Source organism: Xylophilus sp. ASV27 (assembly GCF_016428875.1).
Classification (GTDB): domain Bacteria; phylum Pseudomonadota; class Gammaproteobacteria; order Burkholderiales; family Burkholderiaceae_C; genus Xylophilus.
In genome coordinates this window covers 1-100,362 of record NZ_JAELTO010000003.1, presented here as the reverse complement: position 1 = coordinate 100,362, position 100,362 = coordinate 1, and the positions used below count along the sequence as shown (strand labels likewise).

At 69.9% G+C, this 100,362-nt stretch carries 88 protein-coding genes, 2 pseudogenes and 1 riboswitch; of the genes and pseudogenes, 57 read left to right on the top strand and 33 right to left on the bottom strand.

Annotated features, from left to right (window positions below):
• The coding region (locus tag JHD63_RS01610) for a M48 family metallopeptidase (protein ID WP_198968911.1) at positions 1-545 on the top strand (545 nt) is incomplete at its 5' end.
• Between the two features lie 67 nt (positions 546-612).
• Here JHD63_RS01610 and JHD63_RS01605 read toward each other — a convergent pair.
• The 6 genes from JHD63_RS01605 to JHD63_RS01580 are packed head-to-tail and all read right to left on the bottom strand — an operon-like array spanning position 613 to position 7,109.
• Entirely contained in the window at positions 613-2,340 is a 1,728-nt protein-coding gene (locus tag JHD63_RS01605; protein ID WP_198968910.1) for an acetyl/propionyl/methylcrotonyl-CoA carboxylase subunit alpha, read from the bottom strand.
• Positions 2,341-2,350: 10 nt separating this feature from the next.
• Positions 2,351-3,934, bottom strand: a complete 1,584-nt coding sequence (locus JHD63_RS01600; RefSeq protein WP_198968909.1) for an urea amidolyase family protein — start codon at positions 3,932-3,934, stop codon at positions 2,351-2,353.
• Positions 3,935-3,943: 9 nt separating this feature from the next.
• On the bottom strand, positions 3,944-4,702 hold the full coding sequence (locus JHD63_RS01595) for a LamB/YcsF family protein (protein WP_198968908.1): 759 nt from the start codon (positions 4,700-4,702) through the stop codon (positions 3,944-3,946).
• 26 nt (positions 4,703-4,728) lie between these two features.
• A complete protein-coding gene (gene pcp, locus JHD63_RS01590) occupies positions 4,729-5,400 on the bottom strand; it encodes a pyroglutamyl-peptidase I (RefSeq protein WP_198968907.1) in 672 nt (223 codons plus the stop codon).
• 15 nt (positions 5,401-5,415) lie between these two features.
• A complete protein-coding gene (locus tag JHD63_RS01585) occupies positions 5,416-6,369 on the bottom strand; it encodes a DUF979 domain-containing protein (protein WP_198968906.1) in 954 nt (317 codons plus the stop codon).
• Positions 6,370-6,371: 2 nt separating this feature from the next.
• On the bottom strand, positions 6,372-7,109 hold the full coding sequence (locus JHD63_RS01580; RefSeq protein WP_198968905.1) for a DUF969 domain-containing protein: 738 nt from the start codon (positions 7,107-7,109) through the stop codon (positions 6,372-6,374).
• A gap of 357 nt (positions 7,110-7,466) precedes the next feature.
• On the opposite strand from JHD63_RS01580, the gene JHD63_RS01575 reads away from it, so the two are divergent.
• Both JHD63_RS01575 and JHD63_RS01570 read left to right on the top strand, forming a co-directional pair.
• Positions 7,467-8,129: a GntR family transcriptional regulator gene (locus JHD63_RS01575; RefSeq protein WP_198968904.1), complete on the top strand. Its 663-nt coding sequence runs from the start codon at positions 7,467-7,469 to the stop codon at positions 8,127-8,129.
• A 381-nt stretch (positions 8,130-8,510) separates the two neighbouring features.
• Entirely contained in the window at positions 8,511-8,942 is a 432-nt protein-coding gene (locus JHD63_RS01570; RefSeq protein ID WP_198968903.1) for a rhodanese-like domain-containing protein, read from the top strand.
• A gap of 30 nt (positions 8,943-8,972) precedes the next feature.
• Here the strand turns inward: JHD63_RS01570 and JHD63_RS01565 are convergent, their stop codons facing one another.
• Positions 8,973-10,028 carry an MBL fold metallo-hydrolase gene (locus JHD63_RS01565; protein WP_198968915.1) on the bottom strand — a complete coding sequence of 352 codons (1,056 nt, stop codon included), beginning with the start codon at positions 10,026-10,028 and terminating at the stop codon, positions 8,973-8,975.
• Between the two features lie 131 nt (positions 10,029-10,159).
• Between JHD63_RS01565 and JHD63_RS01560 the strand changes: the two genes are divergently transcribed.
• The 6 genes from JHD63_RS01560 to JHD63_RS01535 all read left to right on the top strand — a co-directional run bounded on the left by JHD63_RS01560 (position 10,160) and on the right by JHD63_RS01535 (position 16,204).
• Entirely contained in the window at positions 10,160-10,567 is a 408-nt protein-coding gene (locus JHD63_RS01560; RefSeq protein WP_198968902.1) for a MerR family transcriptional regulator, read from the top strand.
• A 46-nt stretch (positions 10,568-10,613) separates the two neighbouring features.
• Complete coding sequence (can, locus tag JHD63_RS01555) at positions 10,614-11,279, top strand: carbonate dehydratase (RefSeq protein WP_198968901.1); 666 nt, start codon at positions 10,614-10,616, stop codon at positions 11,277-11,279.
• Between the two features lie 14 nt (positions 11,280-11,293).
• Positions 11,294-13,111 carry a bifunctional isocitrate dehydrogenase kinase/phosphatase gene (aceK, locus tag JHD63_RS01550; RefSeq protein ID WP_198968900.1) on the top strand — a complete coding sequence of 606 codons (1,818 nt, stop codon included), beginning with the start codon at positions 11,294-11,296 and terminating at the stop codon, positions 13,109-13,111.
• A 29-nt stretch (positions 13,112-13,140) separates the two neighbouring features.
• Positions 13,141-14,322 (top strand): acetyl-CoA C-acyltransferase, encoded by a 1,182-nt coding sequence (locus tag JHD63_RS01545; RefSeq protein WP_198968899.1) that lies wholly within the window; start codon positions 13,141-13,143, stop codon positions 14,320-14,322.
• A gap of 67 nt (positions 14,323-14,389) precedes the next feature.
• Positions 14,390-15,055, top strand: a complete 666-nt coding sequence (locus JHD63_RS01540; RefSeq protein WP_198968898.1) for an SDR family oxidoreductase — start codon at positions 14,390-14,392, stop codon at positions 15,053-15,055.
• An 18-nt stretch (positions 15,056-15,073) separates the two neighbouring features.
• Complete coding sequence (locus JHD63_RS01535; protein ID WP_198968897.1) at positions 15,074-16,204, top strand: acyl-CoA dehydrogenase family protein; 1,131 nt, start codon at positions 15,074-15,076, stop codon at positions 16,202-16,204.
• Between the two features lie 80 nt (positions 16,205-16,284).
• Here the strand turns inward: JHD63_RS01535 and JHD63_RS01530 are convergent, their stop codons facing one another.
• Positions 16,285-17,001 (bottom strand): GntR family transcriptional regulator, encoded by a 717-nt coding sequence (locus JHD63_RS01530; protein ID WP_198968896.1) that lies wholly within the window; start codon positions 16,999-17,001, stop codon positions 16,285-16,287.
• 141 nt (positions 17,002-17,142) lie between these two features.
• On the opposite strand from JHD63_RS01530, the gene JHD63_RS01525 reads away from it, so the two are divergent.
• Entirely contained in the window at positions 17,143-18,510 is a 1,368-nt protein-coding gene (locus JHD63_RS01525) for a homoserine dehydrogenase (RefSeq protein WP_198968895.1), read from the top strand.
• Positions 18,511-18,543: 33 nt separating this feature from the next.
• Entirely contained in the window at positions 18,544-19,509 is a 966-nt protein-coding gene (locus tag JHD63_RS01520; RefSeq protein ID WP_198968894.1) for a tripartite tricarboxylate transporter substrate binding protein, read from the top strand.
• Between the two features lie 233 nt (positions 19,510-19,742).
• Here the strand turns inward: JHD63_RS01520 and JHD63_RS01515 are convergent, their stop codons facing one another.
• The 8 genes from JHD63_RS01515 to JHD63_RS01480 all read right to left on the bottom strand — a co-directional run bounded on the left by JHD63_RS01515 (position 19,743) and on the right by JHD63_RS01480 (position 28,209).
• Complete coding sequence (locus JHD63_RS01515) at positions 19,743-20,648, bottom strand: amino acid ABC transporter substrate-binding protein (RefSeq protein WP_198968893.1); 906 nt, start codon at positions 20,646-20,648, stop codon at positions 19,743-19,745.
• Entirely contained in the window at positions 20,645-22,219 is a 1,575-nt protein-coding gene (locus tag JHD63_RS01510; RefSeq protein ID WP_198968892.1) for a methyl-accepting chemotaxis protein, read from the bottom strand. Before JHD63_RS01510 ends, JHD63_RS01515 begins: the two co-directional genes overlap by 4 nt.
• Before the next feature lie 88 nt (positions 22,220-22,307).
• The gene (locus tag JHD63_RS01505) at positions 22,308-23,303 is read right to left on the bottom strand and encodes a porin (protein WP_198968891.1); all 996 of its coding nucleotides are present in this window, start codon (positions 23,301-23,303) and stop codon (positions 22,308-22,310) included.
• 43 nt (positions 23,304-23,346) lie between these two features.
• Positions 23,347-24,483: a branched-chain amino acid ABC transporter substrate-binding protein gene (locus tag JHD63_RS01500; RefSeq protein ID WP_198968890.1), complete on the bottom strand. Its 1,137-nt coding sequence runs from the start codon at positions 24,481-24,483 to the stop codon at positions 23,347-23,349.
• A gap of 127 nt (positions 24,484-24,610) precedes the next feature.
• A complete protein-coding gene (locus JHD63_RS01495) occupies positions 24,611-25,324 on the bottom strand; it encodes an ABC transporter ATP-binding protein (protein ID WP_198968889.1) in 714 nt (237 codons plus the stop codon).
• 8 nt (positions 25,325-25,332) lie between these two features.
• Entirely contained in the window at positions 25,333-26,118 is a 786-nt protein-coding gene (locus tag JHD63_RS01490; RefSeq protein ID WP_198968888.1) for an ABC transporter ATP-binding protein, read from the bottom strand.
• Entirely contained in the window at positions 26,115-27,275 is a 1,161-nt protein-coding gene (locus tag JHD63_RS01485) for an ABC transporter permease subunit (protein WP_198968887.1), read from the bottom strand. Before JHD63_RS01485 ends, JHD63_RS01490 begins: the two co-directional genes overlap by 4 nt.
• Positions 27,276-27,285: 10 nt before the next feature.
• Positions 27,286-28,209: a branched-chain amino acid ABC transporter permease gene (locus JHD63_RS01480; protein WP_198968886.1), complete on the bottom strand. Its 924-nt coding sequence runs from the start codon at positions 28,207-28,209 to the stop codon at positions 27,286-27,288.
• A gap of 244 nt (positions 28,210-28,453) precedes the next feature.
• Between JHD63_RS01480 and JHD63_RS01475 the strand changes: the two genes are divergently transcribed.
• Both JHD63_RS01475 and JHD63_RS01470 read left to right on the top strand, forming a co-directional pair.
• A complete protein-coding gene (locus tag JHD63_RS01475) occupies positions 28,454-30,307 on the top strand; it encodes a sensor histidine kinase (RefSeq protein ID WP_198968885.1) in 1,854 nt (617 codons plus the stop codon).
• Positions 30,300-31,634, top strand: a complete 1,335-nt coding sequence (locus JHD63_RS01470) for a sigma-54-dependent transcriptional regulator (protein ID WP_198968884.1) — start codon at positions 30,300-30,302, stop codon at positions 31,632-31,634. Before JHD63_RS01475 ends, JHD63_RS01470 begins: the two co-directional genes overlap by 8 nt.
• Positions 31,635-31,683: 49 nt before the next feature.
• Here the strand turns inward: JHD63_RS01470 and JHD63_RS01465 are convergent, their stop codons facing one another.
• A complete protein-coding gene (locus tag JHD63_RS01465) occupies positions 31,684-32,607 on the bottom strand; it encodes an amino acid ABC transporter substrate-binding protein (RefSeq protein WP_198968883.1) in 924 nt (307 codons plus the stop codon).
• A gap of 280 nt (positions 32,608-32,887) precedes the next feature.
• Here JHD63_RS01465 and JHD63_RS01460 point away from each other — a divergent pair, with 280 nt between their 5' ends.
• Genes JHD63_RS01460 through JHD63_RS01450 form a run of 3 tightly spaced genes read left to right on the top strand, consistent with a single transcriptional unit; the run spans position 32,888 to position 34,732 of the window.
• The gene (locus JHD63_RS01460) at positions 32,888-33,292 is read left to right on the top strand and encodes a YchJ family protein (protein WP_198968882.1); all 405 of its coding nucleotides are present in this window, start codon (positions 32,888-32,890) and stop codon (positions 33,290-33,292) included.
• 26 nt (positions 33,293-33,318) lie between these two features.
• Positions 33,319-33,981 (top strand): HAD family hydrolase, encoded by a 663-nt coding sequence (locus JHD63_RS01455; RefSeq protein ID WP_370590365.1) that lies wholly within the window; start codon positions 33,319-33,321, stop codon positions 33,979-33,981.
• Positions 33,950-34,732, top strand: a complete 783-nt coding sequence (locus tag JHD63_RS01450; protein WP_233167481.1) for a hypothetical protein — start codon at positions 33,950-33,952, stop codon at positions 34,730-34,732. Before JHD63_RS01455 ends, JHD63_RS01450 begins: the two co-directional genes overlap by 32 nt.
• A 128-nt stretch (positions 34,733-34,860) precedes the next feature.
• Here the strand turns inward: JHD63_RS01450 and JHD63_RS01445 are convergent, their stop codons facing one another.
• Positions 34,861-35,217: an ankyrin repeat domain-containing protein gene (locus JHD63_RS01445; protein ID WP_198968880.1), complete on the bottom strand. Its 357-nt coding sequence runs from the start codon at positions 35,215-35,217 to the stop codon at positions 34,861-34,863.
• Positions 35,218-35,353: 136 nt separating this feature from the next.
• Here JHD63_RS01445 and JHD63_RS01440 point away from each other — a divergent pair, with 136 nt between their 5' ends.
• From JHD63_RS01440 to JHD63_RS01405, 8 genes are all read left to right on the top strand, one after another.
• Positions 35,354-37,078, top strand: coding sequence for an amidase (locus JHD63_RS01440; RefSeq protein ID WP_198968879.1), 1,725 nt, complete (start codon positions 35,354-35,356; stop codon positions 37,076-37,078).
• Positions 37,079-37,124: 46 nt separating this feature from the next.
• Positions 37,125-37,225: riboswitch (TPP riboswitch) on the top strand.
• A gap of 82 nt (positions 37,226-37,307) precedes the next feature.
• Positions 37,308-39,197: a phosphomethylpyrimidine synthase ThiC gene (gene thiC / locus JHD63_RS01435; RefSeq protein ID WP_198968878.1), complete on the top strand. Its 1,890-nt coding sequence runs from the start codon at positions 37,308-37,310 to the stop codon at positions 39,195-39,197.
• Positions 39,198-39,378: 181 nt separating this feature from the next.
• Positions 39,379-40,455 (top strand): FAD-dependent oxidoreductase, encoded by a 1,077-nt coding sequence (locus tag JHD63_RS01430; protein WP_198968877.1) that lies wholly within the window; start codon positions 39,379-39,381, stop codon positions 40,453-40,455.
• Positions 40,448-40,678: a sulfur carrier protein ThiS gene (gene thiS / locus JHD63_RS01425; protein WP_198968876.1), complete on the top strand. Its 231-nt coding sequence runs from the start codon at positions 40,448-40,450 to the stop codon at positions 40,676-40,678. The genes JHD63_RS01430 and thiS overlap by 8 nt, the downstream gene beginning before the upstream one ends.
• A 4-nt stretch (positions 40,679-40,682) precedes the next feature.
• On the top strand, positions 40,683-41,489 hold the full coding sequence (locus JHD63_RS01420; RefSeq protein ID WP_198968875.1) for a thiazole synthase: 807 nt from the start codon (positions 40,683-40,685) through the stop codon (positions 41,487-41,489).
• Complete coding sequence (locus JHD63_RS01415; RefSeq protein ID WP_198968874.1) at positions 41,486-43,069, top strand: PfkB family carbohydrate kinase; 1,584 nt, start codon at positions 41,486-41,488, stop codon at positions 43,067-43,069. The genes JHD63_RS01420 and JHD63_RS01415 overlap by 4 nt, the downstream gene beginning before the upstream one ends.
• Before the next feature lie 300 nt (positions 43,070-43,369).
• The gene (locus JHD63_RS01410) at positions 43,370-45,430 is read left to right on the top strand and encodes a methyl-accepting chemotaxis protein (protein ID WP_233167480.1); all 2,061 of its coding nucleotides are present in this window, start codon (positions 43,370-43,372) and stop codon (positions 45,428-45,430) included.
• A gap of 68 nt (positions 45,431-45,498) precedes the next feature.
• Complete coding sequence (locus JHD63_RS01405; RefSeq protein ID WP_198968873.1) at positions 45,499-47,115, top strand: glucan biosynthesis protein; 1,617 nt, start codon at positions 45,499-45,501, stop codon at positions 47,113-47,115.
• Here JHD63_RS01405 and JHD63_RS01400 read toward each other — a convergent pair.
• Entirely contained in the window at positions 47,112-48,143 is a 1,032-nt protein-coding gene (locus JHD63_RS01400; RefSeq protein ID WP_198968872.1) for an AraC family transcriptional regulator, read from the bottom strand. The two genes, JHD63_RS01405 and JHD63_RS01400, sit on opposite strands and share 4 nt — an antisense overlap.
• Before the next feature lie 79 nt (positions 48,144-48,222).
• Here JHD63_RS01400 and JHD63_RS01395 point away from each other — a divergent pair, with 79 nt between their 5' ends.
• Both JHD63_RS01395 and JHD63_RS01390 read left to right on the top strand, forming a co-directional pair.
• On the top strand, positions 48,223-49,395 hold the full coding sequence (locus JHD63_RS01395) for an isovaleryl-CoA dehydrogenase (RefSeq protein WP_198968871.1): 1,173 nt from the start codon (positions 48,223-48,225) through the stop codon (positions 49,393-49,395).
• A 15-nt stretch (positions 49,396-49,410) separates the two neighbouring features.
• Positions 49,411-51,129: an AMP-binding protein gene (locus JHD63_RS01390; protein ID WP_198968870.1), complete on the top strand. Its 1,719-nt coding sequence runs from the start codon at positions 49,411-49,413 to the stop codon at positions 51,127-51,129.
• Between the two features lie 104 nt (positions 51,130-51,233).
• On the opposite strand, the gene JHD63_RS01385 is transcribed toward JHD63_RS01390, so the two are convergent.
• Positions 51,234-52,913, bottom strand: coding sequence for a Na+/H+ antiporter (locus JHD63_RS01385; protein ID WP_198968869.1), 1,680 nt, complete (start codon positions 52,911-52,913; stop codon positions 51,234-51,236).
• A gap of 65 nt (positions 52,914-52,978) precedes the next feature.
• On the opposite strand from JHD63_RS01385, the gene JHD63_RS01380 reads away from it, so the two are divergent.
• The 6 genes from JHD63_RS01380 to JHD63_RS01355 all read left to right on the top strand — a co-directional run bounded on the left by JHD63_RS01380 (position 52,979) and on the right by JHD63_RS01355 (position 60,142).
• Positions 52,979-54,586, top strand: coding sequence for a carboxyl transferase domain-containing protein (locus JHD63_RS01380; protein ID WP_198968868.1), 1,608 nt, complete (start codon positions 52,979-52,981; stop codon positions 54,584-54,586).
• 8 nt (positions 54,587-54,594) lie between these two features.
• A complete protein-coding gene (locus JHD63_RS01375) occupies positions 54,595-55,530 on the top strand; it encodes an alpha/beta hydrolase family protein (RefSeq protein WP_198968867.1) in 936 nt (311 codons plus the stop codon).
• Complete coding sequence (locus JHD63_RS01370; protein WP_198968866.1) at positions 55,523-56,305, top strand: enoyl-CoA hydratase/isomerase family protein; 783 nt, start codon at positions 55,523-55,525, stop codon at positions 56,303-56,305. The genes JHD63_RS01375 and JHD63_RS01370 overlap by 8 nt, the downstream gene beginning before the upstream one ends.
• A 14-nt stretch (positions 56,306-56,319) precedes the next feature.
• Positions 56,320-57,009 (top strand): DUF4126 domain-containing protein, encoded by a 690-nt coding sequence (locus tag JHD63_RS01365; RefSeq protein WP_198968865.1) that lies wholly within the window; start codon positions 56,320-56,322, stop codon positions 57,007-57,009.
• Positions 57,010-57,062: 53 nt separating this feature from the next.
• Complete coding sequence (locus tag JHD63_RS01360) at positions 57,063-59,066, top strand: acetyl/propionyl/methylcrotonyl-CoA carboxylase subunit alpha (protein WP_198968864.1); 2,004 nt, start codon at positions 57,063-57,065, stop codon at positions 59,064-59,066.
• Between the two features lie 122 nt (positions 59,067-59,188).
• Entirely contained in the window at positions 59,189-60,142 is a 954-nt protein-coding gene (locus JHD63_RS01355; RefSeq protein WP_198968863.1) for a DUF4349 domain-containing protein, read from the top strand.
• A gap of 6 nt (positions 60,143-60,148) precedes the next feature.
• Here JHD63_RS01355 and JHD63_RS01350 read toward each other — a convergent pair whose 3' ends face one another.
• The gene (locus JHD63_RS01350; RefSeq protein ID WP_198968862.1) at positions 60,149-60,463 is read right to left on the bottom strand and encodes an EthD family reductase; all 315 of its coding nucleotides are present in this window, start codon (positions 60,461-60,463) and stop codon (positions 60,149-60,151) included.
• A gap of 72 nt (positions 60,464-60,535) precedes the next feature.
• On the opposite strand from JHD63_RS01350, the gene JHD63_RS01345 reads away from it, so the two are divergent.
• From JHD63_RS01345 to JHD63_RS01320, 6 genes are all read left to right on the top strand, one after another.
• Positions 60,536-61,456, top strand: a complete 921-nt coding sequence (locus tag JHD63_RS01345) for a 2-hydroxyacid dehydrogenase (RefSeq protein ID WP_198968861.1) — start codon at positions 60,536-60,538, stop codon at positions 61,454-61,456.
• A 94-nt stretch (positions 61,457-61,550) separates the two neighbouring features.
• On the top strand, positions 61,551-62,300 hold the full coding sequence (locus tag JHD63_RS01340; RefSeq protein WP_106936720.1) for an IclR family transcriptional regulator: 750 nt from the start codon (positions 61,551-61,553) through the stop codon (positions 62,298-62,300).
• Positions 62,297-62,686 carry a cupin domain-containing protein gene (locus JHD63_RS01335; protein ID WP_198968860.1) on the top strand — a complete coding sequence of 130 codons (390 nt, stop codon included), beginning with the start codon at positions 62,297-62,299 and terminating at the stop codon, positions 62,684-62,686. Before JHD63_RS01340 ends, JHD63_RS01335 begins: the two co-directional genes overlap by 4 nt.
• Before the next feature lie 26 nt (positions 62,687-62,712).
• On the top strand, positions 62,713-63,732 hold the full coding sequence (locus tag JHD63_RS01330; protein WP_198968859.1) for a Bug family tripartite tricarboxylate transporter substrate binding protein: 1,020 nt from the start codon (positions 62,713-62,715) through the stop codon (positions 63,730-63,732).
• Positions 63,733-63,859: 127 nt separating this feature from the next.
• A complete protein-coding gene (locus JHD63_RS01325) occupies positions 63,860-65,083 on the top strand; it encodes a CaiB/BaiF CoA transferase family protein (RefSeq protein ID WP_198968858.1) in 1,224 nt (407 codons plus the stop codon).
• Positions 65,080-66,249 (top strand): acyl-CoA dehydrogenase family protein, encoded by a 1,170-nt coding sequence (locus JHD63_RS01320; RefSeq protein ID WP_198968857.1) that lies wholly within the window; start codon positions 65,080-65,082, stop codon positions 66,247-66,249. Before JHD63_RS01325 ends, JHD63_RS01320 begins: the two co-directional genes overlap by 4 nt.
• A gap of 2 nt (positions 66,250-66,251) precedes the next feature.
• Here the strand turns inward: JHD63_RS01320 and JHD63_RS01315 are convergent, their stop codons facing one another.
• Positions 66,252-67,067, bottom strand: coding sequence for a sulfite exporter TauE/SafE family protein (locus JHD63_RS01315; RefSeq protein WP_198968856.1), 816 nt, complete (start codon positions 67,065-67,067; stop codon positions 66,252-66,254).
• A 114-nt stretch (positions 67,068-67,181) separates the two neighbouring features.
• Here JHD63_RS01315 and JHD63_RS01310 point away from each other — a divergent pair, with 114 nt between their 5' ends.
• Complete coding sequence (locus JHD63_RS01310; protein ID WP_198968855.1) at positions 67,182-67,943, top strand: AraC family transcriptional regulator; 762 nt, start codon at positions 67,182-67,184, stop codon at positions 67,941-67,943.
• Here the strand turns inward: JHD63_RS01310 and JHD63_RS01305 are convergent.
• Positions 67,928-69,112, bottom strand: coding sequence for an MFS transporter (locus JHD63_RS01305; protein WP_198968854.1), 1,185 nt, complete (start codon positions 69,110-69,112; stop codon positions 67,928-67,930). The two genes, JHD63_RS01310 and JHD63_RS01305, sit on opposite strands and share 16 nt — an antisense overlap.
• Before the next feature lie 138 nt (positions 69,113-69,250).
• On the opposite strand from JHD63_RS01305, the gene JHD63_RS01300 reads away from it, so the two are divergent.
• The 10 genes and pseudogenes from JHD63_RS01300 to JHD63_RS23840 all read left to right on the top strand — a co-directional run.
• Positions 69,251-70,114, top strand: coding sequence for an AraC family transcriptional regulator (locus JHD63_RS01300; protein ID WP_198968853.1), 864 nt, complete (start codon positions 69,251-69,253; stop codon positions 70,112-70,114).
• 118 nt (positions 70,115-70,232) lie between these two features.
• Positions 70,233-71,141 (top strand): hydroxymethylglutaryl-CoA lyase, encoded by a 909-nt coding sequence (locus tag JHD63_RS01295; protein ID WP_198968852.1) that lies wholly within the window; start codon positions 70,233-70,235, stop codon positions 71,139-71,141.
• An 8-nt stretch (positions 71,142-71,149) separates the two neighbouring features.
• Positions 71,150-71,650 (top strand): YbaK/EbsC family protein, encoded by a 501-nt coding sequence (locus tag JHD63_RS01290; protein ID WP_198968851.1) that lies wholly within the window; start codon positions 71,150-71,152, stop codon positions 71,648-71,650.
• Positions 71,647-71,895, top strand: coding sequence for a DUF1289 domain-containing protein (locus JHD63_RS01285; protein ID WP_198968850.1), 249 nt, complete (start codon positions 71,647-71,649; stop codon positions 71,893-71,895). Before JHD63_RS01290 ends, JHD63_RS01285 begins: the two co-directional genes overlap by 4 nt.
• Positions 71,896-72,050: 155 nt before the next feature.
• Complete coding sequence (locus JHD63_RS01280; protein ID WP_198968849.1) at positions 72,051-72,689, top strand: 2-hydroxychromene-2-carboxylate isomerase; 639 nt, start codon at positions 72,051-72,053, stop codon at positions 72,687-72,689.
• Positions 72,690-73,025: 336 nt separating this feature from the next.
• The gene (locus tag JHD63_RS01275; RefSeq protein WP_198968848.1) at positions 73,026-74,726 is read left to right on the top strand and encodes an MFS transporter; all 1,701 of its coding nucleotides are present in this window, start codon (positions 73,026-73,028) and stop codon (positions 74,724-74,726) included.
• A gap of 261 nt (positions 74,727-74,987) precedes the next feature.
• On the top strand, positions 74,988-75,134 hold the full coding sequence (locus JHD63_RS01270; protein ID WP_198968847.1) for a hypothetical protein: 147 nt from the start codon (positions 74,988-74,990) through the stop codon (positions 75,132-75,134).
• Positions 75,135-75,249: 115 nt separating this feature from the next.
• A complete protein-coding gene (gene uvrA / locus JHD63_RS01265) occupies positions 75,250-81,051 on the top strand; it encodes an excinuclease ABC subunit UvrA (protein WP_198968846.1) in 5,802 nt (1,933 codons plus the stop codon).
• Positions 81,048-82,781, top strand: a complete 1,734-nt coding sequence (locus JHD63_RS01260) for an ATP-binding cassette domain-containing protein (RefSeq protein ID WP_198968845.1) — start codon at positions 81,048-81,050, stop codon at positions 82,779-82,781. The genes uvrA and JHD63_RS01260 overlap by 4 nt, the downstream gene beginning before the upstream one ends.
• Positions 82,780-83,162: pseudogene (locus tag JHD63_RS23840) on the top strand (hypothetical protein); the annotation flags it as partial. The gene JHD63_RS01260 and the pseudogene JHD63_RS23840, both read left to right, overlap by 2 nt.
• A gap of 25 nt (positions 83,163-83,187) precedes the next feature.
• Here JHD63_RS23840 and JHD63_RS01250 read toward each other — a convergent pair.
• Genes JHD63_RS01250 through JHD63_RS01230 form a run of 5 tightly spaced genes read right to left on the bottom strand, consistent with a single transcriptional unit; the run spans position 83,188 to position 87,656 of the window.
• Positions 83,188-83,979, bottom strand: coding sequence for a fumarylacetoacetate hydrolase family protein (locus JHD63_RS01250; RefSeq protein WP_198968843.1), 792 nt, complete (start codon positions 83,977-83,979; stop codon positions 83,188-83,190).
• Complete coding sequence (locus tag JHD63_RS01245) at positions 83,979-84,983, bottom strand: Bug family tripartite tricarboxylate transporter substrate binding protein (RefSeq protein ID WP_198968842.1); 1,005 nt, start codon at positions 84,981-84,983, stop codon at positions 83,979-83,981. The genes JHD63_RS01250 and JHD63_RS01245 overlap by 1 nt, the downstream gene beginning before the upstream one ends.
• 36 nt (positions 84,984-85,019) lie before the next feature.
• Positions 85,020-86,279 carry an alpha-hydroxy acid oxidase gene (locus JHD63_RS01240; protein WP_198968841.1) on the bottom strand — a complete coding sequence of 420 codons (1,260 nt, stop codon included), beginning with the start codon at positions 86,277-86,279 and terminating at the stop codon, positions 85,020-85,022.
• A complete protein-coding gene (locus JHD63_RS01235) occupies positions 86,276-87,196 on the bottom strand; it encodes a TauD/TfdA dioxygenase family protein (RefSeq protein ID WP_198968840.1) in 921 nt (306 codons plus the stop codon). Before JHD63_RS01235 ends, JHD63_RS01240 begins: the two co-directional genes overlap by 4 nt.
• A 25-nt stretch (positions 87,197-87,221) precedes the next feature.
• Entirely contained in the window at positions 87,222-87,656 is a 435-nt protein-coding gene (locus JHD63_RS01230) for a nuclear transport factor 2 family protein (RefSeq protein ID WP_198968839.1), read from the bottom strand.
• 127 nt (positions 87,657-87,783) lie between these two features.
• On the opposite strand from JHD63_RS01230, the gene JHD63_RS01225 reads away from it, so the two are divergent.
• Entirely contained in the window at positions 87,784-88,707 is a 924-nt protein-coding gene (locus tag JHD63_RS01225; protein ID WP_198968838.1) for a LysR family transcriptional regulator, read from the top strand.
• A gap of 102 nt (positions 88,708-88,809) precedes the next feature.
• Positions 88,810-89,793, top strand: coding sequence for a tripartite tricarboxylate transporter substrate binding protein (locus JHD63_RS01220; RefSeq protein WP_198968837.1), 984 nt, complete (start codon positions 88,810-88,812; stop codon positions 89,791-89,793).
• A gap of 19 nt (positions 89,794-89,812) precedes the next feature.
• Here JHD63_RS01220 and JHD63_RS01215 read toward each other — a convergent pair whose 3' ends face one another.
• The 4 genes from JHD63_RS01215 to JHD63_RS01200 all read right to left on the bottom strand — a co-directional run bounded on the left by JHD63_RS01215 (position 89,813) and on the right by JHD63_RS01200 (position 93,192).
• The gene (locus JHD63_RS01215; protein ID WP_198968836.1) at positions 89,813-90,802 is read right to left on the bottom strand and encodes a Bug family tripartite tricarboxylate transporter substrate binding protein; all 990 of its coding nucleotides are present in this window, start codon (positions 90,800-90,802) and stop codon (positions 89,813-89,815) included.
• 133 nt (positions 90,803-90,935) lie between these two features.
• A complete protein-coding gene (locus tag JHD63_RS01210; protein ID WP_370590364.1) occupies positions 90,936-91,733 on the bottom strand; it encodes an SDR family NAD(P)-dependent oxidoreductase in 798 nt (265 codons plus the stop codon).
• Positions 91,730-92,413, bottom strand: coding sequence for a dienelactone hydrolase family protein (locus JHD63_RS01205; RefSeq protein ID WP_198968835.1), 684 nt, complete (start codon positions 92,411-92,413; stop codon positions 91,730-91,732). Before JHD63_RS01205 ends, JHD63_RS01210 begins: the two co-directional genes overlap by 4 nt.
• Positions 92,414-92,442: 29 nt before the next feature.
• A complete protein-coding gene (locus JHD63_RS01200; protein WP_198968834.1) occupies positions 92,443-93,192 on the bottom strand; it encodes a GntR family transcriptional regulator in 750 nt (249 codons plus the stop codon).
• 179 nt (positions 93,193-93,371) lie between these two features.
• Here JHD63_RS01200 and JHD63_RS01195 point away from each other — a divergent pair, with 179 nt between their 5' ends.
• From JHD63_RS01195 to JHD63_RS01170, 6 genes are all read left to right on the top strand, one after another.
• Complete coding sequence (locus JHD63_RS01195; RefSeq protein ID WP_198968833.1) at positions 93,372-94,742, top strand: aspartate aminotransferase family protein; 1,371 nt, start codon at positions 93,372-93,374, stop codon at positions 94,740-94,742.
• Between the two features lie 148 nt (positions 94,743-94,890).
• Entirely contained in the window at positions 94,891-95,946 is a 1,056-nt protein-coding gene (locus JHD63_RS01190; protein WP_198968832.1) for a GNAT family N-acetyltransferase, read from the top strand.
• Complete coding sequence (locus tag JHD63_RS01185) at positions 95,928-96,836, top strand: hypothetical protein (RefSeq protein WP_198968831.1); 909 nt, start codon at positions 95,928-95,930, stop codon at positions 96,834-96,836. Before JHD63_RS01190 ends, JHD63_RS01185 begins: the two co-directional genes overlap by 19 nt.
• 373 nt (positions 96,837-97,209) lie before the next feature.
• A complete protein-coding gene (locus JHD63_RS01180) occupies positions 97,210-98,205 on the top strand; it encodes an ABC transporter ATP-binding protein (RefSeq protein ID WP_198968830.1) in 996 nt (331 codons plus the stop codon).
• Between the two features lie 56 nt (positions 98,206-98,261).
• Complete coding sequence (locus JHD63_RS01175; protein ID WP_233167483.1) at positions 98,262-99,035, top strand: ABC transporter permease; 774 nt, start codon at positions 98,262-98,264, stop codon at positions 99,033-99,035.
• A 1-nt stretch (position 99,036) separates the two neighbouring features.
• On the top strand, positions 99,037-99,840 hold the full coding sequence (locus JHD63_RS01170) for an ABC transporter permease (RefSeq protein ID WP_198968828.1): 804 nt from the start codon (positions 99,037-99,039) through the stop codon (positions 99,838-99,840).
• Between the two features lie 74 nt (positions 99,841-99,914).
• On the opposite strand, the pseudogene JHD63_RS01165 reads toward JHD63_RS01170, so the two are convergent.
• Positions 99,915-100,362, bottom strand: a pseudogene (locus tag JHD63_RS01165) (hypothetical protein); the annotation flags it as partial.

The window sequence follows — 100,362 nt, the reverse complement described above, 5'->3', positions numbered from 1 at the left end:
CCCCCCCCCCCCCCCCCCCCCCCCCCCCCCCCCCCCCCCCCCCCCCCCCCCCCTTTTCAAGCAGAAGACGGCATACGCGATTTCCTGTACGGTCTCGTGGGCTCGGAGATGTGTATAAGAGACAGGTCCAACAGTTGCTGCGCGCGCAGGGCGCGGCCCCGGTGCTGCGCCTGCCGCTGCCGGCCGACGCCGCGCCCGAGGCCATCGCCGCCGCGGTGCGCGCCTGGCTGCAGGCCGAGGCGCGGCGCCTGTTCGTGCTGCGGCTGGACCACTTCGCGCCGCGCATGGGCGTGCGCTGGACGCGCCTGGCCCTCACCAGCGCGCGCGCCCGCTGGGGCAGCGCCAGCAGCACCGGCGCCATCCGCCTGCACTGGCGCCTGATGCACTTCCGCCCCGAGGTGGTGGACTACGTCGTGGTCCATGAACTGGCCCACCTGCGCCACATGGACCACAGCCCGCGCTTCTGGGCCGTGGTGGCGAGCGAGGTGCCGGACCACGTGGCGCTGCGGCGCGAGCTGCGGACCGAGGGCGCGCCGCACTCGTAATCTCCCCCAGGCTGCGCGCTTCGCGTCTTCGCCTCCCGCCTTGCAGGGGCAACGGGCTGTTTGCGGTTCAGTCGATTCTTGCCAGCACCTGTCCCAGTTCTTGCGCCTCGCCGGCTTGGGCCAGCAGGCGGATCTGGCCGCTGCGGTGGGCGCTGACCTGCATTTCCATCTTCATGGCTTCCATGACGGCGATCACGTCGCCCGCGGCCACGGTGTCGCCTTCGGCCACGTTCCAGGCCTGGAGCTTGCCGGCGATGGGCGAGAGCAGGGCGTTGTCGTCCACCGCGGGCGCGGCGCTCGGGGCCGCCATGGCGGCCCCGCCGCCCGCGGCCAGGCCCTGCAGCAGCAGGGTCGGCAGGCCCAGGGTGACGCGGCGGCCGTCGATCTCGATGGCGCAGCGCATCAGGCGCGCGTCGGGCAGGGGCTCGGCGCGCACGGCGGCGGCCAGCGGCTCGGCGAAGTCGGATTCGATCCAGCGCGTGTGCGCCTTGAAGCCCTCGCCGCCGATGAAGTCGGGGTGGTGCAACACGGCGCGGTGGAAGGGCAGCACGCTGGCCACGCCCTCGATGCGGAACTCGGCAAGCGCGCGGCGCGCGCGCGCCAGGGCCTGTTCGCGCGTGGCGCCGCTGACGATGAGCTTGGCCATCAGCGAATCGAAGCTGCCCGGCACCACCGAGCCCGCCTGCACGCCCGTATCCAGGCGCACGCCGGGGCCCGAGGGCGGATCGAAGCGCGCCACGGTGCCGGGCGTGGGCAGGAAGCCCCGGCCCACGTCCTCGGCGTTGATGCGGAACTCGATGGAGTGGCCCCGCGGTGCGGGCGTGTCGGTGATGGACAGCGGCAGGCCGTCGGCCACGCGCAGCTGCTCGACCACCAGGTCCACGCCCGTGGTCTGCTCGGTCACCGGGTGCTCGACCTGCAGGCGCGTGTTGACTTCGAGGAAGGAGATGGCGCCCGTCTGGCTCAACAGGAATTCCACCGTGCCCGCGCTGACGTAGCCGGCCGCCGCGCAGATGTCGCGTGCGGCGCTGTGGATGCGCTGGCGCTGCGCGTCGCTGAGGAACGGGGCCGGGGCCTCCTCGACCAGCTTCTGGTTGCGCCGCTGCAGCGAGCAGTCGCGCGTGCCCAGCACCACCACGTTGCCGTGGGTGTCGGCCAGCACCTGGGCCTCGATGTGGCGGGGCCGGTCGAGGAACTGCTCGACGAAGCACTCGCCGCGGCCGAAGGCGGTGACCGCCTCGCGCACGGCGGAGTGGTAGAGCTCCTCGACCTCGTCCATGCGCCAGGCGATCTTCATGCCGCGGCCACCGCCGCCGAAGGCCGCCTTGATGATGATCGGCAGGCCGTGCCGCTCGGCGAAGGCCAGGACTTCGCCGGCGTCCCGCACCGGGTCGGGCGTGCCGGCCACCAGCGGCGCGCCGACCTGCAGCGCGATCTTGCGCGCCTCGACCTTGTCGCCGAGCTGGGCGATGGTCTCGGGCGTGGGGCCGATCCAGCGCAGGCCGGCATCGAGCACGGCGCGCGCGAAGGCCTCGCTTTCCGAGAGGAAGCCATAGCCGGGGTGCACCGCATCGGCGCCGCTCTTTCGCGCGATGGCGATGAGCTTGGCGATGTTCAGGTAGGTGTCGGCCGGGCGCTCGCCCTCCAGGCCATGGGCTTCGTCTGCCATGCGCACGTGCAGGGCGTCGATGTCGGCGTCGGCATAGACGGCGACGGACCGCACGCCGTAATCGGCGCAGGCGCGGGCGATGCGCACGGCGATCTCGCCACGGTTGGCGATCAGGACTTTTTTCATGGAAGCCGCCTTACGGTGCAATGGGTGAAATCTCTTTGAAAGCGCGAATCGGCCGGAATCGAATCCAGGCCCCCACCGGGATCTGCCCGGCGAGGTCGAGGTGCTGCGGCGCCACGCAGCCGATCACGGGATAGCCGCCGGTCAGCGGATGGTCGGCCAGGAACAGCACCGGCTGGCCGCTGGCGGGCACCTGGATGGCGCCCAGGGGCGTGCCTTCGCTGGGCAGTTCGCCGGGCACGCAACGTTCGAGCGCCACCTCGCCGGCCAGGCGCAGGCCGACGCGGTTCGATTGCGGCGTGACCTGCCAGCGCTGCGACGCCAGCAGGGCCACCGCCTCGGGCGTGAACCAGTCGGTGCGCGGGCCCAGTTCCACGTCGAGCAGCACGTCCTGGCCGGCCACGGGCAGGGACTCGGGCGGCAGTTCGGGCGCGGACACCACGGCACAGCCCGCGGGGCGCACCGGCAGCATCTGGCCCACGGCCAGCGGCTCGGGGCCGACGTGGGCCAGCGTGTCGGTGGAGGCACTGCCGAGCACCGGCGCCACGGCGAAGCCGCCACGCACCGCCACATAGCAGCGCGCGCCGGCCACGGGCTGGCCTATGGACAACTGGTCGCCGTCGGCCAGGGCCACGGCCTGGTAGCGCGGCACGCTCCAGCGCCGGCCGGCCTGCGTGGTGACGGTGAGGGGCGCATCGGCGCCGGTGACGGCGACCACGGTCTCGCCCCGGCTTTGCAGCGCCAGCCCGCCGCCCACGGTTTCGAGCACCGGCCGGTCGCTGGCATTGCCGGCCAGGCGGTTCGCGGCCTTGAAGGCGGCCTGGTCCATGGCGCCGGAGGCCGAGACGCCCTGGCCGGCCTGGCCGTGGCGGCCCCGGTCCTGGAACAGGGTCATCAGGCCGGTGGCCTTCACCTGCAGCGCAGGGCCTTCATGCGGCTCGGCCGGCGCCACGGCCGGCGCGGGCGCGGCTTGCGCCGGCTCGATGCCGGCCGCATCGACGAAGCGCACGCGGTAGCCCGGCTGCAGCAGCGCCGGCAGTTCGCGCGACAGATCCCACATGCGGGCCGAGGTGCGGCCGATCAGTTGCCAACCGCCGGGGCTGGCCTGGGGATAGACGGCGCTGAACGTGCCGCCCAGCGCCACGGCGCCGGCCGGCACGCGCGTGCGCGGCGTGCTGCGGCGCGGCACGTTGAAGATCGGGTCGCCGCCGCCGAGGTAGGCGAAGCCGGGCGCGAAGCCCGTGAAGGCCACGGCGTACTCGCTGCCCGTGTGGCGGCGCACCACTTCCTCGGGCGTGATGCCCAGCAACTGCGCCACCTCGGCCAGGTCTTCACCGTCGTAGTGCACGGGGATCTCGACCAGCACCTGGCTGCGCTCGGCGCGCTGGCCCAGGTCGCGCGCGGCGATGCGGCGCACCAGTTCGGCCACGCCCACCTGGGTGGGCGCGAACTGCACGAGCACGGTGCGCGCGGCGGGCACCAGTTCCTGCACGCCCGCGATGGGCTCGCGCTGCAGCGAGCCCAGCAGGGCCAGGGTCTGGTCCAGGTCGGCCAGTTCCACCATCAGGGCCTGGCGGTGGACGGGGAGAAAACGCATCACGCGCCCTCAGCCCACGAAGGAGGAAATGCGCACGCCCTCCTGCTCGAAGCGCTGGCGCAGGTGGCGCGCGATGGCCACGGCGCCGGGGCTGTCGCCGTGCACGCAGATGGAGTCGGCGGCGATGCGCACGTCGCTGCCGTCCACGGCGCGCACCACGCCCTCGCGCACCAGGCTCAGCATGCGCTCGGCGATCTGGTCCACGTCGTGCAGCACGGCGCCGGGTTCGCGGCGCGAGACCAGCGCGCCCTCGGGCGTGTAGCCGCGGTCGGCGAAGGCCTCGGCCACCACGCTCAGGCCGGCCTCGCGCGCCCAGGCGATCAGCGGCGAGCCGGCCAGCGCCACCAGCACCAGGCCGGGGTCGGCGGCGCGGATGGCGTGGATCACGTCCTGCGCCTGGCGGCGGTCGTGGGCGATGGTGTTGTAGAGCGCGCCGTGCGGCTTGACGTAGCGCACGCGCGTGCCGGCGGCCTGTGCCAGGCCCTGCAGCGCGCCGATCTGGTAGATGATGCCGGCGACCAGGTCGCTGCTGGCCACGTCCATGTTGCGGCGGCCGAAGCCGATCAGGTCGGGGTAGGCCACATGCGCGCCGACCGTGACGCCGCGCGCCTGCGCCGCCCTGAGCGTCTCCAGGATGCCGGCCGGGTCGCCCGCGTGGAAGCCGCAGGCCACGTTGGCGCTGCTGACGACGTCCAGCATGGCCGCGTCGTCGCCCATGCGCCATGCGCCCAGGCTTTCGCCCAGGTCGCTGTTCAAGTCCATTTTCATCGTGCTCTCCTCGCCGGCCCGCTGCGTCAATGCAGCTGGCCGGCGGTTTCCTTCAGGTCTTGCGCCACGGTCAGGCAGGTTCTTATGGTTTCGCGCAGGGCCGCCACCTGGGTGGCCAGGGCCATGCTGGCCATGCCCGGGCGGCGCGCGGCCTGCTCGGGCAGCGCCGGCACGTGGATGAAACCGCCGCGCACGCCGGGCTCGCCCCTGCCCTGCGCCAGCCAGTGCATGAGCGCGAAGAAGACATGGTTGCAGACGAAGGTGCCCGCCGTGTTCGACACCGACGCCGGAATGCCCTGCGCGCGCAGGTTACGCACCACGGCCTTGATCGGCAGCGTGCTGAAGTAGGCCGCCGGAGCGCCCGCGATCACGGGCGTGTCCACCGGCTGGCGTGCCGCGTGGTCGGGGATGCGCGCATCGTCCATGTTGATGGCCACGCGCTCGGGCGTGAAGTCGATGCGCCCGCCGGCCAGGCCCAGGCCGATCACCAGCGTGGGACGCACCTGCTCCAGGGCCTGGTGCAACTGCTCGATAGCCGCGCCGAACACGCAGGGCAGCTGCACCGCATGCACCAGGGCGCCCGCGATGCGCTCGCCGTGCAGGGCGCGCGCCACTTCCCAGGAGGGGTTGACCGGGTCCTGCTCGAAGGGCTCGAAGCCGGTCACGAGGACGCGGGGGCCGGCGGGGTCGGTCGTCATCTCGTTCTCCTTCGCTCAGCGGAACATCAGGAAGTTCAGCAGGAACACGTTGGCCGTGAGCAGCGCCAGGGCGGTCGGCACCTGGGCGCGGATCACCGCGTTCTTGTCGAGTTCCAGCAGCGCCGCGGGCACCAGGTTGAAGTTGGCCGCCATGGGCGTGAGCAGCGTGCCGCAGTAGCCCGACAGCATGCCGATGGCCGCCATCACGGCCGGGTCGCCATGGTAGACGCCGACCAGGATCGGCACGCCCACGCCGCCGGTCATCACCGGGAAGGCCGCGAAGCCGTTGCCCATGACCACGGTGAACAGCGCCATGCCGATCACGTAGACCGCCACCGCCACGAAGCGGATGTCCATGTTGATGTAGGTGGTGGTCACATAGGCCACGGCCTTGCCCACGCCGGCGTCGGAGAACACCAGGCCCAGCATGCCCAGCATCTGCGGCAGCACCAGCGCCCAGCCCAGGGCGTCGGTCAGGCGGTGCGATTCGCGCAGCCCCTGGGCCGGCGTCTCGCGGGTCAGCCAGCAGGCCAGGCCCAGGGACAGCACGCAGCCCACGCCCAGGCTGACCAGGGTGGTGTTCTTGGGGTCGAGCAGGGGCGTGCCGCCGAAGACCAGATGCGAGGCGCCGAGCGTGCCGAGCATGGTGATCAGCGGAATCGCCAGCGCCGGCGCGAACAGCTTGTTGCCCAGGCGCCTGGCGCTTTCCAGGTACTGCGCATCGCTGCGCGGCGCATGGCGGCCGCTGCCCACGCCGCCGAAGCCGGCGATCAGCGCCATGGCCACGGCGATCACGCCCACGAGCACGGGCGGCAGTTCATGGCCCACCAGGAAGACCCCGGCATACAGCGCCCAGAACAGGCCGCTGGACCAGCGCCGGGGGTTGCTGGCGTCGCGCAGCGTCATCACGGCCGTGACGGCCAGCACGAAGCCGAGCAGGTAGTAGAGGTGTTGGATGGTCAGCGTCATGTTCAGGCTCCCTTGGCTTCGGCGGCGGCAACGGATTCGGCGCTGGCCTTGTAGTCGGCCAGTTCACGCTGCAGCGTGCGGTCCAGGCGGCGCAGGCGCCAGGCATGGATCACGAAGGCACAGATGGCCGTGGGAATGCCCCACAGCGCGACGTGGATCGGCTCGACCTCGATGCCGGCTTCCTTCAGGAAGGTGGTCATCAGCACGATGGCGCCGAAGGCCACGAAGATGTCCTCGCCGAAGAACAGGCCCACGTTGTCGGTGGCGGCCGAGTAGGCGCGCAGCTTGTCGCGCACCTTGGCGGGCAGGATGCCGAAGCGCGACTGCGTGGCCCCCTCGGCCATCGGCGCCAGCAGCGGCCGCACCATTTGCGGGTGCCCGCCCAGGCTGGTCAGGCCGACCGCGGCGGTGAGCTGGCGCGCGGCCAGGTAGACGATCAGCAGGCGGCCGGCGGTCGCCGACTTGATCGAGCTGATCCAGTGCTGCGCATGCTGGCGCAGGCCATGGCGCTCCAGCAGGCCGATCACCGCCAGCGGCAGCAGGATGATCAGCGGCAGGTTGCGGGTCTTGATGAAACCCGTGCCGATGGTGGCCAGCACCTTGTCGATCGGGAAACCCGCCGCCAGCGCCGTGCCGATGGCCGTGACGATCACGACCACCATGGGATTGAAGCGCAGCACGAAGCCCGCCACGATGATGGCCACGCCTATGAGCGGCCAGAGATTGACGTGAGTCAGCATAGGGATCCCCTTCGTCGAACGGCTGTGGCGAATGGCGATTTTGATCGCCATTTCGTCATATTTTGTTCAACAAAAATAGAAGTTTTTTGTACAAGAAACAATTGTTAAGAAGACAATATGAAGGTAGTAGTAGTACAAACCCGCATGTTTTGCCATACGCAAGCAGCGTGCCAGCCTGGTCCGGGTGCGGTGCGCATGCTGCCCTAGTCGTTGTGTCGCGCGGCCCCCGGTGGGCACCATAGTGGTGCGGCCGCAGCGTGGGCAGGCCGCAACGGGGTGCACTCTGGATCTGCTTTGCCCTACGCCATTGGCCGGCACGCCCTACACTGCGGGCTGGCCTTTGCAAGCAGCCCCGCCATGACCCGCAGCACCGAGACCCAGAACCTGACCGACCGCGTGACCGAGCAATTGCGCAGCAAGCTGATCGACGGCGCATGGGAGCCGGGGCAGAAGCTGTCGGAGGCCTCGCTCTGCGAAAGCCTGTCGATCTCGCGCAACACGCTGCGCGAAGCCTTCCGGCTGCTGACCAAGGAGGGCCTGCTGGTGCATGAACCGAACAAGGGCGTGTCGGTGGCCGAGCCCAGCATCGCCTCCATCATCGACATCTACCGCGTGCGCCGCATGCTCGAATGCCAGGCGCTGGCCAAGGCCTATCCCCTGCATCCGGCCCAGGCCCGCATGCGGCAGGCCGTGGTCTTGGCCCTGCAACTGCGCGATCAGGACAACTGGCCCGGCGTCGGCACGGCCAACATGGCGTTCCACCAGGCCATCGTCGAACTGGCCGACAGCGAACGGCTCAACGCCATGTTCTCGCACCTGCTGGCCGAGCTTCGTCTGGCCTTCGGGCTGTTGCGCGACCCGCACTTCCTGCACGCGCCGTATGTCGACATGAACCTGCAGATTCTCAAACTGTTCGAAGACGGCAGGCCGGCCGAAGCGGCCAAGGCGCTCGATGACTATCTGGTGCACTCCGAGCGCATCATTCTTGCCGCCTATGCGCGGCGGTTGGGGGGAAAGTGAACCACCCCCAGGCTGCGCGCTTCGCGTCTTCGCCTTCCCCCTCAAGGGGACACATCCTGCGGCCCGGCAAAGCCGGTTCCGCGGATGTCTGCGCATGGCCTGCTCCGCGGCCTTTTGTGCCTTTGGGTTTCATTCGCTGCGGGTGTTGCTGGAATGGGACCACTCCCAGGCTGCGCGCTTCGCGTCTTCGCCTTCCCCCTCAAGGGGACACATCCTGCGGCCCGGCAAAGCCGGTTCCGCGGATGTCTGCGCATGGCCTGCTCCGCGGCCGCCTGTGCCTTTGGGTTTCATTCGCTGCGGGTGTTGCGTAGCGCAGAGGCCGGTTCCGCGGATGTCCTGGCATGGCTTGCTCCGCAGCCTTTCGTTCCATGGAGAAATGACATGACGACTCCTGCTTCTTCCCCCCCCGCACCGGTACGCCCCGCCGAGGGCTATGCCGGCGACGTCACGCCGCAGCAGGCCTGGGACTGGGTGCAGTCCGGTCAGGCGGTGCTGGTGGACGTGCGCACCGATGCCGAGCGCGAATGGGTGGGCTTCGTGCCTGGCGCCGTGCCGCTGGCCTGGAAGCAGTGGCCCGGCATGGCGCTGAACCCGGCTTTCGACGCCGGCGTGCAGGCCGCCGCGCAGGGCCGCAAGGTGCTGCTGCTGTGCCGCAGCGGGGTGCGCTCCATTGCCGCGGCCCGGCGCGCGACCGAGCTGGGGCTGGAGGCCTACAACATCCTCGAGGGCTTCGAGGGGGATGCCGATGCCGACCGGCACCGCGGCAAGAAGGGCGGCTGGCGCTTCCACGGCCTGCCGTGGCAGCAGGGTTGACGCACGCCCAAGCCCGGGCGGCGCCTGCGCTCAGGCCGGCGTCCTGAAGCGCCAGATGCCGTCGGCGCCACGTTCGCGCCGCACCTGGCCGGCGAACCACAGGGCATGCAGGTGGGCGATGGCCTCGCCCATGGCGAAGCTGGTCTGGTGGGCGTCGAGCGTGCGCTGGAACAGCAGCGGCAGCACGTCGGCCGCGCATCGCGGCGCCGCGGTGCAGGCGCTCAGCAGCTCGGCCAGGCGTTCGCGGTGGTGCTGGTGCAGCTGGGCGATGCGCTCGTGCAGGCCCTCGAACGGCTTGCCGTGCGCGGGCAGCGTCAGGGTGTCGGCCGGCAGCTGGGCGAAGCGGTCGATGGAGCGCAGGAACAGCGTCAGCGCGTCGGCCTCGGGCTCGGCGTCGAACACGCTCACGTTGGTAGAGATGCGCGGCAGCATCATGTCGCCGCCCAGCAGCACGCCGGCTTCGGCCGAATGGAGCGCGATGTGCTCGGGCGCATGGCCGTAGCCCGCGATGCAGCGCCACTCGCGGCCGCCGATGCTGAGCGTGTCGCCGTCCATCAGGCGCCGGAAGCTCTGCGGCACCGCGGGCACCAGGCCCTTGTAGTAGTTGCGCCGGGTGCGGATCTTCTCCATCGCCTCGGGCGATGCCAGCCCGTGGGAGCGGAAGAATTCCGCCGCGCCCTCGCCGCCGAAGCCCGCGCCGTGCGAGCCCAGGCGGGCCGCGTAGTAGTCGGTGGCGCTGATCCACATGCGCACGTCCCAGCGCTCGCACAGCCAGTGCGCCAGTCCGATGTGGTCGGGGTGCATGTGGGTGACGATCACGCGCAGGATCGGCAGGCCGTCCAGGCCGCTTTCGAACACCTGCTCCCATTGCGCGCGCGATTCGGGCGTGTCGATGCAGCAGTCCACCACGCTCCAGCCGTCGCGGCCGTCCAGCGTGTCGCGCAGCAGCCAGAGGTTGATGTGGTTCAGCGCGAAGGGCAGGCCCATGCGGACCCAGCGGATGCCGGGCGCCACTTCCAGCGCGGTGCCGGGCGCCGGCAGCGTCTCGCCCATCGGGTAGTGCAGACGTTGTTCGAGTGCGTTCATGTGGGGGACGTGCGCCATGCCGGAGCGCTCCGGGTTGACGTTGACGTAAACGTAATATGTAATCCACCATTGTAGGGAAGGCAGCGATCGCCTGCTGTCGCCCTTGCACGGAGCCTTTCCTCACTGCCTCGATGTCCATCACCTACACCATCGGCGATCTTGCGCGCGAGTTCGACCTGACCACGCGCGCCATGCGCTTCTACGAGGACATGGGCCTGGTGCAGCCAGAGCGCCAGGGCCCGGGCGGCCGCACGCGGGTGTACTCGGCGCGCGACCGTGCGCGGCTCAAGCTCACGCTGCGCGCCAAGCGCCTGGGCCTGTCACTGGTGGAGGCCAAGGAACTGCTCGACATGTACGACAGCCCGCGCGACACGGCGCCGCAGTTGCGGCGCTTCCTGGCGGTGCTGGAGCAGCACCGTCGGCAGCTCGAGCAGCAGATGGCCGACCTGCAGGCCAATATCGAAGAGGTGCGCGCGCAGGAGCAAGAGGCGCGCGCCGTGCTCGCCCGCGCAGAGAAGCCGCCCGCGCGCAGGCGCTGACGCCCGCCGTGCCGCCCCCGAAACATCTTGTCGCTAACATCGACCCATGACTGATTCATCCCCCCGCGAACTCTTCGAACACAACCGCGCCTGGGCCGCGCAGATGGAGCGCGAGCGCCCCGGCTTCTTCACCGGCCTGGTGAAGCAGCAGACGCCCAAGTACATGTGGATCGGCTGCTCCGACAGCCGCGTGCCGGCCAACCAGATCACCGGGCTGGAGCCCGGCGAGGTGTTCGTGCACCGCAACGTCGCCAACATCGTGGTGCATTCGGACCTGAATGCGCTGTCGGCGATCCAGTTCGCGGTGGACCGGCTCAAGGTCGAGCACATCATGGTGGTCGGCCACTACGGCTGCTCGGGCGTGCAGGCGGCGCTGGAGGGCGCGCGCATCGGCCTGGCCGACCAGTGGCTGCGCCACATCCAGAGCACGCGCGACCGGCACCACACCCTGATCGACGGCATGCCCGAGAGCGCGCGCGCCGATACGCTGTGCGAGCTCAACGTGATCGAGCAGGTGGTCAACGTCTGCGTCAGCACCGTCATGCTCGATGCCTGGGCGCGCGGCCAGAAGGTCACCCTGCACGGCTGGGCCTTCGGCGTGCACGACGGCCTGCTGCAGGACCTGGGCATGACCGTCTCGGGCAGCGATTCGCTCGACGCCATCTACCTGTCCGCGCTGGAGCGCATCGCGGTGAAGCGGCGCGGCGGCTGACGGCTCTCGCATCCATGTTCCCGCAGCGCCTCGATTCGCCGCTGGCCTACGACGTCGCGCGGGCCATGATGGAGGGCTTCGACCGCCACTACCGCCTGTTCCGCAGCGAGTCGGCGCGCGCCAAGCACCGCTTCGAGACCGCCGACTGGCACGGCCAGCAGCGCGCGCAGCGCGAGCGCATCGAGTTCTACGACCTGCGCGTGAAGGAGGCCGTGACGCGGCTGGAGCGCGAGTTCCGCGCCGGCGAGCAGTCCATGGACGTCTGGCACCAGGTCAAGCTGCATTACATCGGCCTGCTGGTGGGCCACCTGCAGCCGGAGCTGGCCGAGACCTTTTTCAACTCGGTCACCACCAAGATCCTGCACCGCACGCACTTCCACAACAGCTTCATCTTCGTGCGCCCGGCCGTCAGCACCGAGTACCTCGAAGACGACGCGGCGGCGGCAAGGCCTACCTACCGCGCCTACTATCCGACGCGCGAGACGCTGGCGGCCACGCTGGTGCGCATCGTGGAGGACTTCCAGCTGCTGCCGCCGTTCGAAGACCTGCAGCGCGACGTGCACGACGTGGCCGCGGCCATGGCGCAGCGCCTGGAGGGCATCACGCTGCGGGCCAATTTCCAGATCCAGGTGCTGTCCGGGCTGTTCTACCGCAACAAGGGCGCCTATCTGGTCGGCAAGCTGATCAACGGCTTCTTCGAGCTGCCCTTCGCGCTGCCGATCCTGCATGCGTCCGACGAGCAGGCCGGCCCGCTGCTGATCGACGCGGTGCTGTTCGGCGAGGACGAGCTGCAGATGCTGTTCTCCTTCGCGCGGGCTTATTTCATGGTCGACATGGACGTGCCTTCGGCCACGGTGCAGTTCCTGCGCTCGATGATGCCGCGCAAGCCGCGCGCCGAGCTGTACAACGCGCTGGGCCTGGCCAAGCAGGGCAAGACGCTGTTCTACCGCGAGTTCCTGCACCACCTGCGCCACTCCAGCGACCGCTTCCGCATCGCGCCCGGCATCAAGGGCATGGTGATGCTGGTGTTCGACCTGCCGTCCTTCCCCTACGTCTTCAAGCTGATCAAGGACTACTACCCGCCGCCCAAGGACACCACGCGCGAGCAGATCAAGGCCAAGTACCTGCTGGTCAAGCAGCACGACCGCGTCGGCCGCATGGCCGACACGCTGGAGTACAGCGAGGTCGCGTTCCCGCGCGAGCGCTTCGAGGACGAGCTGATCGCCGAGATCGAGCGCTTCGCGCCCAGCCAGCTCGAGATCTCCGACCGCGACCAGGACGGCCAGATCGAGGTCATCCTCAAGCACCTGTACATCGAGCGGCGCATGATCCCGCTCAACCTCTACCTGCAGGAGGCCTTCGACGCCGGATTGCAGCACGAGGCCGCGCGCGCGCAGATGGAGGCCAGCGTCATCGAGTACGGCAACGCCATCAAGGACCTGGTGGCCGCCAACATCTTCCCCGGCGACATGCTGTGGAAAAACTTCGGCGTCGCCCGCCACGGCAAGGTGGTGTTCTACGACTACGACGAGATCGAGTACGTCACCGACTGCAACTTCCGCCGCGTGCCGGCCCCGCGCAACGAAGAGGACGAGATGAGCGGCGAGATCTGGTACCCCGTCGGCCCGCGCGACGTGTTCCCCGAGACCTTCGCGCCCTTCCTGCTCGGCCACGACGCGGTGCGCGACGTGTTCATGCGCCACCATGCCGACCTGCTGGACGTCGCGTTCTGGCAGCAGCACAAGGAGCGCATCCTGGCCGGCCACGTCTACGACGTCTTTCCCTACGAGCAGGACAAGCGCTTCTCCCACCAGCGCAAGCTGCACCACTAGTTTTTTCATTGCAACAGGAGACTCTTTCCATGACCGATCCCATCGTCATCGTCGGCGCCGCGCGTACCCCCATGGGGGGCTTCCAGGGCGACTTCTCCAGCCTCGCGGCGCACGACCTGGGCGGCGCCGCCATCCGCGCCGCCATGGAGCGATCGGGTGTCGCGCCCGAGGCCGTGGGCGAGGTGCTGTTCGGCAACTGCCTCATGGCCGGCCAGGGCCAGGCGCCGGCACGGCAGGCGGCCTTCAAGGGCGGGCTGCCTCAGAGCGCGGGCGCGGTCACGCTGAGCAAGATGTGCGGCTCGGGCATGAAGGCCGCCATGTTCGCCCACGACATGCTGCTGGCCGGCACGCACGAGGTGATCGTGGCCGGCGGCATGGAGAGCATGACCAACGCGCCGCACCTGCTGCCCAAGGGGCGCAGCGGCATCCGCATCGGCCATGGCCAGATCTTCGACCACATGATGCTCGACGGACTGGAAGACGCCTACGAGCCCGGCCGCGCCATGGGCACCTTCGGCGAGGACTGCGCGGCCCACTACCGCTTCAGCCGCGAGGCGCAGGACGCCTTCGCCATCGAGAGCGTGCGCCGCGCGCAGCAGGCCACCACCTCGGGCGCCTTCGCCGCCGAGATCACGCCGGTCACGGTCAAGACCCGCGCCGGCGAAGTGCAGGTATCCATCGACGAAGGCCCGGGCAAAATCAAGCTCGACAAGATCCCGCAGTTGAAGCCTGCCTTCAAGAAGGACGGCACCATCACCGCAGCCTCCAGTTCGTCCATCAACGACGGCGCCGCCGCGCTGGTGATGATGCGCGCCTCCACAGCCGCGCGGCTCGGCGCCCGGCCGCTGGCGCGCGTCGTCGCGCACGCCATGCATGCGCAGGCACCCGAATGGTTCACCACCGCGCCGGTCGGCGCGACCGAGAAGGCGTTGCTCAAGGCCGGCTGGAGCGCCTCGGACGTGGACCTGTGGGAGGTCAACGAAGCCTTCGCCGTGGTGCCCATGGCGCTGATGCAGGAGCTGAAGGTTCCGCACGAGATCGTCAACGTCAACGGCGGCGCCTGCGCGCTCGGACACCCGATCGGCGCCAGCGGCGCGCGCATCCTGGTCACCCTGCTGCACGCGCTGCAGGCGCGCTGCGGCCGGCGCGGCGTCGCCACGCTGTGCATCGGCGGCGGCGAGGCCACGGCCATGGCCATCGAATTGCTATGAAAAATATAGCTATCAGCCCAGGTACTGCCTGGGCTGCAGGCACTTTTTTCCTGAAATCCGAGGCATGATGGGCACGGTCCTCGTCCTGGGCGCCTCGCGCGGCATCGGGCTGGAGCTGGCGCACCAGTACCTGGCCCGGGGCGCGCGCGTGATCGCCACCGCGCGCGACGATGCCGGCCTGCAGCGGCTGCGCGCCCAGGGCGCCCAGGCCCTGCGTGTCGACCTGGCCCAGCCCGGCAGCGTCAGCGGCCTGGCCTGGCAGCTCGATGGCGTCAAGCTCGACGTCGCGCTCTACGTGGCCGGCCTGTGGGACGCCGACGGCGCCGCCACTCCGCCGACGCAGGCCCGTTTCGACCAGCTCATGCACGCCAACGTGCTCGGCGCCATGCAGGCGCTGCCCCAGGTGGCGCCCATGGTGGAGGAGACGGGCGGAGTGTTCGGCTTCCTCTCCAGCGCGATGTCGCTGATCAGCGAGGCCGGCAGCGACGCCTGGCTGTACCGCGTGAGCAAGGCGGCGCTGAACATGGCGGTGGCGGCCGCGCAGCCGGTGTGGCCGCGCGCCACCCTGGTGACGCTCGACCCGGGCTGGACGCAGACCGACATGGGCGGCGCCGCCGCCCCGCTCACGGTGGAGCAGAGCGTGCAGGGCCTGGTGCGCACGCTGGGCACCGTCACGGCGGCCGACCGCGGGCGCCTGCTGCACCACGACGGACGCCGCGCCGAGCGCTGGTAATTCAATGGAGACAACCGAATGCTGCTGACCCCCGACCAGGAAGCCATCCGCGACGCGGTGCGCGACTTCGCCCAGAAAGAACTCTGGCCCCACGCCGCGCGCTGGGACCGCGAGCACCACTTCCCGCGCGAGGCGCACCAGGGCCTGGCCGCGCTCGGCGCCTATGGCATCTGCGTGCCGCAGGAGCAGGGCGGCGCCGGCCTGGACTATCTGAGCCTGGCGCTGGTGCTGGAGGAAATCGCTGCCGGCGACGGCGGCACCAGCACCGCCATCAGCGTCACCAACTGCCCGGTCAATGCCATCCTGCTGCGCTATGGCAGCCCGCAGCAGCAGCGCCAGTGGCTCGAGCCCCTGGCCCAGGGCCGCATGCTGGGCGCCTTCTGCCTGACCGAGCCGCAGGCCGGCAGCGACGCCTCGTCGCTGCGCACCACGGCGCGGCGCGAGGGCGAGCATTACGTGCTCGACGGCAGCAAGCAGTTCATCACCAGCGGCAAGAACGGCCAGGTCGCCATCGTCATCGCCGTGACCGACAAGGCCGCCGGCAAGCGCGGCATGAGCGCCTTCCTGGTGCCCACCGATGCGCCGGGCTATGCCGTGGCGCGGCTGGAGGACAAGCTGGGCCAGCACAGCAGCGACACCGCGCTGGTGCAGCTCGACGGCTGCCGCATCCCTGTGGAGAACCGCATCGGCGCCGAAGGCGAAGGCTACAAGATCGCGCTGGGCGCGCTCGAAGGCGGACGCATCGGCATTGCCGCGCAGAGCATCGGCATGGCGCGCAGCGCCTTCGAGGTGGCGCTGCAATACGCCAAGGAGCGCCAGGCCTTCGGCGGCGCCATCTTCGAGCAGCAGGCCGTGGGCTTCCGGCTGGCCGACTGCGCCACGCAGATCGAGGCCGCGCGCCAGCTGGTCTGGCATGCGGCGGCCCTGCGCGACGCCGGCCGGCCCTGCCTGAAGGAGGCCGCCATGGCCAAGCTGTTCGCCAGCGAGATGGCCGAGCGCGTCTGCAGCGCGGCCATCCAGACGCTGGGCGGCTACGGCTACGTGAACGACTTCCCGGTCGAGCGCATCTACCGCGACGTGCGCGTGTGCCAGATCTACGAGGGCACCTCGGACATCCAGCGGCTGCTGATCCAGCGCGCCCTGGCATGAGGGCCGGCGGCGGCTGATACGCGTCACCGCGCCACGCGGCTCCGGGCGGCCGCTCGTGCAAGGCCCGGCCGGCGCGCCTCCTACCGGCGGCGCTTCTTCGGCGCGCTGGGAGTCTCCCAGTCTGCCTGCAGGAAGGTGCGGGCAACGCTCCAGCCGCTCTTGTGGTGCTGGCGCAGGATTTCCCGCAGCAGGGGGCCGGCGCGCTGGCGCACTGCGTCTAGGATGGCGGCGTGCTCGTGCACCGCGCGCTGCCAGCGCTCGGTCTGCCGGTTGCCGGCGTAGCGGTAGCGCCGTATGCGGGCTGACTCGGCCGCGTAGATGCGCGACAGCACCGGGTTGCCCGCGGCGTCCACGATGGCCTGGTGGATCGCCTGGTTGCAGCGGAAATACTCCATCAGATCGCCGGCGGCGTGCGCCTGCTCCATCGCCTGGTGCAACTCCTCGATGGCGGCGACCTGGGCCTCCTGGATGTGCTGACAGGCCGGCTCCGCGGCCAGGGCTTCGAGCCCGATCAGCACCTCGATGGCGGCCGCCACTTCCTCCACGGACATGGTGGTGACCACCGCGCCGCGGTTGGGCTCGATGGTGACCAGGCCTTCGGCCTCCAGGATCTTGAAGGCCTCGCGCAGGGGCGTGCGTGAAACGCCTTCCAGTTGCTCGGCGACCAGGCGCTCGGTGATGCGCTGGCCGGGCGCCAAGCCGCCCGAGACGATCAGTTCCCGCAGGCGCCGGGCCGCCAGGAGGCTGCGTTGCCCGCGTTCTTCCGTATAGGGCGGCGGGGTGGAGCTAGTCTGCATTGAATGCAATCTGTCGATGTTTTTGTGTATTCAAGGGAATACCCGGGTTTATTTGGTAATTTTGCATGCAATCATGTGCGCAAACTGCTTTTGCATAGCCCGCAACTGCAGCTCCCCACGCGCTTCCATCCGACTACCAGCATGAATTTTGAATTGTTATTCGCCGCGCAGGCCGACACACCCGTGCGCTATGCCTTGACCGGCGCCAAGGGGGGCTTTGCCCGCACGCTGCTGGCGCAGACGCGGCGCATGCCCCGGCTGGTGCCGGCCGTGCTGTGCGACCTGGACCTGCCGGGCCTGCGGGCCCTGTGCCTTGAGCTGGGTTTCGATCCGGCGCGCCTGGTCGACTGCGCGGACGCCGCGGCGGTCGCCGCAGCGCCCGCCGATGCCATCGTGCTGGTGGCCGACGTCGGTGTGGTCGACCACCAGCGCTACGACATCCTGGTGGAGGCGACCGGCCATCCGTCCACCGGCTTTCGCATTGCATGCAATGCGATCGACGCGGGCCGCCATGTGGCCATGGTGAGCAAGGAGGTCGATGCAGTGACCGGCATCGCGCTGTCGCGCCGCGCCGCAGCCCGGGGCGTGGTCTACACCACCGCGGACGGCGACCAGCCGGCCAACCTGATCGGCTGGGTCAGCTGGGCGCGCACGCTCAACCTCGAGATCGTGGCCGCGGGCAAGTCCAGTGAATACGACCTGGTCTTCGACCCTGCCACCGGCACCATCACCCAGTTCGACCAGACCTTCGCGGCCCCCGGCATGGGCGAGCTGCTGACGCTGGGTGCCGATGTGCCCGCCACGCTGGCCAGGCGCCGTGCCGCGCTCGGAGGCCGCAAGACCTCTGCCACGGCCGACTACTGCGAGATGGCGGTGGTGGCGACCAACACCGGCCTGGTGCCCGACGTGGAACTGCTGCACTACCCCATCGCCCGCACGGCTGAACTGGCCGATGTCTACGCCCTGAAGGAAGACGGCGGACTGCTGGGTCGTAACGGTGCCATCGAGGTGTTCAACATGCTGCGAACGCCGGACGAGGCCAGCTTTGCCGGCGGCGTGTTCGTGGTGGTGAAGACCTTCGACACGGTCACCTGGGAACTGCTGCGCCAGAAGGGCCACGTGGTGAGCCGCGACGGCCGATATGCGTGCATGTTCCTGCCCTACCACTTCATGGGCATCGAGACGCCGATTAGCCTGCTCAATGCCGTGCTGCACGGCCGTGCCTCGGGCAGCGCCCGGCCCACGCAGTGCGCCGTCCTGGGAGGGCGCGCCACCGTCGACATTCCTGCAGGCACGGTGCTGACGATGGGCGGGCACCACCACGACGTGACCGGCGTGCAGGCCGTGCTGCTCCCGCGCGAGAGCGCTCCGGCCGACGTGGCACCGCTCTACCTGGCAGCCCACGCCCGTACCGCACGCGACGTGCGGGCGGGTGAGTTGCTCGTACTCGGCGACATCACGGGCGACGACCCGGCCTTGCGCGCTGCCTGGCTGGACGGTTTGCAATAACCCCCACAGCGATTTCCAGAAAAGAGACTCTCCATGCACAAGATCCGCACGCTCGCGCTGCTCGCGCTGGCGTCCCTGCCGCTGGCCGCGCCGGCCGAAGACGGCTGGCCCAGCAAGCCCATCACCCTGGTGGTGACCTACCCCGCAGGCGGCGCGGCCGACATGCTGGCCCGGCTCGTCGCACCGAAGATGGCGGCCACGCTCGGCCAGTCGGTCGTCGTCGAGAACAAGCCCGGCGGCGCGGGCCAGATCGGCGCCGCGTATGTGGCGCGCAGCAGGCCCGACGGCTATACCGTCATGGTCGACGGCGGCGGCTACGCCATCAACCCGGTGCTGTTCCCCAAGCTGCCCTACGACACCGCCAAGGCCTTTGCGCCCATCGGCATCCTGGGCGTGTTTCCGCTGGTGCTGGTCACCTCGCCCGACTACAGCGCCAGGTCGGTGGCCGAACTGGTCAGCATGTCCAAGGCGCAGCCGGGCTCGGTGTCGTATGCGTCGCCCGGCACCGGCTCCACCCAGCATCTGGCCACCGAGCAGTTCCTGCAGCAGGCCAGGATCAGGATGGTGCACGTGCCCTACAAGGGGGGCAGTCCGGCCATGGCCGACGTGATGGGCGGCCACGTGCCGGTGTACGTGGCCAACATCGGCTCGGGCCTGTCGAGCATCCAGGCCGGCAAGCTGCGTCCGCTGGCGGTGATGGCGGCCAGGCGTTCGCCCTCGTTGCCCGACGTGCCCACCATGGCGGAAGCCGGCATCGCCCAGGCCGAGGCGTACGAGTGGAACGGCATGTTCGTGCCCTCCGGCGTAGCCCCCGCCATCGCCGACAGGCTGGCAGATGCGCTGCGGCAGGCACTCGAGGCCCCCGACGTGCAGCAGAAGATCAAAAGCGCCGGCGGGGAAATCTACCCGGGTGGCCGTACCGAAATGGTGGACTTCATCAAGCAGCAGACGCAGCGCATGGGCAAGGTGGTGCGCGATGGGAACATCCGGCCGGAATGAGCGGATGACCGTGCCGGGCTCCCCCCGGCGCATGGGGTGCGCGGGGCTTGGGCGGCCGGCCGGAGACACGAATATCGTGAAGGCCGCGGGGATGTCGACTTTCCTCGTGGTTTCCAGGATGACATCCACGCGGCCCGAAAAAAACGGCCGTGGCATGGTGCCACGGCCGCAAGGCAGAGCTTTACGCTTTGCCAACCCTGAAGAAAAAAGCGGGATGGGGTGTGGGGCGGTTGTCAGTCCCCCACCTTGTCAGAGGGGAATTTGAGGAAGTCCTTGAGCAGGTAGCTCATCGGGACGCGCAGGTTGCGGCCTTGCGGCGGGATCGGGGATTCGAACCACTGGCGGTACGACTGCTGCAGGCGGCGTTCGTAGATCAGGCGCAGCATCTCGGCATCGACCAGTTTCTTGAAGGCCGGGTCGTCCTTGCGCAGCATGATGGCCAGCGGCTCGATGGACAGGAACTTGCCGACCACCTGCAGCGACTGCGGTTCGGGCGCCGAGGCGCGGAAGCTGTAGAGCAGGATGTCGTCCATCAGGTAGGCATCGACCTGCCGCGCCAGCAGCAGGTCGAAGCACTCCTTGTCGTCCTTGCACTCGTTGATCTTCAGGTCCAGACCCATCTCCGCGTTCTTGGTGCGGATGATGCCGACCGAGGTCGTGCCCCGGGTGGTGGCGATGCGCTTGCCGCGCATGTCCTCCAGGCGCTGCAGGCCGGCGTCGGTGTGCACGAGCATGCGCGTGCCGGCGATGTAGTGGGGAACGGTGAAGGCCACGCCGATCTGCTCGCGCCGTTCGCGCGTGTTGGTGGTGTTGGCGCACTCCAGGTCGACCCGGCCCTGGGTGACGGCGGGAAAGCGCGCCGTGTTGTCCACCGCCAGGTAGCGCACGGCCAGCGCCGGCAGCCTGAGTTCGTTGCGCACCGCCTCGGCGATGCTCTTGCACAGGTCGATGGCATAGCCGACCGGCTGCGTCTGGCCCGGCACGTCGTAGGAGAAGGGGGTGGCATCGGCGCGGTAGCCGATGACGATCTCGCGGCTGGCGCGGATCTTCTCCAGCGTGCTCTCGGCACGGACGTGGGCGCCCGCCAGCATGCCCGCTCCCAGGCCGGCCAGCAGCAGGGCCTGCAGCGCGCGCCTCATCCCGTCGCCTCCGTGATGCGAAAGCGTGTGACCACCGCCGCCAGCATGCGCGCCTGGGACTGCAGCGACTCGGCCGAGGCCGCTCCCTGCTCGACCAGGGCGGAGTTCTGCTGCGTCATGCCCTCGAGTTCGACCATGGCGGTGTTGAGCTCGGCAATGCCGGCATGCTGCAGGTTCGAAAACGCGCTGATCTCGTCGATGATGTCCTTCACGCGGTGGAAGCTGGAGACGATGGTCTGCATCTGGGCGCCGGTGTCCTGCACCAGTTGCGAGCCCGAGGCGATGCGCTGCGCGGAGGCGCCGATCAAGGCCTTGATCTCCTTGGCCGCGTTGGCCGCGTGCTGCGCCAGGCTGCGCACCTCGCCCGCGACCACGGCGAAGCCACGGCCCTGCTCGCCGGCACGCGCGGCCTCGACCGCGGCGTTGAGGGCCAGGATGTTGGTCTGGAAGCTGATACCGTCGATGACGCCGATGATGTCGGCAATGCGCCGCGAGGAGGCGCTGATCTCGCCCATGGTGGCCACCACCTCGGCGACGGCGGCGCCGCCCTGGGCCGCCACCGCGGCCGCGTCCGAGGCCTGCTGGCTGGCGGTGCCGGCGGCGGCGACGGAGCGTTGCACGCTCTCGGTCAATCCGGCCACCGACTGCGCGGTGCGCTGCAGGTTGGCCGCCGTCTGCTCGGTGCGCTGCGACAGGTCGGCGTTGCCGGCCGCGACTTCGGTGCTGGCCAGTTCTATGCTCAGCGAGGTCTCGCGCATCTGGCCGACCAGGTCGCGCAGCGCGGCCTGCATGCGGGCCAGCGCCTGCATCAGGCGCGCCGTCTCGTCGCGGCCGCTGGTGTCGATGGCGCCCTCCAGGTCGCCACCGGCGATGCGGTCGGCCACGGCCACGGCCTGGTCCAGCGGGCCGCTCACGGAGCGCAGGGTCAGTAGCATCAGGGGCAGGAACAGCGCCAGGGTCAGCCCGACCAGCAGCAGCCGCGCGCCGGCCTCGAACCCGGCACTGCCGCGGATCTCCTCGCGTGCGCGCAGGGCGCGCGCCTGTTGCGCCTTCAGCACACCGGTCAGGCCGGCCTGCAGCGTGTCCAGGTCCTGGTCGGTGGCCTGGGCATAGGCCGAGGCCGCGCTGGCTTCCATCTTGGCGTCGCCAAGCTGGGTGGCAATGGGGTTGATCACCGACTCCACCGTCGTCAGCAGTTCGGACTGCCGTGCCATCAAGGCGGCGGACTCCGGGTCCTGCGGATCGGCGTCGCGGGCCATCGCCTGGCCGCCCTCGCGCAGGCGCGTGATCTCCTGCCGCCAGAGCGCGTGCACGCGCTCCACGTCGGACGGGTTGGAGACCGCGACCGCGATCATCTCGGCCTGGTAGCGCCGCAGGCTGGCCATGGATTCGCGCAGCACGGCAATCTGCTCGGTGCTGTGCTCCTGGCGGTCGAACAGGGCTGTGATGGTGGTGATCGAGTGGCGCGTGGTCCAGGTGCTCCAGGCCGCCAATACGAGCAGCGACAGGCCGACCAGACCCATCACCAGATAGAAGCGCGACCGCAGGGAGATGCGGCGTACCGAAAGCATGCGTATCTTCTTGGTGTATGTAGAAGCCGGGGCGGCGGAAACGGCGGCGCAGACCGCCGCCGGCCACCGACCCGTGGCCATGCCGAGATCAGAAGTTGTGCCGCATGCCCAAGGCGACCGAGCGGAAGTCGCCGCCATACAGGCGGGCAGAGCTGTCATTGATCTTGGTCAGGAAGGCATAGACCTTGGTGCGCTTGCTCAGGTTGTAGTTGTAGGCCAGCGTGAGCTGGCGCGCCGAGCTGTCGGACACCTGGCTGGACTTGCCGGCGGCGCCGAAGTTGATGTGGAACTCGCTCGCGTCCAGCACGTACTTGCCGACCAGCCGCACGTTGGTGCGGTTGCCGGTTTCGAGATAGGTGCTGTTGGCGAAAGCATTCTTGTCGCGCTGCACGTAGCCGCCGAAGGTGAACGGGCCGGCGGTGTAGAGGGCGCGCAGCGCGCCCTGGCTCCTGCTGATGCCGCGCGTGGTGCCGACGGCGTCGGTGTCGGCCTGCTCATAGCCGGCGCCGAGCATCAGGCCGCCGGTGGCGTAGTTCACGGCCAGGTCGTAGTTGCGCTTGAGGCCGGGCACGCCTTCCGGCAGGGAGACCGAGCCCTCGATGCTCAGGTCGGGCACGAACTGCGGCGCGCGGTAGGCGATCTTGTTCTGGTTGCGACCGACATAGGCATACAGCGCATCGGCCGAGGTGCCGGTGTCGTGGTTGTGCATGCTGACGAAGTCGGCCGTGGCGAAGTAGGCCTCGCTGAAGAAGCGGCCCAGACGCAGCGTGCCGGCGCCGCTGGACAGGAACACCTCGCTGCGGCGCGCGAAGAATTCCGGTGCGGTCTGGGTTCCGGTGTCGGCGTTGAACCCGCTTTCCAGGCCGAAACCGGCCTTGAGGCCGCCGCCCAGGTCTTCCGTGCCCTGGAAGCCGAAGCGAGAGGCGTTGTTCTGCAGGACCGAGCGCGAACTGCCGTTGGCGCGCTGGTTCTCGATGGTGGTGTTGACCCGGCCATAGAGGGTCACGCTGCTCTGCGCCATGGCGCTCGTTGCGGCGCCGAGGCAAGCCAGGGCCAGCAGACTGTGGGAGTAGGTTTTCTTCATTTGCATAGTCCTTGAGGTCGAGGGAATCAGTTGCTGATGCTGATCAGCGCACGACGGCAATCTGCTCGCGCTTGCCGCTGCGGAATGTGTAGAGCGTGAGGGCACCGTTCTTGATATCTCCCTTCTCGTCGAAGGCGATGTTGCCGGTCACGCCTTTGTAGTTGATCTTGGCCAGTGCTGGCAGGTATTTACCCGGATCGGCGGAGCCGGCCTGCACCATCGCGTCGGCCATCACCAACACGGCGTCGTAGACGTAGGGGGCGTAGAGCACTACGTCGATGTTGAACTTCTTCTTGAAGTCGACCCTGAACTTGTCCATGGCGGCCTTCTCCTCGCCTTCGACCCCGCCGGCCTCGGCGCATACCACCTGGTCGTCGGCCGCCGTGCCCGATGCCAGCTTGGGCAGTTCGGCGGTGCAGATGCCATCGCCGCCCATGAACTTGGCCGTGATGCCGAGCTGCTTCATCTGGCGCAGCATCGGGCCGCCGACGGCGTCCATGCCGCCGAAGAACACCACGTCGGGCTTCTTGGCCTTGATGGCGGTCAGGATGGCGGCGAAGTCGGTCGCCTTGTCGCTGGTGAACTGGCGATCCACGATGTTGGCTCCGCCGGCCTTGGCGCTCTTGGTGAACTCCTCGGCCACGCCCTGGCCGTAGGCGGTGCGGTCGTCGATGACGGCGATCGACTTGGCCTTGAGTTGCTGCACCGCGTAGCGGCCGAGCGTGCCGCCCAGATGCGTGTCGTCGGCCACCACCCGGAACGCGGTCTTGTAGCCCTGGCGCGTGTACTTGGGGTTGGTGGCAGAGGGCGAGATCTGCGGGATGCCGGCGTCGCTGTAGATCTTGGAGGCCGGAATCGTGGTGCCCGAGTTCAGGTGGCCGACCACCCCGTTGACCTTGGCGTCCACCAGCTTCTGAGCGGCGGCGGTGCCCTGCTTGGGGTCGCCCGCGTCGTCCTCGGCCAGCAGCTCGAATCGGGCCTTCTTGCCGCCGATGCTCACGCCCTTGGCGTTCAGTTCGTCAATGGCCATGCGCGCGCCCATCTCGTTGTCCTTGCCCAGATGGGCAATGGCGCCGCTGGTCGGCCCGACGTGGCCGATCTTGACGACCAGCTCCTGGGCTCCTGCGGTGCCGGCCACGCACAGGGCGGCCGCCATGATGACGTTCAGTCTGAGTTTCATGAAAAAAGTACTCCTCTAAGAGAAAAATAGGGCGATTCGCCCGCGGCCTTCAATGGGGGCCGCTTGGCGTGCGAACGTGCGGGTAAACGCCGCTCGCCCTCCCTCTGCAGAAATTCCCGCGTGACAGCTACTCCCCTAGATAGGCAGCCCGGACCCGCGGATCGGCCAGCAGGTCCTGTGCGTCCCCGCTGCTGCTGATCTCGCCCGACTCCATGACGTAGCCGCGGTCGGCCAGCGCCAGCGCGCGGCTGGCGTTCTGTTCCACCAGCAGCACCGTGGTGCCCTGGCGGTGGATGTCCGCTATGACCTCGAAGATCTTGTCCACCATCAGCGGCGCCAGTCCCATGGAGGGCTCGTCGAGCAACAGCACCTTGGGCCGCGACATCAGTGCGCGGCCCATGGCCAGCATCTGCTGCTCGCCGCCGCTCATGGTCCCGGCGAGCTGGTCGCGGCGCTCCTTGAGGCGCGGGAACAGCGCGAAGACGCGCTCGATGTCCGCCGCTATCGCCGCGTCGCGGCGCGTGAAAGCGCCCATCTGCAGGTTCTCGTGGATGGTCATGCGCGTGAAGGTGCCGCGGCCCTCGGGCACCATCACCAGCCCCTGGCGCACCAGGTCCCAGGTGCCGCAGCCGTTGATGGTCCGGCCGAACAGCGCTATGGAGCCCGCGCTCATCGGCTGCAGGCCGGTCAGGGCCTTGAGCGTGGTGGTCTTGCCGGCGCCGTTGGCGCCAATCAGGCTGACCAGTTCGCCCTCGCGCACCTCGAAGGAAATGCCCTTGACGGCGCGGATGCCGCCGTAGGCGACTTGCAGGTCTTCGACCTTGAGCAGGATGTCGGCCATGTCTGTCCTCAATGCACCTGGTGGCCGGCGCCGAGATAGGCCTCGATCACCTTGTCGTTTCTCTGCACCTCGGCCGGCGTGCCTTCGGCAATCTGCCGGCCGTAGTCGAGCACGGTCACGCGGTCGCACAGGCCCATGACCAGCTTCACGTCATGCTCGATCAGCAGGATGGTGCGGCCGTCGGCGCGGATGCGCTCGATCAGGCCGCGCAGCACCACCTTCTCGGTGGCGTTCATGCCGGCGGCGGGCTCGTCCAGCGCGATCAGCTTGGGATCGGTGGCGAGCGCGCGTGCGATCTCCAGCCGGCGCTGGTCGCCGTAGCTCAGCGTGCGGGCGCGGTGCTGCGCGTAGTGCGCTATGCCCACGTACTCGAGCAGGTCGTGCGCGCGCTGGGTGATCGCTTCTTCCTCGGCACGGAAAGCGCGCCCGCGCAGCAGCGCGCCGACCAGGCCCGAAGAGGTGCGCACGTGGCGCCCGACCATCACGTTCTCCAGCGCCGTCATGTCGCCGAACAGGCGTATGTTCTGGAAGGTGCGGGCGATGCCGGCACGTGCCACCTCGTGCACCGCGGAGGGCTTGTAGGCCTTGCCGCAAAGGTCGAAGCGGCCCGCGTCCGGCACGTAGAGGCCGGTGAGCACGTTGAAGAAGGTAGTCTTGCCCGCGCCGTTCGGGCCGATCAGCCCGTAGACCTGGCCGGGCTGGATGGCAATGCCCACGTCGCTGAGCGCCTGCAGCCCGCCGAAGCGCTTGCTGACGCCGGACACCTGGAGCACGGGAGTGGTCACGGCACTCATCGGGCGGCCTCCCCGAGGCTCGGCACCTCGGCCGTCGGCGCATGGGGCCGGGAGAAGCTGCCCTTGGGCAGGTTCTGCGGGCGCGGCGCCGCCTTGCCGTGCTCGGGCGTCGGCCACAGACCGCGCGGGCGTACCAGCATGATGCAGATCATGGCCAGCGCAATCATCAACTGGCGCAGGATGGCGGCGTCGAGCCGCCCGTCGGTCATGGCCTGCAGCGGCCCGGCGACGTAGCGCAGCACCTCCGGCAGGCCGGCGAGCAGCAGCGCGCCGAGCACCACGCCCGGCAGATGGCCCAGGCCGCCCAGCACCACCATCGCCACGATCATCACCGACTCGGTCAGGCTGAAGGACTCGGGCGACACGAAGCCCTGGAAGGACGCGAACATGGCGCCGGCCACACCGCCGAAGGACGCTCCCATGGCGAAGGCCAGCAGCTTCATGTTGCGGGTGTTGACCCCCATCGCCTTGGCGGCGATCTCGTCCTCGCGGATCGCCATCCATGCACGGCCGATGCGCGAGTCCTGCAGGCGGTAGCAGACCACGATGCCCAGCAGCACCAGCGCCAGGAAGGCCCAGTAGTGCAGCGTGACCTGGTGCACCTGCATCCCCAGCAGGTCGAGCGGCTTGCCCAGGCTCACGCCGGCGATCTCGGCCGCATCGATGCGGTCGATGCCGCGCGGACCGTTGGTGATGTTCACCGGGTATTCCAGGTTGTTCATGAACACCCGGATGATTTCGCCGAAGCCCAGTGTCACGATGGCCAGGTAGTCGCCGCGCAGCTTGAGCACCGGCGTTCCCAGCAGCACGCCGGCCAGCGCCGCCACCAGCGCCGCCAGCGGAACCAGGAGCCACACCGGCGTGTGCAGCCCGTTCGGGAAGAGCGCGGCGATGGTCTCGAAGTGCTCGCTCAGGTGCGGGGAGTTCAGCAGCGCGTAGAGATAGGCGCCCACGGCGTAGAAGGCGACGAAGCCCAGATCGAGCAGACCGGCGTAGCCAACCACGATGTTCAGGCCCAGCGCCAGCAGCACGTACAGCAGCGCCAGCGCCATGATGCGCACCCAGCCGGCGCCCAGGGGTTGCGTGAGCAGGGGCAGCACGATCAGGCCCGCGATCAGGGCCCAGACGAAGGCCTTGTGTTGGAACAGTTTTTCCATGGCGGTTCTTTCAGGCGCGGTCGGCCACGCGCTCACCCAGCAGGCCCGAGGGGCGCAGCGTGAGCACGGCGATCAGTGTGACGAAGGCAAAGATGTCGACGTAATTGCTGCCCAGCAGCCCGCCGGTCAGGTCGCCCAGGTAGCCGGCGCCGACCGATTCGATCACCCCCAGCAGCAGGCCGCCGACCATGGCGCCGGCCAGGTTGCCGATGCCGCCCAGCACGGCGGCGGTGAAGGCCTTGAGCCCGGGCAGGAAGCCCATCGTGTGCTGCACCGTGCCGTAGTTGGCGGCCCACATCACGCCGGCCACCGCGGCCAGTGCGGCGCCGAGCATGAAGGTGATGGAGATCACCCGGTCCGGCTGCACCCCCATCAGCGCCGCGTTGCGCGGGTTCTCCGCCGTGGCGCGCATGGCGCGCCCCATGCGCGTGCCGTGCACCAGCCACAGCAGCGCCGCCAGCAGTGACCAGGTGGCCACCAGGATCACCACCTGCGTGACGCTGATGACCGGGCCGCCCAGGTCGATCGGCGTGGTCGGCAGCAGTTGCGGGTAGGGCTTGGGGCTGGGCTTCCAGATGATCATGGCCAGCGTCTGCAGCAGCAGCGACATGCCCATGGCCGTGATCAGCGTGGCCAGCTTGGGCGCCTTGCGCAGCGGCCGGTAGGCGACCTTCTCCACGGTCAGGTTCAGCACCATGCAGATGACGATGGACGCCAGCATGGACAGCAGCATCAGCATCCAGGGCGACAGTCCCGCGTCGGCCAGCATGGTGATGACCGTCCAGCTCACCAGGGCCCCGACCATCAGGATCTCCCCGTGCGCGAAGTTGATCAGGCCCACGATACCGTAGACCATCGTGTAGCCCAGTGCGACCAGGGCATACATGCTGCCCAGCACCAGACCGTTGATGAGTTGCTGAATAAGGGTTTCCATCTAAGAAGGGCGGGTTTCGCCGCCCGTGGCGCATTGAGATGGGCATTCATTTCGCAATAGCCGTGCCACGCAGCGCGGCCCCGCGCGCGGCGCACATGCAAGTGGCCGCTACAGAGGGGAAGACGGATACGCAGGCGCGCAGGGCGCCGGCGGGGGCGTGCGGCAATCCGCACTTCGGGTGATCTGTGGGTGTGGATATCCGCCCACGACATCGGGGGCGCTTGTTGGCACACTAGAAGGCTTCATGAGCCTGGCCTTTTCCCGCTTCAGCCCCGAGCGCATCCTCGACCGGATCTCGCCGGCCTTCCTCGCGTTCGTGGCCATGGCCCTGGCCTTCCTCGGCATGACCGCCGGCTACCAATGGGGGGTGCGCAACGGCCTGGGGCAACTGGCCTTCCGCGCCGACGAGCGGCTGGAGCTGTACGCGGCGGCGCTGGAGTCGGAGCTAGCCCGCTATTCCTATCTGCCCAGCCTGGTGGCCATCGGGGCGGAAAGCACGGCCCTGCTCGACGCACCCGGCAGCCCGCTGCTGCGCCAGCGTGCCAGCCGCGCGCTGGCGCGCATCAACGCGCGGGCAGGCTCCAGCCAGCTGTTGATCCTGGGTCCTGCGGGCGAGGTGCTGGCGGCCAGTGATCCGCAACTGCAGCCGGGCAGCGAGCCGCCGATGCCGCTCACGGACGCGGCGGTGCTGTCGGGCGACGAGCCGCTCGACTTCTTCGGCGCCAATCCGGTCACCGGCGCGACCGAGCACTACTTCGTGCATCCGGTGCGGCGTGCCGGCAGCACGCTCGGGCGCATCGTGGTGAGGATCAGCCTGGCGCCGCTGGAGGCGACCTGGGTCGATCTGGGCCTGCGCACGCAGAGCGAGAAGCTGCTGGTCGTGGACGAGAACGGCGTCATCGTCATGTCCTCGGTGGCGGGCTGGAAGTACCGTGTCTATCGCGGCGGCCAGCAGATAACGCCGCAGCTATCGTCGCGCTACCCGCCGCATGCGCTCAAGCCCCTCAGTCTGGCGCTGGACGAGTCGCCCGAGCCGGGGACGGTGCTGGTGCGCGTTGGCGAACAGCACGGCACGCGCTACCCGCAGCAACTGGCGCAGGAGCGGGCGGTGAGCACGCTGCTGCTGCGGCTGATCGTGCTGTCGGACCCATCGGAGGTCTGGCGCGGCGCGCAGCGCGCGGCATGGGGCGGCGCCGCCGGCGGTGCCCTCATCGGCATGCTGGCGCTCTACGTGCTGCAGCGCCGCAACACGGTGCGGGCGCTGTTCCAGGCCAAGAGCGAACTGCAGCAGGCGCATGACCAGCTGGAGCGGCGCGTGAGCGCGCGCACGCAGCGGCTGCGCCGCGCCAACGACGAGCTGCGGCGCCAGGTCGCGCAGCGGCAGCAGGCCGAGGACGAGCTGATCCAGGCCGGCAAGATGGCCGCGCTCGGGCTCATGTCGGCCAGCATCTCGCACGAGATCAACCAGCCGCTCACGGTGCTGCGGGCGCTGTCGCGCAACACCATCCGCATGCTCAGCGACCAGCAGCACCCGGCCGTGGCGCAGAACCTGCGGACCATCGACGAGATGTCCGAGCGCATGGGCCGTATCGTCACGCAGCTCAAGACCTTCGCGCGCCGCGCCAGCGTTGCCGCCGGGCCGGCCGATCTGGGCCTGTCCGTGCGCAACGTGCTGCTGATGCTGGACCACCGCATACGCGCCGAGGAGATCGAGGTGCTGCAGGACATCGCGCTGGCCACCCTGGTGCGCGCGGACGCCACGCGCCTGGAGCAGGTGCTGCTCAACCTGGCGACCAATGCGCTGGACGCCATGGCGCACCAGCCGCTGCGCCGCCTCGTCATCCGCGCCGAGCGTCATGAGGCGCGCGTGCGGGTCAGCGTGGAGGACACCGGCGAGGGCATGGACGAGGAGCGCATGCGGCGCCTGTTCGAGCCCTTCTTCACCACCAAGCCGGCCGGGCAGGGCCTGGGCCTGGGCCTGGTCATTTCCTCTAAGATCCTGCAGGAACTGGGAGGCGCGCTGCGCGCCCAGCGCACGGACCAGGGTATGCGTTTCGAGTTCGATCTGGAGTTTGTAGAGGCCCCCTCCCATGTATGAAGGATTCAAGGTCATCTTCGTCGAGGATGACCCCCCGGTGCGGGCCAGCCTGGTCCAGACGCTGGAGCTCGAAGGCCTGGAGGTGCAGGCATTCGGCTCGGCCGAAGAGGCGCTGCCGCACGTGGCGCCGGGCGTGCAGGCCATCGTCGTCACGGACGTGCGGCTTCCCGGCATGGACGGCCTGGCCCTGCTGGACAAGGTGGTGGCCTGCGACGGCGGCATCCCGGTCGTGGTGGTGACGGCGCACGGCGACGTGTCCATGGCCGTCAACGCCATGCGCGCGGGCGCCTACGACTTCATCGAGAAGCCCTTCGCGCCGGACCGCTTCGTCGAGACGGTGATGCGCGCGCTGGAGAAGCGGCTGATGCGCGTGGCGCTCGACAACCTGCGCGGCCAGTTGCAGCAGCGCAGCGGCATCGAGGCCATCCTGCTCGGGCAGTCCGCGGTCATGCAGGAGGTGCGCCGCAAGATCCTGCGGCTGGCGGCGACCTCGGCCGACGTCATGATCCTGGGCGAGACCGGCACCGGCAAGGAGCTGGTGGCGCGCTGCCTGCACGACCACAGCGACCGGCGCGACCGCCACTTCGTCGCCATCAACTGCGGCGGCCTGCCCGAGACCCTGTTCGAGAGCGAGCTGTTCGGGCACGAGTCCGGCGCCTTCACCTCGGCCGGCAAGCGGCGCATCGGCAAGATCGAGCACGCCAACGGCGGCACGCTGCTGCTCGACGAGATCGAGTCCATGCCCATGCCCCTGCAGATCAAGCTGCTGCGCGTGCTGCAGGAGCGCCGCGTCGCGCGGCTCGGGTCGAACGAAGAGATCCCGGTCAACCTGCGCGTGATCGCCGCGACCAAGAGCGACCTGCGCCTGCTCGGCGAGCAGCAGAAGTTCCGCAGCGACCTGTACTACCGGCTCAACGTCGGCGTGCTGGAGCTGCCGCCGCTGCGCGAGCGGCGCGAGGACATCCCGCTGCTGTTCGAGCACTTCATGGCACAGGCCGGCAAACGCTACGGCGTGGAGGCCCCGGAGATGCGCCCCGGGCAACTGCGCGAGCTGCTGGCGCACGACTGGCCGGGCAACGTGCGCGAGATCCGCAACGCCGCCGACCGCTTCGTGCTGGAGTTGGGCGGGGTCGAGGCCACGGCGCTGCCGCAGGCCTCGATGTCGCTCGCAAGCCAGATGGACCTGGTGGAGAAGGCGCTCATCGAACAGGCGCTGCGCCAGCAGCAGGGCCGCATCCAGCGCGTGATGGAGACGCTGGGCGTGGCCAAGAAGACGCTCTACGACAAGCTGCACCGCCACGGAATCGACCCTGAGCGGTTCCGCTGATCAGGGGCATGCAGGCCGCGCCGCAGCCCTGCGCGCAGCCTGGGCGTGGTCAACGGTACGCCTGGGCGTCGCTCATATCGGTCGGCTGCCGGATCGCGCGCTGCAACTGTTCGCTCATCGGCATCCGCAGGTTGGCGCCGCGCGGCGGGATCGGCGACTGGAACCAGCGCTGGTAGATCTGGTAAATCTCGCCGCTGCGGAACAGGCCGATGATCGTGTCGTCCACCAGCCGCTTGAAGACCGGGTCGCCGTGGGGCAGCCCGATCGCATAGGGCTCGGTCGTGAGGGCGACGTCCGATATGACGTAGTCGTCCGCATCCGGCGCGGTCGACAGCACGCTGCGCAGCAGCACGTCGTCCATGGCGAAGGCCAGCGCGCGGCTGGCGCGCACCATTTCGAGCGACTTGTAGTCGTCCAGGCCGGCCAGGATCTTCATGTCCAGACGGCGCGCCTGGTTGATCGCCGTGAGGTACTGGATGCTGGTGGTGGACAGGGTGGAGACCACCGGCTGCTCGCGCAGGTCATCGATGGAGCGTATGCCCGACGATCTGCGCGACAGCAGCCGGCTGGCCGTGACGAAGGTGGTGACCGAGAAGCCGACGAACTTCGCGCGCTCCTCGGTATTGGTGGTGACGCCGCACTCGAGGTCGATGGAGCCGTCGGCCAGCATCGGCATGCGCGTGGCCGAGCTGACCACCACGCGCCGCACCTCCAGCTCGGGCATGCCGAGCGCCTTGCGCGTGGCCTCCACGATGCGCTCGCAGATGTCGACCGAATAGCCGATCGGCCGGCGCTTGGCATCGAGGTAGGCGAACGGCGGCGACTCGGTGCGGTAGCCGAAGGTGATGACGCCGGTCTCCTCGATCTTGCGCAGGGTCGGGGAGTCGGCCGGGGCCGCGGCCACGGACAGGGCCGCGAGCGCCAGGCACGTGGCGGCGATCCGTAGCGCAATACGGGGGAGCAGGGCGGGCATCGCGAAGGGCGGGTCGGTCCGCTAGCGCGCTGGGCACGGCGGGTGCGCAGCGCCTGCGGGTTCGATCGATGGTTCTGTCGGCATGTAATCCCTGATTGTCTGTGCTCACACCTGTCGGAGCGGCGTATGCAAGAAGTGTGCAATCCATTTGGGCCGGGTCCTACCGGGGATGTACTGAGGCTCTCCCTCTTGCATTCCTGCCGCGTGGTAGAAACCGGGCCTCCATGTACGCCCTTGCCCCGAAGACCCCGCCCCCGCACGCACGGCGCGGAGCGCTGCCTTGAAGGCCCCGGATTGCCCTTGCGGGCGCCGCGGTGCGCGCGGCGCCCCGCAGGCGCTCGCGGCCTGCTGTGGCCGCTTCCTCGACGCCTTCGATGCCTGCCCCGCGCCCGACGCCGAAGCGCTGATGCGCTCGCGCTACACCGCCTTCGTGCTGGAGCGCGCCGGCTACCTGCTGGCGACCTGGCATTCTGGCACCCGGCCGGCGGCGCTGGACTTCGAGTCCGGCGTGCGATGGCTGGGCCTGGAGGTCCGCGCGCACCGCACGCTCGACGACACGCACGCCGAGGTCGAGTTCGTCGCCCGCCGGCGCGATGCCGGCGGGCGCGCCCACCGGCTGCACGAGTCGAGCCGCTTCGTGCGGGAGGGCGGGCGCTGGTTCTACGTGGACGGCGACCTGCGCTGAGCCCGATTTCCCTAAGGATGCCATCCATGCCTCTGTTCGATGCCGTACTGTTCGACTGCGACGGCGTGCTCGTCGATTCCGAGCCGATCACCAACCGCGTGCTGCGCGACCTGCTGGCCCGTCGCGGTTGGGACATGACGCTGGAGGAATGCTCGCGCATCTTCCTCGGCAAGGCGGTGAAGGACGAGGCCGCCCTGATCGAGCAGCATACCGGCCAGCCGCTCACCACCGAGTGGCTGCAGGAGTTCTGGCGGCAGCGCAACCTGGCGCTGGAGCGCGAGCTGGGCCCGATCCCGGGCGCGCCGCAAGCGGTGCGTGCGATCCATGCCGCCCATGGCGGGCGCATCGCCTGCGCCTCGGGCGCGGACCGGCGCAAGGTCGTGCTGCAACTGGAGAAGGTCGGCATCCTCGACTGCTTCGATGGCCGCATCTTCAGCGGCCACGAGATGCCGCGCAGCAAGCCCGCGCCCGACGTCTATCTGGCGGCCGCCGCCGCGCTGGGCGCGGACCCTGAGCGCTGCGCGGTGGTGGAAGACACGGTCACCGGCGCCACCGCCGGCCTGGCCGCCGGCGCCACCGTGTTCGGCTACTGCCCCGGCGGCCCCGGCCACAGCAGCGCGCAGCAGATGCGCGCGCTCGGTGTGAAGGCGCTGTTCCATGACATGGCCGAGTTGCCGGCGCTGCTCTAGCCTGCTGGCGGCGGCCCTGGCCGCCGGGCCGGCCGTGGCGTTGGCCGAACGCGCGGCCGACACCGCGGCCGTGCCGCCGCCTGCGGGCGAGCTGCCCACCGAGCCCTTCAAGTTCACCACCGGCTTCTACCGCTCGGCCAGCGGCGGCCAGCCGGCCAGCACCGGGCTGGACGTGAACCTGCGCCACACCGGCAGCGTGGGCGACCTGTGGATCGGCTGGTTCCGCGCGCCTGCGGTGGCGGCGTCGCAGGTCCGCGGAGGCTGGGACCGCACCTTCACGCTGGGCCCGGTGCGGCTCCAGCCCTCGCTGCAGTGGGCCTCGGGCGGCTTCGCGGGCGGCAGCCTGAACCTGGAGACCGGCGACAACTGGTACGCGGGCGCCGGCCTGGGCCGCACCAATCTGCGCGATTACGTCAACCTCAACTTCGACCCGAACGACGCCTGGATGCTGTCGGCCGGCTACCGCTGGAGCGACGCCCGCTATGCCGGCATGCAGGTGGTGCGCGACAACCGGCAGCACCCTGACCAGCAGCATGTGCACTTCGTGCTGCGGCTGCCGGTCGAGGGCGGCCATGCCGTATTCCTGGATGTGCTGGACAAGCGTGGCACCGTCGACACCCGCCCTATCCAACGCACCGGCGCCAGCCTGACCTACGGCTGGCCCGGGCTCTTCGTGCGCCTGGCCTACGACCCGCAGGTGAACTTTACGTCGCAGAACCAGTGGCGGGTGTCGGCCGGGACGCGGTTCTGAGCGCTGGCGCTTTTTTCACGATTTTTGAAGAAAAAGTGCCTCAATCCCAGGTGATACCTGGGCTTGTAGCTATATATTTAATAGCAAGACTGCGGCCGCCGCGCCTGTAGCGGACGGCGCAGGTTCCATCAGGATGCGTCGCGCAGCAGCGCAATGATGTCGTTCTGCTGCTGGCGCGTGGCCAGGTCCAGTGCGGACAGCCCTGCATCGTTGCGCAGGTCCTTGCGCGCCCCGTGCTTGAGCAGGCTCTGCACCGTCGCATAGCGGCCCTTCTCGGCGGCCCACATCAGCGCGGTATAGCCTTGGGCGTACACCGCATTCGGGTCCACGCCCTCGGACAGCAGGCGCTCCACGGTGGCCGCCTGGCCCTGCTGGGCGGCCGCGACGATGGCGGGGTCTGCCCGGCCCGCAGACTGCGCCATGGCGGGCAGGGCGAGCGTGACGCTGAGCAACAGGGCGGGGGCGAGTGCGAGAGAGAACTTCATGGGCTCAGAGGGTAGTGCAGGAAGACAGGGAACTGCTCGCCGGGCACGCAGGTTCCGTGCCTGCGGCGGGTCGCGCGCAGGTGGCGCGGAAGTTGCTGCACGCTTTCGCATATCCATCCTGCGCACCCCCTGTTTCATGCACCATTTTCCGCCATCCATTCTGCGTCCCCGAACTCTGCTGAGCCTGCTGGCCTCCGCCATGCTGGCGGCCTGCGGTGGCGGCGACAGCGGGCCGCTCCTCAAGGCTGATCGCCAGCCCTTTCCCCTGGTCGAGGCCACGGTGGCGCAGTTCCACGCGGCCATGGGCCAAGGCGATGTGTCCTGCCGCGACGTGGTCCAGGGCTATCTGGACCGCATCGCCGCCTACGATGCCGAGCCCTCGGCCGCCCACCCCGCCAGCCCCGCGCTGCGCAGCGTCATTGCCGTCAACGCCGCGGCGCTGGCCCGGGCGGACGAACTGGACCGCATGTTCTTCGGCCACGGCACCATGGCCGGCCCCATGCATTGCGTGCCGGTGCTGGCCAAGGACAACTTCGACACGGCCGACATGAAGACCACCGCCGGCTCGCTGGCGCTGGCGAACAACCAGCCGCCGGACGACGCCTACGTGATCCGCAAGGTGCGCGAGGCCGGCGCCATCATCATCGGCAAGGCCAACATGGACGAGTTCGCCTTCGGCTTCACCGGCAGCTCGTCGGTGGGCGGCAAGACCCGCAACGCCTACATTCCCGACAACAGCGCGGGCGGCTCCTCGTCCGGCACCGGCACCTCCATCGCGGCCAACCTCGCGATGATCGGGCTGGGCACCGATACCGGCGGTTCGGTGCGCGTGCCCTCCGCAGTCGAAGGCCTGTACGGCCTGCGGCCGACCCTGCGTCTGGTGAGCCAGGACGGCATCGTGCCGCTGGCGCACGGGCAGGACACCGCAGGTCCGCTGTGCCGCGCGGTGCAGGACTGCGCCCTGCTGCTCGACGCCATGGTCGGCTACGACGCCGCCCGCACCAGCGGGCAGCGCACCGCCAAGGCATGGGACGCGCCGCTGGTCGCCAACGCGCAGGCCTATGCGCAGCTCACCTCGCGGCCCGCCAGCTACGCCGCGAGCCTGCAGGCGGGCGGCCTGAAGGGCGCGCGCATCGGCGTGGTGCGCGGCATGTTCCCCACGCGCACCGCGGCCAACGGTGCCTTCCTCGATACGTTGCAGGCCGCGCTGGATGCCATGCGCGCGGCCGGCGCCATCGTGGAGGACGTGGACATCCCGGACCGCACCACGGTGCTGACCAGCTACGCCAGCCTCTCGGCCTACGAGTTCCGTGACGACCTGACCGCCTACCTGGGCTCGTGGAGCTCCTCGGGCGATGGCCATCCGCGCACCACCGAGGCGGTGGCCGATGCCCTCGCCACGCTGGAGCCCACGCGTGTGGCCAACTTCCGCATCTACGTCGCCAACGGCACCAACAAGGAGGCCAATCCGGTCTACCAGAACAACCTCAAGCCGCGCGACGAGTTCGTGCTGCCGCGGGTGCTGGCCGCGCTCGACAACCGCGACTTCGCCAGCGGCGCGCAGCGCGGCGCTGCCTACGACGTCCTGATGTACCCGGTGCTGCAGGGCTTCAACGGCAGCAGCGTCAACAGCGGCAGCAACAACCGCCTGAGCGCCTTCACCGGTTTTCCGGCGATGGCCTTTCCCGCCGGCTTCACCAAGGCCAGCGCCGCGTCCACGTCGGTGGAGCCGGTGTCGATGGAGATGATCGGCCGGCCTTTTGCCGAGCCGACCCTGCTGCGCCTGGGCTATGGCTGGCAGTCCATCGCCGCGCCGCGCGTGACGAGCCCGCTGGCGCCGGAGCTGCCCCGGAAATCCTGAGTTGCGCGCCGTGCATTGACGCACTTTCGCGGGCAGGCCTAGAATCGCGCCTGCTCCGGGGTGCGCAATGCGCTGAGATGGCCGTCAGGCCGAACCCGCGAACTTGAACCGGCTAGTACCGGCGTAAGAAGAGCTGTAGTTCTCCAGTCCCCCGGGCGTATTCCGTCCGCTGCGGGCCGGGCCGAACGATTGCGGAGCACCACGTCCCCACGACCGAAGGAGTGCTCCCATGAATGCCCCCGACAAGCTCGCCCATCTGCTCGCGCTGACGCGCGAGCCCTTCCCGGCTTCCACCAAGGGCCGCATCGTCGGCAGCCGGCCCGACCTGCAGGTGCCGGTGCGCGACGTGGCGCTGACCAACGGCGAGGTGGTGTCGCTCTACGACACCTCCGGGCCCTACACCGACCCGGCCGCGCAGATCGACGTGCGCCGCGGCCTGGGCGACGTGCGCGGAGCCTGGATCGCCGAGCGCGGCGATACCGAGAGCTACCCCGGCCGCCTGATGCACATCCTGGACGACGGCGGCAAGCACGAGGACCGCGACCAGGCCCGCATCGCCCAGTTGCGCGCCGAGGCCGCCGCGCTGCAGCGCACGCCGCGCCGCGCCAGGAGCGGCGCCAACGTCACCCAGATGCACTACGCGCGCCGCGGCATCGTCACGCCCGAGATGGAATACGTGGCGCTGCGCGAGAACGGCCGGCGCGAATGGATGGCCGAGTACCTGGCCCACGAGGAGCGTGCCAGGCGGGTCATGGGCAACCCGATGGGCGCACGGATCCCGCGCGTCATCACGCCCGAATTCGTGCGCGACGAGGTGGCGCGCGGCCGCGCCATCATCCCGGCCAACATCAACCATCCCGAGGTCGAGCCGATGGCCATCGGCCGCAACTTCAAGGTCAAGATCAACGCCAACATCGGCAACTCGGCCGTCACCTCCAGCATCGAGGAGGAGGTCGAGAAGCTGGTCTGGGCGATCCGCTGGGGCGCCGACAACGTGATGGACCTGTCCACCGGCAAGAACATCCACACCACGCGCGACTGGATCGTGCGCAACTCGCCCGTGCCCATCGGCACCGTGCCGATCTACCAGGCGCTGGAGAAGGTCGGCGGCGTGGCGGAGGACCTGACCTGGGAGATCTTCCGCGACACGCTGATCGAGCAGGCCGAGCAGGGCGTGGACTACTTCACCATCCACGCCGGGCTGCGCCTGCCCTTCATCCACCTGACGGCCAACCGCATGACGGGCATCGTCTCGCGCGGCGGCTCGATCATGGCCAAGTGGTGCATCACGCACCACAAGGAGAGCTTCCTCTACACCCACTTCGAGGACATCTGCGACATCATGAAGCAGTACGACGTGAGCTTCTCGCTCGGCGACGGACTGCGGCCCGGCTCGGGCGCGGACGCCAACGACGAGGCCCAGTTCGCCGAGCTGCGCACGCTGGGCGAACTCACGCAAGTGGCCTGGAAGCACGACGTGCAGACCATGATAGAAGGCCCGGGCCACGTGCCCATGCACCTGATCCAGTCCAACATGGACGAGCAGCTCAAGCACTGCCACGAGGCGCCGTTCTACACGCTGGGCCCGCTGACCATCGACATCGCGCCGGGCTACGACCACATCGCCAGCGCCGTGGGCGCGGCCATGATCGGCTGGATGGGCACGGCCATGCTGTGCTACGTCACGCCCAAGGAACACCTGGGCCTGCCCGACCGCGACGACGTCAAGCAGGGCATCATCGCCTACAAGATCGCCGCGCATGCGGCCGATGTGGCCAAGGGCTTGCCCGGCGCGCGGGCGCGCGACGACGCGCTGAGCAAGGCGCGCTTCGAGTTCCGCTGGCAGGACCAGTTCAACCTGGGCCTGGACCCGGACACCGCGCGCGACTTCCACGACGAGACGCTGCCCAAGGACGTGAGCAAGTCCGCCCACTTCTGCTCCATGTGCGGCCCCAAGTTCTGCTCCATGAAGATCACGCAGGAGGTGCGCGACTTCGCCGCGCAGAAGGGCGTGGCCGAGCAGGAGGCGCTGGCGCAGGGCATGGCCGAGAAGTCCGCCGAGTTCAAGGCCGGCGGCGGCGAGTTCTACATTCCCATCCATAGCCAACCCCAGGCCTGAGGGATGAAACACCCCCAGGCTTCGCGCACTTCGTGTCGCTGCGCCAACTCCCTCAAGGGGGCACATCCGGCGGCCCGGCAAAGCCGGTTCCGCGGATGTCTGCGCATGGCCTGCTCCGCGGCCTTTGGTACCTCTGCGTTTCATGCGCGGCGGATGGTGCTCGGCGCAATGGAGAACTGACATGGCGAGTATCGGCATTGCCGGCGCCGGCCTGCTGGGCCGGCTGCTGGCCTGGCAACTGGCGCGCGCGGGGCACTGCGTGGAGGTGTTCGATCCGGCCGCAGGCCCGGCGCCGTCGTATGACGGGCAGGGCGCGGCCGCCTTCAGCGCGGCCGGCATGCTCAGCCCGCTGGCCGAGCTGGACCATGCGGAGGCCGGCATCGCCGCGCTGGGCTGGCGCTCGATCGCGCTGTGGCGCGACATCGTGGAGCAGCTCGGCGCGCCGGAGTCGTTCTCGCAGCGCGGCAGCCTGCTGCTGGCGCACCGCAGCGACCGCGGCGCGGCCGAGCGCGTGCTGGCGCGACTTGGCCGCGCACCCGCTGGCTGGCCGCAGGCGCAGCCGCTGGACGCTGCGGCGCTGCGGGCCCTGGAGCCTGCGCTGCAAGGCGTGGCCCATGCCTGGCTTCTGCCGGATGAAGCGCAGGTCCAGCCGCCGGCCGTGCTGGCGCAACTGCAGGCCCAGGCGGGCGAGGGCGTGCGCTGGCACTGGGGCCGGCCCGTCGCGCAGGTGCTGCCGGGGCAAGTCCTGGCGGCGGACGGCGCGGCTCTGCGCTTCGACTGGGCCATCGACGTGCGCGGCCTGGGCGCACGCAGCGCCGCGCTGCCCCTGCGCGGCGTGCGCGGCGAAACCGTCTGGCTGCACGCCCCCGCGCACGGCCTGCAGCGGCCGCTGCGCCTGCTGCACCCGCGCCACACCGTGTATCTGGTGCCGCGCGGGCCGGACCGGCTGTTCGCCGGCGCCAGCGAGATCGAGAGCGAAGACCGCTCGCCGGTCTCGCTGCGCAGCGCGGTCGAGCTGATGGCCGCGGCGCACAGCGTGCTGCCGGACCTTGCCGAGGCGCGCATCGAGCGGCTCGACCGCAACCTGCGCCCGGCCCTGCCCGACAACGCCCCGCGCACCGAGGTCCAGCCCGGCCTGCTGCGCATCAATGGCCTGTTCCGCCACGGCTGGCTGATGGCGCCGGCGCTGGTGGCCGATGCGCTGGCCGCCTGCGCGCTGGCATCCCGAAAGACATCCAAGGAGCTGCTCCATGCATGACGACACGCCGTTGACCGACGTCCTGGCCATCCGCCTCGATGGCCGGCCGCACCAGGTGCCCGCCGGCAGCACGCTGGCCGCCCTGGTCCAGGCCCTGGGCCATGCGCCCGATGCGGTCGCCACGGCGCTCAACGGCGACTTCGTGCCGCGTGGGCAGCGCGCCGCGCTCGAATTGCGCACGGGCGATGCCGTGCTTTTCTTCCAACCCATCACCGGGGGCTGAGGCCATGCCGCAGGACGACACCTGGCAGGTCGGCGAGACGCTTCTGGCCAGCCGCTTTCTTCTGGGCACCGCCGGCTATCCCTCGCCCCGGGTGCTGGCCGAGGCCATCGCCGCGGCGCGGCCGGCGGCCGTCACCGTGGGCCTCAGGCGCACGCTGGCCGGCGGCGCCGACAATGGCTTCGTGGCCGGCGTGCACTCCGCCGCGCAGGCCGCCGGCGCGCGCCTGCTGCCCAACACCGCCGGCTGCCGCAGCGCGCGCGAGGCGGTGCAACTGGCACGCATGGCGCGCGAGCTGTACGGCACCGACTGGATCAAGCTCGAAGTGGTCGGCGACGAGTACACGCTGCAGCCCGACCCGGTCGAACTGGTGCTGGCCGCGGCCACGCTGGCACGAGAAGGCTTCACCGTCTGGCCCTACTGCACCGACGACTTGGTGAGCTGCCGCCGCCTGCTCGACGCCGGCTGCCCGCTGCTGATGCCCTGGGGCGCCCCCATAGGCTCGGGCCAGGGCCTGCTCAACCCCTGGGCGCTGCGCACGCTGCGCGAGCGCCTGCCCGACGCCACCCTGATCGTCGACGCCGGCATCGGCGCGCCCTCGCACGCCGCGCGGGCACTGGAGATGGGCTTCGACGCGGTGCTGCTCAACAGCGCCGTGGCCCAGTCGCGCGACCCGGTCGCCATGGCCAGCGCGTTCCGCCACGCGGTGCAGGCCGGCCGCACCGCCTGGCGCGCGGGCGTCATGGCGCGGCAGGACTTTGCCGTGGCCAGCACGCCCACCGGCGGCGAGGCCTTCCTGATCGGCGCCGCATGACGCGGCCGCCCGTCATCTGGAGCGTGGCCGGCACCGACAGCGCCGGTGGCGCCGGCCTCGCCGCCGACCAGCGCGCCGCCGATGCCTGCGGCGTGCACCTGTGCACCGTGGTGGCCGCGGTCACGGCCCAGCATTCGCAAGGCGTGACGCACGTCGAGCCGCTGCCCGCGGCGGTGCTCGACGCGCAGATGGCGGCGCTGGAACACGACCTGCCGCCGCTCGCGGTGAAGACCGGCCTGCTCGGCGGCGTGGCGCAGGTGCAGGCCGTGGCCCGCTGGATCGACCGGCTGCGCACGCGCGGCCCCGTGGCGCTGGTGGTGGACCCGGTGCTGGGCGCCAGCACCGGCGCCGCCTTTGCCGATGCGGCCGCGCGGGCGGCCTACCGTGATCTGCTGCTGCCGCGCGCCACGCTGACAACGCCGAACCGGCGCGAGGCGCTGCGCCTCACCGGCCTGCCCGACGATGCCGGCGCGCCGGCACTGGCCCACGCGCTGCGCCAGGCCGGCGCGCAGGCGGTCTGCATCACCGGCGGCGACGACGCGCCGGTGCAGGGCCTGGCGCTGGACTGGATCGCCACGCCGCACGCCGACGGCTGGCTGGCGCTGCCGCGCATCGCCACGCCGCACCACCATGGCACCGGCTGCACCTTCGCCAGCAGCGCCGCCGCCGCCATGGCGCGCGGCTTCGTCGCGGCCGATGCATTGGTGCTGGCCAAGATGGCGACCGCGCAGGCCTTGCGTCACGGCCATGCGGCAGGGCAGGGCGCCGGGCCGGTCTGCGCGCAGCCGGGCTTCATCAGCGATCCATCACTGATGCCGCAACTGTCGTGGAGCGCGCAGCCGCGCTTCGCTCCTTTCGCATCCACACAGCATCCCGTGTTGGGCCTGTACGCCATAGCCGCCAGCGCCAATCAGCTGGCGCGCATCCTGGCCGCCGGCGTGCGCACGGTGCAACTGCGCATCAAGACCCCGCCACGGCCCGACGCCGCCTGGCCGGCCGCCTTGCGCGCGCAGGTGGAGCGCGCCGTGGCCGATTGCCGCGCGGCGGGCGCGCAGTTCTTCCTGAACGACCACCGCGCCCTGGCGCTGGAACTGGGCGCGCCCGGCCTGCACCTGGGCCAGGAAGACCTGCTGGCGCTGAACGACGCCGAACGCGACACGCTGTGCGGCGAGCGCGCCCCGGCCCTGGGCATCAGCTCGCACAGCCTGTGGGAACTGGCCCGCGCGCGCAGCCTGGCGCCGCGCTACATCGCCTGCGGCCCGGTCTGGCCCACCACCACCAAGGCCATGCCCTGGCACCCGCAGGGCCTGGACAACCTGGCCTGGTGGTGCCGCATGGCCGGCGCACCGGTGGTGGCCATCGGCGGCATCCTCACGCCCGCGCAGGCCGAGGCCGCCGCGCGCCGCGGCGCCGATGGGGTGTGCATCGTGCGCGGCCTGGGCGATGCGCCGGAGGATGCGGTGCCGGCTTTTCGCCAAGCCCTTGAAGCGGGAGCGCGCCGCAGCCAGCCAGGCGCGCCGGTCTGGCCGCGGAGCAGCTTGGCGTGGGTGACGAGCGGCAGGCTCCCTGTTTCCGGGTGAAAAGTGCCTGTAGCCCAGATGAAACGTGGGCTTTTTGCTATAAAAAAATAGCAATACCGGCGCACAGCGGCTCCGCCACGGACCCCTCGCATCTCTTGCGAATTGTCAAGCTGGCGCCGCGCTGCGCTACTTAGCATGCCAACCGAAACTCAGAGGCCGTGCCACGTTTGCCGGCGTGCGCCAACAGCCCATGGGCCCGGTGCCGTTTGCATGCTGCCCCTGCTTCACGCCGCGATGCTTGCGCCTGCATGGCGCTGGCGGATGCGCACCTCCACGTTCAGCCACGCAGAAGTCGACACCATGAAGGACTCCAGTTTTCCCTTGATCCAGGGGCCTGCGGCCGCGCCCTTGCCGACGCAAGGATCGGGACGCTTTTTCGAGCACCACGGCATCTGGGCCTTGGGCGTGCGCCTGTTCCGCCGCCTGAGGTTCGGCGCGAAGGCGGGGCTCATCTCGCTGGCCTTCCTGGTGCCCGTGGCGATGCTCCTGCTGGCCTACGGCCGCACCAGTCAGGCCACCATCGACTTCGCCCGCCAGGAACTCGCCGGCCTGTCGGTGATCACCAGGATCGAGCCCTGGCTGATCGAGGTGCAGAAGCAGCGACGCCTGGTCCTGTCCGGGCTGACGCAGGGCATGGACATGGCCGCCATCGCCACGCGCATGGACGAAGTCGCCGCCGTGGTCGAGTCGGTTCCCAATGGGCTCGATGCCCGCGACGACCTGCGCCGGGTGCAGGCGCTGCACCAGTCCCTGCAGGCGCTGGGGACCAGGCCCGACGCCCAGGGCTTCGAGCAGGACCTGCAGGCCTACGTGGACGCCGTGCGCGATCTGCGCCGCACGGTCATGGACAAATCCAACCTGACCCTGGACCCGGATCAGGGCTCCTACTACCTGATGATCCTGGCGACCGACGTGGTCACCGACGTCATCGAATCGGTCTCCCGCACCCGCGCCATGGCCGGCGTGCTGGCGCGCGCCGAAGCGGCGAATGCCGGCAACATGACCAGCGCCGGCACCCAGGCGCGCGTGCGCGAGCTCTACGCCGTCTGGTACGCGGGCCGGGAGCGCGTCGAGGCTATCGCGCAGAGCAGCGCCCGCGCTGGTGAAGCCGAGCCGGAAGCGCTCAGGAAGATCGCCCCGTACGCGGCCGCGGCGACCGAGGCCGCCCAGGCCTTCTATGCGGCGTCCGGCAAATCCTGGTTCGACGACGGCTTCAACGCCGACATACGGCCGCTGGGCGAGCCGGGCCAGCTCGCCGTCGACAAGCTGCGCGCGCTCGGCGCCGAAAGCACCGTGATGCTGCAGGACCTGCTGCAGCGGCGCATCGACCAGACCCGCGAAAAGCGCGCGACCATGCTGGTCATCGTCCTGGGCTCGCTGCTGGTGGCGGCCTATCTCTTCTATGCCTTCTACCGCGTCATGCTCGGCGGCCTGGGCGAGGTCAGCCGGCATCTGCAGGCCATGACCGATGGCGACCTGACGAGCACCCCCTGGCCCTGGGGCCGGGATGAAGCCGCCGACCTCATGCTGATGATGGCCCGCATGCAGGACAGCCTGTGCAGCATGGTGCGGCAGGTGGTCGACGCCTCCAGCGGCATCCTGCAAGCCAGCAACGAGATCGCCGATGCGTCCACCGACCTGTCGGCGCGCACCGAGCAGACCGCCGCCAACCTGGAGCAGACCGCCTCGGCCATGGAACAGATCGGCGCGACGGTGCGCCAGACCAGCTCGCACACCGACGCGGCCACCGGCAACGCGTCGCAGAACGCGCAGATCGCCGCGCGCGGCGGCGCCATCGCCGGCAACATGGTGCGCACCATGGAGGACATCCAGGCCTCGTCGCGGCAGATCAGCGAGATCATCGGCGTCATAGACGGCATCGCCTTCCAGACCAACATCCTGGCGCTCAACGCCGCGGTGGAAGCCGCGCGCGCCGGCGAGCAGGGCCGGGGCTTCGCCGTGGTGGCCGCCGAAGTGCGCGCGCTGGCGCAGCGCTCGTCCAGCGCGGCGCGCCAGATCAAGGACCTGATCGGCATCAGCGTGGCCAACGTCGACATCGGCACTGGCATCGTGCGCGAGGCCGGCGTCACCATGAGCGGCATCGTCGACGGCGCGCAGAAGATCAAGGAACTGCTGCACGAGATCGCCGTCGGCTCGCGCGAGCAAAGCCAGGGCGTGACGCAGGTCGGCTCCGCGGTGCAGGAACTCGACCGCGCCACCCAGCAGAACGCCGCGCTGGTGGAGCAGACCGCCGCTGCCGCCGCCGCGCTGCGCGAGCAGGCCCGCGAACTGGTGCGCGAGGTGGCGCGCTTCAAGATGCCGGGCGCGCAGGCGGGGGCAGCGCCGCTGCCGGCGCGCTGAGTGTGGTTACACGGCGCCGCGCCGCTGTCACTACGATGGCAAGCCCCAGCCGCCAGTATCCTCACCTGATGTCCCTGCCGATCACCCAACCCGACCGTCGCACCTTCCTCGCCGCCGGCAGCGCCACCGCCGCCTTTGCCGCGCTCGGCCTGCCCGCCTCGGCATTCGCCGCCCCCGCCGGCCTCAGGCTGGGCGAGCCGCGCCCCTTTTCCTTCGACGGCTTGGCCGCGCGCGCCAAGGCGCTGGCCGCCAGGCCCTATGCGCCCGGCGCGCCGCTGCCGGCCGCGGTGCTGGACCGCATCGACTACGAAGCCCACGGCAAGATCAGGTTCAACACCGACTACGCGCTGTTCAAGGACGGCCCGGGGCAGTTCCCGGTCACCTTCTTCCACCTGGGCCGGTTCTTCCAGGTGCCGGTGCACATGTACCTGCTCACGCGCAGCGACGGCGATTTCTTCTCGCGTGAAATCGTCTACGACGCCGCCTACTTCGACATGCCGGCCGACAGCCCGGCGCGTGAACTGCCCGATGGCGCGGGCTTTGCCGGCTTTCGCTTCCAGGAGAGCCGCACGGGCGACCAGAAGAAGCTCGACTGGCGCCGCAACGACTGGGTCGCCTTCCTGGGCGCGAGCTACTTCCGCGCGATCGGCGAGCTGTACCAGTACGGCCTGTCGGCCCGCGCCGTGGCGCTGGACGTGGCCCTGCCGGATCGGCCGGAGGAGTTCCCGAGCTTCACCGAGTTCTACTTCGACCCGCCTGCCGAGGGCGGCGACACGGTGGTGGTGCACGCCCTGTTCGAAGGCCCGAGCATCACCGGCGCCTACAAGTTCGTGATGCAGCGCTCCAGGGCCGTCGTGATGGACCTCGAATGCCAGCTCTTCGTGCGCAAGGACATCGGCCGCCTGGGGCTGGCGCCGCTGACCTCGATGTACTGGTTCTCTGAAACCGCCAAGCCCGGCGCGATCGACTGGCGGCCCGAGGTGCACGACTCCGACGGCCTGGCGATCTGGACCGGCGGCGGCGAACGCATCTGGCGCCCGCTGAACAACCCGGCCGCCACCACCGGCGCCGCCTTCTCCGACCGGCAGCCGCGCGGCTTCGGCCTGCTGCAGCGCGACCGCAATTTCGACCACTACCTCGACGGCGTGTTCTATGACCGCCGGCCCAGCCTCTGGGTCGAGCCCCAGGGCGACTGGGGCGAGGGCGAGGTGCAATTGATCGAGATCCCGACCGACGACGAGATCCACGACAACACCGTCGCCTTCTGGGTGCCCAAGGCCCCCGCCCGGGCCGGCAGCAGCTACCGCCTGCGCTACCGCCTGCACTGGACCGACAGGGAGCCCTACCCCTCGCCGCTGGCCGCGTGCGTCGCCACGCGCCTGGGCCGCGGCGGCCAGCCGGGCCAGCCCCGGCCCGCGGGCGTGCGCAAGTTCATGGTCGAGTTCCTGGGCGGCCCGCTCGCCAGCCTGCCCTTCGGCATCAGGCCCGAGGCGGTGCTGAGCGCGCCCAGCGGCAAGTTCTCCTACGTGTTCACCGAAGCCGTGCCCAACGGCGTGGCCGGCCACTGGCGCGCGCAGTTCGATTTCACCGCCGACGGCAAGGACCCGGTGGACATCCGGCTGTACCTCAAGAACGGGGATCAGACCTTGTCCGAAACCTGGCTCTACCGCTACGAGCCGTTCTAGCTGCCGCCGCTGCGGAACTGGCCCGGCGCCAGGCCGGTCCAGTGGCGGAAGGCCCGTGCAAAGCTCTTCTCGTTGCGAAAGCCCACGGCCAGCGCCACCTGCTTGAGCGGCTTCTTCGTGTGCCGCAGCAGGGACACGGCCTGGGCCCGGCGCGCTTCGTCCTTGAGGGACTGCAGCGAGGCGCCTTCCTCCTTCAGTTGGCGGTGCAGCGTGCGCACCGAAATATGCAGGCTGGCGGCCAGGCCCTGGGCCGTGGCCGCCTCGGCCGGATGCGCCAGCAGCCGCTCGCGCACCCGCGCCACCAGCAGCCGGTCGCGGCGGTACTGCAGCACCGTCAGCGGCAGCGCGCGCTGCAGCATGGCGCGCGTGGCGGCCTCGTCACGCACCAGGGGCAGGGCCAGGTACTGGACGTCGAAGGCATAGCCTGCGGCCGCGGCGCCAAAGTGCAGCGGGCCGGGGAACAGCAGCGGATAGACCTCGGCATGCGGCGGAGCGGAAAACGGGAAGTCCGCGCGCTGCAGCGTGATGCGCGAATCCACCGCCCAGCAGGCAAAGCCGTGCACGTAGCGCAGCAGCGTCACCAGGCAGAACTCGCGCAGGCCGCCCAGCGCGCGGCGCTCCTCGATGCGCAGCACGGCGCTGCCGCCGCTCACCTCCAGTTGCAGCAGCACGTCGTCCGTCAGCAGCCGGTGCATGCGGCACCAGCGCTTGAGCGCCACGCCCAGCGTGGGCGCGGTCACCGCGGCGCGGCACAGCATGCCGTAGCTGCCCCAGGGCAGGCGGCGCGAGAACCAGCCCAGCGCCTCGTCGTCCAGCTGCTGCATGGCAAAGCCCGACAGGGCCTCGAACTGGGCAGCGGTGACGCGCTGGCGCGCATCGGCCAGCTGCGCTGGCGTGATCTGTGCATGCCGCAGGGCCGGCGCCGGGTCCAGCCTGCGCTGGACGTAGGCCTGCACGATCCCCTGCACGAAGGCGATGGGGGTGGCGGCGATGCGGGAGCCGGTGCGGGCGGGTGACGAGAAAGGCATGGCTGGCACGATTTGCAACCATTGTGGCGCCAAATGCGGCGCCGACAGGCGTAGCCTTGCGGCTCCAAGGAGACACCCCATGCAGCACCCCGGCCTGAGCTTCGACCTCGGCGAAACCGTCGACGCCCTGCGCGACGCCATCCAGGACTTCGCCGCGCAGGAGATCGCGCCGCGCGCCGCGGACATCGACCGCGACAACCAGTTCCCCGCAGACCTGTGGCGCAAGCTCGGCGAGCTCGGCCTGCACGGCATGACCGTGGCCGAGGAATACGGCGGCACGCAGCTGGGCTACCTGGCGCACATGGTGGCCATGGAGGAGGTCTCGCGCGCGTCGGCGTCGGTCGGGCTGTCCTACGGCGCGCACTCCAACCTGTGCGTGAACCAGATCCACCGCAACGGCACTGCGGCGCAGAAGCAGAAGTACCTACCCCGGCTGGTGAGCGGGGAGCACGTCGGCGCGCTGGCCATGAGCGAGCCCGGCGCCGGCTCCGACGTGGTCAGCATGCAGCTGCGCGCCGAGAAGAAGGGCGACCGCTACGTGCTCAACGGCAGCAAGATGTGGATCACCAACGGCGGCGACGCCGACACGCTGGTGATCTACGGCAAGACCGAGCCGCAGCTGGGTGCGCGCGGCATGACCGCCTTCATCGTCGAGAAGGGCTTCAAGGGCTTCTCCGCCGGCACCAAGCTCGACAAGCTGGGCATGCGCGGCAGCAACACCTGGCCGCTGTTCTTCGACAACTGCGAAGTGCCCGAGGAGAACGTGCTGGGCGGCGAAGGCAAAGGCGCCAAGGTGCTGATGAGCGGCCTGGACTACGAGCGCGCGGTGCTCTCCGGCGGCCCGCTGGGCATCATGGCCGCCTGCATGGACGCGGTGATTCCCTATGTGCACGAGCGCAGGCAGTTCGGCCAGGCGATTGGCGAATTCCAGCTCATGCAGGGCAAGCTGGCCGACATGTACACCACCTGGCAGGCCACGCGCGCCTACGTCTACGCCGTGGGCAAGGCCTGCGACCGCGGCGACCATGCGCGCAGCCTGCGCAAGGACGCGGCCGGCGCCATCCTGTACGCGGCCGAGAAGGCGACCTGGATGGCCGGCGAGGCGATCCAGGCGCTGGGCGGCGTGGGCTACACCAACGAATTCCCGGTCGGCCGCCTTTGGCGCGACGCCAAGCTGTACGAAATCGGCGCCGGCACCAGCGAGATCCGGCGCATGCTGATCGGCCGCGAACTGTTCGCCGAGACGATGTAGCCCTGGAGCATCAGCATGGCCGCAAGCCGCTACCCCTTGACCGAGAGCCACGCGCACGGCGCCACCGACGTCCCGCTGATCGAGCAGACCATCGGCGACTTCTTCGATGCCATGGCCGCGCGCCAGCCCGAGCGCGAGGCGCTGGTCAGCGTGCACCAGGGCGCGCGCTACACCTACGGCGCCCTGCGCACGGCGGTGGACCGGCTGGCCAGCGCGCTGCTGCGCCAGGGGCTGGTGCCGGGCGACCGCATCGGCATCTGGTCGCACAACAACGTGGAATGGGTGCTGATGCAGCTCGCCACGGCCAAGGCCGGGCTGGTGCTGGTCAACATCAACCCGGCCTACCGGACCTCCGAACTGGAATACGCGCTGAACAAGGTCGGCTGCAAGGCGCTGGTCACCATGGCGCGCTTCAAGACCAGCGACTACCTGCAGATGCTGCGCGAACTCGCGCCCGAGCTGGCCGCCGCCGCGCCGGGCCGGCTGCAGGCCGCGCGCCTGCCGGACCTGCGCCTGGTGGCCTGGATCGATGCCGCAGGGCAGGGCGGCGATGAGAGCGGCATGCTGCGCTTCTCCGAACTGCATGCGAGCGGCGACGCGGCCGACCCGCGCGTGGCGCAGGTGGCGGCCACGCTGCGCGCGAGCGACCCGGTCAACATCCAGTTCACCAGCGGCACCACGGGCTTTCCCAAGGGCGCCACGCTCACCCACCGCAACATCCTGAACAACGGCTTCTTCATCGGCGAGTGCATGCGGCTCACGCCCGAGGACCGGCTGTGCATCCCGGTGCCGCTGTACCACTGCTTCGGCATGGTGCTGGGCAACCTCGCCTGCCTGACGCATGGCGCCACCATCGTCTACCCGAACGACGGCTTCGACCCGCTCACGGTGCTGCAGGCGGTGCAGGCGGAGAAGTGCACCGCCCTGCACGGCGTGCCCACCATGTTCATCGCCGAACTGGAGCACCCGCGCTTCGGGGAATTCGACCTGTCCACGCTGCGCACCGGCATCATGGCCGGCTCGCCCTGCCCGATCGAGGTGATGAAGCGCGTGGTCGGGCAGATGCACCTGTCGCAGATCACCATCGCCTACGGCATGACCGAGACCAGCCCGGTGAGCTGCCAGAGCAGCACCGACACGCCGCTGGACCGCCGCGTGTCCACCGTGGGCCAGGTGCAGCCGCACCTGGAGGTGAAGATCATCGACCCGGCCAGCGGCGCCACCGTGGCCCCGGGCGTCACCGGCGAACTCTGCACCCGCGGCTATTCGGTGATGCACGGCTACTGGGGCGACGCGGAGAAGACGCGCGAGGCGATCGACGCCGAGGGCTGGATGCACACCGGCGACCTCGCCACCATGGACGCCGAGGGCTACGTCAACATCGTCGGCCGCAGCAAGGACATGGTGATCCGCGGCGGCGAGAACGTGTACCCGCGCGAGATCGAGGAGTTTCTCTACCGCCACCCGCAGATCCAGGACGTGCAGGTGGTCGGCGTGCCGGACCGGCGCTACGGCGAGGAGCTGTGCGCCTGGATCATCGCCAAGCCCGGCCAGACGCTCACCGAGGAAGCAGTGCGCGACTTCTGCAAGGGCCGCATCGCGCACTACAAGGTGCCGCGCCACATGCGCTTCGTCGACGCCTTCCCGATGACCATCACCGGCAAGATCCAGAAGTTCAGGATCCGCGAGGCCATGAGCGAGGAACTCGGCCTGCAGGAAGACAAGGCCGCCTGAGCCATGGCCACCCGCCGCGCATGAAACACCATGGCGCCGAAAGCCGCGGGGCCGGCCATGCCGGAGCATCCGCGCAACCGGCCGAGCCGGGCCGCTGGAGGTATCTAGCGTTTCCTTGCCACGCCCAGGCGGCGGCGCAGCGAGATCTCCGCCAGGTCCACCTCCTGCACCAGCGCGCGCAGGGAATCGTCGTTGATGCGGTGCGCGCGGCGCAGCCGGTACAGCTCGGCCCGCTCGGCGCGCAGGCCGGTGAGGCGCAGCTCCAGCTCCATCACATGGGCGCGCCGGCGCGCGACGTGCTCCTTGGCGCGCGCCTCGGTGCCCTCGTCCGTGTCGTCCAGCGTGTCGATGCGGCGCCGGTAGTCGCGCGCCACCAGGCCCACGGCCTCGTCGCGCCGGGCCTGCCATTCGGCGTCGGGCGGCGTGGTGTCGGCATCGCCGGCCTTCTTCAGCGAGGTGATCGCGGCCTCGCAGGCGGCGATGCGCGCCAGCCGCTCCTCGCGCGCGTGCGGCGGCTCGGCCGGCTGCTGGATGCCCGCCAGCAGCAGCGGCAGGCCGATGCTGCCCGCGACCAGGGTGACCAGGATCACGCCGGTGGCCAGGAACACCAGCAGTTCGCGGCCCGGGAACGGGCTGCCGTCGGGCAGCAGCAGCGGAATGGACAGCGCGCCGGCCAGCGTGATCGCGCCGCGGATGCCGGCCAGCGCCGTGGCGCCCATGAGCCGCAGCGAGGGCTGCTCCGGCATTTGACCGCTGCGGCGCGCGGCGAGCAGGGAGCGGCGCACGGCCAGGGCCAGCCAGATCGCGCGCAGCACGATCAGCGCCGCCGAGATCGCCAGCACATAGCCCAGCAGCAGCCACCAGGCATGCGGCCCGTGCGTGAGGCCCTCGCCGATGATCGCGGGCAGCTGCAGCCCCAGCAGCAGGAAGATCGCGCCGTTGAAGGACGACTCCACCATGGTCCAGGTGATCTGCGCCTGCATGCGCTCGGCAATGGCCTCGCTGCGCTCCAGGTCGGCGAAATTGGTGGTGATGCCCGCGGCCACCGCCGCCAGGATGCCCGAGACGCCCAGGCGCTCGGCCACGATGTAGGCGGCAAAGGGCAGCAGCATCATCAGCAGCACGGTCTGCGTGGCGGCCACGTCGCCCACGCGCCGCGTGATGGTGGCGCGCGCCCGCGCATAGGCCCAGCCCGCGGCCGCGCCGACGGCCAGCCCGCCCAGCGCGATCAGGATGAAGCTGCGTCCGGCCTCGGCCCACGAGAAGGCCCCGGTGAGCGTGGCCGCCACGGCGAACTTCAGCGCCACCAGGCCGGACGCGTCGTTGAGCAGCGACTCGCCCTCCAGGATGTGCCGGGTCTTCTCGGGCATGCCCAGGCGGCGCGTGATGGCCGACACGGCCACCGCGTCGGTCGGCGAGAGCACCGCGGCCAGCGCGAAGGCCGCCGTCAGCGGCAGCTCCGGAATCATCCAGTGCGCGAAATAGCCCAGGCCCAGCACCGTGAACAGCACCAGGCCCAGCGCCAGCGTGAGGATGGGCCGGCGCAGCGTGAAAAGTTCGCGCTTCGGAATGCGCCAGCCGTCGGCGAACAGCAGCGGCGGGATGAACAGCAGCAGGAACAGTTCCGGGTCGAAGCGCACGTGCAGTCCGGCTTCGGGCCACGACAGCGCCGCGCCCAGCGCGATCTGCAGCAGCGGCAGCGGCACGGCCGGCACGTAGCGGGCCGCCAGCCCGGAGACCGCGCCCAGCGTCAGCAGCAGCAGGACGATTTCAACGGTATGCATCGGCGCCCGATTTTCCGCGCAATGCGCGCGCATGTCCGCCGCCCCCTGAATTCCCAAGGAAACCCATGTCCAAACTGAGTTCCAAGCTCAATCCGCGCTCCGCCGAATTCCAGGCCAATGCCGCCGCCATGCGCGCGCTCGTGCAAGACCTGCACGCCCAGGTCGCCAAGGTGGCCGAAGGCGGCGGCGAGGCCGCGCGCGCCAAGCACACCGCACGCGGCAAGCTGCTGCCGCGCGAGCGGGTGCAGATGCTGCTGGACCCGGGCACGCCGTTCCTGGAGATCGCGCCGCTGGCCGCCTACGGCATGTACGGCGACGCGGCCCCGGGCGCGGGCCTGATCGCCGGCATCGGCCGCATCGCGGGCACCGACTGCGTCGTCGTCTGCAACGACGCCACGGTCAAGGGCGGCACCTACTACCCGATGACGGTCAAGAAGCACCTGCGCGCCCAGGAGATCGCCGAGCAGAACCGCCTGCCCTGCGTCTACCTGGTCGACTCCGGCGGCGCCAACCTGCCGAACCAGGACGAGGTCTTTCCAGACCGCGACCACTTCGGCCGCATCTTCTACAACCAGGCGCAGATGAGCGCGCAGGGCATCGGCCAGATCGCGGTGGTGATGGGCAGCTGCACCGCCGGCGGCGCCTACGTGCCGGCGATGAGCGACGAATCCATCATCGTGAAGAACCAGGGCACCATCTTCCTCGGCGGCCCGCCGCTGGTGAAGGCCGCCACCGGCGAGGTGGTCACCGCCGAGGACCTGGGCGGCGGCGACGTGCACACGCGGCTCTCCGGCGTGGCCGACCACTTGGCCGAGAACGACCTGCACGCGCTGGCGCTGGCGCGCGAGGCGGTTCGCAATTTGCAAAGAAAAGTGCCTCAAGCCCAATATTCAACTGGGCTGCGTGCTCCTGATTTCGTAGCAGAGGAGCTGTATGGCGTGATCCCCACAGACACGCGCAAGCCCTTCGACGTGCGCGAGATCATCGCGCGCATCGTCGACGGCAGCGAGTTCCACGAGTTCAAGGCCCGCTTCGGCGCCACGCTGGTCTGCGGCTTTGCCGAGATCGAGGGCATGCCCATCGGCATCGTCGCCAACAACGGCATCCTGTTCTCGGAATCGGCGCAGAAGGGCGCCCACTTCATCGAGCTGTGCTGCCAGCGCAAGATCCCGCTCGTCTTTCTGCAGAACATCACCGGCTTCATGGTCGGGCGCAAGTACGAGAACGAAGGCATTGCGCGCCACGGCGCCAAGATGGTGACGGCCGTGGCCACCGCCAACGTGCCCAAGTTCACCATCATCATTGGCGGCAGCTTCGGCGCCGGCAACTACGGCATGTGCGGCCGCGCGTACAGCCCGCGCTTTCTCTGGATGTGGCCCAACGCGCGCATCAGCGTGATGGGCGGCGAGCAGGCCGCGAGCGTGCTAGCCACGGTGAAGCGCGACGGCATCGAGGGCAAAGGCGGCAACTGGAGCAAGGAAGCGGAAGAAGCCTTCAAGGCCCCGATCCGTCAGCAGTACGAGGACCAGGGCAATCCCTATTACGCCACCGCGCGGCTGTGGGATGACGGCATCATCGATCCGGCGGATACGCGGCGGGTGTTGGCGCTGGGGCTGGCGGCGGCGCGGCATGCGCCGGTGCCCGAGCCAAAATTCGGCATCTTCCGTATGTAGGAGTTGTCGTGGACCGCCGTTTTTCCATCTCGTTTGTCGTGTCGACCGTGCTGCTGGCGCTTGCCGCCAGCGCCTATGCCCGGGTGCACGAGGAAGAGTTTGATCTTCCGGTGCAAGTGACCGATGCGTACGGCAAGCGCATCGCACAGCCGATTCGCGTGACCGTCTGGTCCGATGACGCCAATCCGAAGCCGGCGCCCGTGATGGTGCTCAACCATGGGCGCGCACCCGATGCCGAAGGACGGCAGAAGCTGGGCCGCGCCCGGTACGGCGATGCTGCACGGTTCTTCCTGCGGCGCGGCTTCATCGTGGCGGTGCCGACGCGCATCGGCTACGGTGTCAGCGGCGGCGAAGATCTGGAGTCCAGTGGGCCGTGTCAGCGCAAGTCCTACCCGCCCGCGTTCGCCGTGGCGGTCGAGCAGGTGGCGGCCACGCTGGAGGCGGTTCGGCAGCGGCCCGACGCCGCGAAGGACCGCTCTGTGATCGCCGGACAGTCGTTCGGTGGCGCCACGGCGCTCGCGACGGCGAGCCGCAATCTGCCCGGCGTGGTGGCGGCGATCAACTTCGCCGGCGGCTCAGGGGGCAATCCGAAGAACCAGCCGGGCCGCCCGTGTGCACCGCACTTGCTGGAAAGCACGCTGGGAAGCTACGGCAAGACGGCACGGGTGCCGGTGCTGTGGCTCTACGCTCAGAACGACCAGTATTTCGGGCCGACCTACCCGCGGGAATGGTTCGACGCTTTCAAGGCGGCCGGGGGCCAGGGCGAGTTCATCCAGTTTCCGCCTCAGGGAGAGGACGGACACCTGACCTTCGTCCGTTTCCCGCAGACCTGGCATCCGCCGGTCGCTGCCTTCCTGGAGCGGCAGGGCTTTCCTGCATTGCGACCCGACACGCCGGTGCAGGCGGCTACTGCACCCACGAAAAACGAGGTATCCCATGAGTAGCTTGGCCATCACCGAATCGGCGGACATCGCCCGCATCACCCTTACTCGCCCCGAGGTACGCAACGCCTTCGACGATGGTCTTATCGCCGAGCTCGATGCCGCATTCCGCCTGTTGGGCACTCGCAGCGATGTCCGTGCCATCGTCCTCGCCGCTGAAGGCCCGGCCTTCTGCGCCGGCGCCAACCTCAACTGGATGCGCCGCATGGCCGACTACACGCGCGACGAGAACCTCGCCGACGCGGGCAAGCTGGCCGCCATGCTGCGCACCATTGCCGAGTGCCCCAAGCCGACCATCGCGCGCGTGCAGGGCGATGTGTATGCGGGCGGCATGGGGCTGGTGGCGGCCTGCGACATGGCCGTGAGCGTGGACAGCGCCTGGTACTGCCTGAGCGAGGTCAAGATCGGCCTAGTGCCCGCGACCATCAGCCCCTACGTGCTGCGCGCCATGGGCACGCGCGCGGCGCAGCGCTACTTCCTGACGGCCGAGCGCTTCACTGCGGCCGAGGCGCACCGCATCGGCTTCGTGCATGAAGTGGTGGCCGCCGACGCGCTCGACGCCAAGGTCGACGAACTCCTGAAGGCGTTGACCGGCGCCAGCCCGGCGGCGGTGCGCGCCTGCAAGCAACTGGTCGCCGACGTGGCGGGCCGCGAGATCGACGAGGCGCTGATCGCGAAGACGGTCGAAGGCATCGCCGACATCCGCGCCAGCGACGAGGGCCGCGAAGGCGTGCAGGCCTTCCTGCACAAGCGCAAGCCGTCCTGGATCACGGGCTGACCCCAGGCCGCGCCATGCACCCCGCACTGGACCTTCCCCAACTGCTTGCCCTGGCTGCTGCCATCGGCTGGGCCAGCGGCGTGCGGCTGTACCTGGTGGTGCTGCTGGTGGGGCTGGCGGGCCGCCTCGACTGGCTGCCGCTGCCGGCCGGGCTGCACTTGCTGACGCACCCCGCGGTGATCGCCGCGAGCGGCTTCATGGTGGTGGTGGAGTTCCTGGCCGACAAGGTGCCGGGCGTGGATTCGCTCTGGGACGCGGTGCACACGGTGATCCGCATTCCAGCCGGCGCCGCGCTGGCGGCGGGGCTCTTCAGTGCGGACAGCAGCGCCATGGCTGTCGTCGCCGCGCTGCTGGGCGGGGGGCTGGCCGCCACCGCGCATGCCGCCAAGGCCACCACGCGCGCGGCCATCAACACCTCGCCCGAGCCCTTCAGCAACGCCGGCGCCTCGCTGGCCGAGGACGCCATGGTGCCGGCCGGGCTGTGGCTGTCGGTGGCGCACCCGCTGGTCTTTGCCCTGGCGCTGGTCCTGGTGCTGGCGCTCAGCCTGTGGCTGATCCACAAGAGCTGGCGCTTCCTGCGCCGCCTGTTCACGCGCATGGCGCGCATCTTCAGCGGCCGGCCCGATCCGGGCGTGCCGCCGGCATCGTCCTCTCACGGAGACATTCCCCATGTTCAAGAAAATAATGATCGCCAATCGCCGTGAGCAGCCGCGCAGCCGCGCAGCGTGCGCAGGCGATTTCACAGCGAAGGTCACCCATGTTTAAGAAGATCCTCATTGCCAATCGCGGTGAAATCGCCTGCCGCGTGGCCGCCACCGCGCGCCGCATGGGCATCCGCACCGTGGCGGTTTATTCCGACGCCGACGCGCAGGCCAAGCACGTCGCCGCCTGCGACGAGGCGGTGCACGTGGGCGGCAGCGCGCCCAAGGACAGCTACCTGCAGTGGCAGCGCATCCTCGACGCGGCCCGCGCCACCGGCGCCCAGGCGGTGCACCCGGGCTACGGCTTCCTCAGCGAGAACGACGACTTCGCGCAGGCATGCGCCGACGCCGGCCTGGTGTTCATCGGTCCGCCGCCTTCGGCCATCCGCGCCATGGGGCTCAAGGCCGAATCCAAGCAGTTGATGGAAAAGGCCGGCGTGCCCCTGGTGCCCGGCTACCACGGCGCCGACCAGGACCCGGCCCTGCTGCGGCGCGAGGCCGACCGCATCGGCTATCCGGTGCTGATCAAGGCCAGCGCCGGCGGCGGTGGCAAGGGCATGCGCGCGGTCGACAAGGCCGAGGACTTCGCCGCCGCGCTCGCCTCGTGCAAGCGCGAAGCGATCAACAGCTTCGGCGACGACGCGGTGCTGATCGAGAAGTACGTGCAGCGCCCGCGCCATATCGAGATCCAGGTGTTCGGCGACACCCAGGGCGAGGTGGTCTACCTGTTCGAGCGCGACTGCTCGGTGCAGCGCCGCCACCAGAAGGTGCTGGAGGAAGCGCCCGCGCCCGGCATGACCGAGGCCATGCGCCAGCAGATGGGCGCGGCCGCGGTGGCGGCGGCCAAGGCGGTGGGCTATGTGGGCGCGGGCACGGTGGAATTCATCGTCGAGCAGCGGGCCGACGACTCCATGAGTTTCTTCTTCATGGAAATGAACACCCGCCTGCAGGTCGAGCACCCAGTGACCGAGGCCATCACCGGCCTGGACCTGGTCGAGTGGCAACTGCGCGTGGCCTCGGGCGAGCCGCTGCCGCTGCGCCAGCAGGACCTGCGCATCCACGGCCATGCGATCGAGGCGCGCATCTGCGCCGAGAACCCCGACAACCAGTTCCTGCCGACCACGGGCACGCTGCAGGTCTACGCCAAGCCGCGGGCCACGGCGTTCGAGCGCGGCGCCGTGCGCATCGACGACGGCGTGCGCCAGGGCGATGCGATCTCGCCCTTCTACGACTCCATGGTCGCCAAGCTGATCGTGCACGGCGCCACGCGCGAGGAAGCGCTGGCGCTGCTGGACGCGGCGCTGGCGCAGATGCACATCGTCGGCCTGCCGACCAACGTGCAGTTCCTGCGCCGGGTGCTAGCCAGCCCGTCCTTCGCGCAGGCGCGGCTCGACACCGCGCTGATCGAGCGCGAGCGCGCCGTGCTGTTCGACCAGGAGCCGCTGGGCCTGCCGCTGGCCGCCGCCGCCGCCGTGGCGCACGCGCTGCAGTCCGAGGCCGCGCGCGAGACGGCCGATCCGTTCAGCCGCCGCGACGGCTGGCGCTCGCACGGGCCCATGCAGCGGCGCTTCGACTTCGAGTTCCACGGCGAGCCGGCGCAGGCCCTGCTGACCCGCCGGCGCGATGCCACGCTGCAGTTGGCGGTGGGCGACGAGCAGGCGGATTTCGCATGGACGGCCCTGGGCGATGGCGCACTCGACCTGCGGTGGGGCGGGCGGCGCGCCACCGTGAACATTTACCAAAAAGAGGATGAAGCCCAGGTATTCTCTGGGCTTGGTGCTACACAAATCATAGTGATAGACCCGCTCACCCATGCCGGCGACGCGCAGGCCGAAGGCGGCCGCCTGACCGCGCCCATGCCGGGCAAGGTCGTGTCCTTCGCCGTCAAGACCGGCGACAAGGTCAGCCGCGGCCAGCCGCTGGCGGTGATGGAAGCCATGAAGATGGAGCACACCATCGCCGCGCCGGCCGATGGCGTGGTGGAAGAACTGCTCTATGCCCCGGGCGACCAGGTGGCCGAGGGCGACGAGCTGCTGAGAATGGCGGCGGCAAGCGTTTAAGGCGACGCCGAACAAGTCCCCGCGATGCGCGACATGCGAGGGACTCGTTCGGCGTCGCCATAACCCCGTTCCGGGCGCGGGCCCGTATCCGCTGCGGAAGTCATTCTTCTGAAGGGATTTTCATGACCGCTCGCAGGCATTTCGGCCCTTTCTTCCTCGCCTGCCATCGCCCGGGCCTCGCCCTGCTGGCACTGGCGGCCGCCCTGGCGCTGGCCGGCTGCGGCCGCAACGACGGGCGCGACGAATCGCTCGCCCGGCAGGCGCCTCCTCCCGCGCCGATGCAGGCCGCCGCCGGCTACGGCGGTGGGATGGCAATGAAAGAATCGCGCGTGGCCGGCACGGGCGCGGCGCCGTCGGCGCAGGACTCGCCGCTGCAGCGCTTCCTGGCCGTGCGGCAGGACTTGAACGTCGAGGTGCCGGCCGAGCAACTGGCCGACGTCTTTGGCAAGGTGCGCGACCTGTGCGGCACGCTCAAGTGCGAGCTGCTGTCGTCCTCGCTGCAGCGCGAAACGCCGCAGCAGCCCGGCAACGCCATGCTCGAGATGCGGGTGGAGCCCGCCGACGTCGAGAGGCTGCTCGGCGGCCTGGCCGGCATGGCGAACGTCGTCTCGCACACCACCACCAGCGAGGACAAGACCGCCGAGGTGATCGACGTCGAGGCCCGCATCAGGAACCGCACCGAGTTCCGCGACAGCCTGCGCGCCATGCTGCGCGACAGCGTCACCAAGCGCACCATGGCCGACCTGCTGTCGATCCAGCGCACGCTGTCGGACACCCAGGCCGAACTCGACGCCATCGCCACGCAGCGCAAGGTGCTGGCGCAGGAAACCAGCAAGCAGCAGATCCAGATCCAGTTCACGCCCAAGCGCGCGCTGGTGAGCAACGGCGACGGCTACAGCCCGCTGCGGCATGCGCTGCGCAACGCGGGCTTGGTGCTGGCGGAGAGCGTGGGCGCGCTCATCACCTCCATCGCGGCGCTGCTGCCGTGGCTGGTGCTGGTGGTGCTGCCGCTGGGCTGGCTGGCGCGGGTGCTGTGGCGCCGCCGCCGTTCCGAGATGGCGCGAGGCCCGCGCTGACCCGCGTCAGCCCACCACCACTTCGCTGATCTGCATCACCGGCGCGATGTCGGTGTAGTTCTTCACGTCGCCCATGATCTCTTTCACGTGCGGGCCGAAGGCCTTCTGGAAGGCCTCGACCGATTCGCAGAACACGTGGCACATGCCGACGTAGGCGGGCGGGGAGCCCGGCGCGCCGCCGGACAGCCCCTTGTCGATGGTGTAGGAGAGGCAGGCGTCGCCCATGCGGGCCTTGAGCATCGGCATGTGCTGGTCGCGGTAGTAGTCGTGGTCGAAGCGCGCGCCGGGGGTGTGGGGGTACATCACGCTGACTTTGATCATGGGTGTCTCCTGGTGAGGGGTGAGGTCGGTTGCCGTTCGAGCATAGCCGCGCCCGCGCCTAAGATTCGTCCCATGCGCATCACCGTCTGCCTCACCGACAACCGCCCCGACCCCTGGATCGAAGGCCTCCGAGCCGAACTGCCCGAAGCCATCGTCGAGCCCTGGACGCCCGGCGCGCCGCAGGCCGACCATGCCGTGGTGTGGGCGCCGCCGCAGCAGTTCCTCGACGAGCAGCCGCGGCTGCGCGGCATCTTCAACATCGGCGCGGGCGTCGATGCGCTGCTCAGGCTGAAGGTGCCGGCGCACACGCGCATCGTGCGGCTCGACGACGCGGGCATGTCGGTGCAGATGGCCGAGTACGTGTGCCACACGCTCATCCGCCACTTCCGCGAGTTCGATGCCTACGAGGCCGATGCGCGCGCAGGCAGGTGGAGCTATCGCAAGCCCAGGCTGCGGCGCGACTTCCCGGTCGGCATCATGGGCCTGGGCGTGCTGGGCGAGCGTGTGGCCAGGGCCGTGGCGCAGTTCGAGTTCCCGGTGCTGGGCTGGAGCCGTTCGCCGAAGGAGATCGACGGCGTGCAGGTGTTCAGCGGAGAGGCGCAGTTCGACGAGTTCCTGTCGTCCACGCGCGTGCTGGTCAACCTGCTGCCGCTGACCGAGGCCACGCGCGGCATCCTCAACCGCCGCACGCTGGGTAAGCTCAAGCCCGAGGGCTACCTGATCAGCATCGCGCGCGGCGGCCACCTGGTGGAAGACGACCTGATCCCGATGCTCGATGCAGGCGGACTCGCGGGCGCGACGCTCGACGTGTTCCAGGTCGAGCCGCTGCCGGCCGACCACGCCTTCTGGCGCCACCCGAAGATCACCGTGACGCCGCACGCTTCGGCGCGCACGCTGCGCGAGGAGTCCATCGCCCAGATCGCCGGCAAGATCCGCGCCATGGAGCGGGGCCTGCCGTTTGCGGGCGTGGTCGATCCGGCACGCGGCTACTGACGGCCGGTGCCGCCGCTTGCGCCCTTGCCGGAAATTCGACTCGGGCAGGGGAAACCCTGAGGCGCAAGTTTTTCATAGAAGTGAAAATTTTTTCATGACTGTGAAAACTGCGTTTCGGGTGATCGAGATCGTCGAGTTGTTCGCCCGGGAAAAGCAGCCGCTGGCGCTCTCGGAGATGGCGCGGCTGCTCGACATGCCGGTGTCCAGTTGCCTGGGGCTGATCCGCACGCTCGAAGAGCAGGGCTACATGTACGAGACCGGCCGCCGCCAGGGCTACTACCCGACCGGCCGGCTGCTGGCGATGGCGCAGGTCATCGCCGCCCATGACCCGGTGCTCGACCGGGTGAAGGCCACGCTGGAAGAGTTGCGCGACGCGGCGCGCGAGACGGTGGTCTTCGGCAAGTTCCGCGATGCGGGCCAAGTGGTGTACCTGGAGGTGCTGAGCGCACCGCAAGCCATCCGCTATTCCGCCGAGTCGGGCGAAACGCGCCCGGCCTATGCCAATTCGCTGGGCCGCGCGCTGCTGTCCACGCTCGAACCCGAGGCGCGCCGCAAGTTGCTGGACGGCATGGCGCTCGCGCCGCTGACCGAAGCCACGCTCACCACCGCCGAAGCCATCGAGGCCGAGCTGCAGCGCGGTGCCGCGCGCGGCTGGTACGGCAACCTCGGCGAAAGCATCCCCGACCTGATCGGCCTGGCCTGGCCGCTGCGCATCGGCGGCGAGGCTTACGCCATCTCGGTCGCGGGCCCGCGCTACCGCATGGAGCCGCGCATCGAAGACATCGCCGCGATGCTGCGCTCCGCCTGCCTCGCCATCGAACCCAAGACCGAGAACCCCCGATGACCACCTCCACCGCCCGCTACTTCGTTCGAGAAGCCGACATCGCCGGCTACCACCCCGCCAACCACACCGGCACGCTGAACAAGCGGCTGATAGGCCCCGAGACGGTGGGCGCGAAGCAGTTGGAGGTGCTGGTCGGCCACATCCAGAAGGGCAAGGGCGCGCTGCCGCATGCGCACCCGGGCATCGAGCAGGTCTGCTACATGCTCGAAGGCCGCGCGGTCGCCGAGGTGGGCGGCCAGCGGCAGGAGCTGCACCCTGGCGACAGCTGCTTTTTCCCGGCCGACGCGATGCACACCTTCACGGTGGTGAGCGACGAGCCGGTGCGCGTGCTGGTGATCTACAGCCCGCCGTACGAGGAATCGCCGGAGCGCGTGATCCGGCCCTGAAGCGACAACAACCCGGAGACAAGCAAATGCAGACAACGAAGAACGCGACCGAGAAATCGGTCGTGGTGGCAAGCCGCCGCCGTTTCATTTCCATCGGTGCCGCCACGGGCCTGGCCAGCGCGGCGCCCTGGGCCTTTGCGCAGGACGGCGGCTACCCCAGGCAGCCGATACGCATCGTCGTGCCCTTCGCGGCCGGCAGCGGCACCGACGCGGTGGCCCGCATCGCCGGGCAGATGCTCGGCGATGCGCTCAAGGGCTCGGTCATCGTCGACAACAGGGCGGGCGCAAACGGCGTCATCGCGGCCGAGTACGTTGCCAAGGCGGCGCCCGATGGCTACACGCTGTTCATGACCACCAACACCACGCACTCGGCCAACCCGAGCCTGATGAAGTCGCTGCCCTACGACCCGGTGAAAGACTTCGCGCCCGTCAGCCGCATGGGCAACCTGCCGTTCATGCTGGTGGTGAACAACGACCTGCCGGTGAAGAGCGTGGCCGAGCTGCTGGCCTGGGGCCGCGCGCATCCCGGCAAGCTGACTTACGCGAGCGGCAACAGCACCGGCATCGTGAGCGGCGCCACGCTGTCGCGCATGAGCGGCGTGCCGATGCTGCATGTGCCCTACAAGAGCACGCCGCCGGCGATTGCCGACCTGATCGGCGGGCAGGTGTCGATGATGGTGGTCGACCTTGCGGCGGGGCTTGCGACGGTGAAGGCCGGCAAGATGCGCGCGATTGCCGTCACCACGCAGGAGCGCACCAAGCTCTTTCCCGAGCTGCCGCCGCTGGCCGACACGCCGGAGCTGAAAGGCTTCGACATCACCTCGTGGAACGGCGTGTTCGCACCGGCCGGCACGCCGCGCGACATCGTGCTGAAGCTCAACAAGGTGCTGTCGGACATGGCGAACGGAGCGGTCTTCCGCGAGCGCGTGGCGAAGCTGGGCTTCGATGCCTTCGGAAGCACGCCGGAGGAGCTGGGGGCGTTCACGGTGTCTGAATTGGCGAAGTGGAAGAAGCTCATCCAGGCGGCGGGCATTCAACCCGAATGAGCGAGCTGAATTTCTCCCTCGCCCGCTGGGGGAGGGCAGGGGTGGGGGCAAGCGGCGTATCCATCGGCCGCTCTTCCTGCCCCCATCCCGACCTCCCCCCGGAGGGGGAGGGAGCGAACGCAAAGACATGAATACCTACGGACCTCTCCAAGGCATCCGCATCCTCGACCTCACGGCCGTGGTGATGGGCCCGTATGCCACCCAGACGCTCGGCGACCTCGGCGCCGACATCGTCAAGGTCGAGCCGCCCGGTGGCGACAACCTGCGCGCCGTGGGGCCGATGCGCCACGCGGGCATGGGTGCGATGGCGATACACCTCAACCGCAACAAGCGTTCCATCGTGCTCGACCTCAAGCAGCCCGAGGGCCGCGAGGCTTGCTTGAAGCTGGCGGCGGGCTGCGATGCGCTGATCTACAACACGCGACCGCAGGCGATGGCGCGGCTCGGGCTCGGCTACGAAGCTGTGGCGGCGGCCAACCCCAAGATCGTCTACCTCGGCGCCTTCGGCTACGGCGAGCAGGGCCCCTACGCCGGCAAGCCCGCGTACGACGACCTGATTCAAGGCGCGGCCGGCATCGCCTCGCTGTTCGCGCAGCAAAGCGGCGGTGAGCCGCGCTACGCGCCTGTCACGCTGGCCGACCGCGCGGTGGGGCTGCAGGCGGCCATCGCATTGCTCGCCGCCGTGCTGCATGCGCAGCGCACCGGCAAGGGCCAGGCGGTGGAGGTGCCGATGTTCGAGGCGCTTTCGCAGTTCGTCATGGGCGACCATCTCGGCGGCCACAGCTTCGAGCCGCCGCTCGGCCCCACCGGCTACGCGCGCCTGCTCGCGCCGCACCGCAAGCCCTATGCGACCTCGGATGGGCATCTCAGCGTGCTGATCTACAACGACAAGCACTGGCAGGCCTTCTTCGACGTGATCGGCCGGCCCGAGCTGCGCGACTCGCCCATGTTCGGCACGCACACCGCGCGCGCCGCGAACATCGGCGCCGTGTACGCCTTCGTTGCCGAAGTGATGGCCACGCGCACCAGCGACGAATGGTTCGCCGCGCTGGCGGCCGCCGACATTCCGGTCGCGCGCCTGCACAGCACCGACAGCCTGCTCGACGACCCGCACCTGCGTGCCGTGGGCTTCTATCCCGAGTTCGACCATCCGAGCGAAGGGCGCATCCGCACCCTCGCGCCGGTCGGCCGCTACAGCGCCACGCCCACCGCCATACGCCGCCCCGCGCCGCGCATCGGCGAGCAGAGCGTGGAGCTGCTGCGCGAGGCGGGCTACGACGACGAGAGTATCGAACGCATGCTGGCGCGCGGCGTCACGCTGCAACCGGAACCAACGAAAGACAGCGAATGAATTTTTCCCTGAACGATGACCAGCGCTCGCTGGTCGCGGCCATCGAGCGCCTGTGCGAAGACTTCCCGGCCGACTACTGGCGCGACCATGACGACCGCGCCGTGTTCCCGCACGAGTTCCATCGCGCCGTGGCCCGCAGCGGCTGGCTCGGCATCGCCATGCCCGAGGCACAGGGCGGCGCGGGCCTCGGCATCACCGAGGCGGCGCTGATGATGCGCGCCATCAGTGCGTCGGGCGCGGGCATGTCGGGCGCGTCGTCGGTGCACATGAACATCTTCGGGCTCAACCCGGTGGTGGTGTTCGGCACAGAGGAACAGCGCCAGCGCTTCCTGCCGCCGCTCATCGCCGGCACCGAGAAGGCCTGCTTCGCGGTGACCGAGCCCGATGCGGGGCTCGACACCACCAGCCTCAAGACCCAGGCGGTGCGCCAGCCCGATGGCGGCTACCTGCTGCAGGGCCGCAAGATCTGGATCTCGACCGCGCAGGTGGCCGACCGCATGCTGATCCTCACGCGCACCACGCCGCTCGAGCAGGTGCAGAAGCCCACGCAGGGCCTCACGCTGTTCTACACGCCGCTGGACCGCAGCAAGGTCGAGGTGCGCGAGATCCACAAGCTCGGCCGCGCGGCGGTGGACTCCAACATGCTCTTCATCGATGGTCTCGCAGTGCCCGAGGCAGACCGCATCGGCGAGGAGGGCAGGGGCTTCGAGTACATCCTGCACGGGCTCAACCCCGAGCGCATCCTCATCGCGGCCGAAGCCATCGGCATCGGCCGCGCGGCTCTGCGCATCGCCTCGCAGTACGCGCAGGAGCGCGTCGTGTTCGGCCGGCCCATCGGCCAGAACCAGGGCGTGGCACACCCGCTGGCGCGCGCCTGGGCCAACCTGGAGGCGGCGGACCTGATGATGCTCAAGGCGGCCACGCTGTACGACGCGGGCGAGCCTTGCGGCGTCGAGGCCAACGCCGCCAAGTACCTGGCAGCCGAGGCTGCGCACGACGCCTGCCAGAACGCGGTGCTCACGCTGGGCGGCATGGGCTATGCCAAGGAATACCACGTCGAGCGGCTGCTGCGCGAGAGCTACATCCCGCGCATTGCGCCGGTGAGCCCGCAGATGATCCTGAACTTCATCGCCGAGAAGGCGCTGGGGCTGCCGAAGTCGTATTGAACCTATGGCAGCATCATGCTGAGCATGACCACTGCCAGCAGCCCGATGTAGACCCGCGCATGCAGCCGGTCCGGTATGCGGCCGATGTAGCGGCTGGTCAGGCGTATGCCCAGCAGCGATCCCACGGCCAGCACCGCGAAGGCGAGCAGGTCCACGTAGCCCGCGTGCCAGGGGCCCAGCGCCACGGAGCGGAACCAGGCCATCGCCATGTAGGTGGCGGTGCCGGCAATGGCCACCGGCAGGCTCAGCGGGTTGGCCATGGCGGTGGCCCGCGTCATGCTGAAGCCGCGGCGGCGCAGCAGCGGCACCGTCATGACGCTGCCGCCCACGCCCAGGAAGGTGGCGACCAGGCCGATGATCAGGCCGCCCCCGACCGTCTGCGCCGGGGCCAGCGGCCGTGGCGCCGCGGAGTTCCGCCGCGACATGAAGCCCTGTCGCAGCAGGCAGTCCAGGATGGTGATGCCCAGGTAGACCACGAAGGCCCAGCGCAGCAAGTCTGCGCTGGCCGCGACGGCCGCCCCCGCGCCCAGCACCGCGCCCACGCCGATGAACGCCGCCAGCGTGCGGATCGCGGGCCAGTCGATGTTGCCGGCACGCGCATGCCGCCGCGTGGCGGCCAGCGCATTGATGACCATCACGCAGGTGGATGTGGCCACGGCAATGTGCATGGCGGCCTCGCCTGCCGCATCGTGTGCGTCATAAGCGGCGCCCAGCACCCGGTAGAGCAGGGGCACCACCACGAAGCCGCCGCCGAAGCCGAACAGCACCGTCGTGACGCCGCTCAGGCCGCCGAACAAGGCCAACAGGAGATAGACCATCGCTTCCCATCCTTTCAAGATGAAGGAACGATAGGCGGCCGGTGCCTGGCCTGCATTCGCATTCTGGTCAACAATGTTTGCGTTTCGGCCAAGCCGCGCGGCGGCTGCACATCCATGCGCAATGCCCACATCGACCAGTTCGACCACATCGCCCGGCCGGCCGTCGCCATCGGCACCGACTACCCGGACGGGCATTGGCTGCGGCCGCATGCGCACCGCCGCGCACAGCTGCTGTACGGCGCCACCGGCGTCATGCAGGTGGCCACGCAGGACGGCAACTGGGTCGTCCCGCCCCAGCGCGCGGTCTGGATTCCGGCGGGCGTGCAGCACGAGGTGCGGCTGCAGGGCGTGAGCACGCGCAGCCTGTACATCGAGCCCGATGCAGTGCCGGCGCGCGAAGGCTGCCAGGTGGTCGGCGTGTCCGCGCTGCTGCGGCAGTTGCTGATGGAGGCGGTGGACCTGCCGGCCGAGTACGACCCGCGGGGCCGCGACGGCGCGCTGATGGCCTTGCTGCTGCACGAGGTGGCGCGGATGCCGGCCCTGCCCCTGCACATCCCGCTGCCGCGCGACGCCCGCCTGCTGCTGCTGTGCAGGTCCTTCCTGCGCCAGCCCGATGCCCACGGCTCGCCGCAGGCCTGGGCGCAGCGCCTGCACATGAGCGACCGGACCTTCAGCCGCCTGTTCCGCGCGCAGACCGGCATGGCCTTCTCCGAATGGCGCCAGCGTGCCTGCGTGGTGCTGGCGCTGGCCCGCCTGGCCGCGGGCGAGCCGGTGACGGCCATTGCCATGGACTTCGGCTACGACAGCCCGGCCGCGTTCTCGACCATGTTCCGGCGCGTGCTGGGGCAGGCGCCCACCGCCTACCTCGCGGGGTAGGCCGCCGCGGTGGCCGAGGGCACGTGCGGTGCCCGGTTGCGCAGCTGGAACGCCAGCAAGGCCGCCACGCCCAGCACGCACAGCACGGCGGTCAGCGTGAAGCGCAGGCCGTGCGCGTCCGACAGCAGGCCGAACAGCGGCGACACCAGGCCGCCCACCGACAGCGCCAGCCCCAGCGTGATGCCGCTGGCCGTGGCCGGGTTGCGCGGCAGGTAGTCCTGGGCCAGCGTCACCTGCGCCGCGAACGGCAGGAACATGGCCACGCCCAGGCCGGCGGTGCAGACCAGCGCCACCACGGGGCTGGGCGCCGCGACCAGGCCTGCCAGCATCGGGATGGCCAGCAGGTAGCCGCTGCGGATCGGCCGCATGCGCCCGAAGTGGTCGCCCAGCCAGCCGCCTGACAGAGTGCCCACCGCGCCCGCGGCGGTGAACGAGGTCAGCACCGCGGCGGCCATGAAGGGTGAGCCGCCCAGTTCCCGGCTCACGTACAGCGAAAGCATGGACAGCACCATGACGTACGGGATGGACCAGCCCACGATGGTCGCCACCAGCAGGCTGAACGCGCGCCAGTCGTTCTGCGCCATGGGCTGCTGCCGCGTGCGTGTACCGCCGGCGGGCTGTGTTGCCGGCGCGGAGCGCGCGTTGGCGGCCCACCAGACAAGGCCCATCAGCAGCGCCGGAATGCCCAGCAGGTAGCTGTGCGACAGCCCCTGCGCGCCGACCACCGCGGCGGCCAGCAGCGGCGCGAACGAGGCGCCGATGGTGCCGCCCACCGAGAACACGCTCATCGCCTTCTGCGAGGCGCCGCCGGCCGCGCGCGCGGCCACGGTGGCGGGCGGGTGGTAGGCCGCGATGCCCAGGCCGCATAGCACCATGGCCAGCCAGGTCAGCAGGTAGCTGCCGCCCAGGCCGGCCAGCACCACGCCGAAGGCCGCGACCAGGAAACCGGTGGGCACCAGCCAGCTGCGCGGATGGCGGTCGGCATACAGGCCGAACAGCGGCTGCACCACGCTGGACAGGCCGGTGGCCGCCAGCATCAGGCCGCTGACCGCCGTGTAGCTGTAGCCGCGCTCCAGCGCCATGAACGGCAGCAGGGCGGGCACCAGTCCCTGGTACAGGTCATTGACGGCGTGCGTACCGGTCAGCAGGCCCAGGCGGCGCTTGTTCATGGGCGCGCTCCCGGGGTGGAGCAGCGTTGCGGAGAGGGGGGAAACCGAGTCATGCAGGGGACCTCTTGGTGGAAAAGGGCCATGCTAGAAACGCGCGGCAAGATAATCTCGCTACGAAATAACAAGAATCGTCGAAAAATGGACAATCTGCCGGACCTGCGGCCGGAGCAGGGCGAATCCACGCCGCGCGCCGTCGCCGCCCTGGCCACCGACCCGGCCTGCGACGCGCTGATCCCGCTGCACGCGCACCGGCGCGCGCAACTGATCCACGCCATATCGGGCGTGATGATCGTGCGCGCGGCACCCGGCAGCTGGGTCGTGCCACCTGGCCGCGCGGTCTGGGTGCCGGCCGGCATCGCGCACGAGATCCGCACCGTCGGCACGGTGGCCATGCGCACCGTGTTCGTCGAGCCCGGCACCCGCCCCGGCCTGGCCGACGAGTGCCGGGTGCTGCAGATCAGCCCATTGCTGCGCGAACTGATCCTGCGCGCCGTGGCGCTGCCGCTGGACTACCCGCTGGGCGGCCGCGAGGAGCGCACCATGGAGCTGCTGCTGGACGAGATCGAGGCCGCGCCCGCGCTGTCGCTGCACGTGCCCATGCCGCGCCACGCCGGGCTGGCCCGGCTCTGCGGCGGCCTGGTCGGCGACCCGGCGCAGCCCGCCACGCTGGAGGGCTGGGCACAGCAACTGCACATGAACCAGCGCACCCTGGCGCGCCTGTTCCGGCGCGAGACCGGCATGAACTTCGGCGCCTGGTGCCGGCAGGCGCGGCTGCTGCTGAGCCTGCCGCGCCTGGCCGCGGGCGCCTCGATCCTGGAGGTGGCGCTGGAGCATGGCTACGACAGCCCGAGCGCCTTTGCCGCCATGTTCCGCAAGACGCTGGGCATGCCGCCCAGCCTTTACATTCGTCCCCAGGCTACGCACTTTGTGTCTTCGCCACCCCCCTCTGCGGGGGCGACACCGGTGGACCGGCAGAGCCGGATCCACGGTGTCTCTGGATGAATGCGCGCCACGCTCGGGCGCGCCGCTGCGCGCGGATGCCCTCATCCGGGGCCGTGCCATGCGTTTCTCCTGACAATCCCGCTGTTGCCCCTTGCCGCATTGCGCGAAACTCCTGCCCATGAACATTCCTTCCCGCGTCAAACTCGTAGACGTCGGCCCGCGCGACGGGCTGCAGAACGAAAAGCAGCCGGTGCCCGCCGCCGCCAAGATCGAACTGGTGCATCGCCTGCAGGCCGCCGGCCTGAAAGAGATCGAGGTCACCAGCTTCGTCAGTCCCAAGTGGGTGCCGCAGATGGCCGATGCGACCGAGGTCATGGCCGGCATCACGCGCCAGCCCGGCGTGCGCTATTCGGTGCTCACGCCCAACATGAAGGGCTACGAGGCGGCGCTGCCGTCGCGGCCCGATGAGATCGTGGTGTTTGGCGCCGCCAGCGAGGCCTTCAGCCAGCGCAACATCAACTGCAGCATCGCCGAGAGCATCGAGCGCTTCGCGCCCGTGGTCGCTGCGGCGCGGGCGGCCGGCATCTACGTGCGCGCCGCCATCTCGTGCAGCGTGGGCTGCCCCTACGAAGGCGACATCGCCCCCGAGCGCGTGGCGCTGGTGGCGCGCCTCATGAAGGAGATCGGCGTGCAGCACGTCGGCGTGGCCGACACCATCGGCGTGGGCACGCCGATCAGGACCCAGCGCGCGCTCGACGCGGCGCTGCAGCACTACGCGCTGGACGACGTCTCCGGCCACTACCACGATACCTATGGCCAGGCGCTGGCCAACACGCTGGCCGCGCTGCAGATGGGCGTGTGGCAGTTCGACGCCTCCGTCGCCGGCCTGGGCGGCTGCCCCTACGCCAAGGGCGCCACCGGCAATGTCGCCACCGAGGACGTGGTCTACCTGCTGCACGGCATGGGCATCGAGACCGGCATCGACCTGGAGGCGCTGGTCGATGCCGGCGCTTGGATCAGCGGCGTGATCGGCCGGCCCACGCAATCGCGCGTGGGCAAGGCCCTGCTGAACAAGCGTGAAGGCTAGGGGCCGGCATGTGCGGCGCTGAACTCAAGCCCCTGCCCGAAGGCGTGCGGCGTGTCGCGGCCTGTCTGCAGGGCGCGGGGCATCCGCATGCGCCGGTGCTGCTCGACGGCGCGGCGCGCACCGCGCAGCAGGCGGCCGACGCGCTGGGCGTGGCGCTCGGGCAGATCGCCAAGAGCATCGTGTTCCGCCGCCTGGCCGACGATGCGGCGGTGCTGGTCATTGCCGCCGGCGACCGCCGCGTGGACGAGGCCAAGGTGGCCGCGCTGGTCGGCCCGCTGGGCCGTGCCGACGCCGCCTTCGTCAAGGCCCGCACCGGCTTCGCCATAGGCGGCGTCTCGCCGGTGGCCCACGCCGTGGCGCCGGTGGTTCTGATCGACCGCACGCTGCTGCGCTTCGACGAGATCTGGGCGGCCGCCGGCCATCCGCACGGCGTGTTCCGCCTCGCGCCGCAGGACCTGGAGCGCCTGACCGGCGCGCCGCTGGCCGACGTGGCGCAGGAGGCCGGATGAGCGTCGACACGCAGGCGCCCGAGAGCGCCGCGCGGCTGCGCTCGCTGCTGCTGCAACGCGTCGCACGGGCCCGCAGCGGCGCGCCCGACGTGCCCTCGCCCTGCGTATCGGTGTGCCGCATGAACGCGGATCGCGGCTTCTGCGAAGGCTGCTTCCGCTCCATCGACGAAATCCGCGTCTGGTCGCGCGCGGATGACGCGCAGAAGCGCATCATCTGGGAGCGTCTGCTGCTCCGCGCGGGGTGACATGACACACCGCCAGGCGGCGCGCTTCGCGTCTTCGCCTTCCCCCATGGGACACGTCCTGCGGCCTGGCGACGCCAGTCCGGCGGATGTGCGCGCGTGGGCCGCGTCGCATCGATACGCCGCGGCCAGCGCATGGGCGCCATTGGAGAACTGACATGCACAGAATCACCTGCTACCTCGACTTCGTCTCGCCCTTCGCCCACCTCGCCTTCGGCCGCCTGCCGCAGGTGCTGGAAGGCCTGAGCTACGCGGTGGAATATCGCCCGGTGCTGCTCGGCGCCTTGCTGCAGCAGCATGGCAATCCCGGGCCGGCCGGCATCGCGCCCAAGCGCGCCTGGACCTACCGGCAGGTGCAGTGGCTGGGCCACGCGCATGGCATCGCATTGCAGATGCCGGCGGTGCACCCGTTCAACCCGCTGCCCCTGCTGCGGCTGGCGCTGGCCACGTCGGAAGACGGCAGCCTGAGCCGCCATGTCGCGGGCGTGGTGCTGGACCACGTCTGGCACGGCGGCGCCGACGCCAACGACGCGCAGCGGCTGGCCGCACTGGCCGCGGCCTTGCCGCTGCGCCACGACCCGGCCGGCGCCGAGGTCAAGGCGCTGCTGCGCGCCAACACCGACGCCGCCCTGGCGCGCGGGGTGTTCGGCGTGCCCAGCTTCGAGGTCGGCGGCCGCCTGTTCTGGGGCTTCGACGGCCTGCCCATGCTGCGCGCCTGCCTCGATGGCGATGCCTGGTTCGACGGGCCTGTCTGGGCCGAGGCCGACGCGCTGCCCAATGGTTTGAAGCCGGCCTGAACATCCTGCGGCGTTCCACGGCCGGATTTTGAACAAAATATGCATGTAGCCCAGGTACTTCCTGGGTTGTGTGCTATTAAGTCTATAGCGACCTGATCTTGTCGGCGAACTCCCCGCGCGAAGGCGGCTTTCACGCCGCAGAATCTCGCACGGCCGTGATTTCCCGCATGCCGAAAGTGCGGCTCCGGGTTTGACCCAGGTTTGTCAGATGCGCGTCAGCGCCGTGCAAGCTGCTGTTGGATTGGCGTCAGAGCGGGGTCAGTGCGGGGGCGAAGAATGCGCCATCGCCATGGGGTGACGTGGTGCCCGGGCGAGCATTCCAACAAGGAGACTTCTATGTCGACGATTTCCTCAACCGGCGGGCGCGTTCCGTCGCATCCGGCCCCCCGGCCCATGAGCAAGGAGGAGAAGAAGGTCATCTTCGCCTCGTCGCTCGGTACCGTGTTCGAGTGGTACGACTTCTACCTCTACGGCTCGCTGGCGGCGATCATCGCCAAGCAGTTCTTCAGCGGACTCGATGCGGGCGCTGCCTTCATCTTCGCGCTGCTGGCCTTCGCCGCGGGCTTCCTGGTGCGGCCCTTCGGCGCCATCGTGTTCGGCCGCCTGGGCGACATGATCGGGCGCAAGTACACCTTCCTGGTGACGATCCTGATCATGGGCCTGTCGACCTTCATCGTCGGCCTCTTGCCCAGCTACGCCACCATCGGCGTCGCAGCGCCGGTGATCCTGATCGCGCTGCGCATGCTGCAGGGCCTGGCGCTCGGCGGCGAATACGGCGGCGCCGCCACCTACGTGGCCGAGCATGCGCCGCACGGCAAGCGCGGCGCCTACACCTCGTGGATCCAGACCACCGCCACGCTCGGCCTGTTCCTGAGCCTGCTGGTGATCCTGGGCGTGCGCGAGGGCATGGGCGAGGCGGCCTTCAACGACTGGGGCTGGCGCATTCCGTTCCTGGTGTCGATCCTGCTGCTGGGCATCTCGGTGTGGATCCGCCTGTCGCTGTCGGAGTCGCCTGCCTTCCAGAAGATGAAGGCCGAGGGCAAGACCTCCAAGGCGCCGCTGTCCGAGTCCTTCGGCCAGTGGAAGAACCTCAAGATCGTGATCCTGGCGCTGGTGGGGCTGACTGCCGGGCAGGCGGTGGTCTGGTACTCGGGCCAGTTCTACGCGCTGTTCTTCCTCACGGCGCAACTGAAGGTCGATGCGACCACCGCCAACCTGATGATCGCCGTCGCGCTGCTGCTGGGCACGCCCTTCTTCGTGGTGTTCGGCGCCCTGTCCGACAAGATCGGCCGCAAGCCGATCATCATGGCCGGCTGCCTGCTGGCCGTGCTCACCTACTTCCCGGTGTTCAAGATGCTGACGGAAGCCGCCAACCCCGACCTCGCCCGCGCGCAGGCCACGGCCGCGGTGACGGTGACGGCCGACCCGGCGTCCTGCTCGTTCCAGGGCAACCCGGTGGCGCGCGAGATCGACTTCAGGAGCTCCTGCGACATCGCCAAGCGCTACCTGGTGCAGAACTCGGTCAGCTATGAGAACGTGGCCGGCGCGCCGGGCTCCGCGGCGGTCGTGAAGATCGGCGGCAAGAGCGTCGAGGCGCCCACCGGCAACGTCGTCAACTCCAAGTTCGACGAGGCTTCCGTCAAGGCGATTGCCGCCTTCAAGAAGGGCGTGGCCGAAGACCTGAAGATCGCGGGCTATCCGGCCAAGGCCGACCCGGCGAAGGTCAACAAGGTCATGACCGTGCTGCTGCTGTTCTGGCTGGTGCTGCTGGTGACCATGGTCTACGGCCCGATCGCGGCCATGCTGGTGGAGATGTTCCCCACGCGCATCCGCTACACCTCGATGAGCCTGCCCTACCACATCGGCAACGGCTGGTTCGGCGGCCTGCTGCCGACCACGGCCTTCGCCATCGTGGCCTCGACGGGCAACATGTACAACGGCCTCTGGTACCCGATCGTGATCGCGGGCATCACGCTGGTGATCGGCACGCTGTTCATCCGCGAGACCAAGGACGTGGACATCTACGCGAATGACTAGAAGCGCCCGCAGGCTCCGCGCTTCGCATCTCCGCCAACCCCCTTGCAGGGGGCACATCCTGCGGCCCGGCGGAGCCGGTTCGGCGGATGTCTGCGCATGGCCTGCTCCGCGGCCTTCCGGGCCCTTGTGATGCGTGCGCCGCGGGGGCTTCATGGATCTTTGCGGCGCGCACTTCCGTTTCCCCGGGGCTCTCCACCGCTTGGGCGGCTGGGAGCCTCTTTCATTTCCATATCCGCATTTGTGTAATCGTAGGAAACAAACATGTTGAAGATTGCCATCGGCTTTGCCATTTTTGCTGCCCTTTCCCTGTTCGTGATCATGAAGGCTGGTGACAAGGCCAGCCTCGGCGGCGAGCAGCACGGCGGCGACATCCACGCCCCGGCGGAGCCCGCGCCCGCCTCGCGCTGAGCCGGCGGGCTGGCAAAAGGAGGGCGGCGCGGGGCCTGGCCCCGTGGCAGACGGCGGCGCATCGTATCCCTAGAATGTTCCGCCTCACCTCCGCACTCCTCACCAAGACCCGCCCATGTCCCAGGGAACCATCCGCATCCGCGGTGCGCGCCAGCACAACCTCAAGAACCTCGACCTCGACATCCGCACCGGCGAGCTGACCGTGGTGACCGGACCCAGCGGCTCGGGCAAGTCCAGCCTGGTGTTCGACACCCTGTACGCCGAAGGCCAGCGCCGCTACGTGGAGACTTTCTCTGCCTATGCGCGCCAGTTCCTCGACCGCATGGACAAGCCTGCGGTGGACCGGGTGGAGGGGGTGCCGCCGGCCATTGCGATCGACCAGACCAACCCGGTGCGCTCCTCGCGCTCCACGGTTGGCACCATGACCGAGCTGAACGACCACCTGAAGCTGCTCTATGCCCGGGCCGCGCAGCTGTTCGACCGCGATACCGCGCTGCCGGTGCGGCACGACTCACCCGACACCATCCTGGCCGAGCTGCGCGCCCGCGCCGCTGCGGCCGCGGCGCAGGACGGCGGCCAGGAACCGCGCCTGGTCGTCACCTTCCCGGTGGAACTGCCGGCGGGCACCAGCGCCGCGGAAATCGAGCAGTGGCTGTCGGCCAGCGGCTTCACGCGGGTGCAGGCGCAACGCGAGGTGGCCACGCCGACCGGCCCGCGCACCGTACTGGACGTGGCCGCCGACCGCTTCCGCGCCGGCTCGGTGGAGAACGCCCGCGCGGTCGAGGCGATAGAGACGGCGTTGAAGCGTGGCGGCGGCCGGCTCAACGTCTACCGACTGCGCGAGGAAGGGCAAGAGGCCGAGATCTGGCGCTTCTCCACCGGCCTGCACTGCCCGGAGAGCGACCGGCGCTATGCCGAGCCGATCCCGTCGATGTTCTCGTTCAACTCGCCGGCCGGTGCCTGCGAGACCTGCCGCGGCTTCGGCCGCGTGATCGGCGTGGACTACGGCCTGGTGATCCCGGACGAGAAGAAGACCCTGCGCGCCGGCGCCATCAAGACCATCCAGACGCCCGCCTGGAAGGAGGCGCAGGACGACCTCATGCGCCATGCCGAGGCGGCCGGCATTCCGCGCGACACCCCCTGGAACAAGCTCACGCCCGAGCAGCGGCACTGGGTGATCGACGGCACGCCGCACTACAAGGAAGGCAACTGGAACAAGCAGTGGTATGGCATACGGCGCTTCTTCGAGTACCTGGAGAGCAAGGCCTACAAGATGCACATCCGGGTGCTGCTGTCCAAGTACCGCAGCTACACGCCATGCCCCACCTGCGGCGGCGCGCGCCTGAAGCTGGAGAGCCTGCTCTGGCGCATCGGCGGCAAGGACGACGCGGACGCGGTGCTGCCGCCCGAGAAGCGCTTCATGCCGCATGGCGTGCCATGGTCGCGCGCGCAGCTCGAGGCCCTGCCCGGCCTCAGCCTGCACGACCTGATGCTGCTGCCGATCGAGCGGCTGCGGCGCTTCTTCGACCGGATCGAGCACCGCGGCGACGGCACGGCGGCGGGCGAAGCCGATGCCCAGGCGCTCAAGCTGCTGTTCGAGGAAATCACCACGCGGCTGCGCTACCTGCACGACGTGGGCATCGGCTACCTCACGCTGGACCGGCAGAGCCGCACCCTGTCCGGAGGCGAGGTGCAGCGCATCAACCTGACCACAGCGCTCGGCACCTCGCTGGTCAACACCCTGTTCGTGCTGGACGAGCCCAGCATCGGCCTGCACCCGCGCGACATGGACCGCATCACCGAGGCCATGCAGCGCCTGCGCGATGCCGGCAACACCCTGGTGGTGGTGGAGCACGACCCGGCCGTGATGCTGGCGGCCGACCGCATGATCGACATGGGCCCGGGCCCGGGCGAGCGCGGCGGCCAGATCGTGTTCGACGGCACGCCCGACGAACTGCGCCGCGCCGACACGCTCACCGGCGCCTACCTGAGCGGCCGCAAGCAGATCGGCATGGGCTTCAAGCGGCCGGTGGGCGACAGCACGCCGCGCCTGGTGCTGGAGGGCGCGCGCGAGCACAACCTGCGCAATGTCTCGGTCGAGATCCCGCTGCAGCGCCTGGTCACCGTGACCGGCGTCAGCGGCTCGGGCAAGTCGAGCCTGATCCAGGACGTGCTGGCGCCGGCGCTGGCGCGCCACTTCGGCAAGGCCACCGAAACGCCCGGCCGGCACGACCGGCTGCTGGGCGCCGACCACCTGAGCGACGTGGTGTTCGTGGACCAGTCGCCCATCGGCAAGACCGCGCGCTCCAACCCGGTGAGCTACGTCGGCGCCTGGGACGCGGTGCGCGAAATCTTCGCCACCGCGCCGCTGTCGCGCCAGCGCAGCTACACGGCGAGCAAGTTCAGCTTCAATAGCGGCGACGGCCGCTGCCCGACCTGCGGCGGCTCGGGCTTCGAGCACGTGGAGATGCAGTTCCTCTCCGACGTCTACCTGCGCTGCCCCGACTGCGACGGCAAGCGTTACCGGCCGGAAATACTGGAAGTCACGGTGGAGCGCGGCGGCCGCATGCTGAACGTGGCCGACGTGCTGGACCTGACCGTGAGCGAGGCGGCCGAGCGCTTCAAGAACGACCGCGAGGTGATCCGCGCGCTGCAACCCATCGTCGACGTGGGGCTCGAGTACGTCAAGCTGGGCCAGCCGGTGCCGACCTTGTCGGGCGGCGAGGCCCAGCGCCTGAAGCTCGCCGGCTTCCTGGCCGAAGCCGCCAAGAGCGCCAGCGCCAGCAAGCAGGCGCTGGCGCGCAAGGGCACGCTGTTCCTGTTCGACGAGCCCACCACCGGCCTGCACTTCGACGACATCGCCAAGCTCATGCGCGCGCTGCGCCGGCTGCTGGACGCGGGCCACTCGCTCGTGGTGATCGAGCACAACCTGGATGTGATCCGCGCCAGCGACTGGCTGATCGACCTGGGGCCCGAGGGCGGCGACGGCGGCGGCCTGGTGGTGGCCCAAGGTACGCCCGAGGACGTGCGCAGGCACCCCACGTCGCACACCGGCCGCGCGCTGCGCGAGTACGAGCAGGCGCTGGGCGTGGGCGGGCATACGGCAGAAGAAGGCGTGCCGCTGCAGAAAGTAGTGCGGGCGGCCCATGCGCGGCCGGCGCAGGGCGCCACGGCGATCGAGATCGTCAACGCGCGCGAGCACAACCTCAAGGGCGTCAGCGTCGACATACCGCGCGGCAAGTTCAACGTGGTGACCGGCGTCAGCGGCTCGGGCAAGTCCACCCTGGCCTTCGACATCCTGTTCAACGAAGGGCAGCGGCGCTACCTCGAATCGCTCAACGCCTACGCGCGCAGCATCGTGCAGCCGGCCGGCCGGCCCGAGGTGGACGCGGTCTACGGCATTCCGCCCACGGTGGCGATCGAGCAGCGCCTGTCGCGCGGCGGGCGCAAGAGCACCGTCGGCACCACCACCGAGGTCTGGCACTTCCTGCGCCTGCTCTACGTCAAGCTCGGCACGCAGCACTGCATCCACGACGGCGCGGCGGTGGAGCCGCAGACGCCCGACAGCATCGCGGCGCAGATCCTCAAACGCTTCCGCGGCCAGCACATCGGCCTGCTGGCGCCGCTGGTGGTGGCGCGCAAGGGCGTCTACACCGAACTGGCCGACTGGGCGCGCCCGCGCGGCTACACCCATCTGCGGGTGGACGGCAACTTCCTGCCGACCACCAGGTTCCCGCGCATCGACCGTTTCAAGGAGCACACGATCGAGCTGCCGGTGATCAGCCTGGACGTCGATCCGCGCCAGGAGGCCGCGCTGCGCGAGGCGCTGGCGCGCGCGCTGGAGCTTGGCAAGGGCGTGGTCCACGTGCTGTCGGACATCGGCGGCCTGCGCGCCGCGATGGAGGCCGGCACGCCCACCGCCGGCATCGGCACGCTGCAGGCGTTCTCCACCCGGCGCGCCTGCCCGGTTTGCAGCACCAGCTATGCCGAGCTGGACCCGCGCCTGTTCAGCTACAACAGCAAGCACGGCTGGTGCCCGGACTGCGTGGGCACCGGCATCAAGCTGACCAAGGAGCAGCGCCGGGCGTTCGACGACTCGGTGCAGGCCGACGACCAGAAGGGCCGCGAGCAGACCTTCGCCGAGCCCGAGGTGGAAGACGTCGCCGACACCGCCTGCCCGACCTGCGCCGGCACGCGGCTCAACGCCACGGCGCGCGCGGTGCAGTTCCATGGCACGCCGATCACCGCGCTGGCACGGCGCAGCGTGCAGACGCTGCGGCTGTGGGCCGACGCGCTCACGCTCGAAGGCCGCGAGGCCGGCGTGGCGCGCGACCTGCTGCCCGAGATCCGCAGCCGTCTGGAATTCCTGGAGGAGGTCGGCCTGGGCTACCTCACGCTGGACCGCGGCGCCCCTTCGCTCTCGGGCGGCGAGGCGCAGCGCATCCGGCTCGCGGCGCAGCTCGGCAGCAACCTGCAGGGCGTGTGCTACGTGCTGGACGAACCCACCATCGGCCTGCATGCGCGCGACAACCAGATCCTGCTCGATGCGCTGCACAAGTTGAGCGGGAAGGGCAACACGCTGGTGGTGGTGGAGCATGACGAGGACACCATCCGCCGCGCCGAGCACATCATCGACATCGGCCCGAGCGCCGGCAAGCGCGGCGGCCGCGTCGTGGCCGAGGGCTCGGTGCAGGACATCGAGCAGGCCGCCGATTCGCAGACCGGACGCTACCTGCTGCATGCGATGAAGCACCCATTGCAGGCACGCAGGCCCGTGGCGCCATCGCTGACCGGCGCTGACGCACCGGATACGGAAATCGACTGGCTGGAACTGCGCGGCGCCAGCCTGCACAACCTGCGGGAGGTTGACATCGACGTGCCGCTCAAGCGCCTGGTGGCCATCACCGGCGTCAGCGGATCGGGCAAGTCCACGCTGGCGCGCGACGTGCTGCTGGCCAACGTGCAGGCCGCCGTGCAGCAGCGCACGACCAAGGCCGGCCGCGAGGCCGACGACGCCGGCGGGCACCCGGCCTGGTCCGGCTGCGACAGCCTGGACGGCTACCAGGCCATAGACCGCGTGCTGGAAGTGGACCAGACCCCGATCGGCAAGACGCCGCGCAGTTGCCCGGCCACCTACATCGGCTTCTGGGACACCATCCGCAAGCTGTTCGCCGAGACGCTGGAGGCCAAGGCGCGCGGCTACGCGCCGGGCCGCTTCAGCTTCAACACCGGCGACGGCCGCTGCCCGGCCTGCGAAGGCGCGGGCGTGCGCACCATCGGCATGAGCTTTCTGCCCGACGTGAAGGTGCCCTGCGAAACCTGCCACGGCGCGCGCTTCAACCCCGAGACGCTGGCCGTCACCTGGCGGGGCAAGAGCATCGGCGACGTGCTGCAGATGGAGGTGGACGACGCGGTGGCGTTCTTCGCCGCCATGCCCCACATCAGCCACCCGCTGCAATTGCTGAAGGACGTGGGCCTGGGCTACCTCACGCTGGGCCAGCCCTCGCCCACGCTGTCCGGCGGCGAGGCGCAGCGCATCAAGCTCGTCACGGAGCTGAGCAAGGTGCGCGACGACGTCGCGCGCCGCGGCCAGAAGGCGCCGCACACCTTCTACGTGCTGGACGAACCCACCGTCGGCCTGCACATGGCCGACGTCGAGAAGCTGGTGCACGTGCTGCACCGCCTGGTGTCCGGCGGCCACAGCGTGCTGGTCATCGAGCACGACCTGGACGTGATCGCCGAGGCCGACTGGGTGATAGACCTGGGCCCCGAGGGCGGCGACGGAGGCGGCCGCGTGGTCGCCACCGCCACGCCGGAGGACGTGGTGCGGCTGGGCACCCCCACAGGGCGGGCGCTGGAGCGGGTGCTGGCCCGCGGCGGTGCCCGATCCGCAGCCGGGGCTGCCGCGGCGCCATGAAGGCCGCCGAGCAGCCCGCCGCGGCCGCGCCGTCGCGCGCGGTGCGCGAGCTATACCGCGCGCTCTGGCTGCATGCCGCAGGCAAGCGCGGCCAACTGCTGGGCGCAACCGCGTTGCTGTCGGCCGCGCAACTGCTGCGGCTCACCATGCCCTGGCTGGCCGCGCAGGCCATCAACGCACTGCAGCGCGACGACCTGGCCGGCGCGGGGCGCTGGATCGCCAGTCTGGCGTGCGTGTACCTGCTGTCATGGTGCCTGCACGGCCCGGGCCGCATCCTGGAGCGCAACGTGGGCGTGCGGGTGCGCGAGCGCATGGCCGACCAGCTCTATGCCCGCATTGCGGCCGCGCCGCTGGCCTGGCGCGACGGGCGCCATTCGGGCGACCTGCAGCACCGCGTGGTGCAGGCCAGCCGTGCGCTCTCGGACTTTGCGCAGAACCAGTTCGGCTACCTGCAGAACGCCTTCAACTTCGTCGGGCCACTGGTGGCGCTGGCGCTGCTGTCGCGCACCAGCGGCGCGATTGCGCTGACCGGCTATGTGGCCATTGCCTTCATCATCCTGCGCTTCGACCGGGCGCTGATGCAGCTGGCCCGCGCCGAGAACGATGCCGAGCGCCGCTACGTGGCCGCGCTGCTGGACCTGGTGGGCAACGCCGGCACGGTGATCGGCCTGCGGCTGCAGGCGGCGTCGCGCAAGCTGCTGGGCCGGCGCATGGACGGCGTGATGGCGCCGCTGCGCCGCGCGGTCACGGTCAACGAGGGCAAATGGTTCGCGGTGGACCTGCTGGGCATGGCGCTGACCTGGATCCTGGTGGTCGTCTATGTCTGGCAGGCGCGCACGCCGGGGCAGGCGGTGCAGCTGGGCACGGTCTTCATGATCTACCAGTACGCACAGCAGGCGGCCAACGTGGTGGGCTCGATGGCCGCCAACTTCCAGGGCTTTGCGCGCATGCACACCGACTACGGCAGCGCCGAGCCGATCTGGGCCGCGCCGGGCGACCCCGACGCGCCGGTGATGGCCATCGTGCCCGATGCCCCCTGGCAGACGCTGGAACTGCGTGGCGTGCACTGGCGCCACGCGGCCGGCGGCCGCGGCGGCCTGCGCGATGTGAACCTGCTGCTGCGGCGCGGCAGCCGCGTCGCGCTGATCGGCCCCAGCGGCGGCGGCAAGAGCACGCTGCTGCGCGCGCTGGCCGGGCTCTACACGCCGCAGCAGTGCGAACTGCTGCGCGACGGCGCAGTGGTGCCCTGGTCCACGCTGCGCGGGCTGGCCACGCTGATCCCGCAGGAGGCCGAGGTGTTCGAGGCCAGCGTGGAAGAGAACCTGACCTTCGGCCAGAGCGGCGAGCCGCGGCACATCGAGGCCGCGCTGCATACCGGCGTGTTCGACGAGGTGCTGGCCAGGATGCCCGATGGCCTGCGCAGCCCGCTGTCGGAGCGCGGCGCCAACCTGTCGGGAGGGCAGCGCCAGCGGCTGGCGCTGGCGCGCGGCGCGCTGGCTGCGCGCGGCAGTTCGATGCTGCTGCTCGACGAGCCCACCAGCGCGCTCGATCCGGTCGCCGAAGGCCGGGTGTTCGACCGCGTGGCCGCTGCCTTTCCGCACGCCTGCCTGATCGCCTCGGTGCACAGGCCCGGCCTGCTCGCGCGCTTCGACACCGTGGTGGTGGTCGAGGCGGGCCACGTGGTGGACGCCGGCCCGCGCGACGAAGTGCTGGCGCGGCGGTCCCCCTGAAGGGCATGGCGCGGGCAGGAAGGTCTCGGGCATCGGGCGCCACACTGCGGTGGAAGCCCAGGGCCTGCCGCACGCCATCGCGGTGACGACCGCCGAGGTGACGGACCGCAAGGGTGCGCTGAGGATCTTCACGCGCGGCAAGCCCGCCTTGAGCCGGGTGCAAAGCCTGCCGTGCGACGGCGGCGCTGTAGGCCCGCCGTTCGCGCAGGGCGCCAAGGCAATCCTGGGGAATACGTGAGCGTGCAGATCGCCACGAGGAGCGCAGCTTCGCGGGGCTGGAGAAGAAAGGGCGGCCGTGCAAGCTCTGCGAGCACTGGCTCCAACATCCGCTTGCAGCTCGTCACCTTGGCCTTCCTCGCTCTCTTGCTCGGGAGACTCTGAACACGTTCTGGGCCCGGCGGCGGTATCAGCCCGCCTCTTCGGCGACGAAGTGGTTGCGCAGTGTTCCAAGGCCGGAGATTTCGACCTCGACCACGTCGCCGGCCTTCAGGTGCGGTGACTTTCCGTCGGTGCCCATCCACACCACATCGCCGGGGTGCAAGGTCAGGTAGCGGCTCATGCGGCTGATGAAAGTCCGCACACCGAACAGCATCTCCGCGGTGCGGAAATGCGTCGTCACCTCTCCGTTGACCCGAACCGTGGTCTCGGCGGCGTCCAGGTCGAATTCGGTCTCGATCCACGGACCCATGGGTTTGAAGGTGTCGGAGTTCTTTGCGCGCCAGAAGGTGCGGTCTGAGGCCTGCCAGAGTCGCTCGCTCACGTCGTTGCCGATGGTGTAGCCGAGCACGCAGTCCAGCGCCTCGGCTTCGCTCAGGTGGCGTGCCTTCTTCCCGATGAGGACCACCAGTTCGCCCTCGTATTCGACCTGCCGCGCATCCGACGGAATGACCACGGCCTCTTCGTGCGCGACCAGCGCATTGACTGCGCGGTAGCCGATGTCGGCCTGCTGCGGAATCGCGAGCGAGGTACCGCTCTGCCCAGCGTACTCGCGGATGTGTCTGACATAGTTGAGGCCGGCTGCATAGAAAGTGCGCGGCACCAGCGGGACTTCGATGCGCACGTCCTCGAGGCGATGCAACACGCCGGTCGGCGCGTGTTCACCAAAGGGCGTGCCGCGCACTTCGCGTACGCGCCCGTCTTCCAGCCAGCCATAGCGGCTGCCGGCACCTCCGGGTGCGGAGAAGTGGAGCCATTTCATCATTCGGCCTTGATGTTGGCGCTGCGGATCAGCTGCGCCCAGCGCTCGCGGTCCTGGGTCAGCCATTCCCGGTATTCGGTCGGGCCGCGGTGCTTCACGTCGGCGCCCAGCGACTTGAGCCGCGCCTGCGTTCCCGGCTGGGCCAGCGCGGCGGCGATGGCCTTATCGATCTTCGTGGCGATCGGCGCAGGCATGCCGGCGGGCGCGATGAAGCCGATGGGCTGCGCATAGTCCTCGAAGCCGGGGTAGCCGAGCTCCGCCGTGGTGGGAACGTTCGGGTAGTCGGGGTGTCGCTGCGCCGTGGTGGCCGCCAGGATGCGCAGCCGGCCGCTGGTCACGTAGTCGGCGACGCCGATCATCGGGAAGAACATGAAGTCGACGCGGCCCGACATCACCTCGGTCAGCGCTGGCCCGTTGCCCTTGAACGGAATGTGGTTCATGCGGGTCCTGGTCCGCTGCTCCAGCAGGGCCGCGGCCAGGTGCGCAGAACCTCCGATGCCGGCGGTGCCGTAGCTCACCGCCTCAGGCTTGCTCTGCGCTTTCTTCACCAGGTCGCCGAGCGTCTTGTAGGGTGAGTCGTCCGCGACCACGATCAGTTGCGGCAGCACCGCGACCTGGGCGATGGGCGCGAAATCCTTGATCGGGTCGTATTTGATGCGCTCGGGCTGCAGCAGCGGGTTGACGTTGTGCGAGAGCGTGTTGACGAGCAGCGTATAGCCGTCAGGCGCGGCGCGCTGGACGAACTCCGTGGCGATGTTGCCGTTGACGCCGGGCTTGTTGTCCACCACCACCGGCTGGCCGAGGGCGATGGCGATTTCCTGGCCCAGCACGCGGGCCAGCACGTCTGTGGGTCCTCCGGCGCTGTAGCCGACGACCAGGTGGATCGGCTTGTTGGGAAAGTCGCTCTGCGCTTGGGCCGGCAGCAGGGCGATGCCCAGCAGCATGGAGGCGCAGAGCGCGGCCCGTCGCAGGATTCGGCGGCGGATGGGGTGTTGTCTCGTCATGGTGTTTCCTTCGATGGGATGGTGGGGGAGGGCGTCTCAGGCGTGCGCAGCAGCGGCAGGGAGTGCGGCGACCGCGTCCGGCCTTGCCTGCGCCGTCGCTGTGGGCAAGGGCCAGGCGCACCCGTCGTCGCATGGCCGCAGCAGGTCGGCGCCGAGCGCGTCCACCCGCGCCGCGCCGCACAGCCGCAGGGTGCGCAGCAATTCGTCATGCAGGATGTGCAGGGCGCGCTGCGCGCCGGCATCGCCTGCGGCGACCGCACCGAACAGGGTGGCGCGGCCCAGCAGCACGCCGTGCGCGCCCAGGGCCAGTGCCTTGGCAATGTCGCCGCCGCGGCGGATGCCGCCGTCGACCAGCACCGGTATGCGTCCGCCGGTGGCGGCCAGGACTTCGGGCAAAGCCCTGAGGCTGGACACGGCGCCGTCGAGCTGGCGGCCTCCGTGGTTGGACACCACGATGGCGTCTGCACCCATCGCAGCCAGTCTGCGCGCGTCGTCGCCGCGGCTTACGCCCTTGACGATGAGCTTGCGCGGCCAACGCCCGCGCACCTCGGCCATGCGCGCCCAGTCGAAGGCCGGGTCGTAACTGCGGCCGACCGACGAGGCGATACCGGTGGCGCTGGTAGCCGTAGTCTCCAGGCCGCGCAGGTTCTCCATCACCGGCATGCCGCGCAGCAGCATCTCGAGCGCCCAGCGCGGCCGGGATGCGAAGTCGCGCAGATTGCGTGCCGAGAATCGGAACGGGATCGAGAAATGGTTGTGCAGGTCGCGCTCGCGCTTGCCGCCCACCGGAAGGTCCACGGTGATGACCAACGCCTCGTAGTCGGCGGCACGGGCACGGGCGATCAACTGCCAGAAGAAGTCCTGGTTGCGCAGCACGTAGGCCTGGAACCAGTGGCGCCCCGGGGCTTCGTTCGCGATGGTTTCTATGGCGGTGGTGGCGCTGCTCGACAGGGTGTAAGGGATACCCTGCTGCGCTGCCGCGCGCGCCAGCGCCAGGTCGGCCGTGCGCCAGCCGAATCCCGCGGCGCCGGTGGGCGCGATGGCCGCAGGCATGCCGGCCGGAGCACCGAGCAGTGTGCAGTCGGTCGAAGCCTCGGCCACGTCCACCAGCACACGCGGCGACAGGCGCCAGCGCTCATAGGCGCTGCGGTTCTCGGCGAGCGTGGTTTCGTCCTCGGCGCCGCCGTCGTAGAAGTCGAACACCGCGCGGGGCAGCCGCCGTCGCGCCAGGCGGCGCAGATCCTCGATGGAGTAGCAGCCCGCTGCATCGCGCGGTACTGGCGGGTCGGTTTTCACGCCGTCTCGGTCTCGGGGCGGGCGGCGTTGCGCGGCGTGCCATCGTCGTGGAAGAAGCGGGTCGCCATCACCTGGCAGCGCTTGATCAGGCGCGGCTCGTCGGGCCGGTAGTCGGGAATGGCGTTGTGGATGGTGCCCATGTTGTCCCACATCAATACGTCCCCGGTTTGCCAGCGGTGGGCGTAGCGGTATTCCGGCCGGGTCTGGTGCGCGAACAGGAAGTCCAGCGTCTGCTGGCTTTCGCGCTCACTCATCTCGTTGATGCGGACCGCATAGCCCGGGTTGCAGTAGAGCACCCGCCGCCCGGTGATCGGATGCAGCAAGAAGATCGGATGCGACACGGGCGGCTTGGCGGCGCGCTGGGCGGCGGTGAGCGGCGGACGGGTGCTGCCGCGCTCGCGGCGCATCATTTCCCAGAACTTGTCGAAGTCGTGCAGCACCGTCATGCCCTCCAGCTCTTGCCGCATCTGCGGCGGCAGGCCCTCGTAGGCCGCGTGCATGTTGCAGAACGCGGTGTTGCCCAGCGGCTGGCCGTCGCGGTGCGGAATTCGTATGCCATGGAGCACGTTGGTGAAGGCGATCATGCGGCTGTACGACATGTCGGTATGCCAGTCCTGGCCGGCGTCGGACAGCCCGATGGGCTTGCCGTTCTCGACGATGTTGGAGAGCACCATCACCTCGGGCAGGCCGGGTTCCTGATAGGCACCGGAGACGTTGACCTCCAGCATGCCGAAACGTTGCGAGAAGTCGCGCAATTGCGCGGGCGTTAACTGCTGGCGCGGGTAACTCAGAACGCCGTACTGTCCGAGGGCTTGCAGCAACTGGCCGAGGACTTCGTCGGACAGGGGCTGCGCCAGGTCGAGGCCTTCGACGCACGCGCCGAGCGTGGCGCCGGAAGGAATGATGCGAAGGGTCATGAAAGGGCTCCTGTGCAGGGGAAGTTCATGCGGAAAAGGCGACGGCCGGCACCAGGCGCTGCTCGGCGATACGCCAGTCGTGGCCGGGGTCGAGGCGGAACACCGTGGTGGCGAGGTTCATGCGCAGCGGCCCTGCGGCCTGCGGTAGCACCGTGCCCAACGGGTAGCGGTAGGCGGTCATGTAGGCCTCGAGCGTGGCCCTGTCGCCATCGCACGCCGCCACGTATCCGTTGCTCATCACGTGCCGGGTCTCCATATCCGCCGCCCGGGCCTCCAGCGCAAGGCGCACCGCGGGCCGGCCTTGCAGCCACTGTCCCTGCCGAAGCCAGCGGCAGTCCTCGGTGAAGAGCTGCAGCAACTCGTCATAGCGCCGCTCGTCCAGGTGGCGGAAGAAGCGGTGCAGTTGCTGGCCCAGTGCTGCCAGCAGCGGCGCGGCGACGGAGGTGGGGATGGCGTGCATGGTTCGGTGAATTGGGCCGCCACAGGTTGGCATGAAAGGCCTGGCGAAAAGTTTAAGAGCGCGATTGCCTTCTAGATCACTGGGTTCGACAATCCGAGGTTTCCAAATCGGAAACGTCAAGCCCGCCATGGACCGTCTGCGCTGCCTCCAGGTCTTCACCGAAGTCGTCCGCTGCGGCAGCTTCGTCCGCGCCGCCACGCAGCTCTCGCTGTCCAAGGCCACCATCACCAAGCACGTCGCCTGGCTGGAGGCGTCGATGGGTGCGCAACTGCTCAAGCGCAGTAGCAGGCAGGTGGCGCTGACCGAGGCTGGCTCGCGCGTGATGGAGGCCGGGCGTGAGCTGCTTGAACGCTATGAAGCCATCGAAGGCGAAGTGCGCGATGCGGTGCACCTGCCGCGCGGCGCGATCCGGGTTGGTACGCCGCCCTCGTTCGGGGCCTACCACCTGATGCGCCTGATGGCGCAGTTCACGCACCGCTACCCCGACATCGAGGTCACCGTGGTGCACGACGACGGCCGATCCGATCTGGTGGCCGAGGCGCTCGACCTGTCCATCCGCATCGCATCCTCACTGCAGGACGCCAGCTACGTCGCGCAATTGCTGCTGAGGTCGCCGCAGGTAGCGGTCGCTGCGCCGCAGTACCTGCGTACCTGCGGCCGGCCCGCCACCTCGGCCGATCTGGCGCGCCACAATTGCCTGGTGCATACGGTGAAGTCGGGCGACGGGGTCTGGCGGTTCCGGGGCGATCCGCCGCAGGAGATCCGGGTGCGCGGCACGGTGCGCTCCAACCTCGGCGATGCGCTCAAGCAGGCGGCCCTGCTGGGCGCGGGCATCTCCCTGCATCCCTACTACATGGTGTCCGAGGAACTGCGTGCCGGCACGCTGGAAGCGTTGCTGCCCGGCTGCGAGCCGGAGGCGATGGACATCAACGTCGTGTTCTCCACTCGCCGCAACATGCCGACCCGAGTGCGCCACCTGCTGGAGTTCCTCAAGGAATGGTCGCGCCAGCCGCCCGACTGGGCACTGCCGAGCCGCAACATGACTGGGTAGCGCGCACAGGGGCCGACCGAGCGTTTGTCCCGATGACGGTGCGCTGCGCCCACCCTCCAATTGAGGATGACACGCCCTAGTGCCACGACCAAGGAGTTCTCCATGCACCGTCGACAGTTGCTCCAGGGCGCCACCGGCGTTCTCGGCGCCGCCGCCCTGGCCATCGCCCCGGCCGCGCCGGCCCAGACGAGCGCCGCGTTCCCGACCCGCCCGATCAGGCTGGTCATCGCCTTCCCCGCCGGCGGCCCGACCGACATCACCATGCGCCAGCTGGCCGAGAACGCCTCCCGGGTACTGGGCCAGCAGGTCATCGTCGAGAACAAGCCTGGTGCCGGCGGCACGCTGCCGGCGCAGCAGTTGCAGACCGCGCCGGCCGATGGCTACACGCTGGCGCAGATACCGCTCGGCGTGTTCCGCCTGCCCTACACCACCAGGATCAACTGGGACCCGGTGAAGGACATCCACTACGTGATCAACGTCACCGGCTATGCCTTCGGCATCGTGGTGCCGGCCGACGGCCCGATCAGGAACTGGAACGACTTCGTCGCCTACGCGCGCGCCAATCCGGGCCGGCTGAGCTACGGGTCCACCGGCACCATGACCAGCCCGCACCTGACCACCGAGCTGGTGGCGCAGAAGCTGGGCATCCAGCTCAACCACGTGCCCTACAAGGGCAGCGCCGACCTGATGCAGGCCGTGGTGGGCGGCCATGTCATGGCAGCGGCCGACTCCACCGGCTTTGCGCCGCAGGTTGAGGCGGGCAAGCTGCGCGTGCTCAACACCTGGGGCGAGCAGCGGCTGGCCAAGTTCCCGGATGCGCCTACCCTCAAGGAGCTGGGGCTGGACGTGGTGCAGAACTCGCCCTTCGGCATCGGCGCGCCGCGCGGCACGCCGCCCGACGTGGTGAAGAGGCTGCACGCGGCCTTCAAGACCGCCATGGAAGACCCGGCCTACGTGCAGGTCCTCAACCGCTACGACATGCTGCCCAACTACATGTCGTCGGAGGACTACGCCCGCTTTGCGCAGGACACCTTCACGCGCGAGAAGGCGCTGGTGGAGAAGCTGGGCCTGGCCAAACCCGGCTGAGCCGGGCAGGCATCCGCCTTCAGGAGTCGGCGGTGAAGCCGATCTTCTTCACCAGCGGGCCCCAGCGCTCGGATTCGGCCCGCTGCGACTCGGCCATCGCCTCCGGCGTCGATCCCACGGCCGTCAGGCCCATGGTCGCCAGCGCGTCCACCACCGCCTTGTCCTGCACCGCCGCCAGAACGGCGGCGTTGGCCGCCTTCACCACGGCCGGCGGGGTGTGGGCCGGCGCATAGAAGCCGAACCACTCCTCCGACAGCAGCCTGCCGAAGCCCTGCTCGGCAAACGTCGGCACCTCGGGAGCGAAGGGCGAGCGGCTGCGGCCCGAGGTGGCCAGCAGCCGGAGCTTGCCGGCGCGCAGCTGGGGCAGCAGGTCCCCGGTGGTGGTGAACATGACCGGGATCTGGCCCGCGATCAGGTCGGCGATGCCCGGTGCAGCGCCGCGGTAGGGCACCTGCACCAGCGGCAGGCCGCTTTCCAGGCCGAGCAGCGCACCCAGGAAGTGCGAGGTCGAGCCGGGCGCAGGCGAGCCATAGCCGGTGTTCTGGGGATTGGCCTTGACCCAGGCGAGGTAGTCGGTCACGGTCTTCACGCTGGGCGGCACCATGGGGCCCACGGCCATGGCCTGCGTCGTGCTGGCGGCGATGGACACCGGCACGAAATCGGCCGCCGGGTCGTAGGGCAGCTTCTTGTAGACGTACGGAAAGATCACCATGCACGAGTAGGGCGTGCAGAGCAGCGCGGAGCCGTCGGGCGGCGCATTCTTCACGAAGCTGCAGGCGATCTGCCCACCGGCGCCGGAGCGGTTGTCCACGATGGCGGCATCGGCAAAGCCGGTCGCTCCCAGCTTGTCGGCGATGCGGCGGCCCACCACGTCGGTGGTGCCGCCAGGAGCAAAGCCCACGACCACACTGGTCCTGGCGAGCTTCTGGCTCCAGGCCGCGAGCGGGGCGAAGGCGCCCGCCAGGGTGGCGGCGGCGGTGGCATGGACGAGGTGGCGGCGGCGGATCATGCGGGACTCCTGGGAGCGTCGTTGAAGGAAATGCGGCTCGCGGCGCCTCGGCCGGTGGACGGGGGCGCCTGCCATGGGACATGCAGCGCGGCGGGCGTGGCGTCCATGGATATCGGAATCTCTCGGTCGTGGCTCAGGTCGCGCAGTAGCCGCCGTCCACCGGCAGCGTCACGCCGGTGATGCAGGCTGCCATGCCCGATGCCAGGAACTGCACCGCGTCGGCCACGTCGCCGACCCGGGTGGCGCGCTGCAGCGGGACCCGGCGCAGGAAGGAGGCGAGCGCCTGCGGGTCTTCGCGCGTGCCCTGCGTCATGTCGGTATCGGTCAGGCCGGGGGCTACGGCATTCACCCGCACGCCGGCCTCGCCAAGCTCCAGCGCCAGTGCCTGCGTCAATTGCTTCACGCCGCCTTTCGAGGCGGTGTAGGCGGCCGAGTTGCGCACCGCCACCAGCGCATGGATGGACGCCACGTTGACGATGCAGCCGCCGGTCTGCCGCAACTGCGCCGCGAACGCGCGTGCGGCGAAGAAGCAGCCGTCCAGGTTCACGCCCAGCGTGCGGCGCCAGTCGGCCAGCGCGTCGGCGTCGTCGATGCGGCCGCGCCGCAGGATGCCCGCGTTGCTGACCAGCACGTCGCACGGGCCGTCCTCGCGGGCCAGCCGGTCCGCCGCCTGCTGCAGCGCGTCGGCCTGGGAGACATCCACTGTTTCCGGGCGGATGGCCCATCCGTGCGCAGCCCAGTCGGTGCACAGCGCCTGCAGCGCGGCCTCGTCGCTGTCGAGCAGCGCGACGCGCGCGCCGAGCCGGGCGAAGCGTTCGGCCACCGCCCGGCCGATGCCGCGCGCGGCGCCGGTCACCACTACGCGCTTGTCCTGGAACTGCGCCATGTCGGACGGAAGCTGCATGGTGCCGGCGGCGGCGGTGGGGCTCACGCCTGCAGGAAGGCCAGGGTGCGGGACTGCGCGAGCGTTGCCGCCGCGGCGTCATAGTGCGCGCCCTGCGGGCGTGCGAATGCGTGGTCGCAGCCTTCGTACACATGGGCGGTGAAGGCCGGCCGCCGCTCCACCTCCGCCAGGATCGCGGCACGCGCGGGGGGCGGGACGAAGCCGTCCTCGCCCGCGATGTGCAGCAGGCAGGGCGCGGAGGCCGCCGGTGCGGCCGGCAGCAACTGCTCCAGGCCCACGCCGTAGTAGCTCACCGCGGCGGCCACCGGAGTCTCCAGTGCCATCCTCACCGCGAGCCGGCCACCCAGGCAGTAGCCCAGGGCCGCCACGCGAGCGCCGGGCGCGCGGTCGGCGAACCACTGGCGCGCCGCGTCCAGGTCGCGCACCGCGCGGTCCTGGTCCATGGCCAGCATCAGGTCGATGCCGGCCTGGAACTGCTCGGGCTGCGTCGGGTCCAGGTCCACGCCGGCCTGCTGGCGGGCGAAGAGGTCGGGGCACAGCACTTCGAAGCCAAGCCCGGCCCAGTGCCGGGCCGCCTCGCGCATGGCGGCGTTGATGCCGAAGATTTCCTGGATCAGCACCAGCGGGCGGCCGGCGCCCTGGGTGCTGGGCAGATGCAGGGCGGGCAGCGCGAAGCCGTCGGGAGTGTCGATCGTGATGTTGGGCATGAAGATTCCTCGGGATGGTGAAAAGCGCGCTATGTGCTGCGCGTGCTGAAGAGTTCGATGGAGATCACGGCGGGGTCGTGCAGCGAGCGCACGTACTCGATCAGCGTGCCGTCCTGCGCATGCAGCCATGCGCATACCTCGAGCGCCGGAGAGCCGGCTGGCAGGCCCAGCACCCGCGCCGCTTCCGGGGGCAGCGCACAGGCGCGGATGCGGTGGCGCAGGCCGTGCACCGCCAGTCCGTAGACCTGCTCGATCAGCGGGTAGACCGCGTCGACCTCGCCCTGCAGGAAGGGGGCGATGCCGGCGTGGCGGTTGTCGACGAAGACGGTGGTCCAGGTCGACAGCGCCTGTTGCCCCTGCATGTGGCGCGCGCCTTCGATGCGCATCCAGTAGCCGGTGCTGCAGGGCAGGTCCTGCAGCTCGGGCCAGTCGGCGTGCGCTTCGGTGGAGATGCGGTCTATGCGCATGGCGGTCTGGCCCGCGAGCCGCAGGATGGCCTCGATGCCGTCCATGCGCTGGACATAGGTGGCGGCCGGCGCGGCGGCGATCACCCGGGTGCCAACCCGGCGCACACGGCTGACCACCCCGCCCTTTTCCAGGATCTGCAGCGCCTGCCGCAGCGTGACGCGGCTCACGCCGAGCTGCCGCGCAAGGTCCAGCTCGCGCGGCATGACGCTGCCCACAGGGAATTCACCCGCCTGGATGCGCTGCAGGAGGTCGTCGCCGACCCTGCGATAGAGCGGGTCCTCGGTGGCGGGCGTGGAAGATTCTGGCTTCATAAGTAACGTACCTTTATATTAGGTTCTAACCTTTTAATCGGCAAGCAGTTTGTTTGGAGGGCGGGCCGCTCACGGTGCGGCCCTCCACGATTCCCACACAAACACTCGACAGTCGATCAAGGTTGCCGCCGCAGACTCCATGGCTTTGTCATGGTCCGTGACCCTGGAGTCTTCCTTTCATGAGCAATGCCCAACTGCTGGCTGACGAAGCGAAATACTGTTCCTTCGGCGATACCGTCCACTACGTCAATCCGCCCAAGATCTTCGCCGGCTGCGAGGGCAGCTACATGTACGACGAGGCCGGCACGCCCTATCTGGACCTGCAGATGTGGTACTCGGCCGTGAACTTCGGCTACAAGAACAAGCGCCTGGAAGAGGTCATGATCCGGCAGTTGCAGGAGTTGCCCCAGATCGCCAGCCAGTACCTGCACCCGACCAAGATCGAGCTGGCCAAGTGGATCGCGCAGGACGCCGAGAAGAAATGGGGCCGCGCGGGCCGGGTGCACTTCAACGTGGGCGGCGCGCAGGCCATCGAGGATTCGCTGAAGGTGGTGCGCAACGCCTGCAACGGCAAGAGCCTGATGTTCGCCTTCGAGGGCGGCTACCACGGCCGCACGCTGGGCGCGTCGAGCATCACCTCCAGCTACCGCTACCGCCGCCGCTACGGCCACTTCGGCGACCGCGCGCAGTTCATTCCCTTCCCGTACCCGTTCCGCCGCCCCCAGGGCATGACGGCCGAGGAGTATTCGGACTCCATCGTGCGTGAGTTCGCCCGCAAGTTCGAGAACGAATACCACGCCCTCTGGGACCCCAAAACCAACCAGTGCGAATACGCCGCCTTCTACGTCGAGCCGATCCAGGGCACGGGCGGCTACGTCGTGCCGCCGGCCAACTTCTTCAAGGGCCTGAAGAAGGTGCTGGACGAGCACGGCGTGCTGCTGGTGGTCGATGAGATCCAGATGGGCTTCTGGCGCACCGGCAAGCTCTGGTCGATCGAGAACTTCGGCGTGCAGCCCGACGTGCTGGTGTTCGCCAAGGCGCTGACCAACGGCCTGAACGCGCTCAGCGGACTGTGGGCGCGCGAGGAACTGATCAACCCCACCATCTTTCCGCCCGGCTCCACCCACAGCACCTTCGCTTCCAACCCGCTGGGCACGGCCCTGGGCCTGGAGGTGCTGAAGATGACGCACGAGATCGACTTCGGCCAGCAGGTGCGCGAGCGCGGCGCCTACTTCCTCGACGGCCTGAAGGACCTGCAGAAGCGCCACAAGGAAATCGGCGACGTCGACGGTCTGGGCCTGGCCCTGCGCGCCGAGATCTGCACCGAAGACGGCTTCACGCCCAACCGCGCGCTGCTCGACAAGATGGTTGACTTGGGCCTGGAAGGCACGCTCGAATACAAGGGCCAGAAGCGCGGCCTGGTGCTGGACGTGGGCGGCTACTACAAGAACGTGATCACCTTCGCGCCCTCGCTGGAAATCACCCATGCCGAAATCGACGAGGCGCTGGTCCTGCTGGAGCAGTTGCTGCTCCGCGCCAAGAAGGCCTGAGAAGGCGTGAACGCACCCGCCGCCTTCTGCCGGAGGGCGGCGGTGCAGGGTTGTTTGCTATGTTTATTATAGCTAGAAGCCCAGGTAGAACCTGGGCTTTGGCCACTTTTTATTCGGAATTGCCAGCGCGGCCCGGCGTTCTTGCCCGATGACCTTTCGCTTCCAGCTCGAACCGCCATCGCTCATCGAGCACTTCCTGCGCCATCCGCCGCAGGGCTTTGCGCTGCTGCCCGGTGTCGGCGCGCCCGCATTTGCCGCGCCCTTCGACCTGCTGACCACGGCCGACGACGACCTGAAGCGCCGCGCCGCCGCCCTGCCGCTGCACCGCCATTGGGCGCGCCTGCTGCGCATCCGCACCGCCTTCGTCGGCACCACCGTGTCCGAATACGCGCTGGTCCCGCCCGAACTGCCCGCCGCCGCGCTGCCCGCCGCGGTGCGCGCCGCGCTGGCGCCGGGGCATCGGCTCAGCATCATCAAGGACCTCCCCCGGCAGTCGCCGCTGCTGACCGCCGGGGACAACGTCTTTGCCGATGCGCTGGCCGAGGCCTGCCGGCAGCAGGGCTTCATCCTGGTCGAAGGCCAGGCGCTGGCCTATGTGACGATCGACTTCGCCGACATCGACGCCTACCTCGCGCGCCTGTCCACCAGCCGGCGCAAGAACCTCAAGCGCAAGCTGCGCAGCCGCGCCGGGCTGCAGGTGCGCCGCATCCCCACCGGCGCCGCCTTCGCCGATGACGCCTTGGTCGATGCCTTCTTTGCGCTATACGAAGGCGTCTACGCGCAGAGCGAAGTCCACTTCGACCGCCTCACGCGCGATTTCTTCGCCGCCGTGCTGCGCGACGAGAGCAGCGGCGGCATCGTCTTCGAGTACCGCCGCGCGGCCGACGGCATGCTGCTCGGCTGGAACCTGTGCTTCGAGCACGGCGGCAAGCTGATCGACAAGTACATCGGCTTTGCCTACCCCGCCGCGCGCGAAGCCAACCTGTACTTCGTGAGCTGGATGGTCAACCTCGAATACGCCATCGGGCGCGGCCTCAGCCACTACGTCGCCGGCTGGACCGACCCCGAGGTGAAGGCCCAGCTCGGCGCGCGGTTCAGCTTCACCCGCCACGCCGTCTACATCCGCAACCCGCTGCTGCGCGCCCTGGGCCGCCGCTTCGCCGGCCGCTTCGAGAGCGACCGGCAATGGAGCGAGGCGGCATGAGCGCGCCGCCCGCCATCCTCGATCTGGACCACTCCGTCGGCCCGTTGCCTGGCGAGCAGCGCATCGCGCTGGCCGACTGGCAGGAGGCGATCCGCTTCGGCTGCGCCCTGCCGCGCATGCGCGCCTTCGCGCAGGTGCTGGAGCAGCGCATGCCGCCGTTCCGCGAGCACGGCACCGTGTTCATGGGCAGCGGCGACTTCCACCACCTGAGCGGCCCGCTGATCGCGCGCTGCATCGCCGCGCAGGCCCACGCGGCGCAGCGCCCGCTGCGCATCGTCGTGCTGGACAACCACCCCGACAACATGCGCTTTCCGTTCGGCGTGCACTGCGGCTCCTGGGTGCGCCGGGTCGCGCTGCTGCCGCAGGTCGCCCATGTGCACGTGGCCGGCATCACCTCGGGCGACATCGGCCGGAGCCACTGCTGGGAGAACTACCTGGCACCCCTGCGCGCCGGCAAGCTCAGCTACTGGAGCGTGGGCGTGGACACCGGCTGGTCGCGCTGGCTCGGCCTGGGCCGCGCCTTCCGCGGCTTCGCCGATGAAAACGCGCTCATCGCCGCCCTGTGCGCCGAACTGTCCGCCAACCCACAGCCCACCTACCTCAGCATCGACAAGGACGCCTTCGCCCCCGACGTGGTCCGCACCAACTGGGACCAGGGCCTGCTGCGCGAGGAACATGCAGAGGCCGTGATCGCCGCACTGCGCGGCCAGCTCGCCGGCAGCGACGTCACCGGCGACGTATCGTCCTACCGCTACCGCACTGCGTGGAAGCGCTGGCTCAGCGCGGGCGATGGTCAGCAGACCGAGATCGCCCCGGCGCAACTGCGCGCCTGGCAGGCGGGGCAGGGCGTGTTCAACCAGCGCTTGCTGGCGTGGCTGGGGCGGGGGTGATGGGGGGCTCGCCGCGGATGGGCGAGTTCCCTCTTTGTCAATTCAGCTCGCGCAGGGCATGAACTTCTCTCTACACGACTTCTCGGATATTCCGATACAACAGTGGATGAGGCTGCTGAACCATCCAGACGTAGTCCAGATGGGGGTTCGAGTTCGTTGGAGATGTTGTCCTTGACGGGCAGCGTTTTCTGAAATTCCGAATCACCGTATAAGAGCTGGAGGCCCTACCACTGGGCCTGCCCTCACCCCAACCCTCTGCCCGCGGGAGAAGGGGCAAGACAGGATCGTCCGCCTGCATGTAGCAGGCGCCATTCGCCGGCGCCAGTTCAGGTAGGATCGCGCGCCCCGCCCGCCCCGCCCGCCCCGCCCCTCCATGCCCCAGATCGTTGCCGACCGCCTGGTCAAGACCTACCGCGTGTCCGAGCGCGATCCGGGCGTGCTGGGCGCGCTGCGCGGCCTGGTGCAGCGCCGGCATCGCACGGTGCAGGCGCTGGCGGGGGTGTCGTTCGCGCTGGAGCGCGGCGAGCTGCTGGGCTTCATCGGGCCGAATGGGGCGGGCAAGTCGACCACCATCAAGATCCTTGCGGGCATCCTGCGGCCCGACGGCGGGCGGGTGGAGGTCGATGGGCAGGACCCGTTCGCCGACCGCGAGCGCCACGTGGCGCGCATCGGCGTGGTTTTTGGCCAGCGCACGCAGCTGTGGTGGGACCTGCCGGTGGGCGACGGCTTCGACCTGCTGCGCGACATCTACCGCGTCGATGCGCAGCGCTACCGCCGCACGCGCGACGAGCTGGTGGCGCTGCTGCACCTGGAGCGGGTGCTGGACCAGCCGGTGCGGCAGCTGTCGCTGGGCCAGCGCATGCGCGCGGAGATCGCGGCGGCGCTGCTGCACGAGCCCGACATCCTGTTCCTCGACGAGCCGACCATCGGACTCGACGCGCCCTCCAAGCTCGCGGTGCGCGACTTCGTGCGCCGCGCCAACCGCGAGCGCGGCACCACGGTGCTGCTGACCACGCATGACATGCACGACATCGAGGCGCTGGCCCGGCGCGTGATCATCATCGGCCATGGGCGCGTGCTGGCCGACGGCCCGGTGGAGGCGCTGCGCGCGCAGGTGCTGGCCGAGCGGCGGCTGGTGGTCGATTTCGCGCAGGGCGCGGAGCTGCCGGCGCAGGTGGACGGTGCGCGGGTGCACGCGCGCGAGGGGCAGACGCTGGTGCTCGACTTCGACCCGGCGGTGACCACGGCGCCCGCGCTGATCGCGCGCATCGCGGGCGCGCATGCGGTGCAAGACATCCGGCTCGAAGGCCTGGCGATCGAAGCCGTGATCGCCCGCTTCTACGCCCTGCACGGCGCCGACGAGGGGTGAGCTTGCACGAGCGCGCGCGCCCCTACGTCGCGGCGTTCACGTCGCGCTTCCTGCAGATGCTGCAGTACCGCAGCGCCGCGCTCGCGGGCTTTGCCACGCAGTGCTGGTGGGGCGGCATCAAGGTGATGGTGTTCGCGGCCTTCTATGGCGGTGCGGGTGCAGGCGCGCCGATGTCGCTGGCGCAGGCCATCACCTACACCTGGCTCGCGCAGGGGCTGCTGGTGCTGCTGCCGTGGCTGGGCGACCCGGAGGTGGCGCAGGCGGTGCGCACCGGCGCGGTCGCCTATGACCGGCTGCGCCCGGTGGACGCCTACGCCCTGTGGTTCGCGCGCAGCGCCGGCTGGATCGCCGCGCGCGTGCTGCCGCGCGTGGCGCTGATGGCGGCCTTTGCGATGCTCGCGCTGCCGCTCGTGGGGCTCGGCGCATGGGCCTGGCAGCCGCCGGTGAGCGTGGCGGCGGGGCTGGCGTTCCTGCTCTCTGCGCTGCTCGCGCTGCTGCTGTCGGCCGCGATGGTGATGCTGCTCAACGTGGCGGCGACGGCGGCGCTGAACGAGCGCGGCATCAGCGCCGTGGCGACGCCGGTGGTCATCGTGTTCTCGGGCAACCTGCTGCCGCTCGCCTTGCTGCCCGACGGCTGGCAGACCGCGTTGCTGCTGCAGCCGCTGGCCGGGCTGATGGACATCCCGGCGCGGCTGTACTTCGGGCAACTGAGCGGCTGGCAGGCGCTGGGCGGGCTGGGGCTGCAGGGCTTCTGGGCCGTGGTGCTGGTGGCGCTGGGGCGTCTTGCCATGGGGCGCACGATGCGCGGCCTGCAGATCCAGGGCGGCTGAGATGGGCTCGCTTGCGCTGTTCCTGCGGCTGGTGCGGGCCTCCATCGGCTCCCAGGCGCGCTACCCGGCCTCGGCGCTGCTGCTGACCGTGGGCCAGCTGCTCGGCACCGGCATCGAGGTGGTGGCGGTGTGGGCGCTGTTCCACCGCTTCGGCGAGGTGCAGGGCTGGCGCATCGGCGAGGTGGCGCTGTTCTATGGGCTGGTGAACTGCATGTTCGCGCTGGCCGACGCGCTGGGCCGGGGCTTCGACGTGCTGGGCACGGAGTTCCTGCGCACCGGCGCCTTCGACCGCCTGCTGCTGCGCCCGCGTCCGCTCGCGCTGCAACTCATGGGGCACGACTTCCGGATCAGCCGCGCGGGCCGGCTGCTGCAGGGGCTGGGGGTTCTGATCTTCGCCACGTACCAGGCGCACATCGCCTGGACGCCGGCCGCGGTGGCGATCGCGCTGTTGGCCGTGGCCGGCGGCGTGGCGCTGTTTCTCGGCATTCTGGTCTTGCAGGGAACGCTGGCCTTCTGGACGGTGGAGAGCCTGGAGATCGCCAACGTGCTCACCTACGGCGGCGTGCAGGCGGCGCAGTACCCGCTGGCGCTGTACGCGCGGTGGTTCCGCCGCGTGCTGACCTTCATCGTGCCGCTGGCCTGCGTGGCCTATTACCCGGCGCTGGCGATCCTGGGCAAGCCGGACCCGCTGGGCGCGCCGGGCTGGGTCGGGCTGGTGTCGCCGCTGGCGGGCTTCGCGTTCCTGGCGGTGGCGTTGCGGGCGTGGGGGCGCGGGCTGCGCCGCTATGCGTCCACGGGGAGCTGATGGCGAAATTGATAGCGTGCAGCCCTAGGGCCATCTGGCTTTCAGATACTTTCAATAATGAAACGTAGGCTAGTCTAGGGCTTCATGCTATCAATATTGATGAGCGCGGCGCAGATCCGCTCGAAGCGGGCCTCGTCCAGCCACGGGCTGTTGCTCACCGCCAGCAGGCGCGCCGCCAGCGCGCGCGCGTGGGGCAGCGCTGTGGGCGCGGCGGGCGGCACGGCGGCGGCGTACTGCGGGTAGTCCGGCAGGGCGTGCACGAAGGGCAGGCCCAGGCCCAGGCCGGCGCCCCAGTGGTCGCGCAGCAACGCATCACGCCTTGCCTGGTCCGGCAGCAGCAGCAGCAGCACCGGCCAGGTGCCGGCGGCGCCGGGCGCGGCGGGGCTGTCGGCCAGCAGCGTGATGCCGGGGATGCGCGCCAGCCGCGCGCGCCGCCGCGCCGCGCGCTGTCTCTTATACACATCTAAAAAGGGGGGGGGGGGGGGGGGGGGGGGGGGGGGGGGGGGGGGGGGGGGGGGGGGG

Bases quoted from the DNA above. Each gene is read 5' to 3' on its own strand.
- JHD63_RS01595 (WP_198968908.1), bottom strand. From the start codon at position 4,702: ATGAAAATGGACTTGAACAGCGACCTGGGCGAAAGCCTGGGCGCATGG.
- JHD63_RS01480 (WP_198968886.1), bottom strand. From the start codon at position 28,209: ATGGAAACCCTTATTCAGCAACTCATCAACGGTCTGGTGCTGGGCAGC.
- JHD63_RS01175 (WP_233167483.1), top strand. From the start codon at position 98,262: ATGCTGCAGTACCGCAGCGCCGCGCTCGCGGGCTTTGCCACGCAGTGC.
- JHD63_RS01415 (WP_198968874.1), top strand. From the start codon at position 41,486: ATGACGCGGCCGCCCGTCATCTGGAGCGTGGCCGGCACCGACAGCGCC.
- JHD63_RS01225 (WP_198968838.1), top strand. From the start codon at position 87,784: ATGGACCGTCTGCGCTGCCTCCAGGTCTTCACCGAAGTCGTCCGCTGC.
- JHD63_RS01355 (WP_198968863.1), top strand. From the start codon at position 59,189: ATGACCGCTCGCAGGCATTTCGGCCCTTTCTTCCTCGCCTGCCATCGC.
- JHD63_RS01340 (WP_106936720.1), top strand. From the start codon at position 61,551: ATGACTGTGAAAACTGCGTTTCGGGTGATCGAGATCGTCGAGTTGTTC.
- JHD63_RS01580 (WP_198968905.1), bottom strand. From the start codon at position 7,109: ATGCTGACTCACGTCAATCTCTGGCCGCTCATAGGCGTGGCCATCATC.
- JHD63_RS01330 (WP_198968859.1), top strand. From the start codon at position 62,713: ATGCAGACAACGAAGAACGCGACCGAGAAATCGGTCGTGGTGGCAAGC.
- JHD63_RS01405 (WP_198968873.1), top strand. From the start codon at position 45,499: ATGTCCCTGCCGATCACCCAACCCGACCGTCGCACCTTCCTCGCCGCC.
- JHD63_RS01485 (WP_198968887.1), bottom strand. From the start codon at position 27,275: ATGGAAAAACTGTTCCAACACAAGGCCTTCGTCTGGGCCCTGATCGCG.
- JHD63_RS01250 (WP_198968843.1), bottom strand. From the start codon at position 83,979: ATGAAATGGCTCCACTTCTCCGCACCCGGAGGTGCCGGCAGCCGCTAT.
- JHD63_RS01490 (WP_198968888.1), bottom strand. From the start codon at position 26,118: ATGAGTGCCGTGACCACTCCCGTGCTCCAGGTGTCCGGCGTCAGCAAG.
- JHD63_RS01570 (WP_198968903.1), top strand. From the start codon at position 8,511: ATGACGACTCCTGCTTCTTCCCCCCCCGCACCGGTACGCCCCGCCGAG.
- JHD63_RS01365 (WP_198968865.1), top strand. From the start codon at position 56,320: ATGCACCCCGCACTGGACCTTCCCCAACTGCTTGCCCTGGCTGCTGCC.
- JHD63_RS01475 (WP_198968885.1), top strand. From the start codon at position 28,454: ATGAGCCTGGCCTTTTCCCGCTTCAGCCCCGAGCGCATCCTCGACCGG.
- JHD63_RS01190 (WP_198968832.1), top strand. From the start codon at position 94,891: ATGACCTTTCGCTTCCAGCTCGAACCGCCATCGCTCATCGAGCACTTC.
- JHD63_RS01320 (WP_198968857.1), top strand. From the start codon at position 65,080: ATGAATTTTTCCCTGAACGATGACCAGCGCTCGCTGGTCGCGGCCATC.
- JHD63_RS01215 (WP_198968836.1), bottom strand. From the start codon at position 90,802: ATGATCCGCCGCCGCCACCTCGTCCATGCCACCGCCGCCGCCACCCTG.
- uvrA (WP_198968846.1), top strand. From the start codon at position 75,250: ATGTCCCAGGGAACCATCCGCATCCGCGGTGCGCGCCAGCACAACCTC.
- JHD63_RS01600 (WP_198968909.1), bottom strand. From the start codon at position 3,934: ATGCGTTTTCTCCCCGTCCACCGCCAGGCCCTGATGGTGGAACTGGCC.
- JHD63_RS01605 (WP_198968910.1), bottom strand. From the start codon at position 2,340: ATGAAAAAAGTCCTGATCGCCAACCGTGGCGAGATCGCCGTGCGCATC.
- JHD63_RS01180 (WP_198968830.1), top strand. From the start codon at position 97,210: ATGCCCCAGATCGTTGCCGACCGCCTGGTCAAGACCTACCGCGTGTCC.
- thiS (WP_198968876.1), top strand. From the start codon at position 40,448: ATGCATGACGACACGCCGTTGACCGACGTCCTGGCCATCCGCCTCGAT.
- JHD63_RS01305 (WP_198968854.1), bottom strand. From the start codon at position 69,112: ATGAACAAGCGCCGCCTGGGCCTGCTGACCGGTACGCACGCCGTCAAT.
- JHD63_RS01275 (WP_198968848.1), top strand. From the start codon at position 73,026: ATGTCGACGATTTCCTCAACCGGCGGGCGCGTTCCGTCGCATCCGGCC.
- JHD63_RS01500 (WP_198968890.1), bottom strand. From the start codon at position 24,483: ATGAAACTCAGACTGAACGTCATCATGGCGGCCGCCCTGTGCGTGGCC.
- JHD63_RS01495 (WP_198968889.1), bottom strand. From the start codon at position 25,324: ATGGCCGACATCCTGCTCAAGGTCGAAGACCTGCAAGTCGCCTACGGC.
- JHD63_RS01510 (WP_198968892.1), bottom strand. From the start codon at position 22,219: ATGCTTTCGGTACGCCGCATCTCCCTGCGGTCGCGCTTCTATCTGGTG.
- JHD63_RS01430 (WP_198968877.1), top strand. From the start codon at position 39,379: ATGGCGAGTATCGGCATTGCCGGCGCCGGCCTGCTGGGCCGGCTGCTG.
- JHD63_RS01540 (WP_198968898.1), top strand. From the start codon at position 14,390: ATGGGCACGGTCCTCGTCCTGGGCGCCTCGCGCGGCATCGGGCTGGAG.
- JHD63_RS01335 (WP_198968860.1), top strand. From the start codon at position 62,297: ATGACCACCTCCACCGCCCGCTACTTCGTTCGAGAAGCCGACATCGCC.
- JHD63_RS01440 (WP_198968879.1), top strand. From the start codon at position 35,354: ATGCACCATTTTCCGCCATCCATTCTGCGTCCCCGAACTCTGCTGAGC.
- JHD63_RS01370 (WP_198968866.1), top strand. From the start codon at position 55,523: ATGAGTAGCTTGGCCATCACCGAATCGGCGGACATCGCCCGCATCACC.
- JHD63_RS01170 (WP_198968828.1), top strand. From the start codon at position 99,037: ATGGGCTCGCTTGCGCTGTTCCTGCGGCTGGTGCGGGCCTCCATCGGC.
- JHD63_RS01400 (WP_198968872.1), bottom strand. From the start codon at position 48,143: ATGCCTTTCTCGTCACCCGCCCGCACCGGCTCCCGCATCGCCGCCACC.
- JHD63_RS01245 (WP_198968842.1), bottom strand. From the start codon at position 84,983: ATGACGAGACAACACCCCATCCGCCGCCGAATCCTGCGACGGGCCGCG.
- JHD63_RS01230 (WP_198968839.1), bottom strand. From the start codon at position 87,656: ATGCACGCCATCCCCACCTCCGTCGCCGCGCCGCTGCTGGCAGCACTG.
- JHD63_RS01535 (WP_198968897.1), top strand. From the start codon at position 15,074: ATGCTGCTGACCCCCGACCAGGAAGCCATCCGCGACGCGGTGCGCGAC.
- JHD63_RS01380 (WP_198968868.1), top strand. From the start codon at position 52,979: ATGTCCAAACTGAGTTCCAAGCTCAATCCGCGCTCCGCCGAATTCCAG.
- JHD63_RS01420 (WP_198968875.1), top strand. From the start codon at position 40,683: ATGCCGCAGGACGACACCTGGCAGGTCGGCGAGACGCTTCTGGCCAGC.
- JHD63_RS01345 (WP_198968861.1), top strand. From the start codon at position 60,536: ATGCGCATCACCGTCTGCCTCACCGACAACCGCCCCGACCCCTGGATC.
- JHD63_RS01445 (WP_198968880.1), bottom strand. From the start codon at position 35,217: ATGAAGTTCTCTCTCGCACTCGCCCCCGCCCTGTTGCTCAGCGTCACG.
- JHD63_RS01455 (WP_370590365.1), top strand. From the start codon at position 33,319: ATGCCTCTGTTCGATGCCGTACTGTTCGACTGCGACGGCGTGCTCGTC.
- JHD63_RS01525 (WP_198968895.1), top strand. From the start codon at position 17,143: ATGAATTTTGAATTGTTATTCGCCGCGCAGGCCGACACACCCGTGCGC.
- JHD63_RS01565 (WP_198968915.1), bottom strand. From the start codon at position 10,028: ATGAACGCACTCGAACAACGTCTGCACTACCCGATGGGCGAGACGCTG.
- JHD63_RS01560 (WP_198968902.1), top strand. From the start codon at position 10,160: ATGTCCATCACCTACACCATCGGCGATCTTGCGCGCGAGTTCGACCTG.
- JHD63_RS01515 (WP_198968893.1), bottom strand. From the start codon at position 20,648: ATGAGGCGCGCGCTGCAGGCCCTGCTGCTGGCCGGCCTGGGAGCGGGC.
- JHD63_RS01390 (WP_198968870.1), top strand. From the start codon at position 49,411: ATGGCCGCAAGCCGCTACCCCTTGACCGAGAGCCACGCGCACGGCGCC.
- JHD63_RS01530 (WP_198968896.1), bottom strand. From the start codon at position 17,001: ATGCAGACTAGCTCCACCCCGCCGCCCTATACGGAAGAACGCGGGCAA.
- can (WP_198968901.1), top strand. From the start codon at position 10,614: ATGACTGATTCATCCCCCCGCGAACTCTTCGAACACAACCGCGCCTGG.
- aceK (WP_198968900.1), top strand. From the start codon at position 11,294: ATGTTCCCGCAGCGCCTCGATTCGCCGCTGGCCTACGACGTCGCGCGG.
- JHD63_RS01545 (WP_198968899.1), top strand. From the start codon at position 13,141: ATGACCGATCCCATCGTCATCGTCGGCGCCGCGCGTACCCCCATGGGG.
- JHD63_RS01350 (WP_198968862.1), bottom strand. From the start codon at position 60,463: ATGATCAAAGTCAGCGTGATGTACCCCCACACCCCCGGCGCGCGCTTC.
- JHD63_RS01260 (WP_198968845.1), top strand. From the start codon at position 81,048: ATGAAGGCCGCCGAGCAGCCCGCCGCGGCCGCGCCGTCGCGCGCGGTG.
- thiC (WP_198968878.1), top strand. From the start codon at position 37,308: ATGAATGCCCCCGACAAGCTCGCCCATCTGCTCGCGCTGACGCGCGAG.
- JHD63_RS01360 (WP_198968864.1), top strand. From the start codon at position 57,063: ATGTTTAAGAAGATCCTCATTGCCAATCGCGGTGAAATCGCCTGCCGC.
- JHD63_RS01315 (WP_198968856.1), bottom strand. From the start codon at position 67,067: ATGGTCTATCTCCTGTTGGCCTTGTTCGGCGGCCTGAGCGGCGTCACG.
- JHD63_RS01295 (WP_198968852.1), top strand. From the start codon at position 70,233: ATGAACATTCCTTCCCGCGTCAAACTCGTAGACGTCGGCCCGCGCGAC.
- JHD63_RS01270 (WP_198968847.1), top strand. From the start codon at position 74,988: ATGTTGAAGATTGCCATCGGCTTTGCCATTTTTGCTGCCCTTTCCCTG.
- JHD63_RS01395 (WP_198968871.1), top strand. From the start codon at position 48,223: ATGCAGCACCCCGGCCTGAGCTTCGACCTCGGCGAAACCGTCGACGCC.
- JHD63_RS01520 (WP_198968894.1), top strand. From the start codon at position 18,544: ATGCACAAGATCCGCACGCTCGCGCTGCTCGCGCTGGCGTCCCTGCCG.
- JHD63_RS01280 (WP_198968849.1), top strand. From the start codon at position 72,051: ATGCACAGAATCACCTGCTACCTCGACTTCGTCTCGCCCTTCGCCCAC.
- JHD63_RS01220 (WP_198968837.1), top strand. From the start codon at position 88,810: ATGCACCGTCGACAGTTGCTCCAGGGCGCCACCGGCGTTCTCGGCGCC.
- JHD63_RS01285 (WP_198968850.1), top strand. From the start codon at position 71,647: ATGAGCGTCGACACGCAGGCGCCCGAGAGCGCCGCGCGGCTGCGCTCG.
- pcp (WP_198968907.1), bottom strand. From the start codon at position 5,400: ATGACGACCGACCCCGCCGGCCCCCGCGTCCTCGTGACCGGCTTCGAG.
- JHD63_RS01410 (WP_233167480.1), top strand. From the start codon at position 43,370: ATGAAGGACTCCAGTTTTCCCTTGATCCAGGGGCCTGCGGCCGCGCCC.
- JHD63_RS01195 (WP_198968833.1), top strand. From the start codon at position 93,372: ATGAGCAATGCCCAACTGCTGGCTGACGAAGCGAAATACTGTTCCTTC.
- JHD63_RS01300 (WP_198968853.1), top strand. From the start codon at position 69,251: ATGGACAATCTGCCGGACCTGCGGCCGGAGCAGGGCGAATCCACGCCG.
- JHD63_RS01575 (WP_198968904.1), top strand. From the start codon at position 7,467: ATGACCCGCAGCACCGAGACCCAGAACCTGACCGACCGCGTGACCGAG.
- JHD63_RS01185 (WP_198968831.1), top strand. From the start codon at position 95,928: ATGGAGCGAGGCGGCATGAGCGCGCCGCCCGCCATCCTCGATCTGGAC.
- JHD63_RS01505 (WP_198968891.1), bottom strand. From the start codon at position 23,303: ATGAAGAAAACCTACTCCCACAGTCTGCTGGCCCTGGCTTGCCTCGGC.
- JHD63_RS01205 (WP_198968835.1), bottom strand. From the start codon at position 92,413: ATGCCCAACATCACGATCGACACTCCCGACGGCTTCGCGCTGCCCGCC.
- JHD63_RS01585 (WP_198968906.1), bottom strand. From the start codon at position 6,369: ATGACGCTGACCATCCAACACCTCTACTACCTGCTCGGCTTCGTGCTG.
- JHD63_RS01290 (WP_198968851.1), top strand. From the start codon at position 71,150: ATGTGCGGCGCTGAACTCAAGCCCCTGCCCGAAGGCGTGCGGCGTGTC.
- JHD63_RS01465 (WP_198968883.1), bottom strand. From the start codon at position 32,607: ATGCCCGCCCTGCTCCCCCGTATTGCGCTACGGATCGCCGCCACGTGC.
- JHD63_RS01325 (WP_198968858.1), top strand. From the start codon at position 63,860: ATGAATACCTACGGACCTCTCCAAGGCATCCGCATCCTCGACCTCACG.
- JHD63_RS01310 (WP_198968855.1), top strand. From the start codon at position 67,182: ATGCGCAATGCCCACATCGACCAGTTCGACCACATCGCCCGGCCGGCC.
- JHD63_RS01450 (WP_233167481.1), top strand. From the start codon at position 33,950: ATGACATGGCCGAGTTGCCGGCGCTGCTCTAGCCTGCTGGCGGCGGCC.
- JHD63_RS01470 (WP_198968884.1), top strand. From the start codon at position 30,300: ATGTATGAAGGATTCAAGGTCATCTTCGTCGAGGATGACCCCCCGGTG.
- JHD63_RS01200 (WP_198968834.1), bottom strand. From the start codon at position 93,192: ATGAAGCCAGAATCTTCCACGCCCGCCACCGAGGACCCGCTCTATCGC.
- JHD63_RS01385 (WP_198968869.1), bottom strand. From the start codon at position 52,913: ATGCATACCGTTGAAATCGTCCTGCTGCTGCTGACGCTGGGCGCGGTC.
- JHD63_RS01235 (WP_198968840.1), bottom strand. From the start codon at position 87,196: ATGACCCTTCGCATCATTCCTTCCGGCGCCACGCTCGGCGCGTGCGTC.